The organism is Millisia brevis NBRC 105863, assembly GCF_001552615.1.
GTDB lineage: Bacteria > Actinomycetota > Actinomycetes > Mycobacteriales > Mycobacteriaceae > Millisia > Millisia brevis.
Window position 1 is genome coordinate 346029 of sequence record NZ_BCRN01000001.1, and the last position, 113948, is coordinate 459976.

Genomic DNA, 113948 nt, shown 5'->3' on the forward strand with positions numbered 1-113948 from the left:
TGCTGTCGGAGAGTTGGAATCCGCTGATCCACGCGTTGGTCCGCAACGCCGCCGGCGATATCGGGCGCAATCTGCTGCTCGACCGCGGCCATACCCAGCAGGCCCTCTTCGAGGCCTACCTGCGAGCCGACGCCCGCAGCGCGCAGGCGGTGCTGGCCGTCGGGGACACCGTGATGCTTAATCGGCGGGCGCAGCATCTGTTGTCCGCCCCCGAACAGGCAATACTGCGCGACCACGCGCGCTATCTGATGAGCCGCCACGAGCCGTCCATCGATGTGCTGACCCTGCCCAGCGGCCGGCAGCTGCGGATGCGCATCACCCGGGTGCACACCGGCGGCGACGTCACCGGCGTGGTCCTGGTGCTGGCCGATGCCGCCGCTCGGGTCGAACCCCGCGACGACGCCCTGCCGATCGACGGTCGCTGCGCGGCCTGGCAGCAGGCGAGCGAACGGACCGACCGCGCCCTCGCCGTGGGGGGAAACCTGCTGCTCACCGGCGAGGCCGGGGCAGGTCGCGCCACCCTCGCCGCCCGGCGCTTCCGCCGCCGTCATCCCGACGGTCGGCACGCGATCGTCGACGCGGCCTTCCTCGCGGGAGGTGGGCGGATCACCCTCGATGTGCCGGCCGGTACCCCGATGTTGCTGATCCTGCGCGATATCGACGCCGTTCCGGAACCGGGCATCACCCGGTTGGCGGCGATGATCCGCACCCTGTCCGCCGGGCCGGACACCACCATCGCCGCCACCGCCGCGGCCGGGCGTCCGGTCGATCCGCGGGTGACGGCCCTGTTCGACTACGGCGCGGATGTGCCGGCGCTGCGCTTCCGATCCGCCGACCTGCCCGATCTGATCGTCGAGCTGACCGCCGAGTTGTCGCCGAGCCGGCGCACCCGCGTCGGGCCCACCGCGATGCGGGTGCTCGCGGCGCACCCGTGGCCGGGCAATATCCCCCAGTTGCGCGACGCGATCGCCGACGCGCTCGACCAGCGCCCCGCCGGCGAGATCACCGCCGACGACCTGCCCGGATACTGCCGCTCGACCACCCCGCGCCGGCTGACCGCGATCGAGGTCTCCGAACGCGACACGATCGTCGCCGCCCTGGACAACGCCGCCGGCAACCGGGTGCGCGCCGCCGCGGCGCTGGGCATCTCGCGCAGCTCGCTCTACCGAAAACTCAAGGCGTACGGCATCACCGACGTCTGATCCGTCTCACCGCGGAGCCGGCTCAGACCTCGACATCCCGGTAGCGTGGCTCGCGCCGTTCGAAGAATGCCGCAGCACCCTCGAGATGCTCGCCCCCCGGAATGAGGTCGGCCCAGTAGTCGCGTTCGATCCGCAGGCCGCGGTCGAGCGGCACATCGAGACCCTCGTCCACACAACGCTTCACGTGGCGCACAGCTGCGGGTCGGTTGCCGGCGATGCGGCGGGCCAGGGCGAGGGCCTCATCGACGGGGTTGTCGACGTCGACCAGCCGATCGACCAGACCGATGCGCAGCGCTTCGGTGGCGTCGATCGGATCGGCCGTGTACATCATCAGTTTCGCCGCACCGGCACCGACGGTGCGCGCGAGCCGTTGGGTGCCACCGGCGCCGGCCAAGAGACCCCAACGCGTTTCGGGTAAGCCCAGCGAGGCCCCGCGACCGGCGATACGAATGTCGCAGGCCAGGGCCAACTCCAGACCGCCGCCCAGGGCGGAGCCGTTGATCGCGGCGATCACCGGGGCCGGGACAGCAGCGACCTCGTCGAGAAGCGCCTGAACATCGGTGACGAAGGCCAAGGCCTGCGCGCGGGTGCTCAAGGATTCGAACCGGTGGATGTCGCCGCCCGCGCAGAAGTGTTTCTGGTCGCTGGCGAGCACGATGGCCCGGGCGTCGCTGCGGCGCAACCGCTCGGTGATCGTCCGCAGCGCATCACCGAAAGGCACGGTGAAGGCGTTGACGGGTGGGTTGCGCATGGTCACCAGCACGATGCCGGGCTCGACGGTCTCCGCGGTGATCACATCGGGCCCCGGCATCAGCGAACCTCCCGCGCGGGTACGCGCTGGTCCTCTCCCGTCGTGCGTTCGGCCAGGGGCTGCTTGACGACCTTGCCCGACTCGTTCCGCGGAATCGCGTCGATGAACTCGATGAAGCGCGGGGCCTTCTAGCCGGCGATGGTGGTACGCGCCCACTCCGCCAGCTCCAGGCGGGACGGCGTTGCCCCTTCGCGCGGGATGATCAAGGCCTTGACGGTTTCACCCCACTGCGGGTCCGGGATGCCGATGACGGCTACGTCGGCGACGTCGGGATGGGTGCGCAGAGCGTTCTCGACCTCCATCGGATACACGTTCTCGCCACCCGACTTGATGAGGTACTTGGTGCGGTCGATCATCCGCAGCAAGCCGCCGCCGTCGTGTACGAAGGTGTCCCCGGTGTGATGCCAACCATTGCGCAGCGTCTCGGCGGTCGCCTCCGGCTGATTCCAATATCCCGCCATCACCGTGCCGCCGCGGATCACCAGCTCACCCGGCTCCCCGTCCGCGACGTCGTCGCCGTCCGCATCGACGATGCGCCAGGCCAGTCCGGGCAGCACCGAGCCGTAGGTGCGCGGGTCGGCCCGAACCTGGTCCGCCGTGGCCCGGGTGATCTTCGTTCCGGACTCGGTCTGGCCATAGATCGCTACGTATTGCGCGTCGAGGAGTTCGGCGACCCGATCGACGATGCCCGGGCGTTCGAGGCCCGCACCGGAGATCACCAGCCGCAGCGATCCCACCTTGTGTTCACTGCGGGCCGGGGAGTCCAGGAACGGACCGCTGATGCCGGGGACCACGAAGACGATGGTCACCCCGTGCTGCTAGATGAGCTGGTACATCCGGGCCGGGTCCGGGGCCGCGAGCGTCACGACGGTGCCGCCCAGGCACAGTTGCGAGAACAGCGTGCCGAGGCCGGCCACATGGAAGTACGGCAGAAGAGCCAGGTAGACGTCGTCGGACGTCATGTCGATGGCCGCCGCCATATTCATCGCGTACCCGGTCCAGGTGCGTTGGCGCAGCTCGCACCCCTTGGCCCGGCCGGTCGTGCCGCTGGTGAACAGCAGGGTCGCGGCGCTCTCCCCGGTGCTGTGACCCTCGAGCGGCTCGCCCGCATCGGGCAGGCTCGTCAGGGCGGTCCACCCCGGCCGCGGATCGTCGAGAGTCAGACGCAGGGGGATGTCGCGCTCGGCCAGGATCGCCGCTGCGAGCGGCGTCATCTTCGCGTCGGTGACGATCGCGCAGGCCCCGGCGTCCGCCAGGTTGGCGGCCGCCTCGACCGGATTGAGGCGCAGGTTGAGCGGCACGGCGATCGCACCCAGCTCGGCGAGCGCCCACAGTAGTTCGACGTATCGCAGGGAGTTCAGCGCCACGATACCGACTCGACCACCGGACTCGACTCCGACCGCTTGCAGCCGACCGGCCAGCGACTCGACCCTACGGAGCAGTTCCCGGTAGGTCACCGACTCGCCGGTAACTCCGTCGATCACGGCGACCGTGTCCGGCCGCTCCCGCGCGTGACGTCGCAGGTACTCGGACAGGGACGGGCTGGCGACAGTCGAGATCAACGCCGAGGGCTCCACTCTCATCTCCCAACATACTGACTAGTTAGAATGTGGGGAGATTAGCATCGCGCCTCGAACTGCGAAATAGTTCGTCTCATGCCAGCGTCCAAGGGAACGTCCGGTACCGCGATCCCCAATGAGGAGCGCCGGCGCCGCAATACCCAGCGGATCCTCGACGTGTCCGAGCAACGAATCGTCCGATCCGGATACGCGGCCGCCACGATGGACCGGATCGCCGCCGATGCCGAGGTCACCAAAGGCACGCTGTACTTCTACTTCGACAGCAAGGAAGCGCTGCTCGACGCCTTGCTCCAGCGCTCGGAGGACACCATCTTCGCGCCGGCCCTCACCCTGCTCGACGATCGGACGACAGGCGCTGCCGAGCGACTCATCGCCTACTTCAATTACATGGGAGCGAGCACGGACCGGATAGGCGGCTATTTGTTGCCGGTCACGGCATCGCTCCAGCTGGATGCGGTCCCGGACGCCGCGCTCCGGCGGATCGGCCGCCTCTACGAGACGATTCAGACCCGCCTCGCGGCCGTGATCTCCGACGGCATGACCGGTGGGGAGTTCACCCCGGACGTACCGGCCCGGGAACGTGCGGCTTTCATCACGGCCACCATGGACGGAATGCTGCTCGAGTGGCATCGCCGCGGCGCCCAACTCGACGGCGCCGCGTTCCTGCGCGCCGGGCGTCGGTGCATCGCCGCGGGATTGCGGTATTCCTAGCCGAGGACGCCGGACGTCGTCCTAACGAAAGCCCAAGGGATGCCGCATCACTGACGTCCGACCTGCGGTCTCTCCGGATGCGCCGACGGGCGGTGAGATCCTGACAATGGCCTTGTAACACGTCGGCAAGCGGTGTTTTACGCGTCGTCGCGATAGTGGCTGATATGTCCAGCACACCGCACTTCCTACAAGGTGTCTTCACGTTCACCGGTGGCGGGCTGACCAAGCCGTCGCAGATCGACCCGGCCCTGTCCTACGTCGTCCCCTCCGGCCTGACCGCGCAGCCCTTGTACTTCCGCGGTGGCAACAGCAGCGACGAACTGATCTACGTCAGCCTCGTACGTGACGGTTCGGTGATGCGCATCTTCCCGATCGGCGCGAAGTCCTCGGTCAACGTCCCGCTGCGGGTGGTCGAGGACGTCGACCCGGACTCGACGCTGGAACTGATGCTCGCCGCCCCCGACGGCGCGACCGGCGAGGTCGTGATCGACTTCGGAATGATGGTGTTCTGATGCGCTCGCTCGTGGTGGTGGGCAACGGCATGGCCGGCGCCCGCACCGTCGAGGAAATCCTGGGCCGTGGCGGCGGGGAGCAGTTCGCCATCACGATGATCGGCGACGAGCCCTACGGCAACTACAACCGCATCATGCTCAGCCACGTCCTCGCCGGCGAAACGTCCGTGGACGACGACGATCTCATGCTCAACCCGATGGCCTGGTACTCCGAGAACGGTGTCACTCTCTACGCCGGGGACAGCGCGGAATCGATCGACCGCTTCGCCAAGACCGTCACCTGCGCGAGCGGGCGCGTCGTGCCCTACGACGTGCTGGTGATCGCGACCGGCTCCAATACGTTCTTCCCGAATATGGACGGCCTACGCGAGCCCGACGGGCATTTGGCGCGCGGGGTCTTCGGGTTCCGCACGATCGCCGACACCAACGGCATGCTGCAGATGGCCGGCTCGCGCGACCACCTCAAGGCGGTGGTGATCGGCGGCGGTTTGCTCGGCCTGGAGGCGGCCTACGGGCTCAAGACCCAGGGTGTCGACGTCGATGTGGTGCACTCCCCCGGTCACCTGATGAACCAGCAACTCGACGAGCGCGGCGGTCGGGTGTTGCGCAACAAGATCGAGTCCCTCGGCGTCGGGGTGTACACCGGTAAGCGCACCACCTCGGTGCTGCGCGCCGACGACGGTTCGGTTGCGGGCGTGGGGTTCACCGACGGCGAGTCGCTGCCCGCCGACATGATCGTGGTGACCGCCGGCATCCGCCCCAACGTCGAACTCGCCCGCCGCGGCGGCCTGGTGATCGAGCGCGGCATCGTCGTCGACGACCAGATGCGCTGCGAGGACGAGGGATCGATCTACGCGGTCGGCGAATGCGCCCAGCACCGCGGCGACCTCTACGGCCTGGTCGCGCCGCTGTGGGAACAGGCGGTCGTGTTGGCTGACGTGCTCTCGGGCGCCAATCCGACTGCGGCCTATCACGGTTCGCGGCTGACCACGAAACTCAAGGTCGCCGGGGTCGACGTCGCGGCGATGGGCGTCAAGGGACCCGAACGCGACGACGACGAGTTCGTCCAGTTCTACGAACCGCGCTCCGGCACCTACAAATCCGTGGTCGTGCGCGACAACAAGTTGATCGGCGCCATGCTGCTCGGCGATATCTCCAAGGCGAGCTTCCTGACGCAGGCCTTCGACGAGAAGGTGCCGCTGCCCGACGAGCGCATCTCGATGCTCTTCGACATGGGTACACCGTCGGCAGAGACCGGTGCCGCCGAACTCTCCGACGACGTGCAGGTCTGCAACTGCAACGGCGTCACCAAGGGCGCCATTGTCGCGTGTGTGCACGGCGGCGCCACAAGTGTCGCCGAGGTCTGCGCGGCCACCCGCGCCGGCAAGGGCTGCGGCTCGTGCAAGCAGATGGTCGCGGACATTGTCGAATTCGCCGCCGGCGACGCGTTGACCGTCGACGCCTCGGCCGACTGGTATGTCCCGGCGATCCCGCTGACCAAACCGGAGTTGATCGACGCGATCCGCCGCCAGGATCTGCGCTCGGTCACCGAGGTCTTCGCCGCCCTCGCCCCGAACGGCGAGGATGCCGCCGCGAAGATGCCGTTGGCGTCGCTGCTGCGGGTGGTGTGGGGCGCCGAATGGAAGCGCGAGCCGGGAGCGCTGTTCATCAACGACCGGGTACACGCCAATATCCAACGGGACGGCACCTTCTCGGTGGTGCCGCAGATGCGCGGCGGAGTCACCTCGCCGGAGCAACTGCGCAAGATCGCCGACGTCGCCGAGAAGTACAACATCCCGATGATCAAGGCGACCGGCGGCCAGCGCATCGACCTGCTCGGCGTGAAGAAGGAAGATCTACCCAAGGTGTGGAAAGACCTGGGGATGCCGTCCGGGTACGCCTACGGCAAGAGCTTCCGCACGGTGAAAACCTGTGTGGGCACCGACTATTGCCGCTTCGGCCTCGGCGACTCCACCGCCCTGGGCATCGCCCTCGAGACCCGCTACCAGGGGCTCGAGTCCCCGGCGAAGCTCAAATTGGCCGTGACCGGGTGTCCGCGCAATTGCGCGGAGTCGCTGTGCAAGGACTTCGGCGTCGTCGCGGTCGGCGACGGCAAGTGGGAGATCTACGTCGGCGGCGCGGCCGGCGCACACATCCGCAAGGGCGATCTGCTGGCGACGGCGGATTCGCCGGAGGAGGTGGTTCGCTTGTGCGGGCTGTTCATCCAGCACTACCGCGAACAGGGCAAGTGGCTCGAGCGCACCTACGCCTGGGTGCCGAGGGTGGGCATCGAGGAACTGCGCGCGATCCTGGTCGACGACCGCGACGGCCTGGTCGCGGGCCTGCAGGAGCGCATCGACGAGGCGGTCGCCGGCTACATCGACCCGTGGCTCGACCGGGAGGAGCCGAAGTCCCCGGCGCAGTTCACCTCGGCGCTGCCGTTGCTCCCATTGCCCATGGTGCCGGTCCGATGACCAGCGTCTCCAGCGAGGTCGCCGTCGGAGTGGCGGGGGACCTACTGCCGGGTGAGGGCCGGGCGTATGCGGTGGCGAATACGCAGATCGCGGTCTTCCGGATGACCGACGGCTCTTTGCGGGCGACGGATGCGGTGTGCCCGCACAAGGGCGGGCCGCTGGCCGATGGGCAGTTCGACCTCGGCCGTGGCCAGGCGGGCACCGGCGCATCCGATCTGGGCCAGGTGGTGTGCCCCTTGCACCAGTACGCGTTCCGGTTTGCCGATGGGGAGTGCAGTTCGGCCGGGATTGGGGCGGTGCGGGTGTACCGGGTCGAGGATCGGGGTGGGGAGATTGTGGTGTGGTTGTGAGGCGCTGTGCAAACCTGCACGTTCTTGAGGCGCCAAGACAATAGTCTCGTTCGCGGCCCAAAACCATGCAGGTTTGCACAGGCTGTTCCCTCTATCCACAGATCTGCGCACCCCCTCCCCTCGCCCGGCCGAACCGCAGATGCTGCAAGGCGTGGACAACAACCTGAGCGGCGTCGCCTCTCGGCACACCCTGCTGAAGACGGTTTCGCGCGCTGAACTTCAGCAACTGGTGCGCACCGGACAGCTCCGGCGAGTGCGGCGCGGCTGGTTCGCCGCGCCCAATGCCAACCCCACGGTGGTCTCGGCGGTGGCGGCCGGAGGTGTGCTGAGCTGCGTGTCCGCGCTCGCGCATTACGGAGTATGGGTGCCGCCGCAGGACCGCGTACATGTGCGCGCCCGAGACGCGGCAACTCGAGGAGACCGCAGCTTCTGCCGGCAACACGGCGGACCGGTAGCCGAGGACGGTGCCGTCGATGACATCCCCACCGCGCTTCGCCACGCGGTTCGCTGCTTGGACGACGAGGGGATCGTGGTCGTCTGCGACTCGCTCCGGAACCTGAAGCTGATGACGCCGACGGGGCTGACAGCGACGCTGCGGCGAGCCCCCGCGCGCATCCACAACCTGCTGGAACGCTGCGACGAAGCGGAGTCGGGGACCGAGACGATGGTCCGGTTGCGGCTGCGCAGCAAGGGGATCGAGGTCACCCCGCAGGTCCGGATCGACGGGATCGGCCGGGCCGATCTGCTGGTGGGTCGGCGGCTGATCCTGGAGGTCGACGGACGGATGTACCACGACAGCGCGGTGCGGTTCGAGGCCGACCGGCAGCGGGACCGCAACGCGGTGGAACGCGGCTACGTGGTGATTCGGCTGACCTACCGCCAGGTGCTGTACGACTGGCCTGCGGCGGAAGCGGCGATCCTGGAGGTGGTGCGCCGCCGCGACCACATCCGGTGGTTGCCCGGACAGACGCGCTAGTAGACGTCCCGGACGTAGCGCTTGTCGGCGGCGAGGGCCTTGACGTAACTCTCCGCGCTTCCGGGGGCGAGCTTGCCGAACTGCGCCACCACGCCCTTCAGCGCGGCGTCGACGTCCTTGGCCATGCGGTTCGCGTCGCCGCAGACGTAGATCGACGCGCCGTCGTGCAGCCAGCGGTAGAGCTCCTCGCCGTGCTCGCGCATGCGGTCCTGCACGTAGATCTTCGAGGTCTGGTCGCGGGAGAAGGCGACGTCGAGGCGGGTGAGCAAGCCATCGGCGAGCATCCCGGTCAGCTCGTCGCGGTAGTAGAAGTCGGTGGCGGCGTACTGCTCGCCGAAGAACAGCCAGTTCGGGCCGGTGTGGCCGAGTTCGCGGCGCTCGTGCAGGAAGGCGCGGAAGGGCGCGACGCCGGTGCCGGGGCCGATCATGATCATCGGCGCGGCCGGGTCCTCGGGCGGGCGGAAGTGCTTGGTGGGGGTGACGAAGATGCCGACGTCCTCACCCTCGGCGTGGTCGGCGAGGAAGGTGGAGCAGACCCCGGCGCGGGGGGTGCCGTGCACGTTGTAGCGGACGGCGGAGACGGTGAGCTGCACCTGATCGGGGCTGGTCAGCGGGCTCGACGAGATCGAATACTGCCGCGGGGCGAGCGGCTTGATGACGCTGACCCAGTCCGCGGCGGCGGCGCGCACCGGGTGGGCGGCGAGCAGGTCGACCGACTGGCGACCCCACGTCCAGGCGGTCAGCTTGTCCTTGTTGCCGGGCTCGACCAGCTCGCGCAGATCGGCGTCACCGGTGCGGTCGGCGGCGAACCGCATCAGCTCCGGAGTGATCTTGGCGAATTCGAGGCGCTCGCGCAAAGCGCGGCGCAGCGGCATCTCGCCGGCGTCGGGCAGATCGACCACCTCGTCGCCGTCCAGGCCGGTGGCGGTGAGCCACTCGTCGATCAGCGCCGGGTCATTGCGCGGCCACACCCCGAGGGCGTCGCCGGCGCGGTAAGAAAGCGAGTCGGCCGGCAAGTGGAAGCCGAAGCTGCGCACGTCCTTCTGCGAACCGTCGGCGTTGAGTTTGACGTTGCGCGCCAGCGAAGTGACGAAGGGGTTCTTGCGGGAATACGACGGAGCCACCGGTGCAGCGGGGCTCGTGCGGTCGGTCACCGTGGCCCCACCGACGGCGGTCGCACCGACACCGGCAGCGGGATCGGGGGCAGGGGTGCCGGAAGCAGGGGCGTCGGGGGCGGGGTCGGCAAGGATGTCGGTGACGGCGTCGAGCCAGCCGCCGGCGGCGTCCTCGTAGTCGGGCTCGCAGTCGACCCGGTCGAGGATGCGCTCGCCGCCGAGCTCGTCGATGCGCGCGTCGAGCTTGCGGCCGTGCCCGCAGAAGTCGTCGTAGCTCGAGTCGCCGAAGGCGAGCACCGCATAGCGCACCCCGGACAGGTCGGGGGCGCCATCGCCGTGCAGCGAATCCCAGAAGCTGCTGCCGTTGTCGGGTGGGTCGCCGTCGCCGGTGGTCGAGGTGACAAACAGGACGGTGTCGGCGTCGGCGAGGCCGGCGGTCCCGGCGTCGTCCATCGAGGCGACGGTGACGTGCCGACCGGAGCCGGAGACCCGCTCGACGCAGGCGGCGGCAAACTCCTCCGCGTTGCCCATCTGCGAGGCCCACAGGACGGCAACCTTTCCGCCGGGCTCCTCGGCGGGCGTGGCGACGCGGTCGGCCAGGGACGTTCCGGCCAGGACGCCGCCGGTGGGCAGACCCGCAGCAGGCGGTATCGCGGCGGGCAACGGCTCGCGGGAGAACATCCCGTCGAGGATGCCGCTCGCCCAGATGCGCGTCGATTCCGAGAGCGGAGCGCCGGCGGGTACGACCGGTCGACTACCGGCGGGTGGGTGGGCGCGCAGCCCGGCCACCAGTCCGGCCAGGGAGAGGCCCTCGGCGGGCGCAGGCTGCAGGGCCGGGGTGGTGACGCCGAAAGCGGCGGCCAGGGCGTCGAAGTCGATAGCCGCGGCCGACCCGAACGCAGCCGACCCTCCGGTACCGGATCCGCCGGGAACGGGCGAGGAATCGTCGGTCACGGGCACCTCCGCGGGGACGCGGGTCAGCGCGACGGCGCAGACCTTGAACTCGGGCTGCTGCGAGAGCGGATCGATCGCGTCGGAGGTCACCGCGTTGATCGACAGGTCCTCGCCGAACATGTCGTTCCAGTGGAAGGGCACAAAGGTGTTGCCCGGCCGCACCCGGTCGGAGATGCGCGCCGGCAGGACTGCGCGGCCGCGGCGGGAGACGATCTCGATGCGGTCGTCCGGGCCGATGTCCAGGCGGGCGGCGTCGTCGGGGTGGATCTCGGCAAAGGGCTCGGGGGCGAGCTTGTTGAGCTTCGCGACCCGGCCGGTCTTGGTGAGGGTGTGCCAGTGGTGCGGCAGCCGGCCGGTGTTGAGCAGGAAGGGGAAGTCGTCGTCGGGCATCTCGGCCGGGTCGACGTGCGGGCGGGCGAAGAACTGGGCGCGCCGGTTCGGGGTGGCAAAGGCCAACGCCGGGACCGAGCCGTCGGGGTTGCGGTGCAGGGTTTGGCTGACCCCGTCGTTGAGATAACGGATCGGGTGGCGGCCGTCGGGCGTTGAATCCTCGGGCGGGCAGGGCCACTGGGTGGGGGTACGGCGCAGCCCGTCGTAGGTGATGCCGCGCAGGTCATAGCCGGTGCGGGGGTTCGCGAAGGCGCGGATCTCATCGAAGATCTGCTCGGCGCGCTCGTAGGAGAACGCCTCCTTGTAGCCCATCTCGCAGGCGATGCGGGCGATGATCTCCCAGTCGGGCAGCGCCTCGCCGGGGGCGTCGACCACCGGTTCGAAGAGGGTCACATTGCGTTCGGAGTTGACCATGGTGCCGGTCGACTCGGTCCACAGCGTCGCGGGCAGGGCGACGTCGGCGTAGACGTTGGTTTCGGTGTCGGCGAAGACGTCCTGGGTGATCACCAGGTCGGCGCGGGTCAGCCCGTCGATGACGTTCGAGCGGTTGGCGACGGAGGCGACCGGGTTGGTGCAGATGATCCAGCAGGCCTTGATCTCGCCGGCGACCATGCGTTCGAACATGTCGATCGTGCCGCCGCCGACGTCGGTGCGCACCGTGCCCGGGTCGAGGCCCCACTGCGTTTCGACAAACGCCCGGTCGGCGTCGGCGAGGACGGCGCGCTGGCCGGGCAGGCCCGGTCCCATGTAGCCCATTTCGCGGCCGCCCATCGCATTGGGCTGCCCGGTCAGCGAGAACGGCCCGCTGCCGAGCCGGCAGATCGCGCCCGTCGCCAGATGCAGGTTGACCAGGGCGTTCGTATTCCAGGTGCCGTGCGTGGACTGGTTGAGGCCCATCGTCCAGCAGCTCATCCAATTGCCGGCGGTGCCGATCATCTCCGCGGCGGCGCGCAGGTCGGCCTCGGGAATGCCGGTGATCTCCGCGACCCGTTCCGGCGGGTACTGCGCGGCGAAGTCGGACATCTGATCGAAGCCGTCCGTGTACTCCGCGACGAAGTCGTTGTCGATGTACCCGCCGGTGATCAGCAGGTGCAGGAGCCCATTGAGCAGGGCGAGGTCGGTACCCGCCTTGACCTGTAGGAACAGGTCGGCCTTGTCGGCGGAGGCGGTGCGGCGGGGGTCGACGACGATCAGCTTCGCGCCCGCCTTGATGCGGTCCATCATCCGCAGGTGCAGGATCGGATGGCAGTCGGCGATATTCGAGCCGATGACGAAGAAGACGTCGGCGTGGTCGAAGTCCTGGTACGAGCCGGGCGGGCCGTCGGCGCCGAGGGACTGCTTGTAGCCGGTGCCCGCGCTGGCCATGCAGAGCCGGGAGTTCGACTCGATCCACTTGGTGCCGATGAACCCCTTGGCCAGCTTATTGCTCAGGTACTGCGCCTCCATCGACATCTGCCCGGAGACGTAGAGGGCGACCGCGTCGGGGCCGTGTTCGTCGATGATCGCGCGCAGCCGGCGGGCGGTGTCGGTGATGACCCGGTTCATATCGCCGGGCATCGGAGGGACGCCGCGCTCGGGGCGCACCATCGGGCGGGTGAGCCGGCCGCCGGAGTTGAGCATGTCGGCGGTGGTCGAGCCCTTGGTGCACAGTCGGCCGAAGTTGGTGGGGTGGTCCTTGCGGCCGGTGGTCTTGGTGACCACCCGAACGCCGTCGTGTTCGTCGGAGGCGATGTCCATGCCGCAGCCGACGCCGCAGTAGGCGCACAGGGACTGCACGACGCGGGCCGCGGTCATGGCGCCGTCCCGTTCGCGTTCATGATTCCAGCGTCCGGTAGGCGTGTTTCAGCGATCCGAGACCGGGGTTACACCCCTGTTTACGTGATCTCTCCACTCCGACGGCGGGGCGGTGAGGGTGGCCGCGGATGCACCGCGGCCACCCTGACGGCGCCGGTCACCAACGCTGCGACGACCAGCAACACCATTCCGACGCCGAAGACCGCCGCGGTCAACACAACCCACGTCCAGGTCAGGACGGCATCGACCGCCGCCCGCACCGCACCCGGGCGACCGGCCTTCGACGCCGACATCATCGGTAGACCAGCCCGCCGTCGATCAATACCGCCTGTCCGGTCATGTAGTCCGAATCCGGTCCCGCCAGATAGGAGACGAACGCGGCGACATCCTCGGGGGTCTGCGCCCGCCCGAGCGCGATTCCGCCGACGTACTTGTCGTACGTCTCGCCCTCGGCAGCGCCGGTCAGCTCCGCGAAGCGCTTGTCGATGTCGACCCACATATCGGTTCCCACGACACCGGGGCAGTAGGCGTTGACGGTAATCCCGTGCGCGGCATACTCCTTGGCGGCCGCCTGAGTCAGCGCACGGACGGCAAACTTTGTGGCGCTGTACACGCCGAGCAGGGCGAAGCCGTCGTGCCCGGCGATCGATGACGCGTTGATGATCTTGCCGGACTGTCCCAACGCCTGGAACTTCGCGGCAGCGGCCTGGATTCCCCACAGCACACCGTCGACGTTGACCGACCAGATCTTCGCGACGTCGGCGGGCCGCACATCGTCGATGGGGGCAACCTGCGCGATACCGGCGTTGTTGATGATCACATCGAAGCCGCCCAACGCCTCGTGCGCATGGTCGACCGCCGCGAACACCTGGTCGCGGTCGCCCACGTCGGTGACGAAGGTCGTCGCCTTGGCGCCGATCTCGCGGACCTCCGCGGCCACCGACTCGATTCCCTCGGCATTGACATCGACCAGTGCGATGTCGTGGCCGTCACGGGCCAGCCGCAGTGCGATTCCCCGACCGATTCCGCGACCACCACCGGTCACGAGCACGACGCTCATGCGCGCACCTCCGACAGTGCGCTCGGACGCTTGTACTCCGCTGTACGCATCAGCTTCTCCTGATTCCTGGGCTCACCCGATAGGCACCATGGTGATGTGAGCTACGGCACATTCACCAGGGTTGCAGGGAGTTGCAGTGCGGCGGTTCCCTTCCCGGCGGGTCGAGCACCCGTCCCGGGCGGGACTCAGCGTCCGGTGGCGCGGAAGCTCAGGCCGTGGATGTCGGCTCCCGCGTGGGCGCCGGTGAGGCTGACCGCGGTGATCGCCTCCCGGTCGCCGGAGACGAATTCGATGGTCCCGCCCGGCAGCGGGATGGTGGCGTCGACCGGGTCGATCCCCAGCACGGTCGACAGCTCCGCGCAGGCCTTCGGCGGGTCGATGGAGGTGATCTGCAGCGCGGCGAGGTCGTACGGGCCGCGTTCGACGGTGCCGGGCGCGATATCACCGTGGATCTGCTCGCGGGGCGGGTCGTAGGTGATGAAGAACGGCATCCAGGGGTAGCGGTCGCAACCGGCAAAGACCTCGACGAACGAGACTCCGTGTTCGAAGAGGTCGACGTCGAATTCCGCGACCTCGTAGCCGAGATCCCGTAGCCGTTTCGCGGTGCTGCGAGCATCGGTGACGTTGATCGCGAAGGTGATCGCGCCGTTCCCGCCACGCAGCGCGTCGATGGCCGGGGTGAGCAGCTCGACCCGGCGCTCGTAGCGCGATCGGTGCAGGTCACCGTGGTCGGTGACGCTCAGGATTTCGATATACCGGGCGTCGAGCCGCCAGCCACCGTTCTGGAAGCCGTCGACCACCGGGTTGCTGTGGGCGGGAAGCCCCGCCGCGCGGTACTCGGCCACGGCGGCGGGGACATCCCGAACCCAGTGCAGCAGGTGGTCGAACGCAGGCTTCTCGACCGACTCGACGCTGTCCATCCCGGCAATCCTAAGCGGCCGGCGACCCTGAGCGAACCCTCAGCGGGATACCGCTCCGATGACCTGGTCGACATCCCGATCGACGGTCCCGCGCTGCTGCTCGATGCGATCCATCAGGCTCTCCGCCCGCTCCAGCGAACCGAGCAATGCGAACAGCGCGCCCTTCTCACCGGGCTCGACACCGGGGGTGTCGATGATCTCCCGGCGCAGGCCCTCGAAGTTCAGCGGCACGTCGGCGCCCGCCACCCGGTCGGCGGCGGCAACCCCGTCACCGTTGACCTCGGGGGTCTCGGCGACGAGCAGTTCGGCCTCGCCGTCGGTGACGAGGCGTTCGGCCGGCGCTTCCGGCGACGGCACCTCGACCAGATGCTCGAGGCGACGATCGAGACGGCCGAGACCGACGTCGAGGATCGCCCGGCCGGCCGGGCTGAACTCGTCGCGCTTCATCCGTCGTGCGATCTGCGCGAGCGTCTCGTTCAGCGATCCGGCGAAGTCGATCTCCTCGATCATGTCGGCGACCAGGGCGACCTGCTCCCGCTCGAGCGGGCGATCGAGCACCGCCGCCGCGTAGGAACGGATCTCTCGCGACAGGCTGTCCATCGAGTCGTAGTGGTCCGCGGGATCGTCCGGGGCGTTCTTCTGTCCGCGAGCGATGTCGAGGAAGCGGGTGCTGCCCTCGAGGGTGCGGGCGATCTCGTTGCGCATCGCCGGCACCGCCGCCGAGTAGTCGCCGATGATCTTGCGGTCGAGGTACTTCGGCAGCGAGTAGTCCTCGAGGTCCTCGTCCTCGGTATGCCCGATGCGGCTGAGGACCCGTTCGAAGACGTTGACGAAGGGGAACAGGATCAGCACGTTGAAGATATTGAAGAAGATCGAGAACAGGCCCACCGCAACGGGAACGAGGGGAAAGGTTTCGTTGCCGTCGATGACGACCGGGACGCCGGGGTCACCGCCGAAGAAGCCCATCACCCAGGTGAGCACCTGGATCGCGGGGAAGAACAGCGCCAACACCACGCTGACGCCGATGAAGTTGAACGCGATGTGCGCGTATGCGGTTCGTTTCGCGTTCTTCGACAGGTTGAGCGAGGCGATCCACGAGGTGATCGTGGTGCCCAGGTCGGCGCCGATCGCGAAGGCGATAGCGGTCTTCCACTCCAGGACGCCGGAGGCGCCGAGGCCCATCACGATGCCGATCGTGGCGGACGACGAGTGGATCATCGCGGTGACGAGGGCGGCGATCAGCGCGCAGGTCAGCACGCCGAAGAAGGTCGAGGCGTCCAGGTTGGACAGCACCGCCATCACCTGCGGCATCTCCCGCAGCGGCTTGAGGCCGCCGGTCATCAGGTTGAGGCCGTAGAAGATCAGTGAGAAGCCCATCGCGGCCAGGGCGATATTGCGCAGCTTCTCGGTCTTGCCGAAGACGTAGATCACCGCGAAGATGCCGCTGAACAGCAGGCCGATCGGGCCGAGCGGCAGGGCGATCAGGCCGTTGCCGAGGGTGGTGCCGATATTGGCGCCCATGACGACGCCGATCGCGCCGCGCAGGGACAGCACGCCGGCATTGACCAGGCCGACGGTCATGACGGTCATCGCGGTGGACGACTGGATGATGCCGGTGATGATCGTGCCGGCCATCACGCCCTTGGCGGGGCTGCCGGCCATCTTCGCCAGCCACTGGCGCATCTTGTTGACCGACAACGCCTGGATGCCGCGGTCCATGAACTCGAGACCGAGCAGGAAGATGCCCAGACCGCCGATGACGGGGACCAGGATGTCCTTGAATACATCTACGTCCATGAACGGACCTTTCTCGGATGTGCTGCTTCGGACGCCGCGGGTGCGCCCGGCCGGGGAGCGGGCGGTCAGACGGCCCGGTAGTCGAAGACGTCCTGCCAATAGCCGTGGACGGCGGTGACCGCGGCGGTGGGCAGGGGCAGATAGCCGAGGTCGGAGGCCTCGGTGTCGTAGCGATCGAGCAGGTAGTTGAGGTAGGCGAGCGTGCGCGGGGTGTCGCTGGTCTGCTCGCGCCGGAGCATCGCGTAGATCGCCACCGTCATCGGGTAGGCGGCCGGATCGGTCACCTCGGGGACCGAGGACGCGAAGTTGTCGTCCGCCGACCAGGACACGTCGCTGACCGCAGCGGACATCGCTTCCGGGGTCGGACCGGTGAAAGCGCCTCCGGCATTGAGCAACTCGACGGTGCGCAGCCCGGCGCGGACGGTCTGACCGGCTTCGACGTAGCCGATCGCGCCGGGGCGTTCGGCGAGCGCGGTCAACATACCGCTGCTGCGCTCCACGCCGGTGCCGGTCGGCCAGGTCAGGGTGGTGGCGGTGCCGAGGTCCCAGTCCGGGCTGCCCGTCGCCAGGTACGAGGTGAACCCGTAGGTCGAGCCGGAGCCGTCGCTGCGGTGGATCGGGTCGATCGCCAACTCGGGGAGCGCGAGATCGGGATTGAGCGCGACGAGCGCCGGGTCGTTCCAGCTGGTGATATCACCGCGGTAGATCGCCGACAATGTCGCCGCGTCCAATCGAAGCGGCGCATTGTCCGGAATGTCCAAATTATGCGCGACGGCTATCGCACCGGCGGCGATGGGGAATTGCACCGCATCACGTTCGGTGAGAGCCTCCGCCGACAACGGATAATCGGCGACGGCGAAGTCGACGTCCGGTTCGGACAGGCGCATGATGCCGCCGAGCGAGCCCACCGGTTCGTAGCTGATGCCCTGTCCGGACAACACCCAGTCGTTGCCGGTCTGCGTCGGCCGGTCGGGATTATCCGCGGTCTGCGCGTTGCGAAATGCGTTGGCGGACTGCACGATCAACGGTTGCGCCAGGGTCGATCCCGCGCCGATCACCTCGGTCTGGCGGCCGGAATTGACCATGATGATCGCGATGATGCCGACGATGATCGCCACGAACAGTGGCATCAGAAGTCGGCGTCGCCTCCCCGATTTGGTATCCAGAACGGGTACCCCGTCATCAACGCTGCCGAGCATCGGCTTTCCTCCGCACGTCGAGCACATTCGAGCAAACATTTCGATGGCCGAATGGGGCCGACGATGATGTTCATATTCGAAAGTGAACGACGTGCGGCATCTCGGGGATGTCCGGGATGACGGGAATGTGGAGCTTTGGTAACCGTGGGTCGGAAAACCGAGTTAACGCCCGACTTCGGGTTTCCTTGTGGGCGCCTTACCTATTGCCTGCGCCACAATGGGCGCGCCCGGGCCAAGAACGATGGTGTAGTGGTTCACATCCGGTACGTCGACGACGTCGGTGCGCAGTAAGTCGGCGATCTCCCCGACCCGCTCGTCCGGATAGAGCGGCGGCACCTCGTCGAACAAACCTCTTGGGGCACGCAGGAATTCGATCGGCTGCGGCAGAGCCGCCAGCGCCTCCCGATAGCCATTGCGACCGTCGAGTTCGACGACATTCGTCAGCACCGCGTCGGCGTTGACCGACGAACGCAGATGTGGTTCGACACCGACCAGATCGTGATCGACGTAGTCGCTCAGGTCGTCGTTCCAATACGGGCCGAGCGCCGGATGCGCCTGCCAGAAGCGCCGATAGGCCGACCGGTCCGGAAACTCGACCGACAGGCGCTGCATCGCCGGCCCCAGCGCCGCGGCGGGATCGTCGACCGTGGGCAGGGGGACACCCCCGTCGACGAGGACGAGCGCCGAGACCCGGTCCGGATGCCGATCCGCCAGGGCGGCAGCGACGAAAGCGCCCATCGAATGTCCCACCACCACTACCGATTCGACACCGGCGTCGTCGAGGACTGCGATCAGGTCGGCGACATGGGATGCGAAGTCGTATGGGGCGGGCAGGGTTCCGGAGGCACCGCGGCCGCGCAGGTCCGGAGCGATCACCCGCACCCCGGGCAGTTCGCGGGCGACGGCGGCCCAACTGCGACTGTTGGCGGTGATGCCGTGGATCGCCAGGACGGTCGAGGCACCGTCCGGGGTGTAGACGGTGCCCCCGAGGACGCCGCCGGCCACCGGTACGGCCAGGTCGGTGAGCGAGGTGGTCACCGGGAGGTCCAGCCGCCGTCCATCGTGTACGAGGCGCCGTTGACCATGCCGGCGACCGGACTGGCCAGCCAGGTCACCAGGGAGGCGACCTCGGCGGGTTCGACCAGCCGCTTGACCGCCGATTCGGTCAGCATGATCTTCTCGACGACGTCGGACTCCGGGATGCCGTGCACCCGGGCCTGGTCGGCGATCTGCTTCTCCACCAACGGGGTCCGCACGTAGCCGGGGTTGACGCAGTTGCTGGTTACCCCGTGTGGGCCGCCCTCGAGCGCGGTCACCTTGGACAGACCCTCGAGACCGTGCTTGGCGGCGACATAGGCGGACTTGAACGGGGAGGCCCGCAGCCCGTGGACGCTGGAGATATTGATGACCCGGCCGTAACCGCGCTCGTACATCCCCGGCAGCGCCGCGCGGATCAACAGGAACGGCGAGTCGAGCATGATCGCCATGATCCGGCGGTACTTGGCATAGTCGAAGTCCTGGATCGGACTGACGTGCTGAATACCGGCGTTGTTGATCAGAATGTCGGTGTCGAGGCTCAACTCGGCCTGCGCGTCGGTGTCGGTGAAGTCGATCACCCAGGCCTCGCCACCGATCTCGGCGGCGACGCGCTCGGCGGCCTCCGCGTTCACGTCGGCGACCCGCACCTTGACACCCTGTTCGGCGAGCGCAGCGGCGCACGCCGCCCCGATGCCACTGGCACCGCCGGTGATGACCGCGCGCTTGCCCGCCAATCCCTGTTCCGCACCCTGCGACATGGGTCCAGCCTGGCACGCGGACCCTCCTGTTGGTGGGGCCTTCCGCAATACCGCCCGCTCGGGTAGTTCGAACCCCCATTTCGACGGGGTCCGAGGGTTAGTGTCGGCGACGGGCCGTCCGCGCGGCTCGTTCCCGACCCGAGGAGGTTGTCGTGTCCGATCGAACCGAATCCACCGCCGATCCGATCCTCGAGGAGTCGGTGCACATCGCCGCGCCGCCGGCGCGGGTCTGGGAGACGATCGCCGATATCCGGCGCATGCCGGAGTGGAGTCCGCAGGTCGAATCGACCCGGTTGCGCTCCGGTTTCGACACGGTCGACCTCGGCGCGCAGTTCAGCAGCCGCAATGTGCGCGGCGAATTCGCCTGGATCACCCGCGGCGAGATCGTGCGCTTCGAGCCGTCGACCACGCTGGCGTTCCGCATCCTGGAAAACCACGCGATCTGGTCGTTCACGCTGGTGCCGGACGGTGACGGCACGCTGCTGACCGAGCGGCGCGAATCCCCGGACGGGCTGTCCGACGCCTCGCACGCCGTGGTCGAGCAGTACCTGGGTGGGGCGGAGACCTTCACCGCCGAGATGCGCGCCGGGATGCGCGAAACTCTGGGACGGATCCGCACCGCCGTCGAAAGCTGAGCCCCTAGCGCCGGCTGTGCAGCAGGTCCAGGACCCCGCGCAGCTCGGCCGCCTCCACCTGACCGGGCGCGCTGGCGGTACCGACCGAACCGAAGGTCAGGCAGGAGCCGAAGGTCTCCCCCGCCAATCGGGAGATCACCCCGAGTCCACCCATCGACATGGTGATCGCGGGGCGTGCGCCCGGGTCGGCGGTGTACTCGGCGGTCGCGTCGAGCAGGGTCAGCACGTCGCGGGCGTCGCGCGGCATCACCGCGATCTTGACGACGTCGGCGCCCGCCTTCTGCTGGGTACGCAGCCGTTCGACGATCTCGTCCTTCGGCGGGGTGGCGGCGAAGTCGTGCGAGCTCATCACCACGACCACCCCGGCGCCGTGGGCGGCGGCGACGACGCGGGCGAGGGTGGCCGGCTCGGTGAACATCTCGACGTCGATCGCGTCGACCTCGCCGCCGGCGATCGCCGCGTACAGCAGCTTTTCGTAGGCGTCGGGAGTGATCTCGCGCTGCCCACCCTCGAGGCGGCTGCGGAAGGTCAGCAGGATCGGCAACGTCTCGGGCAGCGCGGCGCGCACCCCGGCGATCGCCGCCCGCACGGCCTCGGTCGTCTCGTCCCGCAGGAAGTCGATCCGCAGTTCGACGACGTCGATCACCTCGGTCGGCAACTTCGCGGCGTCAGCCCGCAGTCCCTCGACCGTGTCGGCGACCAGGGGGACGCAGAGCGCGGGCCGACCGACGCCGAGCACCGTCGAACGCAGGGTGACGCCGGTCGTTGCCGTGGTGTCGAGATCTCCGCCGGTCATCGGATCAGCGTAATGCGCCCGCAGAAGCGCGGGAGCCGCATCGCCCGGTCGGCAACTCTTCGCATGTACCCCGGTCGGCAGACCTCCACATGTACCCCGGTCGCTAGACCTCCGCATGTACACTGTGTACACGATGGAAGGTGGAGCCATGGGCGCCGGTGTTGAGTACGAGACCGTTCGTGAAGCTCGGGATCATTTGAAGGACATCCTGGACGCGGCGGACGCCGGCACGCCCGTGACCGTCGTCCGCGACTCCCGCCGGGTCGCCGCCGTCGACGCCGATCGGCTGGTTCGCTTCCTGATCGGGGTCCGGCCATCGGGGGCCAAGGCGATCGCGGAGAACGACGGCTGGTCGCTGTTCATCCCCGGGGTTCCGGTCGCCGGTGATGGCGCGACCCTGGACGACGCCGTGGAGGAGATGATCGACGCCTTGCGCGACTACGCCATCGACTGGGTGGATCACCTGCGGAATGCCCCCAATCATGCCGACAACTGGGCTCTCGTGCAGATCGTGTCCCTGGCCTCGGACGAGCAACTGCGCGACTGGCTGCTGGCCTGAAATCGATGGCGCAACGACACCGACCCGCCACGCGGACCGACCACCACACGTTCTGCACGGTGGAGGGCTGGTCCCAGCGACGCAGCGCCACCGGCAGACGCGGGACCCACCACGTCAATTTCGAGTTGGCCCTCCCCGACGGCCGCATCCTGTACACCCGGATCAGCCATCCGGTCGATCGCACGGACTACGGACCCGGGATCTGGAAGCACATCCTGCGGGATCAACTCGATGTCACGGACTCCGAGTTCTGGGCCTGCGTACTCGACAAGGTGCTGCCCGACCGGGGCCGGATCGAGGTGCCCACCGAAGCGATCCCGGCGGGAGTGGTCCGCGTCCTCGTTCGGGAAGCGCACATCCCAGAGGCCGAGGTGCGAGCCATGACCAAGGCCGAAGCCCTTAAACGACTCACCGATCACTACCAGCGCGAGCAATGACCGACGCGCAACCGGCCCCGGCGGTGATCACCCAAGCACTACAGTTGCCCGAATGATCACCGGTGACCTGAAGAACAAGATCGATCGAATTTGGGACTCCTTCTGGTCCGGAGGCATCAGTAACCCGATCGAGGTCATCGAACAGATCACCTACCTGCTCTTCATCCGCCGGCTCGACGACGTGCACACCCGCGCCGAGAAGCGCGCCTCGACCATCGGCGGGCCCATTGAGGACCCGGTATTCCTCCCGGGCCAAGAGCACCTGCGGTGGAGCCGCTTCAAGAACGCCGCTCCGGAGGTGATGCACAAGACCGTCGGTGACGAGGTCTTCCCGTTCCTACGCAGGATGGGCGACGGCACGACCTACAGCGATCACATGAAGGACGCTCGGTTCACGATCCCGACCCCAGCGCTGCTGTCGAAGGTCGTCGACATGCTCGACGACATTCCGATGGACAATCGCGACACCAACGGCGACCTGTACGAATACCTGCTGTCCAAGATCGCCAGCGCTGGTGTCAATGGCCAGTTCCGCACACCACGGCACATCATCCAAGCGATGGTGCAGATGACGGCGCCGAAGCCCCAGGACGAGATCTGCGATCCGGCCTGCGGTACGGCCGGCTTCCTGGTCGCCGCCGGCGAGTACGTCCGCGATACGCACAAGGACGCTCTGCTGGTCGAGGACTCACGCAATCATTTCAACCGCTCGATGTTCCACGGTTACGACTTCGACTCCACCATGCTGCGCATCGGCAGTATGAACATGCTGCTCCACGGCGTGGAGGCTCCTGACATTCGCTACCGCGACTCGCTCTCCGAGGGCGCGAGCGAGGACGCCGAGAAGTACACCCTGATCCTGGCCAACCCGCCGTTCGCGGGCTCCCTCGACTACGAGTCCACTTCCAAAGACTTGCAGCGGGTGGTCAAGACCAAGAAGACCGAACTACTCTTCCTCGCCCTGTTCCTCAAGCTGCTCAAGCCGGGCGGACGAGCGGCGGTCATCGTTCCCGACGGGGTGCTGTTCGGATCCAGCACTGCGCACAAGGCGCTCCGAAAGATATTGGTCGAGGATCAGAAGCTCAACGCGGTGGTCAAGCTGCCGAGCGGTGTCTTCCGTCCATACGCCGGTGTCTCCACCGCGATCCTGTTCTTCACCAAGACCAACTCCGGCGGCACCGACGACGTGTGGTTCTACGACGTCCGAGCCGACGGCTTCTCCCTCGATGACAAGCGCAACCCGATCGAGGCGAACGACTTGCCCGACCTACTCGCCCGCTGGAAAAATCGCGGAGCCGAGTCAGAACGAACCCGCACGGAGCAGTCCTTCCTTGTGCCGAAGGCCGACATCGTCGCCCAGGAATACGACCTATCCTTGAACCGCTACAAAGAAGTGGTTTACGACGAGGTCGAGCACCGTCAGCCGCTAGATATCATTGCTGACATCGAGGAACTGCAGGACGAGATCTCGAAGGGGCTCGTTGATCTGAAGGCGATGCTGTCGTGAAGCAATTTGCGCTCGGTGAACTTATCGGGCCAGCGAAGACGTTGCGAGCCGGAAACAGCGTTTACCCCGTGCTCTCTATGACGATGCACGAGGGACTTGTTGATCAGGAACGCAGATTCAAGAAACGGATAGCAAGCTCTGACCTGTCCGAGTACAAGGTCGTTCGCCGAAGTCAATTGGTAGTTGGATTCCCCATTGACGAAGGCGTCCTCGACTTTCAAGAACTTTACCCCGAAGGAATCGTCAGCCCCGCATACGGCATCTGGGACATTCTGGATGACCGACACGTCGATCGCCGCTATCTGAAGCTTTTTCTCCGCTCACCTCAAGCCCTCGCCTACTACAAAGCAAAGCTGCGGGGGAGCACAGCCCGACGACGGTCGCTACCGAACCCCATCTTCCTGGCGCAGCCGATACCGCTCCCACCCCTCCCCGAGCAGCGCCGCATCGCCGCGATCCTCGACCACGCCGATGCCCTCCGCGCCAAGCGCCGCCAAATCCTCACCCGCCTCGAAACCCTCGCCCAGTCGATCTTCCACGACATGTTTAGGGAACTTGAGGCTGACAAGCCTCTCGGTCAAGTCGCAAAGATCCAGGGTGGGCTGCAGGTCTCAGCGAAGCGGGTTGCCCTGCCGGTGGAGGTCCCCTACCTCAGGGTTGCGAACGTCCACAGGAACAAGCTTGACCTCACCGAAGTAAAGAGCCTACGAGGTACGGTCAGCGAGGTCAGTAGAACCCAACTGACGGATGGCGATCTTCTATTCGTCGAAGGGCACGCCAATCCAAACGAAGTCGGTCGAGTAGCGGTCTGGACCGGCGCGATTCCCGGATGCGTTCACCAAAATCACCTCATCCGGGCCAGGCTCAACCGCGAATTTATTAATCCAGCTTTCGCCACCTATTGGTTCAACTCGGAAAGGGGCGCCCAACACTTCCGCAGGGCAGGCAAGACTACATCGGGTTTGAACACGATAAGCGCATCCACGGTGCGGTCCGCGCCGACTCCACTGCCTAGTATCAGATCGCAGATGGAATTCGCGCGCAGCATAGACCAGATAGGGAGGCAGCGGGCCGTTGAGATTTCCGCGAGCGAGGCGACGAACGACCTGTTTACTTCCCTCCAGGCCCGCGCCTTCCGGGGTGAACTGTAGGTCATGTCCGTCGAATTGCGGAGGTGACGCATAGATGGCACAAGCCGCGTCCACCCGCAGAAGTCGCGATGCCCGCGGAGAAAGGACCCGCACCGGTTCTGGAGCGCTTACCGTCACCTTGGGTGGCTTCGGTGTTCTGGTCGAAGCGCCTCCCTTCTTCAAGCTACAAATCCGACAGCTCCTTCCCGCGCAACACACATCTCGGACCACAGCACATTCAGTCGTGTTCACCAACCAGAACAGTGCTTGCCGGCTGCGGCAGGAGTTTACTCTGGAACGGCTCACTCGCCATTTTCATCTCGACGACGAAGGTGCGTGACTGAACCCGATGGGCAACTTCGCTTTCGTACACCGAACGCTGCCATCAGCGTATGAGGACTGTGCACGGGCGGAGTCCTACCTGGTGTCCGACCCTCGTACGGCCTGCTTCTACAGCCGCCGCGCCGTCGAAGTTCTTGTCGGATATCTCTATGACGTCCTGTCACTGCCGCCGCCTTACCGCAACGACCTGGCCGCGAAAATCAACGCTGCCGGTTTCAAGGCGAAGGTGCAGCCGGACATCATCCGGAAGCTGACGGTCATCCGGAAAATCGGGAACGCGGCCGTTCACGAGAACGGGCGCATCCGCCCGGATGTCCCGCAGCAGGTTCTACGCGAGCTTCTTCACGTCATGGTGTGGGCCTCCTTCCATCACTCTCCGCACCCGGACATCGTGCCGTTGCAGGCACGGTTCGATCCGGCCCTTGCTGCCAAGGCTGCGCCGCTGTCGCGGGAGCAGGTCGATCAGCTCGCCAAGCAGTTCCGAGAACGGGACGAGGCGCGGGCGCGCGAACTGGCCGAGAAGGACGAGGCGCTCGCCGCACATCAAGCGCAGATCGTTGAATTGCAGCAACAGATCGCAACTGCGCAAGCGCTGGCGGCCCCCGATACGCGCGACTACAACGAGTCGGACACCCGCGAGCTGGTCATCGATGTGCTGTTGCAGGAGGCGGGGTGGGTGCTCGACCAGAAACGTGATTGCGAATATGAGGTCACGGGCATGCCGAGCCCGGGCGGCAAGGGGAAAGTCGACTACGTGCTCTGGGGAGCGGACGGTCGCCCGCTGGCCCTCATCGAAGCCAAACGCACCTCCAAGTCTCCGGAAGTCGGTCGGCAGCAAGCGAAGCTCTACGCCGACTGCCTCGAGGCACAGTTCGGCCGCCGACCGGTCATCTTCTACACCAACGGCTACGAACACCGCATCTGGGACGACACCGGGGGCTACCCGCCTCGCGACATCCAAGGGTTCTACACCCGTGACGAGCTCGAACTACTCGTCCAACGGCGTCAGAGCAAACAGCCGCTACCTACCGAATCGGTCAACACCGAGATCGTCGGGCGCCCCTACCAGGCGCGAGCCATCAAGGCGGTAGCCGATGCCTTCGACCAGAAACAGCGCGAGGCGCTGCTGGTGATGGCCACCGGATCGGGGAAGACTCGCACCACCATCGCCCTGGTGGACCTGCTGCAGAAGGCAAATTGGGTCAAACGGGTGCTATTCCTCGCCGACCGTACCGCCCTGGTAAACCAGGCCGTCAACGCGTTCAAACAACACCTGCCCGGGTCAACAACCGTCAACCTGCTCACTGAGAAGGGGGTCGACGGTCGGGTCTACGTCTCCACCTACCCGACGATGATGAATGCGATCAACGAGTTCGATGGCACGGAAAGACGTTTCGGGCCCGGATACTTCGATCTGGTGGTTATCGACGAGGCGCATCGGTCGGTGTACGCCAAGTACGGTGCGATCTTCGAGTACTTTGATTCGCTGCTCGTCGGCCTGACTGCCACCCCGAAGGACGAGGTGGACCACAACACCTACCGCCTGTTCCACCTCGAAGACGGCGTCCCCACCGACAGCTACCCGCTCGACGAGGCGGTCGCTTCCGGCTATCTCGTCCCGCCCAAGGGTATCGCCGTCGGCACGACGTTCCTGCGGTCCGGCATCACCTACGACGATCTCACCGACGAAGAAAAGGAACAGTGGGACGCGCTGGACTGGGGCGAAGACGGGCCACCGACGGAGGTCGGCGCCGAGGAGATCAACCGCTTCCTCTTCAACGAAGACACCGTCGACAAGGTCTTGGCGCACCTCATGCTCGGCGGGCACAAGGTGGCCGGCGGGGATCGCCTCGGGAAGACGATCATCTTCGCGAAGAACCAGGCGCATGCGGAGTTCATCGCCACCCGCTTCGACGTCGCCTACCCGGAACTGGCCGGCAGCTTCGCCCGGGTGATCACCCATGGCACGCCTTACGCGCAGAGCCTGATCGACGACTTCTCGGTCGCGGACAAGGCCCCGCATATTGCCATCAGCGTCGACATGCTCGACACCGGGATCGACGTACCCGAGATCGTCAACCTGGTGTTCTTCAAGTTGGTTCGGTCCAAGTCGAAGTTCTGGCAGATGATCGGCCGCGGGACCCGGCTGTGCCCCGATCTGTTCGGCCCCGGCCAGGACAAGCACGACTTCTACGTTTTCGACTTCTGCCAGAATCTCGAGTACTTCCGTCAAAACCTCCCCGGCACCACCGGAAGCACCCAAAAATCGCTCGGGCAACGTCTCTTCGAAGCTCGCGCCGGTCTTGCCGTTGCCCTCGGCGACTCCGAACCGGAGCTGCGCGCAGATACCGTGGAGAAGCTGCGGGAGATAACCGCAGGCATGAACCTGGACAATTTCATTGTCCGCCCGCACCGCCGTGTAGTGGAGAAGTACTCCACCCCGGATGCCTGGGCGACGCTCACCCCCGAGGATTCGGACGCTATCCGTGAACTCGCGGGGTTGCCGTCCACCCTTCGCGATGACGACGAGGAGGCCAAGCGCTTCGACCTGCTGATCTTGCGCCGTCAGCTGGCCCAGTTGCAGGGCGACGCCGTGCAGGCGGAGCAAATCCGCGAGCGTGTGCAGCACATCGCATCGTCGCTGCTGGGGAAGACTACGATCCCCGGCGTTGCTGCGCAGGCAGAGTTGCTGGAGGCCCTCAACGGCGAAGAATGGTGGGTCGACGTGACTCTCCCGATCCTTGAGCAGGCCCGCCGTAAGCTCCGCTCCCTGGTGCGATTCACCGACAAGGTGCGCCGCAATCCGGTCTACACCGACTTCGAGGACACCCTCCAAGAGGCAACGCACATCTCACTGCCCGGTGTGACACCCGGGACCGACTTCGAGCGTTTCCGTGCCAAGGCCGAAGCCTACCTGCGTGAACACCTCGACAACCTGGCCCTCCAACGGTTGCGTCGCAACAAGCAACTCACTGCGGATGATCTGAGCGAATTGGAGCAGATGCTGGTCGCAGCGGGAGGCAAGAACATCGACATCGCCTGGGCCAACGAACGTGGGGGCGGGCTGGGACTCTTCGTCCGCAATCTGGTCGGCCTCGATCGCGATACCGCTCGTGAGGCGTTCGAACGCTACCTCGACGACACTACGTTCTCCGCCGATCAGATTCGGTTCGTCAGCCTCATCGTCGACGAACTCACCAAGAACGGCGTGGTGGATCCCGCGCGCCTCTTCGAATCCCCGTACACCGATTACGCACCCACCGGCCCCGACCACGTCTTTCCGGACACCGATGTGAACGCCATCGTCGGCACTTTGCGGAACATCAAAGGTACGGCGATACCGGGGGATGTCGCCTCGTAGCCAAGCCAGCGCTCAGGCACCGAGTAGCCGCTCCAGGACCGCCGGCAGGTCGCGGATCGACTCGAGCGACCCCACCCGGGCGCCGACGCGGGCACCGAAGGCACGGGCCTCCTCGTCGTCCGACGCCGGGGCGATGATGCGCAGTTCGTCGATACCGCGGGCGGCGGGCAGCGGGTCGATGTCGTCGGTGACGCGGCAGTCCGACAGCAGCACCACGATCCGGCGGGTCGCGCGCGCTCGGTCGAGCTGGACGCGGGCGGCGCGGCATGCTGCATCGAGCGAGGTCACCCCGTGTCCGCGCAATCCGAGGACCCGGTCGACGACGGTGGCAGGGCTCGCCGCGGCGCCGATATCGAGCAGCACCTCGCAGCGCCGGTCGAAGGCGATCACCGACAGTTCGGTACCGGTCTGCTCCGCCCGCAGCGCGCAGGCGGCAGCCGCCATCGCGGCGGTCGCCAACCGGCTGCCCTCCATCGACCCGGACCGGTCGAGCAGCAGGCAGACCGCGCTGCGCGGCTTGCGCCAATGCCGCGACCACAGCTCGTCGACCGCGGGCGCCCGGTTCTGCGCCCGCGCATCGGCGATCTGCTCGATCGACGCGTCGATGTCGATATCGCCGCCGAGGTCCGCGCGCACCGACTCGAGCTTCGCGGCGCCGGACCCCGACCGGGCACCGACGCGCGCCCGGTCGAGGATCAGCCGGGGTACCAGCGCACTGACCCGCTTGCGCAGATCGACATCGGTCGCCCTGCGCATCCGCATCAGCAGCGCCAACGCGTCGTCGGGATCGTCGGCCAACGCCTCGGCCAGCGCGTCCTCGTCGAGTTCCCCGACCTCCGGGGAGATTTCGACGAACCGTGGATGCCGCGAGAGTTCCGATCGCGGCGCGGTGGAATCACGCCGGGGGCGGCGTTGCTGCTGCCGGTCGGCGTCGGAGGGTCCGCCCGCCCCGGGTGAGGGCGGGCTCAGATTTCCCCCGAGCCACTCCCCTCGGCGGATTCGCTTGCGGATTCCTCGGATTCGTCCGAAGGCGGCGGCCCGAAGATGTCCGTGTAAAGCTGCTCGATGATCTGTTCGGCACTGCGCTGCGCCGACTCCTCCACCCGCACCCGACCACTCAGGGCCACCCGGGCGGCGTCGAGGCCGACGAACCAGTCGTCGGCCGGGACCTGCCGGGCCTTCGCCAAATGGTGTGTGATGGAAGCGAAGTCGATCGCGCCGCGCACCGAGGAGCCGAAGCGCAGGTCCGGGTGCTCGCGGGTGGCACGCACCAGCTCCACCGCCTGCCGACCCCACTGCGCGGACGGCACCGGCGCCCGGCCGGTGACGATCTGCTGTTCGGCTTCGGCGGACTGGTAGTCCATGGCGATCCGGCAGACCCGGTCGTAGATCGCCCCGGAGACGCGCGCGGTTCCGACGGCGTCGAACGGATTCATCGCCGCCACAACGGCAAATCCCTCGGCGGCCCGCACCACGCCGAGGCGCGGGACGGCAATCTCGCGTTCCGACATCACCGCCAGCAGGGTGTTGAGGGTTTCCTCGGGCACCCGGTTGAGCTCCTCGACGTAGAACAGCCCGCCCTCGCGCATCGCGGTCAGCAGCGGTCCGTCGACGAAGATCTCCGGGTCGTACCCACGGGCGAGGACCTGCGCCGGGTCGAACTGGCCGACCACGCGGGCCGGGGTCAGCTCGGCATTGCCCTCCACCAGAACGAACGCGGTCGCCAGGTCGCCCGCCACGCGGCGCAGCAACGTCGACTTACCGGTCCCCGGTGGCCCCTCGAGCACGACGTTGGCCCCACCGGCCAACGCCGCCTCGATCAGTTCGGTCTCGCGGGCCCGGTCGACGACCGGGCCCGCCACGTGTTCAACCAATTCGACTCGGTGCTCTCGGTTCAGTGCTCGGAAAGACTCAGTACTCGTGGAGACTCAGTGCTCGTGGACCAGGACGCCGCGAATGTTCTTGCCGTTGAGCAGATCGTCGTAGCCCTCGTTGATCTGATCGAGGGTGTACGTCTTGGTGACCAGCTCGTCGAGCTTGATATCGCCGGACTGGTAGAGCCCGAGGATGCGCGGGATATCGACGGTCGGGTTGCAGTCGCCGAAGAGGCTGCCGCGAACCTCCTTGCGCCACAGCGTCATGATGGAACCGGAGAGGTTGACACTCATCTCCTCCATCTTGTTCAGGCCGGTCAGCACCACGATGCCGCCCTTGCCGACCGAGTCGAAGCCGCCCTGGACGATCTCGGCGGTCATCAGGCCGGGGGTCAGGATGGCGGAGTCGGCCATCTGCCCGCGGGTCAGGTCGGTGATGGTCTGCATCGCTTCTTCGTTGGTGGCGAAGGCGTGCGTCGCACCGAGTTCCATCGCCTTCTCGCGCTTATTGGGCAGCGGGTCGATCGCGATGACGTTCTTCGCGCCGGCCAGCGCGGCGCCCTGGACGGCGTTGATGCCGATACCGCCGATACCGGCGACCACGACGGTGTCACCGGCCTTGACGCCGGCGGTGTTGACGGCGGCACCCCATCCGGTGGGGACGCCGCAGCCGACGAGGACCGCCTTGTCGAGCGGCAGATCGTCGTCCACCTTGACGCAGGAGTTCTGGTGGATCAGGCCGTACTGGCTGAACGTGCCGAGCATGCACATCGCGCCGTAGTTGCCCTTGGGCCCGGTCGCGGGCCAGTGCTCGCCGGGCAGGTAGCCCTCGAGGATGGTGGCGCCCATGTCGCAGATCGACTGGCGGCCGGTGGCGCAGTAGCGACAGACACCGCAGTTCGGGATGAACGAACAGACGACGCGGTCGCCCGGCTTGACGCGGGTGACGCCCGGGCCGACTTCCTCGATGACGCCCGCGCCCTCGTGGCCGAGGATCATCGGCAGGCGGCCGGGCAGGTCGCCGTGGGCGATGTGGATGTCGGAGTGGCACAGCCCGCCGTACAGGTAGCGGATCAGCACCTCACCCTCGCGCGGCTTGTCGAGTTCGAGTTCCTCGATCTCGATCGGCTTGCCGAATTCGTAGACAACGGCGGCCTTGGTCTTCATGTGCTCTCCTGCGCATCGACGGGCGGGTGGTGATACCCACCACAGTGTCTCCGGATCGCCCGTTCGGGTGTTCAGAATCTGCACACGCACAAGAAACTGGGATGAATCCACCGCGCCCGTCCGGCCGGTTGCTCTGGTCGAGCGTCCCCAACCGAATCCGACCGGCAGCTCAATCAGCGTGCACGATGTCACGCAGTCGCTGGGTCTTGTCGTCGGTCCAACCGGGCGGTTGCAGCACCGCCGCCCAGGCGTCGGCGACGTCCTTGACGTAGCGGTGGCCGTGCCCGTCCGGGACGTCGACCGCGACGGCCATATCCGCCGACAGCTGCAGAAAGGTCACCACCGGTATCCAGTTCATCCGCGGCGATACGTCGTAGCCGCGCGGTTCCCGCAGCCAGTCGGGTTCGTTGAACAGCAGATCGGGGTTCCACCAGGCGATCGGATCGGAGGCGTGCTGCAGGTAGACCACCCGCGGCTCGTCCCAGTCGACGCCGGCGGGGCTGTTCAGGTCGCCGGCGCGGGCGACGAAGCGCACGTTCGTGCCCTGGTTGTACGTCGGCAGCCACATCGGCGACCCGGGGTCGCGCTCGGAGGTGAGCGTCGTCCAGATCGTGTTGTTGAACGTCGGCCCGGAGAACAGCGCCCCGTCGGTGCGGGCGATCAGGTTGTTCAGCGCCAGGAACGGCGCCTCGCCACCGAACGAGCCGAGGCTCTCACCGAACATCACCACCCGCGGCCGCTCCGCTTCGGGAACGGTGCGCACCAGCGCGTCGACCGCCTCGAACAGCGCCACCCCGGCCTGTCGGGCGTTCTCCTGGTCGACGAGGAAGGACAGCCAACTCGGCAGATAGGAGTACTGCATGGTGACGATCGCGCTGTCGCCGTTGAACATGTACTCGATCGCGGACGCCTCGGCCTCGTTGATCCAGCCGGTGCCGGTGGTCGCGCCGATCGCGACAACCGCGCGATCGAGCCCGCCGGTGCGCTGCAATTCGTTGGCCGCCGCCTGCGCGGCCGCCTCGAGGTCGCCGTCCGGGTCCTTGCCGGCGTAGACGCGGATCGGTTCCATCGCCGGCGACCCGTTGAACTGCGTCAACTCGTCGGTGGTCGGGCCGCCGGTGACGAAGATGCGCCCCTCGCGCCCCAGCGACTCCCAGCTGACCTGCGACTGCGGCCCGCCGGAGCGCAGCGGCGTCGTCGGCGCCCCCGAGTCGGTGGTGTCCTCCTCGTTGACCGCATTGAAGGAGTTGTTGAGGATGTCCATGGCGCCCCGGGCGATCACGCCGTTGATCAGCCCGATCGACAGCATCAACAGCAGACCGACCGCGACGACCCCGGAGACCCGCGGCGGGGCGACCCGTTCCAGCAGTCGCATTATCGCGTCGACGAGCCGGCGGATCCACTGCCCGGCGGTGACGAACACGAAGAACAGCACGATGCCGAGGAGCGCCGCCTGCGGGTAGTTGTACCAGCGCAAATGGGGGACATCCATCAGATCGCGGACGTCGTTCTGCCAGGAGTGGAAGAGGTATTGGCCGGAGCCGATGCCGATCACGCTGACCACCGCCAGCATCAGCCAGGCCCAGCGCGGCGGACTGGGGCTGGTCGCGGCGCCGCGCATGTACTGCACCAGCCAAACACCGAAGACGCCGAACATGTAGCCGATCGCCCCGGCGGAACCGCTGACGATGCCCTGGAAGAGCGGTCCGCGCGGGAGCAATGACGGCGTCAGGGACAGGATGATGAAGACCAGGCCGACCGCGGTGCCGAAGAACGTGTAGTGCGCGGTCCACCACAGTCCGAAGCGGGTGCGGACCGGTCCGCCGAAGGCGCCCCATCGGGTGGCCGCCCCGGGCTCGGAGTCGGCGGCGGGAGCCGCATGGGAGACGGGCGGGGTATCGGGGGCGAGAGCGGCATCGGGGGCGGGAACGGCATCGAAGGCGGGCGGGGTCCCGGCAGCGGGCGCAGGTCCGCGGTCCGGGCCGTTCGCGATCGCCTCCATACCGGTGCTCCCCCCGAATCCGATACGCCGACCACACCGGGACCCGATCGAGCCCGCCAGGACATCATGCCGCTTCGGTCGGCGCCCCGCCGTTGTCACTATTGCCGTCGGCCGCGTCGGCCGGGATGAGCACCGCGGTCAGTACGGCCGCGACCACCATCAGGACCGCGGCGATCGCATAGGCGGCGGCCGCCCCGTCGAGATATCCCTCGATACCTGAACGATCTGCGATCACGGCGAACAGAATCGATCCGAGCGCCGCCACCCCGATCGCCATGCCGATCTGCTGGACCGTATTGAGCAATCCGGACGCCGACCCGACCTCGTGTTCGTCCAAGGAGGCGGTCAGCACGTCGAAGATCGGTCCCATGGCGGTACCCACCCCGACACCGACGATCAGCAGCCCGGGAGCCAGCCACCAGGCGCCCACCGGCCCCACCGTCAGGGTCACGACCAGCACGATCAACCCGACAGCGGCGACGAGGTAGCCCATCAGCAGCTGCCGGCGGCCGCGCGCGATCCGATCGGATGCCTTCATGCCGAGCACCATCCCGGCGGCCATCGGCAGCGACGCGACCGCCGATTCCGTCGGGCTCAGTCCCATCCCGAGCTGCAGGACGACCGCGAGGATGAACGCCGCCGAGGTGAAGGCGGTGAAGAACGCCAGGCTGATCGCCAGCGCGCCGAGGAAGACCTTCTTGCCGAACAGCGACGGCACGACCAGCACGTCCCGGCCGGAGGCGGCGCGGGTGCGCTGCTGCCGGACAAAGATCGCCAGCAGCGCGACGGACCCGACCAGCATGCCGAAGCACCACAACGGCCACCCCAGGTCGCGGCCCTCGACCAGCGGAAAGACCAGCGCGACCAGGGCGAGGACCGCCAGGACGCAGCCGACGAGGTCGATGCGGATCGTGCGGTCGGCCGACGACTCCGGCAGCCGGGTGCGGCCGACGATCAGGCCGATCACCCCGAGCGGGATGCTGATCGCGAAGATGGCGCGCCAGCCGAGTCCGAGGATGTTCGCGTCGACCAGCAGGCCGGCGACGATCGGACCGGCGATCGCCGCGAGCGCCAGGGTGACGCCGAAGATGCCGAAGGCCTTGCCGATCATGTCGCGCGGGACGACGTCGCGGATCAGCCCGAAGGATTGGGGCAGCATCAGCGCGCCGAGCATGCCCTGGGCGAGGCGGGCGGCGAGCAGCATGTCGATGCTGGTCGAGCAGGCGGCGATCACCGAGGTGGCCACGAAGCCCGCCATCCCGATCAGGAAGAGCCGCCGACGGCCGTATCGGTCGCCGAGGCGTCCGCCGATCAACAGACCGCCGGCGAGGCCGAGGGTGTAGATCGCGGAGAGCCATTGCAGGGCGGACTCGCTGCCGCCCAGGTCGTGCAGGATCGACGGGCCGGCGACGGTGGTGACCAGCGAGTCGAGCAGATCCAGGACCTCACCGATCAGGATCGCGGCGAACGCGACCCAGATGACGACGGCGGCCGGTCGGCGTACGACGGGCGCGGGTTGCGCCACGGGGGTGCCGGGGACCCCGTCCGGGGTGTCGGGTCGGGGCTCGTCGAGCACATGGGGTGCTTCCGGTATGTGGGACATGGGGACCTCCTCCACATTGATGCCTAACGTCGTTAGGGCGAACAGCGGCCAGTGTGCTCCTAACACTGTTAGGATGCAAGTAGGATGTTCCGATGAACTCCGCCCGACCGCCGGTCACCCGCGAACGGATCGCCGCCGTCGCCCTGGCCCTCATCGACGCCGAGGGCACCCGAGCGGTCACCATGCGGGCCGTCGGCGAGGCGCTCGGGGTGCGGGCGCCCAGCCTCTACGTGCACGTTCGCGGTCGGGCCGAGATCCTGTCGCTGGCGCACGCCGCGGTGATCCGCGAGATCGGACCGATGCCCGCGACCGGGGACTGGCGGGCGGATCTGCGCGACTTCTACGTGCGGATGCACCGGGTCTTCCTCGCCCACGGCGATATCGCGTCGCTGCAGTTCGGCGCGATTCCGACCTCGCCCGAGTCGTTGGCCGGCTTCGAGGTCGCGATCCGGGCACTGGTCGACTCCGGGCTGCCCAAGGACCTCGCGATGCAGGGCACCGAGCGGCTTTCGCTCTACGTCACCGCCGACGCCTACGAGCGCTGGGAGTTCCGCCGACGCGCCCGGGAGGACGAGGGCGATCCCACCTGGAGCGGCGATGTGCCGATCATCCACGCCGACGCCGACGCCGCCTTCCACTTCGGCCTGGACCTGCTGCTCGGCGGTTTGGCGGAGTTGGCAGGCTGATCGGTATGGACCTGCCACGCCGCTCCACCCCGCAGCCGCCGATGCGGCAACTCGCGCTGCAGGCCTTCGATCTGAGCGAACGCACCGCCCGCCGCGGACGTCAATCGGCGCGGCGCAGCGTCCACCGCTGGCGCCAGCGCGCCTTCCTGCTCGCCCAATGCGCGGTGACCGCCGGCGCGGCCTGGTGGGTGGCGACCGCGTTGATCGGCCATCCCTATCCGTTTTTTGCCGCCGTCGCCGCGATCCTGACCATCGGCCTGTCCTACGGCGAGCGGCTCAAACGCGCGGTACAGGTCGCACTCGGCGTCGCGGTCGGCGTGGGCGTCGGCGAACTCTTCCTGCACATCTTCGGCACCGGCGTCATCCAGGTGGTCGTGGTCTGTCTGGCGTCGATGTCGCTGGCGACGTTGCTCGGGGCCGGGCGCATCCTGACCACCCAGGCGGGGGTGCAGGCGATCATCGTCACGACGCTGCCGGTCGCGATGGTGCCGTCCGGCTTCGGTCGTTGGGTCGACGCGGCCGTCGGCTGTGGTCTGGCGCTCCTGGTCGCCTGGATCGCGCCCGGTTCCCCGGTCCGCAAACCGCTGGCCCTGGCCGCGGAGGTGACCGGCGATGTCGCGAGCACCCTGCGGGCGGCGGCCAAGGCGCTGCGCTCGCGCGACTCGGACGAGGCGGAGGCGGTGCTCACCCGGGCCCGCAGTTCGGAGCATGCGCTCGAACAGCTGGACGAGGCCGCTGCCGAGGGGCTCGCGGTGGTGCGCAGTTCACCGTTCCGGCGGCTCCAGCGCGAGCAGGCGCAGTCCTACGCCGAACTCGCGGTGCCGCTCGACCGGCTGGTGCGCAACCTGCGCGTGCTGGCCCGGCGGGCGGCGGTCGCCTGCTGGCGCGGCCAGGTGGTGCCCGCGTCGTATCTGCGGTTGATGGACGAGGTCGCCGAGGTCACCGAGTTCATGGCCGAGGAGATGGCCGCCGGGCGACTGCCGGTGGCCGCCAAGGCCCGGCTGGTGGTGATCGCCGACCACAGCTCGCACCTGCCGATGGCGCAGACGCTCTCCCCGGTGGTCATCCTGGCCCAGCTGCGCTCGATGCTCGCCGACCTGTTGCAGGTGATCGGCGTCGACAACGCCACCGCCCGCGAGATGATCCCGGACCTGGATTGAGCGGCATCGACGACAGGGAGCCGGTGGGGCGCGTCAGCCCTGACGCGCCTTGAAGCGCGGGTTCTTCTTGTTGATGACGAAGATCCGTCCGCGGCGGCGGACGACCTGCGCGCCGGGCTGATTCTTCAACGAGCGGATGGAGTTGCGCACCTTCATCTGGGTGACCTTTCGGGTGTTGGCGGGGCGTGATCGTCAGTTGTCCGTGGCGAGATCGAGCAGGCCGGGTTGGTCGGCGCGGTCGATGGGGCCGAGCCACGGCTCGAATCCATCCCGGGAGTCGTCCCAGATGCGGCCGCGGGTGTCGAGTTCGTCGTCGGTGAGCAGGCAGCGATGGAAGACCTCTGCGATCGCGGCGCGATCCTCCAGGTCGTCGTCGAGGCCGATGATCGTGATACGGGTCAGCGGCTTCCGGCCTGCCCATCGGCCGGCCGCACCGACGCCGACCTGACCGCCGGCACCGTCCCAGACGCAGACGACGCCGGGCCGGGTGGGCAGCCAGAAGCACCCTCGTGACCGCCGCGGACCGCTGCCGAGGACGGCGAGTTCGTCGTAGAAGCGCCGCGGGTGCAGCGGTCGATCCGACCGCAGATCGAGTCGCCACACTCCGCCGGGCGGCAGCGGGGGAAGCGCACCGCGGCGGACCTCGCCGACCCAGTCCTCGGCCGACCGGAATCCGTGGACCCCGGCGGCGAGGGTCGCCGCGTCGAGCATCGACGGATCGGTGACGACGGGCACCTCGGGTCGCGCCAATGTGCGCAGCAATGCCAGCTCATCGGGATCGGGAGCCTCGGTTGCGCAGACGACGTCCGCGTATTCGACCATCGCCCCGGCGACCTCGGCCAGACCCCGTTCGTCGTCGTCGGACGTCGCCCACCCGCGTTCGCGGAGCAGGTCTTCACCCAGGAGATCCTCGGCGACGGTGGCCCCGTCGAGCGCCACCACAACCGCGGCGATGCCGGCGTGCGGGGCATCGCGCGGCGACCAGGCCAGGACGCGGCAAACCTGCCGGGCGTCGGCCGCCACGGGAAGGCACGCCACGATGGCCGACCAGCGGCCGGAGGAGGCCAGGCGTTCCAGCGCGGGAACGATGTCCTCGCGAATCGCGCACGAGACGCAGGCGTGCGCCAGGTCGAGTTCCTCGCGCTCGAGGATTCCGGTGACATCGCTGACGATCCTGGTCAGAATCCGGCGTTCGGTGTCGATCGTGTGGCGCACGGCCACCGCGTCGGGCAGACCGAGGTGCAGCGAAATGGCCGCCGACCCCATGGCTCCCTCGCGCACTCCACTGACGAGAATCACCGGAACCACCCCCGGTTGCAGGGGTGTCGGGATCGCGGGTGTCATCGATGGCCTCCTCGGGGTTCGACCGATTCGCTAACGATAACAGTTTTCATTAAGGGGAGGCGGACGGGCCCCTCATCGCCCGGGCCGGCCGGATCAGCTCTACGCCGTCACGTACCGTTCGAGCCGCTCGAGGGCTCGCCGGTCGGCGCGTCCCGCGGGCGTCAGCGCCGTGTTCATCCGCTCGCGGGCGGCATCGGTGTCGAGGCCGACACCGATGGCGACCAGGCGACTGGCCGAGGGCGCGGCCGGAAGCCGTTGGGCGTGGACGCGCGGGCCGACCACGTGGACGACGTAGCCGCGGCGGGAGCGACCGACGTCGACCCCGACCGTCCCTTTCATCCGGTAGGCGCCGCCGGGCGGATCCTCGAGCAGGTCGATCAGCGCGGCCGGATCGATCGGACCGGGAGATTCCGCGGTCACCGAGTCGGCGTGCGCGTGCTCGGAATCGCCGTCATCGTGCGCCCGGTCCTGCTCGTGCCGGTGCGAACGCAGCAGCGCGGCGATCGGCAGCTCGTCCACCGGATCGTGCGGCGTCGCCACGTCGAAGAACAGTGTCGGGTCGATGCGGCCGCGGGCGATCGGGAGCACGTGCACCATCGGGTTGACCTCGCGGATGCGCGCCTCGATGCGGGCGAGCTGGTCGTCGCGCGTGTCGGCGTCGAGCAGGTCGCACTTGTTGACGACGATCAGCGTCGCGACCTGGAAGCGGACCGGCGGGGTGCCACCCCCGTCGACGGTGTCGAAGTAGTTGACCGCATCCACCACATCGACCAGCCCACCGGGCCGCACCGTCTCGACGTCGCTGTGGCGAATCATGGTGGCCAACAGTCCCGGTTCGGCGATCCCGCTGGCCTCCACGATGATCGCGTCGAGCGCCAGCCGCGGGTGGGACAGGCGCTCGAGCGCGTCGTCGAGACCACTGACGTCCTCGAGGTGGCAGAGGCATCCACCGGTGATCGTGTCGATATGGTCGACCTGGCCGGAGATCAGCCCGGCGTCGACGTTGACCGAGCCGAAGTCGTTGACGATCACTCCCACTCGGCTTCCCGGCCGCAGCAGAAGGTGGTTGAGAAGCGTCGTTTTTCCCGCCCCGAGATAGCCGGTCAGGGCGATGACCGGCACCCGCCATCCACTCCGCACGATGCTCAACACTAGCGGCGCCCGCGGCGACCGGCTTCAGCCGGCGTGCAGCAGATCGAGCAGAGCCCGCGCGGCATGGCCGGGTCGCTGCCGCCACACGATGCCCAGCCGCGAGCGGGCCCGCTCGTCCGCGATCGGCAGGGCTACAACGTCGTTCCAGTCCCGGGCGGTGGTCGAGCTGACCACCCCGACACCGAGCCCCCGCAGGGTCAGCATCTCCACGAACGCCGGGGTGGCGACCTCCCAGCGCGGCTCCACCCGGGCATCGGCGCGGGCGAGCAGCCCGTCGAGGGCCGCGCGGGCGCCGGTACCGCGGGTGAGGGCGATCAGATCGGCGCCGGAGAGCTCGGTGGGCGTGATCGAGCTGCGCGCCGCCCACGGATGACCGCGCGCGACCAGGGCGACCAGCGGATCGTCGACGATGATCCGGCTCTCGACCCCCTCCGGCGTCCGATCGGTCCACGCCGCGACCGCCACATCGACCGACCCGTCCCGGACCTGCGCGAGCAGTTCCTCGGAGGTGCCCTCGTGCAGCCGGATGTCGACGCCGGGGTGGGCGGTATGCAGGTTCGCCAGCGCTTCGAACAGATTCGGCCAGGTCAGACCGGTGACGGTGCCGATCCGCAGCGACCCGACCACCAGGCCTCGAATGTCGTTGGCGACGCCGGTCACGTCCTCGACTGCGGCGATCGCCGCCCGCGCGTAGGGCAACAGGCGCTCCCCGGCCGGCGTGGGGACCACCCGGCGGGCGGATCGGTCGATCAGGGCGAGGCCCAGTTCGCGTTCGAGCTTCTGGATCTGGGTGCTCACCCCGGACTGGCTGATCCGGACCGCCTCCGCCGCGGCGGTGAAGGTGCCCTCGTCGACAACCGCCACGAAGTACCGCAGCTGATGCAGTTCCATAACTGACAAGAATAGTTGGCATCGGAACCAACTGTTGGACAGATAGTGGCCGACGGACGAGTCTGGGTGACAGGCAAGGAGCACACACCCACTCTCGAAGGAACCGACCATGACCTGCACCGCCGACTCGACCGTCGGGATCTTGACCCGCCTCGATATCGACACCGCGGCACCTACTTTCAGCCGCGCCCTCGCGTCTCTCGACGCCGCCGCGACCAAGGAACTCGACCGCGCGCATATCGAATCCGGTCTGCGCGAACTGGTGCGGCTGCGCGCCTCGCAGATCAACGGCTGCGCCTACTGCGTCTCCGAGCACACCCGCGACGCCCTCGAAGCCGGTGAGCCGATCGGACGTGTTGCCGCGGTGGCGGTCTGGCGCGAGTCGCCCTTCTTCACCGCCCGCGAGCGCGCCGCCCTCGCTTTGACCGATTCGATGACCCGGGTCGCGGATACCCATGTGTCCCATGCGGATTGGGCTGCCGTCTCCGCCCACCTGAGCCCGCCCGAGCTCAGCGCCCTGGTGGCGCTGATCGTCGTGATCAACGCGTGGAACGCGGTGGGCGTGACCACCCGCGCCTGGACCCCCACCCTCTGACTCCCCGCACCCCGTACGTCGCCGAAAGGAATCATCATGAGCACCAACGAGATCACTCGCCACGCCGCGACCACCTACTTCGACGCCTGGCGCACCCGCGACTTCGACCTGCTGCGCACCGTGCTCGACCCGAACGTCGAGTTTGTCGGCGTCCTCGGCGTCGCCACCGGCGCCGACGCCTGCATCGCCGGCCTGAAGGGCATGTCCGAGTCGATCATGACCGACCTGACCCTGCACGCCCGCGTGGTCGACGGGGCGGACGCGATCACCTGGTTCGATCTGCACACCGCGACCACCCCGCCGATCCCCACCGCCAACTGGAGCCACGTAGAGAACGGACTGATCACCACTATTCGGGTTACCTTCGACCCGCGCCCCCTCTTCGCCGACTAACCGCAGCACCCGAAGCCGGCCGCGCGAAACGGTTGTCGCAAACGCGAACCCGCGCGTTCACCGACGTCTGCCATCATGCGAACCATGTCCGTGGACAACGACTGGCAGCCCGTCGTCATCGAGTACCTGGCCACCGCCACCCCGCAGCAGAAGCACTACTTCGTGCTGCGAACGAACTACGACGACCTCGAGGATTCGCCGATCGTGGCCACCCTCATCGACGATCCGTCCCTGGACGCGGCGACCGCCCAGGCGCTGTTCTGGTTGCTCGGCGGCGGGGCCCACTGGTTCGAGCTCGGCGGCGAGTCGGAGGACCCCGAAGTCCTCACCCTGACCACGTTGCGCGATCGCCTGATCACCGGGTTCTACCGTGGATCCGGGCTCGCCTTCGATCCGCGCGACGACGAGGGGCACGACTGGGTCGCGGAGTACGGCCCGCTGCCCGACAACGCCGCCCCGCAGTTGGTGCACCCGCACCCGGGGGCCGAGCTGGGAGCCGACGACTTCGACGACTACCTCGACGGCCTCCCCGTGGACGTCTACGACCGGCTCTGAGCCCGGGCGGATCGCACGATCCGCCCGAATCGACCGCCACACGATAGGTTTCCCCGGTGGTCGAACGCATGGAACGCCATCAGGTGGCGCTGTACGTCCTGGCGATCGCGCTGGGCGGTGTCCTCGGATTGGCGGTTCCGTCCGCCGGTTCGACGCTCGAACACCTGATCAACCCCGCGCTCGCCGCCCTGCTCTACGTGACGTTCCTGCAGGTCCCGGCGCGGACTCTGCTGGCGGCACTGCGCGACGGCCGGTTCATGGCGGCGATCGTGGTGATCAACTTCGTGGTGGTGCCCGTGGTCGTCGCCGCGATGTTCGTGCTGCTGCCCGCGGACCAGGCGATCCGCATCGGTTTCCTGTTGGTGCTGCTGTGCCCGTGCGTCGACTACGTCATCGTCTTCAGCGGCCTCGCCGGCGGTGACAGCCAGCGGCTACTGGCAGCGACGCCGGTGCTGCTGCTCGCGCAGATGGCGCTGTTGCCGCTGTTCCTGCTGCTCTTCCTCGGCTCGGATCTGGCCGGGATCGTCGAGGTGGGGCCGTTCGTCGAGGCGTTCATCGTGCTGATCGTCATCCCGCTGGCCCTGGCCTGGGGTACCCAGTGGTGGGCGGCGCGGCATCCGTCCGGCGAGCGGCTCTCGGCCGGGGCGTCGACGACGATGGTGCCGCTGATGATGCTGGTGTTGGCGATCGTCGTCGCCTCGCAGCTGCCGAAGATCGACGACAGCCTCGGCCAGGTCGCGCGGGTGGTGCCGCTCTACGTGCTGTTCCTGGTGGTGATGGCGGGCACCGGGCTACTGGTGGGCCGATCCTTCGCGCTCGACGTCCCGGCCCGCCGCGCGGTGATCTTCTCCGGCGCCACCCGCAACTCGCTGGTGGTGCTCCCCCTGGCCCTGGCGCTGCCCGCCGGCCTCGAGCTCGCCGCCGCCGTCGTGGTCACCCAAACCCTGGTCGAGGTCCTCGGCATGGTGATCTACGTCAGGGTGGTCCCCCGCTTGGTCCCCGCCCGGCTGCAGCCCTAACGCCGTGGCCCCGATCGGGTCCCGGCAACCGCGCTGGGCGCGGCTTCCGGGACCGAATCGTGTGGGTCAGCCGCGGAGGCGGACCGACAGGCAGGTGACGCAGCCTTCCATCTTCTCGAACTCCGAGATGTCGACGGTGACGACGTCGAGGCCGCGGGCGCGGAACAGTTCCGCGGACTGCGGGGCGGACGCGGACATGAGGATGCGGTCGTCGCCGAGCAGCACGACATGGGAGCCGGCCTCCTCGGGCACCGGGAGGAACAGGTCGCCCCACACCGACGGGTCGTCGACCAGCGGCTCGTAGCCGACCACCGAGCCGTCGGGCAGCGCGGTGACCGCGGACTTCAGGTGCAGCACCTTGGTCAGCGGTACCCCGATCACCTCGGCGCCCAGGGGCTCGAGGTGGGCGCGCAACTGCTCGAGTCCCTCGGCATTGGTACGGCCACCCTGTCCGACCCAGACGATGCCGCCGTGCTTGAGGACGTCACCCCCGTCGAGGGTGCCGGGCGCTTCGATACGGGTGACGCGGTAGCCCTGCGCGGCCACCGCCTCCTCCGCTCCGCTGATCTCGCCCAACCTGGTCGGCGTCCCCGGCCGCGTCAGCACGGCGAGGTCGCCGTAGACGACCACCGCGTCCTCGATGAACACCGAGTCCGGGCAGTCCGGTGCCGGCGCGACCTCGAAGGTTGTCCACCCGCTGTCCTCGAGGGCGTCGACGTAGTCCTGCCATTGGCGTCGAGCGAGATCGACATCGATCGGTTGGCGTTCGATGTGCGTGATCTCGCCTTCGGCGAGCGAGGCGACGGGAGGACGGACGAGTGCGTTTCTGGCGAGCATGGCTGTCAGTATCAGGCAGCGGCCTGCTCGGGGAACAATCCACGCAACATGTCGGCGATCGAGAGCACACCGAGTGTGCCGTCCCGGTCCCGAACCACCGCCAGCTGCGAGCCCGACGCCCGCAGCAGGGCGAGCGCGGCGAGCACCGTGACCTCGGGTTCGAGGACGTACAGCGGCCGCACCATATCGCCGAGCGGGGCATCCGCCGGCGCGGTCAGGGTGTCGCGGACGTGCACCAATCCGGTCGGCTCGGCCTCCGGTCCCACCAGGATGCGCAGGTGCCCACTGCGCCGGCTCGCGTCCTGGACGTCGGCGACGGTCGCATCGGCGGGCACCGCGACCGGCGGGTGGAGGCGGATCAGGTCGCGGACCTGCAGGCGCCCCAGGTCGAGCGCCCCCTCGAGCTGTGCGGAGAAGCTCTGATCGAGCGCACCGACGCTGACGGAATGCTGGACCAGCTGCCGCAGGGCGTCCGGGTCCTGTCCACCGGCCAACTCGTTGACCGCCTCCACACCGACCTTGTGCAGCAGCCAGTTGGCGGCATTGTTCAGCGCGATCAGGATCGGCCGGGTGAACCACATGAACGCCCGCATCGGCAGCGCCAACAGGGTGGCGGACCGCTCCGGGTGCGCGATCGCCCAGGACTTCGGCGCCATCTCGCCGACCACCAGGTGCAGGAAGGTCACGATGATCAGCGCCAGCACGAAACCGGCGACGTCGGCCGCCCAGTAGGGCAGACCCCAGTCGCTGAACACCGGCGTCAGCCAGTGGTGCACGGCCGGCTTGGTGATCGCACCGAGCGCCAGGGTGCACACGGTGATACCGAGCTGCGATCCGGCGAGCAGCACCGACAGTTCCGAGGCGCTGCGCAGGGCGGCGCGTCCGGAGCGGCTGTGCGTGGCGATGTCCTCGAGGCGGTGCTTCTTGGCCGCGATCAGAGCAAATTCGACGGCGACGAAGAAGGCGCTCAGCGCGATGATCGCGACGGTGGCGACGACGACAACTATCGGGTTCTCCATCACGCATCACCCTCGTGGTCGTCGCGGTCGTCTTCGGTGTCGTCGCTCGGCGGGACCAGATTGACGTGCAACAACGACGGCACGTACTGCTCGACCTCGAGGACGTCGACCTCCAGATGCCAGGGCAACGGATCGTTCGACACGGCCAGATCGGCCGGGTCGTCGGGCAGCCGCACCACGATGCGTTCGCCCGGTTCGGGCAGCGCACCGTGTTCGGCGATGATCAGACCGGCGATCGTCTCGAAGTCACCGGTGGGCAGGTCGCGGCCGATCACGCGCTCGACCTCGTCGACGGGCAGATCGCCCCGGAACTCCCAGCCACCGTGTTCGGCGTCGACCCGGTACTCCGGTTCGGCGGGTTCGTCGTGCTCGTCGCGAATTTCGCCGACGATCTCCTCGACCAGGTCCTCGATGGTGATGATCCCGGCCAGGCCGCCGTACTCGTCGACCACGCAGGCCAGCTGTTCCTTGGCGTCGGCGATCGTGCGCAGGGCGTCGGGCATCGGCATCAGCTCCGGCACGACCACCGGCGGGCGGACCGCGGTGGTGACCGGGCGATCCCACGGGTTCTCGCCGTCCCCCGACCCGTTGGGGTCGATGTCCAGGACGTCGGCGAGGTGGATGATCCCGAGGATCTGGTCATCGTCGTCGAGGACCGGATAGCGGGAGTGCCCGCTCTGCATGAGCTCGCGCACCTCGCCGAGGGTGGTGTCGGCATCGACCGAGTCGACCCGACTGCGCGGCACCATCGCGTGCTCGACGTCGTGCTTCGGGAAGTCGAGCACCCTATCGAGCAGGATCGACATCTCGATCGGCAGGTCGCCCGCGTCGCGGGACTGCTCGACGATGTGCTCGAGGTCGGCGACCGTGGCCGACGACTCGACGTCGTGGACCGGCTCGATACGCAGCAGGCGCAGCAGCAGGTTCGACGAGGTGTCGAAGATCTTGATCAGCCAGCCGGTGATCGCCAAGTAGCCCAGCGTCGAGCGGGACAGGAAGCGGGCGACCGGCTCCGGCCGGGCGATCGCGAGGTTCTTCGGGAACAGCTCACCGAAGAGCATCTGCACGATCGTGGAGAAGCCCAGCGCCAGGATGGTGCCGATGGCGACGCCGACGGTGACCGAGACCCCGGCCGAGCCGAGGAGGTCGCCGAACGCCCGACCGATCAGCGGTTCGGCCACGTAGCCGACGAGCAGCCCGGTGACGGTGATGCCGAGCTGCGCGCCGGACAACATGAACGACGTGCGGTTGGTGACTTTGAGAGTGCGTTGGGCGGCGGCGTCACCGGCATGCGCACGGGCGCGCAAGCGGGAGCGGTCGACCGCCATATAGGCGAATTCCTGTGCCACGAAATACCCGGTCGCGGCGGTGATCAGGAGGACAACAACAACTCCGAGGAGCAGGGACAACAGCGTTGTCAGCACCGCCGATTCACCACCTCGGTGGCGTCGGGGCGCGTCGAACGCGCGCGGGGCAGGTTGGGTTTAAGGGGGTCGTCAGTCGGCCCGGTCAAAGTGTCCTGTCCTCGATGCTCTTGCCGAAAGGTGTCGGCTGTGTGTAGGACAACGATAACGGTTGGTGCCCGATTCCCGGCAGGGTGCCCCGGGAGTGTGGCGAGTGCCGCTCCTACCCCGCCGAGCCGAGAATCCGCCCCGACTACCCGTTGGTGTCGAAGTTCGCGAAGTCCTCCGGGGTGAACTCACGGTGTTCCACCAGCACCATCCAGTTGCCCGAATTGTCCCGCATCAGCGCTTCGACGCCGTACGGCCGCTCGGCCGGCTCCTGCAGGAACTCGACGCCCTTGGCCTTCAGTTCCTCGTAGGTCTTGCGACAGTCGTCGACGGTCAGGCCGACTCCGGGCAGGCCGCCGTCGTCCTGGGCGCGCTTCATCGCGGCGATCAGGTCGTCGGACAGCGGCTTGCTGGGGGTGGTGAGGTGCAACTGGAGTTCCGGCTGGTTGGGGTGCACGACGGTGCACCAGCGGAAGTCGGGGCCGAGCTGCAGGTCGTCGCCCTTTTCGAAGCCGAGGATGTCGGTATAGAAGGCGAGCGAGGCGTCGATGTCCTTGACCCAGACCGAAACCAGCGAAGTATGTGTGATCATGCGCCCAGCCTAGGAGCGCGGCCGCTCACCCCGCTTCTCCCGGATTGCGGTCCTCGCGGCGTTCGACCAGGCCGCGCATGAAGACGTGGCAACCGGGGATGCGGGGCGCTCCGGCGGCGGCGTACCGGCGTTGAAAATCGCGGGGTGATTCGCCGACGATCTCGGCGAAGCGGGAGCTGAATGATCCGAGGCTGCTGTAGCCGACGGCCACGCATACCTCGGTGACGGTGAGGTTCGCCGACCGGAGCAGATCCTGGGCGCGTTCGATGCGCCGCTCGCTGACGTAGGCGGCCGGGGTGATGCCATAGGTGATCCGGAATGAGCGCAGGAAGTGGTACTTGCTCATCCCGGCGATCGCGGCGAGGGTGTCGAGGTCGATCGGCTCGGCGAAGGTGCGGTCGATGTGGTCGCGGGCCCGCCGCAGGTGGATCAGCACATCCCCGGGGACGCGGCGGGTGGGTTCGGAATCGGCCACCCCCGCAGCGTACGGCCGCTCCCGCCGCCCGACCACGCGGATCGTTGATTCTCGAACTATCCATCGTCGCAATAGGATTCGGGCTGAATTGAAACGTTTTCCCTGGTCATGAGCTTATCGAGCGATGGAACCGGAGTCGACACCGGCCGCGGGGATACGATTCCGGTCAGGTGATGAGCGTTCGCGACAAGCCCTGGCTCGCGGACCGGCAACCCTCCCTCGCGGCGGGGTGCTCCAGGTGAACACCCGGTCGTGCCGCATGGGCGCGACAAGCGCGAATCCGGTTGCCGTACCGGATGTTCGGAGGTTGCATCGTGTGTTGTTGCCGCGGGATCCGGCACTCCGGATAGCCGAAACCCGCCCCACCCCCTGTGCGTGACCCCTCGGGCCCCGCTCCCTTCCTCGTGCCCTCAGGAGCCGATTCGTCATGTCCGATACCCCCTCGCATCCCGACAACAGCCCGGCCGAGCCGGGCGATACCCCGACCGACGGTGTCCAACCGGATGACGGCCGATTGGTCGACGCGAATGTCGACCTCGACCAGCCCGCCGGCGTCTCCCGGCGCAAACTGTTCGCCTACGGTGGCGCCGGTCTCGGCGCGCTGGCGGCGGTCGGGCTCGGCGGATGGGCGCTGTTGCGCAACGACAATCGGGCGGCATCGGCCGACGGCCTGACGGTGACCAATTCGTGGGCGGACCGCGAACTGCTGATCACCTCGCCGAGCGGCGCCTGCGACGCGCCACTGATCGCCGCCTACGAGAACGGCTTCTTCACCGACGCCGGGCTCAACGTCACCCTCAAGAAGACCGGCGACGACGAGGACGTCACCGCGGCGGTGGGCTCGGGCAAGTACGTCGCCACCAACGGCATCTTCTTCAACTTCCTCGGCCCGATCTACAACGGCACGCCCGTCAAGCTGTCCGGCGGCCTGCACCACGGCTGCCTCGACCTGTACACCCGCAGCGACGGGCCGGTCGCCTCGGTCGCCGACCTGCGCGGCCGCCGCATCGGGGTCAGCGACCTGCAGGGTTCGGCGACCAACTTCTTCTCCCTCGACCTCCTCGACGCCGGCATCAACTCGAGCCCGGCGGCCAAGGAGGTCGAGTGGGTCGTCATCCAACAGGACCTGCTGCCGAAGGCGCTGCAGGACGGCGACGTCGACGCGATCGCCACCGCCGGCGGCTTCCTGCCGATCATCCAGGGTGTCGAGGACGGCTGGGCGCGGGTGCTCTCGGACAACCAGTCGATCAGCCGCAACGCCTCCTACCCGTGCTGCGCGGTCGCGTTGAACGAGCAGTTCGTCCTCGACGACCCGGTGACCGCGGCCAAACTGGTCAGCGCCTGGTCGGAGGGGTCGCGGTGGGCCGGCAACAACCTCGAGGCGATCGCCGAGATCCAGTCGTCGAAGAACTACCTGCCGCAGACCCCGGAGAACATCCTGCCGGTGCTGCGCACGCTGACCTTCGACCCGTCGCCGCGGAATCTGCACGAGGTGCTGCTGCCGGGCATCGAGAAGTTCGTCAACACCGGCTTCCTGCCCGCAGATACCAATGCGAGCGCCCTTGCCGACAAGGTCTTCGTCGACCTCGGCCTGAACTACTGAGAGGCGTATCGCGATGACCGCCACCGTCTCCCGCCCGTCCGAGGCACCCGCCCCGCAACCGTCGGGCGGCCCCGCCGACCGAACCACCCAGGGCGCGGCCCGTATTCACGACGCCCTGGAGAAGATCACCCATCCGCGACGCATCGACCCGGTGTTGACCGCGGTGGGCATCTCCTCCTGGGTCGCCTTCGGGGTGATCACCATCGCCGTGCCCAACAGCGCGAAGCTGTCGTTGCGGGACGTCGACGCGGTCGAGAACACCACCGCCTTCACCGCGATCGTCGGCTTCGGTGTCGCCGCGGTCGCCGGTGTCACCTGGCTGCTGGCCGCGCGGCCGGGCCGGGTGGGCGCGATCGCCGGCACCCGGGTCTCGCGGGGCGCGGCATGGTTGCTCGGGTCGGGCCTGTGGGCGATCTTCTGGCAGCTGTCCACGGCGAAGACGCAGATCCTCGCCACCCCGTACTTCGCCGCGCCCCAACAGATCTTCGATCGGCTGTGGAACGATCGCGGCATCCTGGCGGAGAGCATCGGCAACTCCCTGCTGCTGCTGACCGTCGGCTTCGTCGCGGGGCTGGTCGCCGGATTGGCGACCGGACTGGTGATCGGCTGGTGGCAGACGGCGAACTACTGGGTGCACCCGATCCTGATGTTCCTCGGCCCGGTACCGGCGCTGGCCTGGGTGCCGATCGTCTTCGTGCTGTCGCCGAATGCGACCAGCGGGGCGCTGTTCCTGATCGCGCTGAGCGTGTGGTTCCCGATCACCGTCCTGACGCGATCGGGCATCACCAGCGTGCCGCGCTCGTATTACGACGTCACCCAAACCCTCGGGGCGGGAAACCGTTTCCTGATCCTGAGGGTCAGCCTGCCCGCCGCGTTGCCGAGCATCTTCACCGGCGCGTTCATGGCGTTGGGCGCGTCGTTCGTCAGCCTGACGATCGCCGAGAACTTCGGGGTCAACTCCGGTCTCGGCTGGTACCTGAACTGGAAGAAAAGCTGGGGCGACTACCCGGCGGTCTACGCGGGCATCGTCATTCTGATCGTGATCTGCGGTCTGCTGCTCAGCGCATTGTTCCGACTGCGCGGCTGGGCGCTGCGCTGGGAGAAGGACGTGACCCGATGGTGAGCGAGCCGTTGGGGCAGCAGGGCGCGGCGATCGACATCCGCAACGTCACCCAGGCCTTCCGCACCGCCGGAGACGTCGATCTGCCGGTGCTGGACGATATTTCGCTGCGGGTCGAGCCGGGCGAGTTCGTGGCGCTGGTCGGGCCGAGCGGTTCGGGCAAGTCGACGCTGATCCGGCTGCTCGCGGGCCTGGACCGACCGTTGTTCGGCACGGTATCGGTCGACGGCGCCCCGGTCACCGGACCGGATCCCAGTCGCGCCCTGGTCTTTCAGGATCCGACGCTGCTTCCATGGCGCTCGGTGCGCGACAACGTCGCCCTCGGACCGCAGGCCCGCGGCACCCTCGGCCGGTCGCAGCAACGGATCGACGATGCCCTCGCGCTGGTCGGGCTGAGCGACTTCGCCCGGGCGTGGCCGGCGCAACTGTCCGGCGGTATGGCGCAGCGCGCCGCCCTGGCCCGGGCCCTGGTCAACGACCCGACGGTGCTGCTGCTGGACGAACCCTTGGGCAAGCTCGACGCCCTGACCCGCCGCGGGCTGCAGGGGGAATTGCTGAGGCTGTGGCACGACCGCGGCTTCACCGCCGTGCTGATCACCCACGACGTCACCGAGGCGCTCGTCCTGGCGGACCGCCTGGTGGTGCTCTCCCCCCGCCCGGCGCGGATCCGCGAGGTGGTCCCGGTCGATCTCGACCGGCCGCGCGACCAATCCGATCCGGCGTTCGTGGCGCTGCGGGCGCACATCCTCGACCTGCTGGACGAGGAGTTGACCACCACTCCCGACGCCCTGGAATCGATCACCTGATGTCCGCTCCCCTGCCCGTTCCACCGACCCCCGGGAAGAACCCCATGTCTCGTTTGCAGAAGTTCCTGCTGGTCACCGCCGCCGCGACCGCCGCGCTGCTCGGTGCGGCGATACCGGCGCAGGCGCACGTCACCGTGTCGTCGTCGACCACCGATCCCGGCGCCTACGCGACCCTCACCTTCAAGGTGCCCAACGAGTCCGACACCGCCTCGACCACCGAGCTGACCGTCGATCTGCCGACCGATACCCCGTTCACCTCCGTTCTGGCGCAGGACATTCCGGGGTGGGCGGTCGATCTGGTCAGCTCGGACCTCGATGATCCGGTCGCGGACGGCCACGGTGACAGCATCACCTCCGCGGTGACCAGCGTGCAGTGGACGGCCACCGGCGGCGGGATCGCGCCCGGCCGGTTCGAGACGTTCACCCTGTCGGTCGGTCCGCTGCCGGAGTCGGGCACGCTCTATCTGCCGACGGTGCAGCGCTATTCGGACGGCAGCGAGTCGTCCTGGGTCCAGCAGGCGCAGGGCGGCGCGCAGACCGAGCATCCCGCCCCGAATGTGGTGATCGGTGCGGCGGCAGCGCAGCCGGCGGCGGGCTCGTCCGTCGCCGCGCCCGCGGATGCGGCGCATACCGCGTCGACCGGCTCCGACCGGTGGGGAGTTGGCCTGGGCATCACCGGGATCGTGCTGGCGCTGCTCGCCGCCGGCCTCGCCGGGGTGGCGTTCGGTCGGGTCCGTCGCATCGGTCCCCCCGCCGCCGAGCGGCACGACGCCGCCCCCGAGGGCTCCGGTCAGGAGGGCCCCGATCACGAGAGCTCCGACCGCGTTCTGTCCGCACCTCGGTGATCGGCGCCGTCCGGTCGGGCGCCGGTCGTGCTCTCGGACTGCTGCTCGCGATGGGCGTCGCCCTGTTGATGGGGGCGGCGCCCGCCGCGGCGCACGCCTACGTGATCGCGGTCGACCCGGCCAACGGTTCGCAGATCGACGCGGCGCCGACCGCGGTCACCGTCACCTTCAGTGAACCGGTCACCCTGGCCGCCGACCTGGTCACGACGGTGCTGGACGCCGCCGGCGAGCGGGTAGACAACGGGACCGTCGACCTCTCCGACGACCGGGTGACCCTGACGATCGGTCTGCGCGACGGCTTGGCCGAAGGTCGGTACATCGCGTCCTGGACGGTGGTCTCCGCCGATACCCATCCGGTCGGTGGGTCGGTGCAGTTCGGCTACGGGGTGCCGGCGCTACCGGTGTCGAACCCGACCGTCGAGCCGAGTGTGCTGCTCGGCTTGGCGGTGGCCCTGGTGAAGGGGCTGCTCTACGTGGCGCTGGTCCTGGCGGTCGGCACGCTGCCCGCCGCCGCGGTGTTCGGGGCCGGCGCCGGGGTCTTCGCGCGTATCCGCACCCTGTTGCGGTGGGCGACGCTGCTCGCGGTGATCGCGTCGCTGCTGCAGGTGGTCGTGCAGTACCTCTGGGACGCGTCCGCGCTGCCCGGTGGGCCGACCGTCGCCGGCGCCCTGGCCTTTGCGTCCACGCCGTACGCGGTGGCGGTCTACGTCAGGATCGCCCTGTTGGTCGGCGCGGCGCTGCTCGCTCCCGCGGTTCCCGGCCGGCGCCTGCGGTTCGGTGCGACGGTGCTGCTCGGTGTGGCCGCGCTGGTGGCGACGGTCCGCAATGGTCACGGCGGCGCCGGACCGTGGTGGCAGTACCTGTCGACGGCCGCGCACGTGGTGGCGGCGGTGGCGTGGATCGGCGGCCTGGTGGTGCTCGCCGCGTTCCTGTTGCGTGATCGGACGGGCCACCACCTGCGGTTTCTCCCCCGCTGGTCGGTCTACGCGGCAGCCTCCGTCACCGTGATCGCGGGGACCGGGCTGCTGCAATCGGTGGTGCAGGTGCGGTACCCCGGCGCGCTGACGTCGACCACCTACGGGGTGGTCCTGATCGCCAAGGTGGCGCTGGTGGTCGCGGCGGTGGCACTCGGCTGGTGGGGTCGGCGGTGGGTCCGCACCCGTACCGGGCCGTCGGTGCCGACCTCCGCCTTCGCTCGCCGGGTGCGCCTCGAGGTCGGGCTCGGGGTACTGATTGTGCTGGTATCGGGCCTGTTGTCGTCGGTTGCTCCCGGCACCGATGTGTACGCGCCGACCCGGACGATCGCCGAACGGATCGGACCGTACGCGGTGACCGTCGACGTCGGCCCGGCCCGCCGCGGCCCGCAGACCTTCCGCGTCACCGTCACCGGCGACACCCCCGATACCGCCGTCCCCCGTGAACTGCGGCTCGACCTGGCCCTCGCCGACGGCAGTGTGCGCGGTCTGACGGTCGACTTCCCCTACCGGCTGCCCGGCGCGATCCGTGACGACACCGCCACACCGTTCACCTTCGTCAGCTCCGCCGTTTCCGTACCGGTCACCGGAGAATGGTCCGGCACGCTGACGGTAGTCGCGGACGAAAGACGACAATACGCTGCCGAATTCGGCTACCGGGTGGTCTGAGACCCGTTTGCGTTCGCCCCGACGGTCGGCGATCGGGTACAAACAAGACCGAACACCCACATGTACGCGACGCGCCGACTGTCGAGCACTGAGGCGCCGCACGACGGCGCCGCGCCGTTGTGCATGCCCGCAGGAGGCCCAGTGACCGGACCGGATGCGCCCTACCACGTTCACGAGATCCCGAACTTCACCCTGGCGTCGGGCCGCACCCTGCGCCCGGCTCGGATCGCCTACCAGACCTACGGGACGCTCAACGCGGACAAGTCGAACGCGATCGTCTACCCGTCCTGGTTCTCCGGGCGGCATTGGGACAACGAGTGGCTGATCGGCGAGGGCATGGCGCTCGACCCGGCGAAGTGGTTCATCATCGTGCCGAACATGTTGGGCAATGGACTGTCGTCGTCGGCGTCGAATACCCCGACCCCGCAGGACCGCTCCCGCTTCCCGGCGATCGCGGTCCGCGACAACGTCGAAGCCCAATATCGGCTGGTCACCGAGGTCTTCGGGATCGAGACACTGCCGTTGGTGCTCGGCTGGTCGATGGGCGCCGGGCAGACCTACCAGTGGGCCGTGAGCCATCCGGAGATGGTGCAGCGCATCCTGCCGTTCTGCGGATCGTCGCGCACCAGCCCGCACAACCGGGTCTTCCTCGAGGGCGTGCGCGCCGCGTTGACCGCCGACTCCGCGTGGAAGAACGGCCTCTACCAGTCGCAGCCGGTCACCGGGCTGCGCGCCGCCGGTCGCGTCTACGCGGGATGGGGCTTCTCCCAACAGTTCTACTGGCACGAACTGTTCACGCAGATCGGCTTCACCTCGCTCGAGGACTTCCTGGTCAACTTCTGGGAGGGCTTCTTCCTCGACCGCGACGCCAACAACGTGCTCACGATGTTGGACACCTGGTGGCACGGCGATGTCGGCGCCACCCCGGGCTTCGCCTCCACGGAGGAAGCACTGGCCTCGATCACTGCCCGCGCGATCGTCATGCCCGGCAAGACCGACCTCTACTTCCCGCCGGAGGACGAGGCCTGGGCGGTCTCGCATATGCCGAACGCGGAATTGCGTGTCATCGACAGCATCTGGGGCCACTTCGCGGGCGGCGGGGTCAATCCCCCCGACACGGCGTTCATCGACGCCGCGGTCGCGGAGCTGCTCGCCGGGCCGTCCGGAATCTGAGCGGCCACAGCCCAACGGACATCGTCGTACCCGGGCCGGCGTCACCACGTTGGCCTGAACCAACTGAGCACCCCCCGCCTGTCCGGCGGGGGGTGCTCTACGTTGCTCATCCGGGCGAAAGGTGACCGCAGCCCCATAGGCTGACACGCATGACAAGCCGGAACGAATCCGCACCTACGCACGACGCCGCGATCGAGGAGTTCCGTCGGGCGGCCGAGGAGCATCCCGATTGGGGCATCGACATGGACGCCGTCCTGGAGTCCATCCGATACGTGCGGGGCGAGTAGGCGGCACTATCCAGCCGACGACGGAATCACCAGGGTGGTGACGTGCAGGCCGATCGCACCGCCCACGGCCGTCGTCAGTTGTCCGAGTGGGTGTCCACCTCGACCCCGGCGCGGCGGGCGAGGCCGGTGAGCAGGGCTTCGAGGCCGGCCTCGAAGGCGACGCCGGCGATCCGATTGCCCTGGTATGCGGCGGAGTGGGCGTCGAAGGCCGCGGAGAAGACCGGCGCCTCCTCCCGCAGCTCACCGGTGGCGAAGACGTCGTCCGGCGCGCGGGTGTCGTAGGCGGCGCCGTAGACCAACGACTCGATCGCGACGATCGTCGGGACGATGGCGGGGCTCGGCCAGCCGCCGCGTTCGAGCGCCCGCGCAACAGCTTCGTACATGCGCGTCGTCGCGGGGGCGTCGGTGATCGGCATGACGGCGATCGGCGCGATCAGCGGGGTGTAGTCGCTCATGATCGCGCGGTAGCTGGTCGCCCACGCGGTGATGCCGTCGTACCAGGGCAACTCGTCGAGCTGCTCGATCGCGACCTCGCCGAGGATGCGGTCCTGCACCCAAAGCAGGATGTCGCGCTTCGAGGACGCGTGGTTGTACAGCGCCGCCGGGGTCACCTTCAGGCTGGTCGCGAGATGATTCATCGTCAGGGCGCCCACCCCCTCGCGAGTGAGGATGCGCAGCGCGGCATCGGTGATGCGGCGGCGGGTGAGCACCCTGGTGGTGGGCCTGCCGGCCGGTCGATAGGGCGCGGCGGACATCCCGGCTCCCCTCGATCGACGTGGTCCGACACATTCTGTCATCGTCCGGCCCTTCCCTTCCGGCGCCGCTCACGCTACCTTAAATTAACAACGTTTATTTATCGGGCGGCTTCCGTGTACCCGGACCGCCCCGAATCCGCGAAAGCGAGCACCCGTTCATGCAGACCATCGATCGCGACGTCGTCATCGTCGGAGCCGGCCCCTCGGGCCTGTCGGCAGCACGCCGACTCGTGGCCGCGGGCAAGTCGGTCGCGGTGCTCGAAGCCCGTGACCGGGTGGGCGGGCGCACCTGGTCGGACCACATCGACGGCGCCTTCATCGAGATCGGCGGCCAGTGGATCTCCCCCGATCAGACCGCTCTGAAGGCGCTGATCGCGGAACTGGGCAAGGAGACCTTCAAGCGCTACCGCGAGGGCTCGTCGGTGTACATCGACGCCGCGGGTGAGCGGCACGTCTACGCCGGTGACGCGGACTTCCCGGCGCCGGCCGCGACGAAGATCGCGATGGACAAGATGATCGCCGAACTCGACGCGCTCGCCGCCGAGATCGGGGCCGCCGAGCCGTGGGCGCACCCCCGTGCCGCGGAGCTCGACGCGATCTCCTTCCACGACTGGCTGCGCTCGATCGCCGATGACGACGAGGCCGTGCGCAACGTCGCGCTGTACATCGCCGCCGGCATGCTCACCAAGCCCGCGTACGCGTTCTCGGCGCTGCAGGCGATCCTGATGGCGGCGTCGGCCGGTTCGTTCAGCCAACTGATCGACGAGGACTTCATCCTCGACGAGCGCGTGGTCGGCGGCATGCAGTCGGTGTCGATCCAGGTCGCGGAGGAACTCGGCAGCGAGGTCGTCTTCCTGAACAACCCGGTCCGCTTCCTCGAATGGACCGACAACGGCCCGGGAGCCGCCGCCGAGGTGATCGCTCGTACCGACACGATGCAGGTCCGCGCCGCGCACGCGATCGTCGCTGTCCCGCCGAACCTCTACTCGCGCATCTCCTACTCGCCGCCGCTGCCGCGCATGCAGCAGGTCGCCCACCAGCACGTCTCGATGGGCCTGATCATCAAGGTGCACGCCGTCTACGAGACGTCGTTCTGGCGCGAGGACGGCCTGTCCGGCTCCTGCTTCGGCGCAAGCCGAATCATGCAGGAGGTCTACGACAACACCAACCACGGCGACGAGCGCGGCACGCTGGTCGGGTTCATCTCCGACCAGAAGGCCGAGCAGATCTGGGGCCTGTCCGAGGAGGATCGCCGCGAGGCCATCCTGGCCGAACTGGCCTCCTACCTGGGCCCGAAGGCGCGCGAGGTACAGGTGCTGTACCTGAGCGACTGGGGCAACGAGGAGTGGACCCGCGGCGCCTACGCCACCAGCTACGACCTCGGCGGCCTGCACCGCTGGGGCGCCCTACAGAACCAGCCCGTGGGCCCGATCCGCTTCGCCTCGTCCGATATCGCCGCCGAGGGCTACCAGCACGTCGACGGCGCCGTGCGCATCGGACAGGCCACCGCGCAGCTGATTCTCGACGCCTGATCCGGGCTCGTGTCACAAGACGTGTGGGAGAGCGACGCCGAGGACAATACGTCCATCACCGTCCGCTCCCGCACGTCTTGTGCACGACCCGACCGTCCTACGGGGTGATCAGGGTGGTGAAGTGCAGGCCGACCGCCCCGCCGAGCAGGACGATCGCCAGCGCGACCAGCGGCCACGGGAACAGCGGCAGGCCCCGCCGGTGGGCCCGCACGGCACCGATGAGCCCGACGATCGGGCCGAGGACCAGCGAACCGAGCGATACCGCGTAGGCCGTATCGAGCGCGCCGAAGTCGCACGGCGTGTACTGGCTGCACGGGGCGGTGGCCATGGCATACAAGCCGGTGAGGATCAGCGAGAACCACATCACCACCAGCAGGCCGACCGTCAGCAGCACGGTCGCCACGGAATCACCGGCGGCTCGGGGCGCCTTCGCGGCCGGTTCGATCGTCGCTGTCGAGGTCATGCCCCTCATCGTCGCCGTCGGACGACCACTGCGGATGCGCAGAACTACCCGGTTGGTACAGCGAGAATCCCTCGAATCCACCCTCGGGTTCGCCGGCGTCGACCCGGCCGGGATGCGCGAACACCCAGCCGGCGAGCGCCCGCGTCATGTCGAGCTGGTTGTCGCGCGTGACGATCTCGTGGCCCTCGTCGGGGAAGAGCAGCAGCTCCGCGACCCGGCCGCGGGCACGCAGCTCGTCGACGATCTGCTGGGATTCGCTGACCGGCACGTTGGTGTCGTGCGCGCCGTGGATCACCAGCAGCGGCGCCCGCACATCGCCGATGCGGTGGATCGGCGACAGATCGCGCAGCAGTTCGCGGTCGGACTCGGGGTGGCCGTACTTGGTGTACGCGGCCAGCCCGATCCAGGCCTCGGTATTGCGGTAGAACGACTCGAGGTCGCTCATCCCGCAGATCGCGATGCCGGCGGCAAAGACGTCCGGGTGGAAGGTCAGACAGGCCAGCGTCAGGTAGCCGCCGTAGGAGCGGCCGGACGCGTAGATGCGGTCCGGGTCGGCGATTCCGCTCTCTACCAGGTACTTCGCGCAGTCGGCGGCGTCGTCGATGCCGGCATAACGGCCGTACCGGTCGTCGGCGTGGGAGAACAGCCGGCCGTAGCCGCTCGAGCCGCGCACATTCGGCGCGAAGACGGTGATGCCGGCGTCGACCAACGGCCCGAAGAGGAACTGGTAGTCCGGGCGGGTCTGCGCCTCCGGCCCGCCGTGGAAGTAGAGTAGCGTCGGCGCGTCCGGTGCATCCTTCGCCCGGAAGAGCCACCCGGACAACGGCATTCCGTCGCGGGCGGAGAACTCGTGCAGCTCGGGCTGTAGGGCGGCGGACGGCCCGGTACCGAGCACCACGTCGTCGCTGACCGGGGTGACCTCGCCGGTGCGGGTGTTGACCAGGTGTACCAGCGGCGAATGCTGCGGGCTGGAGATCGACAGCGCCACAACCGTTCCGGCCGCCGAGATCGACAGGTCCGCGGCGACGGCGCCGGGCAGCGGAATCGGGTCGTGCAGGGTGCGGTCCGGCAACGTCAGGATCTGCAGTTCGCTGTACCCGTCGACATTCCACAGCATCGCGACGGTCGACTGGTCGTTGCTGACGGCGAATTCGTCGATGCCGGCGTGCGGGCGGGACGCGAGGACGCGGAAGCGCACCCCGCCGCGGTCGACCTCGATACCGAGCAGCCGGGGATACTTCGCGTCGAAGTCGCTGACCACCAACGCCTGCACGCTGTCGAGGTCGCGTTCGCCGGGCCGGGCGCGGCCGGAGAACAGTGCGGACGGATGGTCGAAGCCCTGGTCGAGGATGTGTCCGCGGTCGGTGACCGCACCCGGGTCGTTGGGCAGCAGGGTGGTGATCTCGACGTCGCCGGGTTCGCCCGCCTCGTCGGTGCGCCGCCGCAGCAGCAGCATGTCGCGGTAGCCGCGCGGGCCGACCCGCAGCAGGGTCGCGCCCTTCCACGAGTCGATCAGCGCCCCGCCGACGCGCGCGTCGAGGGTTTCGGTGGTGCCGCTCGCCGGATGCACCCGCAGCGAATGCGCGGTGCCGTCGACCTCGGTGGCGGTCAGCAGGACCGCGTCGCCGTCCCAGTCGACCAGCGACACCGTCGCGAAGGACCGGCCGTCGGTACGTTCGGCACCCAGCCGGTGGGCGGTGTTGTCGTCGGGATCGGTGGTGACCACCCACACCTGGTGGTGCTCACCGCCACTGGGTGCCACCTCGACCGCCAGCCAGCGACCGTCGGCGGAATGCACCACCTTGCGTACCGGTCCGGTCGAGGGGATGCGCACCCAGCGCAGGTCCCCCACCCCCTCCTCGGACAGCTCGCGCTGCGCGGCGGCGGGGTAGCCGTGCCCGTCGTCGACGATGTACGCAAACGCCGAGCCGTCCGGTGATACCGACGGCCCGTAGGTGCGCCATCCCCTCTGGTCGAACCGCAGATCCGCCCGATGGATCGGTGCGGAGTCTACGGTTTCCGACCCCCGGCTCACCGCTTGGTAATCGTTTCCATCGTTTGCAGCCACATCTCCAGCATGGCAACCTGCCAGAGCTCATTGGAACCGAGGGTCGTCCGAATCCCGTTCGGGTTGGCGAAGAGCCGCTCGAGCGCCTCCGGACGGTAGAGTCCGCGGTCCTTCGCGGCCTGCGAATTCAGGGTGTCGGTGACCATGTCGAGCACCCCGCCCTCGAGGTGGCGGATACCGGGCACCGGGAAGTAGCCCTTGGTGCGGTCGATCACCTCGGCGGGCAGCAGCTTTCGGCTGGCTTCCTTCATCACGCCCTTGCCGCCGTGGGCGAGCTTCAACTCCGGCGGACAGGATGCGGCCAGTTCGACAAATTCGTGGTCGAGGAAGGGCACCCGCGCCTCGAGCCCCCAGGCCATGGTCATCGTGTCGACCCGCTTGACCGGATCGTCGACCAACATGATCGTCGTATCGAGGCGCAGGGCGGCATCCACCGCGGTGCGCGCGCCGGGAGCGGACTGGTGCGAGGCGGCAAACTCCCAGCTCGGGTCGATATCGCCCAGGTGGTACGGGGCGGCGAGCAGCTGTCCGATCGCCTCGTGGGAGCGGTCGAAGAAGACGCTCGCGTACGCCTTGGTCGTCTCCTCGCGGGCGACGCCGGCCAGCGGCGGGTACCAGTCGTAGCCGCCGAGGATCTCGTCGGCGCCCTGACCGGACTGCACCACCTTGATCGACTTGCTGACCTCCTGCGAGAGCAGATAGAACGCCACGCAGTCGTGACTGACCATCGGTTCGCTCATCGCGGCGATCGTGTCGGGGACCGCGGGCAGCAGCCGGTCGGTGCCGATGTGGATCTTGTGGTGATCGGTCTCGAAGTGGTCGGCGATCAGGTCGGAGTAGGCGTACTCGTCGCCGGACTCGCCGCCCGCGGAATCGAAGCCGATGCTGAACGTCGCCAGATCTCGCTGCCCCTGTTCGGCGAGCAGCGCGACGACCAGCGACGAGTCGATACCGCCGGAGAGCAGCACCCCGACCGGCACGTCGGCGACCATGCGCCGGCGCACCGACGTGCGCAGCGAGTCGAGCAGTTCGTGCTGCCAGCGCTGCTCGTCCCAGTCGGCGCGAGCCTCGTCCGGTTCGAAGTTCGGCGTCCAATACCGGCGTTCGGTGCTGCGACCGTCCGGGGTGATGATCCGAACCGTCGCGGGCGGCAGCTTGCGGATGCCGTTGTAGATCGTGTGCGGCGCCGGGACCACCGAGTGGAAGCTGAAGTAGTGATGCAGGGCGACCTTGTCCAAGGAGGTGTCGACGTCACCGGCCTGCAGCAGCGACTGCAATGACGACGCGAACCGCAGCCGACCGGGCGTTTCGGCCAGGTAGAGCGGCTTGATGCCGAGGCGGTCGCGGGCGAGGATCACCGTGCCGGTGTCGGTATCGGCGATCGCGAAGGCGAACATCCCGTAGAAGCGCTGGACGCAGTCGCTTCCCCAGGCGTGGTACGCCTTGAGGATCACCTCGCTGTCGGCGTGCGAGAAGAACCGGTAGCCGAGGCCCTGCAGCTCATTGCGCAGTTCCTGATAGTTGTAGATGCAGCCGTTGAAGACCATCGCCAGACCGAGTTCCGGGTCGATCATCGGCTGCGCGCCGCGTTCGGACAGGTCGATGATCTTGAGGCGGCGGTGTCCGAGGGCCACCGGGCCCCGGACGAAGATGCCGGAGCCGTCCGGACCGCGCCGATGCATCGCGCAGGTCATCGCGTCGACCGCCTCGACATCCGGCGAGGCGCCGTCGAATCGAATCTCGCCGCAGACTCCGCACATCCCTGTTCACCTTCCGTCGACCATCTCCTGCTCGACCGGCCCGCACCCGCTCCGGGACCGGGTCGAGTTCGTTATCCCTGGATCCAGGTGTCCTTGCCGCCGCCCCCGCGCGAGGAATTGACGATCATGCTGCCCGCCGGCGCCACGCGGGTCAGCGCGGCCGGCGCGACGTGCGCGGCGATCGAACCGTCCGTGTCGGACCGCAGATGGACGAATACCCGCAGGTCGACGTGGTGGGCGTAGAGGCCGTTGCCCTCGAAGGTCGGGTGCGTGGACAACGACACCACCTCCTGGGCGATGAACCGTTCCGGCTGGGTGAGCAACTCGAGGCGGCGGTCGGCCAACTCCTTCTCGGAGCATTCCGGGCCGATCGTGATCCCGGAACCGCCGAGCCCGTCGATCGGCTTGACCACCAGTTGGTCGAGGTTCTCGAGCACATAGTCGCGCTGATTGCGCTCGGCGCAGAGCCAGGTGGGTACCTGTTCGATACCGGGTTCCTCATTGAGGTAGTACCGGATCATGTCGGGAACGTAGGCGTAGATCGCCTTGTCGTCGCCGACGCCGTTGCCCAGGGCATTGGCGATGGAGAACCGGCCGCGGATCAGCCCGTCGAGGATGCCCTTGCGTAACGGTTTGCCGTCGTGGCCGGACGAGGAGAGCAGCATGTCCTCGTCCATGCGCACGTAGGCGGTGTTGACCGGGGTGCGGGTGGCGCCGTGGTGATAGAAGATCCGCCCGGTGTCGGGGCCCTCGGTGGCCGTCGACAGATCCTCCGGGGTGGCCAGCGGCAGACCCGCCTCCGCGGACAGCAGGCTGTGCTCGAACCAGGCGGAGTCCTTCCAGCCGGAGCTGAGCATGATGTCGATCCCGTCCGGGTGGGCGTCCGGGGGCGCCGCGGCGGCGATGGTGTCGCGGACCATCGCCGGCAGCCCCTCGACCGACAACGTATCGACCGGGGTCTCGAGTTCGGGTAGGAATTCGTGCATCAGCCGCCGGTTGGAGATCGCATAGGCGATACCCGAGGGAACGCGCAGGTTGTCCTCGAGGACCAGGAACGTCCCCGGCCCGGAGGACACGACGTCGGTCCCGCAGATATGGGTGCGGACCTGCTGCCAGGACGGCAGCCGACCGGTCTGGCGGTAGCCGGGCGCGCGGTCGAGCGCCTCGATCGGCACCACGCCGTCGCGCAGGATGTTCTGCTGCCCGTAGACGTCGAGGATAAAGGAGTTCAGCGCCCGGGCCCGCTGGGCGAGGCCGGCGCCGATCACCTCCCAGTCGGCGGCGTTGATCACCCGGGGCACGACGTCGAGCGGGAACAACTGGGCGCGGGCCTGGCCGGTGACCCGGAAGGTCACTCCCGCGATGCTCTGCTCCCGCTCGATGCTGTACTGCCGTTTGCGCAGTTCGATCGCGCCGAGGCCGGTCAGCCCGCCGAGGATCTCCTCGTAGCCGGCGCGCGCGGTCAGGTCGGGTGCGACCGCCTCGTCGTAGGCACCGTGCAGCCCGGAGGCCTCGTCGCCGACCGCCTCCTCGGCGGCCACCTCCCCGTGGCTGCCGTAGCCGACGAGCAGCGAGCCCTCCAGATCCGGGGTGACCAGCGGCGCGACCGTTCCGGCGGTTTCGGCGGCGAGCCGTTCGACCACCGAGGTGAACCGGCCCTGACGGCGCAGCACCCGGCGTTGGCGCGACGAGGAACTGCCGGCCAGCAACGCCCGGTCGGCCAGTTCGGTGACCGTCTCCCAATCGCCGGTCGACTCGAGTTCGGCGCGCAGATCCTCGATCAGGGTGGTGACGACCTCGACGGCGGGGCGCGGCTGCGCCTTGACCACGTCGATCAGGTCGCCCTCCAGGCCCGAGCGGGCGGCCTGCCAGATCGCCGCCCGATACATCGTCGGGGACGGCACGTCGACGGGCGGTTCGTCCAGGCGGGCCGCCTCGCGCAGCACCATCGCCCGGAAGAGCCCGGCGATCAGCGCGATCGTGTCGACCGAGGGGCAGCTGTCGCATACCCGCAGCTCGAGGGTGTTGACCCGGGCGGAGGGCCGCACGTCGAAGTACACCATCCCGGAGTCGGTGATCACCTCGCTGCGGATCAGCCGGTCGATCTCGGCGTCGTAATCGGACGCGTTGTTGACCTCGGGGAACGGCCCGGTGGTCGGCCATCGCTGCCACACCAGGGTGCGGGCGCTGGCGTAGCCGGTGTCGGTGCCGTCCGACCAGAAAGGGGAGCTGGCCGACAGCGCGAGCAGGGTGGGGATATCGCGGGTCAGCCGCATCGCGATGCCGACCGCCTCGTCCCGATCCCGCACGTCGACGTGCACCTGGGTTCCGCAGATCAGCTGTTCGCGGGCGAGGAGCTGGTAGTCGGCGAGCATGCGCCGATAGCGCGGCGTTTCGGTGACGCGCAGATCCGCCGGTACCGCCAGGGGTACCGAACCGGCCGCGACCACGCCGACACCGAGCTGTGCCGCGTGTTCGACGAGTACCGAGCGGTTGGCGGCGAGGTCGTCGCGCAGCGCGGCCAGACTGCTGTGTACCCCGCTGTTGGATTCGATGACACAGCGCTGCAGCTCGGCCACATAGGGGCCGTCGGCGGGCAGAATCTCGAGCAACTCGGGAGCGCGGGCGGTCAGCCGCCACGTCCGCAGGTCCACCAGATGGAACTCTTCTTCCACACCTACGCGCCGAACATCGGACGTCATTGGTCCAGCCTAGTGATGTTCCGCCGGTTCAGCGTGTCGGAGCGTTACCTTCTTGTGACCAAATTTACCGCTTGTTGGTGACAAAGACCACGGGGCTTCCCGGAAACACCGCTTTCACGCCACCGACACATGTCGCCCCTAGTGTCGGTTTCGGTCCCTGCGCTTCGAGCCCGGAGGTTCGCCTCGAGGTCCGCACCGCGGGAAGCACCCGTCCGCAACCTTCGAGGAGCAGCACACAATGAGCGGAAGCAGTTCTCGGCGCCAGGCCGTAGAGGCCGTCACCTCTTACACCGCGCCCACCACCGACTTCATCGAGTCGTTGGGTGAGCTTTTCGGCCGCAACATCTTCGGTCCGACCGAAATGAAGAACCGTCTGCCCAAGCAGATCTACAAGTCGGTCATCGCCACGATCGACGAAGGTGCTCCGCTCGACCCGAGCATTGCCGACGCGGTCGCCTCCGCGATGCGCGACTGGGCCCTGGAGATGGGCGCCTCGCACTACGCGCACGTCTTCTACCCGCTGACCGGCCTCACCGCCGAGAAGCACGACTCCTTCCTCGAGCCCGAGGGTGACTCCGCCTCGCTCGCCCAGTTCTCCGGCAAGACCCTGATCCAGGGCGAGCCGGACGGTTCGTCGTTCCCCAACGGCGGCATCCGCTCGACCTTCGAGGCCCGCGGTTACACCGGCTGGGACGTCACCAGCCCGGCGTACATCCTCGAGAACCCGAACGGCAACACCCTGTGCATCCCGACGGTGTTCATCTCGTGGACCGGTGAGGCCCTCGACAAGAAGACCCCGCTGCTGCGCTCCCAGCAGGCGATGAGCAAGCAGGCCTCCCGCGTGCTGAAGCTCTTCGGGCATACCGACGTCGACACCGTCGTCTCCTACGCCGGCGCCGAGCAGGAGTACTTCCTGGTCGACCGCCACTTCTACTTCTCGCGCCCCGACCTGATGGCCTCCGGCCGCACCCTCTTCGGTGCCAAGCCGTCCAAGGGCCAGGAGTTCGACGACCACTACTTCGGCGCCATCCCGGAGCGGGTCCTCGCGTACATGATCGAGGTCGACCGCGAGCTGTTCAAGCAGGGCATTCTGGCCAAGACCCGCCACAACGAGGTCGCCCCCGGCCAGTTCGAGATCGCGCCGCTGTTCGAGAAGGCGAACCTCGCGCACGACCACCAGCAGCTGATGATGACCACCCTCAAGAAGGTCGCGCAGCGCTACGGCATGGAGTGCCTGCTGCACGAGAAGCCGTTCAAGGGCGTCAACGGCTCCGGCAAGCACGTCAACTTCTCCATCGGCAACAACAACCAGGGCAACCTGCTCAACCCGGGCGATACCCCGCACGACAATGCCCAGTTCCTGGTGTTCTGCGCGGCGATCATCCGGTCGGTGCACATGTACGGCGGCCTGCTGCGCGCCGTCGTCGCCTCCGCCAGCAACGATCATCGCCTCGGCGCCAACGAGGCCCCGCCGGCGATCATCTCGATCTTCCTGGGTGACCAGCTGGCCGACCTGTTCGACCAGATCGCCAAGGGGACGATCACCGGCTCGAAGACCGGTTCCTCCCTCGAGGTCGGCGTCGACACGCTGCCGGCCTTCAAGGCCGACCCGGGCGACCGCAACCGCACCAGCCCGTTCGCCTTCACCGGCAACCGCTTCGAGTTCCGCGCGCCGGGTTCGTCGCAGTCGATCTCCGGTCCGATGGTCGCGGTCAACACGATCATGGCCGACTCGCTCGAGTACATCGCCGACACGCTCGACGCCGATGTGGCTGCGGGCACCGACTTCAACACCGCGGTGCAGAGCCTGCTGCAGAAGATCATCCTCGAGCACGGTGCGGTGGTGTTCAACGGCGACGGCTACTCCGAGGAATGGCAGCAGGAAGCGGCCACCCGTGGCTTGCTGAACCTGAAGACGACGGTCGATTCGCTCGAGCAGTTCAACGAGCCGGCGATCATCGAGGTCCTCGACAAGCACAAGGTCCTGAGCCCGCGCGAGTTGCACAGCCGCTACGAGGTCTACCTCGAGCAGTACATCCTGAGCATCGCGGTCGAGTCCAAGGAGACCCTGGAGATCGCCCGGACCAAGATCCTGCCGGCCGCCCTGCGCTACCAGGGTGAGCTGGCCCAGTCCGCGGCGAACCTCGTCTCGGTGGGGGTCGACTTCGACAAGGGCCCACTCGAGCAGGCGACCACCGCGGTGGCCGGTCTGACCGCCGCGATCGCCGTGCTCGACAAGGCCGTCAACACCCACGGCGGGGAGACCCCGGCCGAGGAGGCCGCCTTCGCCCGCGACACGCTGATCCCGGCGATGCTCGAGGTGCGCGAGGAGACCGACAAGCTCGAGTGGATCGTGGCCGACGACCTGTGGCCGCTGCCCACCTACCAGGAGATGCTCTACATCCTCTGATCCTGGTTCGCACCCACTCTCCGTTGGGCCGCCGAGACGATTCGTTGTCGCGGCGGCCCAATCGTTGTCTCGGCGGACCGAATCGTTGCGGCTCGAGCACCCGCGATGTCCGACCGATTCCGTCGGCGCGGCCGCCGTTATCCGTGGATCGGAACTATGGATCGGTGCGACCGCAACTCGATACCGTGGTGGGCGACGACCATGAGATCGAAAGGACCACGATGTCCGATCACAGCCTGCGGACCTACGACTCGATCCTCGACCTGCTCCCGAACGCCGACAACCCGACGCCGATCGTCCGGCTGCAGCGGATTCCGGACTTCCGGCACGCGCAGGTCTACGCCAAGCTCGAGTGGTACAACCCGTTCGGCGCGGTCAAGGATCGGGTGGCGGCCAACCTCATCCGCGACGCGGAGGAGCGGGGCGAAAAGCTGGAGAATCTGGTCGAGCCGACCTCCGGCAACACCGGAATCGGCTTGGCGATGATGTCCAACGCCCGCAGGTACGGATTCGCCGCGACGCTGTCGAATCAGATCCCGCTGGAAAAGCGGACGGCGCTGCGCCTGTTCGGCACCGACCTGGTCGAGTTGAACGACGACCTGTGTCCGATGCCCGGCCAGCCCGAGGGGGCCATGCTCGAAGCCGAGAAGCTCGGCGCCCGTCCCGGCTGGCGGGAGCTCAACCAGTACGCGAATCCGGCCAACCCCGACGCCCACTACCGCACGACCGGCCCCGAGATCTGGCGCCAGACCGGCGGCGCGATCACGCACTTCGTCGCGTCGCTCGGCACCTGCGGGACGATCACCGGCACCGGCCGATTCCTCAAGGAGCAGAATCCCGACGTCAAGGTGATCGGCGTGCATCCGGGCCTGGGTCACGACATCCCGGGCGTGCGGGCCCGGCGGGCGCTCGCGGTCACCGACTTCTTTCACCCCGAGGAGTACGACGACATCATCGAGATCGACGACGAACAGTCCTACGGGCTGTGCCGACGGCTGCATCTCGAGGAGAGCATCATCGCCGGACCGAGCTCGGGTCTGGCCCTGGCCGGCGCCCTGCGCACCATCCCGGACGAACCGGGGGTGATCGCGGTGGTGATCTTCCCTGACAACGCTTTCAAGTACCTGTCGTCGTTCCGCAAGCACCTGCCCGACCTGTTCCCACCCGAGCCCGAGGAAGCCGACGCGGCGCCGGCCAACCCCTTCGGCGAGTACCTCGAGGATGCGTTCGAACTGGCGAAGAGCGGTCCGGACCGGGTGGACGTCACCGAGGCGAATCGGCTGGTCGAGTCCGGGGTGACGCTGGTGGACGTCCGCAATCCGCCGGAGCTGGAGCAGGTACACCTGCGCGACTCGGTCAACCTGCCGCTACCCGACCTGTCGGCCGGAAGCCTCGACGGGCTGCCCACCGACCGGTCCACCCCGATTCTCACGCTCTGCGGCGTCGGAACCCGATCGCTTTACGCGTTACTGCTGCTGAAGGCCCAGGGATATACCGATGTCCGCAGTGTCGACGGCGGCATCAACGCCTGGGTGGAGGCGGGTCTGCCGACCGCTTAGGACCGGACGACTTCGGGGGAGCCGGGGACCGATCGGTCCCCGGCTCCCCCGAAAATGTCACCGGAAGTGTCAGTCGCCTTCGGTGTACTTGGCGCGCTTGACGATCAGCTCGTCCGGGGCGTACACCACCGAGGTGTCCTTGCCCTCGTAGTCGAACTGGTTGAGGAAGGCGCGCATCGCGTTGACGCGGCCGCGCTTCTTGTCGTTGCTCTTGACCGACATCCAGGGCGCGTACTTCTTGTCGGTGCCGGAGAGCATCGCTTCCTTGGCGGCGGTGTACGACTCCCACTTGTCGAGGCTCTCGAGGTCCATCGGCGAGAGCTTCCAGCGGCGCACCGGGTCGATCTGGCGGATCGCGAAGCGGGTGCGCTGCTCGCGCTGGGTCACCGAGAACCACAGCTTGGTGACGGTGGTACCCGACTCGACGAGCATCCGCTCGAAGCGCGGAGCCTGCCGCATGAAGACGTCGTACTGCTCATCGCTACAGAAGCCCATGACTCGCTCGACGCCCGCGCGGTTGTACCAGGAGCGGTCGAACAGCACGATCTCTCCGCTGGTCGGCAGGTGCCGGACGTAGCGCTGGAAGTACCACTGTCCGGCTTCCTCGCTGGTCGGCTTGGTCAGCGCGACCACACGGGCGGCCCGCGGGTTCAGGTGCTCCATGAAGCGCTTGATCGTGCCACCCTTACCGGCGGCGTCGCGGCCCTCGAAGACGATCACATGCTTGGCGCCGACGTCCTGGGACCAGTACTGGAACTTGAGCAGTTCCACCTGCAGGAGGTACTTCTCCTCCTCGTAGGTGTCCCGATCCATCAGCTCGTCGTACGGGTAGTCGTCGCGCCAGGTTTCGACAGCCTTGCCGGTCGGATCGATCAGCAGCGGGTCCTGGCCCTTGCTCCCCGACACCGAGTACCCCTGCGTCTGCAGTTCATCGATGTATTCGCGCAATCCCATCTGGCTCAACGGCTCGTCAACGAGGGTCATACCTCCATCTTTGCCTGTCCGCGTTCCAAAAGCCGGCCCGGGGGTCGCAGTTCACCAAAGATGCATGTTCCGGTTCGCCTCGGGCCGATTTCGGACACTTCCGGCGCAGCTCGCGGAGGGGGCGGCATATGGCTCGGAGCCGAGGGCGAGGACATATCCTCCCCGCCGCCGAGGGGCCGAGGTGTGCCCGCTGCCATCCGAAACGTCGGGCCGGCGCCGGCCCGGCGACACCGGCTCGGACGATCCGGATAGCGGCCACGCCGGGTGGTACAACGATGATCGTGACACCGGCCGCCGCTGCACCCGACCGACGGGCCGTGCTCGGCGGCGCCGCGCTCGACGTCGTCGCGCGGGCAGGGCTCGAGGCCCTCACCCACCAGGCCGTCGACGACGCCGCCGGGTTGCCGCGCGGAAGCACAGCCGATGTCTTCCGCAGCCGATCCGCCCTGGTCGACGCGGTGATCGAGGCGTTGGAACGCCGGGACCGCGAACTGATGGCGGAGATGCTCGCGGCGGGGATACCCCACTCGCGGGAGGCTCTGGTCGAGATGTTCGCCGACTTCGTCGGCACCTGCGGGCAGCCACCCGGGAGCATCCGGGCCCGGGCTCGACTGGCCCTGACCCTCGACCATCCGGAGCTCTTCGCCGCCGCGCACGAACGGTTCGTGGTGGCCGTGGCCGAGGTCATCGCGATGATCGGCGGCGATGACGAGCCGATCGCGACGGCCCGGCGCTGCCTGGCGCAGATGGACGGCGAGATGCTGCACATCCTGACGCTGCGGCGGGAGGCCGGCGTCGATCGCCCCGCGCTCGTGGCCACCTTCCGTCGTCTTCTGGGGATCCCGTGCGGTGACGGAGGTCCTCGGTAGGGTCGTCAGCCATGACGACCCTCGTGACCGGAGCCACCGGAAATATCGGCCGCCGCATCGTCGATCAGCTGCTCGCGCTCGGTGAGCGGGATATCCGCGCGCTGACCGTCGATCCGGCGAAAGCCAAACTGCCGGAGGGGGTCACCGCGGTGACCGGCTACCTGGGGAAACCGGCGACTCTGCCCGCCGCGTTCGAGGGTGTCGACCGGGTCTACCTGGCTCCGATGACCGAGACGCTGGACGCCACTGTCGAACTGCTGCGCGAGGCGGGGGTGCGCTACGTCGTCGCCCTGTCCGGTGGCGCGCACTGGCAGGAGCACGCCGACACGGTGTCCGCCTCCGGGCTGACCCATACCCAGCTCGGACCCGGCGAGTTCGCCGAGAACTTCGCCGAATGGGCCCCGTTGATCGCCGCCGGCCAGCCGGTGCGCGAGCCCTATCCGGAGGCGACCACCGCGCCGATCGCGATGGACGACATCGCCCGGGTGGCCGCGGCCCTGTTGGCGGCTCCGGCCGAGAAGCACTACGGGAAGATGTACGACCTGACCGGCCCGGAGGCGCTCAATCGCCGCGAGATCGCGCAGCGGATCGCCGAGGGTGCGGGCGTGCCGGTCACCTACGAACAGTGCTCCCGCGCCGAGGCGGAGGAGCGGCTGCGCGCGACGATGGGCGACTACGCCGAGTGGTACCTCGACCTGTTCGCCGCCAACGAGGTGATCAAGCAGCAGGCGAACACCGTGGTCGAGGACCTGACCGGTACCCCGCCGATCGGGATGGCCGAGTGGGCGCGTCGGAACGCGGAACTGTTCAGGTAGGCCAGCTGTTTCGAGACGGCCGGCCTACGCGCCGCCGCTCTGTGGAGGGCCGGCCGGTGGGGTGCCGCCGGTGTCGGGCGGCGTATCGGCAGGGTTGTCGAAGCTGACCCGGATCTTCTCGAAGCCCTTGCTGCGTTGGGCCTTTGCCTGCGCGGTGTAGGCGGCCTCGTCGCCCGGCGTCAGCACGACATTGTCGGTGAACGGCGTCAGCAACGATCGCGGGTAGAGCTTGTCGACGCGAACGGCGTTGAACTCCAAGGAGAACACGATCAGCACCGCCGCGATGTAGAGGAAGGCGAGCAAGCCGAGCACCACCGCGAAGACACCGTTGCTCGCGGTCGCGCGGGCGATCACCTCCTGGACGTAGACGCTGCCGAAGGTCTGCAATACCTGCCAGCCGATCGCGGCGGCCAAGGCCCCGGGGAAGACGTCCCGGACGCTCACCGGCCGTGCGGTGCCGATGCGGAAGGCGATCGTGAAGACCACCGTCGTCACGACCACCGAACCGGCCATGGCGAAGAGTCTTCCGGCCGTGCCCAATTGGATGGCCGAGGCGATCCCGTTCACCACGGTCAGCGCCACGATCGCGCTGCCCACCGTCGACAGCAGCATCGCCCCGCGGATGCGGACGCGGATCGGATTCGGACGGTCGTTGCGCGGGACCGACCACACGACGTTCATCGCGTTCTGCACGGCGACGGACACACCGAGCCCGCCGTAGACGGCGCCGATGACTCCTATCGTCACCCCGGCGGCACCCCCACCGATCTGACTGGGATCGCCGAGCTGGAAGCCGACGACCGGGATCTGTGAGAGCGCCGAATCGACGATCCGCTCCTGTAGATCGGGATCGTCCTGCAGCACGAAGCCGAGCACGGTGGTCAGGATCAGCAGCAATGGGAACAGCGAGATGAAGGCGTAGTAGGCGATCAACGCCGCGAGGTAGCCACCCTGGTCGTCGACGAACTTGTACACCACCGCCAGCGGAAATCCACTGGCCGGATAGCGGCGTTGGAAGCGGTCGACCCGATCCGCAAATGACACCCCGCGCGACCTCCGATCACCGAAACGGACCGCTGGGGGCTGTACGTACCTGCGGACGGACCGGGGTTCATTGTGCCGTACCGGTCACCGAGCTTCCGCGTAACTCATGCCCATCTGGGTGCGGACCTCCGCGAGGGTCGCGTCCGCGAGGTCGTTGGCCCGCTTGTTACCGGCCCGCAGGACGCTGTCGATCAGGCCGGGGTCGGCGGCAAGCTGCGCCCGCCGGGCACGGTGACCTGCGAGGAAGGAATTGACCGCCTCGGTGGTGAGCGCCTTGAGGGCGCCGCTGCCGGCGTCACCGATCCGTTCGGCGATCCGCTGCGGGGTCGAGTCGAGGCAGATCGCGGCGGTCGAGAGCAGGCCGGCGACGCCGGGGCGTTCGACCGGGTCGTAGGTGATGTGCCGGTCGCTGTCGGTGCGGGTGCGGCGGATCGCCGCGGCGGTCTCGTCGGCACTCATCGACAGGGCGATCGCATTGCCGTAGCTCTTGGACATCTTGCGCCCGTCGAGGCCGAGGATCTCGGCGGCGTCGGTGACCATCGCCTCCGGAACGGGGAAGACCTCGCCGTAGCGCTCGTTGAAGCGGCGGGCGATCGTGCGGGTGATCTCGATATGCGGCAGGTTGTCCTTGCCGACGGGCACCAGATTGCCCTTGCAGAACAGGATGTCCGCGGCCTGGTGCACCGGGTAGGTCAACAGCAACCCGCTCAGCGCCCGGCCGGACGCGGCCAGTTCGGCTTTGACGGTGGGGTTGCGGTGCAGTTCGGCCTCGGTGACCAGGCTCAGGAACGGCACCAGCAGTTGGTTGAGGGCGGGCACCGCCGAGTGGGTGAAGATCGTGGTGCGGTCCGGGTCGAGGCCGGCGGCGAGGTAGTCGGCGATCGCGCTGCGCACGTGATCACCGACCCGGGCGGCGATATCGCGGTCGGTGATCACCTGGTAGTCGGCCAGGATCACCAGCGTTTCGACGCCGAGGTTCTGCAGGTGCACGCGCTCGGTGATGCTGCCGACGTAGTGGCCGAGGTGCAGCGGACCGGTGGGGCGTTCGCCGGTCAACATACGGAAGCGGCCGGGGTCGGCGGCGATACGACGCTGCAGTTCGGGCATGCGCGCGCGGGTGGCGGCAAAGGAGTCCATCGGAGATATCCCTTCACAGGTGGGAAGGGCCGCACGGGAATCCTCGACGAATGCGGGCTGCCGTGCAGCCCGCGAACATGCGTCGACCGGCTGCTACCGCAGCCACCACGACATCGTCGACAAACGCATGCCCGAATCCTACGCGCGCTGTCGGCGCCGATCGATGACCTCGCGCACCCCGGCCGGCCCGACGCCCCGGCCCAGCGCGATCACCAGCGCCGCGCAGCCCAGCCCGGACAGCACGAAGCTGGTCGCGAACATCGTCGGATAGCCGAAGAGATCGCCGATGACGCCTCCGGTGATCCCCGCGACGCCCTGTACGAGCACGATCGCGCAGGCCAGCAGGGTGTAGTCGCTGCCGGCGTGGTCGCGTTCGGAGGCGTCCATCATCAGGGTGAACAGTGCGACCGTGGCCGCCCCACCCAGGACGTGTTCGGCGAGGCTGGCGGTGACGATCAGCGCGAACCCCCCGATGCCGAGGGAGGCGAAGAGGTACAGCGCCAGACTGATCGTCTGGGCGACCCCGGTGAGCAGCAGCGCATTGCGACGTCCGAGGCGGTAGGCGAGCCACCCGCCCAGCGCGGCGCCGCCGAGCGCGGCCGCCGACGACAGCGCACCCTTGATCAGGGCGATCTGCGCGACGGTCAGTCCGGAGTCGACCATGAACGGTCCGACCAGCGCGGAGCCCATCGAGTCGCCGAACTTGTAGGCGCCGATCAGCAGGATGAATACCGCCATGCCCGGTCGGCGCAGCCGCGTCCACCACCCGGCGGCCATGCGGGCGAGGCCGGGAGCTTCGGCTGCGGTCGGGGCGGGCTCGGTGGTTTGGGCTGCGCGGGCGTTCGGCGCCGGGTGGGCGGTCGGAGTCGGTTCGCGCAACCACCAGACCGGCAGGGTGCACAGCAGGATCAGACCCGACATCACGATGAACAGGCCCCGCCACCCGGAGAGCGTCAGCAGCCACAGCAGTCCCCCGCCGCCTACGATCATGCCGATCCGGTAGGCGCCCACCTGGATGCCGTTGCCGATGCCCTTGCCCCGATACCCGAGCAGCCGCACGGCCAGGCCGTCGGTCGCGACGTCCTGGGTCGCGGAGATCAGGTTCATCACCGCGATGCCGACCAGCAGCCACCGCAGCGACCCCGACAGGTCGAGCGACGCCATGACCAGCGCCAACGCCGCCGCGGCGAGTTGCAGGGTCAGCAGCCAGCGCCGCCGGGTGCCGTACCTGTCGACATAGGGCGCCCACAGGAACTTCAGCGCCCAGGGGGCGAAGAGCACTCCGGTCGCGCTGATCTGGGTGAGCGAGAGCCCCGATTCGCGCAGGACCACCGGCAGCGCCTGAGTGAAGAACCCGTAGGGCAATCCCTGCGCGAAGTAGAGCGCACAGAGCAGCACCGCGGTGGACGCGGCGATCGTCCCCTTGGCCGGACCCGTCATCGGTGTGCGTCCATCTTCCTCACGGCGACGCCACGACGATTATCTCCTCGGGCCGCCGCTGAGGAAGATGAATGCACACGACCTAGGAGGCGACCGGAGTCCGCCGGCGCACCATCCAGGCCACCCCACCGGCGAGCAGCAGGGTGACCAGCGTGCCGATGATCCCGGCGACCGCACCGGACAGCCGAGCGTGCTCGATTCCGGCGACGGCGTAGTCGGCCAACGGCCACCCGGCGCCGGTGTGGTCCTGTGCGGTGCTCATGAATCCAGTGGATTCCGCAACGTATTCGAGGCCGTCGGGATGCCCGGAAGCGAATCCGCTGACCACCCCGGCGATCGCCAAAGCGGCGACCAACAGCAGCAGGTAGAGGCGTCCGCGACTCATGCCGCCACCTCCGAACGACGCTGCGGATCGGCGGGGATGCCGCGAGCGGCGTACACCAGGTCCGGCCGGGCGGATACGACGATCGCCACCACCAGTGCGGTGATCAGCGCTTCGCCGATGCCGATCACCAGGTGCCAGCCGGCCATCGCCGTCAACACCTCACCGACCGGGATGTCGGCAACCCCGCCGAAGGCAAAGAGACCCACGAAGACCACCGCGGACAGGGGCACCGACAGCAGCGCCCCAATCCCGGCGGCGAGCGGTACCGATCCGCTGCGCTTGGGGAGCACCTTCAGCAGTCCCTTGATGATCAGCCAGGCGCCGAGGACGCCGACCAAACCCATCAGGGTGATGTTCGTACCGATCGCGGTCAGGCCACCGTCGGCGAAGAGCACCGCCTGGACCAGCAGCACCGCGGAGATCACCAGGATCCCGGTCCACGGTCCGACCAGCGCCGCCGCGAGCGCGCCGCCCATCAAGTGGCCGCTGGTGCCGGCGCCGACCGGGTAGTTCACCATCTGGGTGGCGAAGACGAACGCGCCGACCAGGCCGGCCATCGGGGCGGTGCGATCGTCGAGTTCGTTGCGGGCGCCGCGCAGGGCGATGCCGACGCCGACCGCGGCGACCACCCCCGTCGCGATCGAGGTGTGCCCATCGAGGAATCCGTCGGGAACGTGCATGACTCACTCCTTGCGGCGGAAGGTGATGGCAAAACTGTACGGGACCAGCGCATTATCGGCGCGCCACTCGAACGAGCCCGAACTCGACCCTGGACGACCGCTGCAGGTCGGGTCGATGATGGGGTATGGACCGAATCGTGATTGTCGGAGCGGGACTGACGGCCGCCACCGCGGCCGCAACGCTTCGCGACGAAGGGTACGAAGGGGATCTGACTCTGGTGGGCACCGAGAAGGTGCTGCCCTATGAGCGCCCACCGCTGTCCAAGGAAGTCCTGCAGGGCAAGAAACCGTTTCACACGGTGCACGACGCCGACTGGTACTCCGAACGCGATATCCGGGTGTTGACCGGGGCGACCATCGGCTCTCTCGATCCTGCCGCACGGACGGTGGCCGTCAACGACGGTGAGACCCTCTCGTACGACGCTCCTGGCCACCGGTGCGACTCCTCGCGAACTCGACATCCCCGGCGTCGACCGGACCCACAAGCTGCGCACCCGCGCGGACGAGGAGAAGTTGAAGGCGACGTTCGAGCCGGGCGCACGCCTGGTCACCATCGGCGGCGGCTGGATCGCTCTCGAGGTGGCAGCCTCCGCGCGCGAGGCGGGCCTGGACGTGACCGTACTCGAACGCAGCAAGCTGCCCTTGGTGTCGGTGCTGGGCCCCGAACTGGCCGAGCACCTGAAGAAACTGCACGAGTCCCACGGCGTGGACATCCGCACCGAGACGGAGGCGACCGGGGTGACGGACGACGGCGTCCTGGTCGGCGACGAACTGGTCCCGGCGGAGGTGATTCTGCTGGCCGCCGGGGTGACACCATCGACCGAGCTGGCGGCAGCCGCCGGGCTCGGTGTGCAGGACGGCATCATCGCCGACCCGCAGTTGCGCACCACCGACCCGAATATCTGGGTGGCCGGGGACGCCGCGTATGCGACCAATACGGTGCTCGGCCCGTTGCGCGTCGAACATTGGGACAACGCGATCCGCCAGGGCAAGCTCGCCGCCCGCAGCATCCTCGGGCAGGAGGGTGCCTACGACTGGCAGCCGTACTTCTATACCGACCAGTTCGAGTTCTCGATGGAGTACGTCGGGCATTCCTCACCGGACGACAGCGTGGTCATCCGCGGTGACCTGGACAAGAACGCCTTCATCGCCTACTGGATCGCGCCCGACGGGCACACCATCACCGCCGGGATGAACGTCGGGATCTGGGACGTCAACGATCAACTGCGGGAGCTGATCGGCACAACGGTCGACCCCGAGCAGCTGACAGTTCTCGGCTGACGGTCCCCGACCGACACCTACGAACGCCGACGGGCGGGGCCCAGCCGGGGTCCCGCCCGTTCCTCGCTCCGCCTAAATCCCATCAAATATCAAAAATATCCAGTAACGTTGACGGGGTTCGGTGGGCGGAGGAGGCGCGGATGGACCTGCAGTGGTCGGAGCACGACCTGGCGTTTCGGGACGAGGTGCGCGCCTTCCTCGACGACAAGCTCACCGACGATCTGCGCGCCGCCGGGCGTCTGCAGACCAGCGTCTACTCGGATCACGAGGCGGCGATGCGGTGGCAGGCGATCCTGCACGAGCGCGGCTGGGCGGCGCCGGCGTGGCCGGTGCGCCACGGCGGCTGCGACTGGAGCCTGACGCAGCACTACATCTTCAGCCGGGAATCGATCCTCGCCGGCGCGCCCTATCTGTCGCCGATGGGCATCCGGATGGTGGCGTTCGCGATCATGCGATTCGGCATCGACGAACAGAAGCGGTACTTCCTGCCGCGCATCCTGACCGGCGAGGTGTTCTTCTGCCAGGGCTACTCCGAGCCGGAGGCCGGCTCCGACCTCGCCTCGCTGTCGATGGCCGCGGTCGACGACGGCGACGACCTCGTATTGACCGGGTCGAAGATCTGGACCACCCATGCCGCCGAGGCGAACTGGATGTTCGCGCTGGTGCGCACCAGCCGCGGCGAGCGCAAACAGCAGGGCATCACCTTCCTGCTGCTCGACTTCACCTCCCCCGGCATCGAGATCCACCCGCTGGTGATGTCGTCCGGCGAGGAGATCCAGTGCACGATCTTCTTCGACGGTGTGCGCGTCCCGAAGGCCAACGTGCTCGGCACGATCGACGACGGCTGGACGGTGGCGAAGTACCTGCTCGAGTTCGAGCGCGGCGGAGCGGCGCACGCCCCGGCCCTGCAGGTGGAGGCCGCGCATATCGCCGGCGTCGCCGCGCAGCAGCCCGGCCCCGACGGCGGCCGGCTGATCGACGACCCGGCGTTCGCCGCGAAACTCGCGGACGCCCGGATGCGCACCGAGGTCCTCGAGATCCTCGAGTACCGCACCCTGGCCACCGTCGCGGCCGGCGGGCACCCCGGACCGTCCGCGTCGATGCTCAAGGTGCTCGGCACCGAACTGAGCCAACAGCTGACCGAACTGGCCCTCGAGGCGGCCGGACCGATCGGCCGGGTCTACCAGCCGCACGCCGCCCGCCCCGGCGGACCGATCGCGCACTTCACCCCGCCGACCGACGGCTACGTCAGCGGTGAGCCCTGGCAGGCGGTGGCGCCGCTGCGCTACCTCAACGACCGGGCCGGGTCGATCTACGCCGGCAGCAACGAGATCCAGCGCAATATCCTGGCCAAAGCCGCTCTCGGACTGTAGGAATCAGCATGGACTTCACGCTCACCGGGGAACAGCAGCTGCTCGCGGACGGTCTGCGCAAGTTTCTGACGTCCCGCTACGACCTGTCGACCAGTCGCACCGCAGCCGCCACGGGTTCCGGTATGCAGCAGGAGATCTGGCGATCATTCGCCGACGAGCTGGGCTTGCTCGATGTGCTGCTGCCCGAGTCGGTCGGCGGCGCGGGCGGCGGCGCCGAGGAATTGATGATCATCACCGAGGAGTTGGGGCGCGCCCTCGTGGTCGAGCCGTATATCGGGACCGCGGTGATCGCGGCCGGGCTGCTCGAGCGTTCGCAATCCCCTGCGGCCGAATCACTTCTGCGCGCGATCGGGGACGGCCGGGCTATCGTGGCGCTCGCCGCCGGCGAATCGGCCGCCGGTGACAACTGGCGGTCGGTGACCACGACCGCCCGCCGCTTCGGCGACGGATGGGTGCTCGACGGGGCGAAGTCGGTGGTGCTCGACGCACCCCTGGCGACCCACCTGTTGGTGACCGCCCGCACCTCCGGCGCTCCCGACGATGTCGCCGGCATCTCGCTGTTCCTGGTCAACCCGAAGGCCGCCGGCGTGACCCTGCGCGAGTACCGAACGATCGACGACCGGCGCGGCGCGGACCTGGTGTTCGAGCGGGTCGCGGCCGAAACCCTGCTCGGCCCCGAGGGTGGCGCATGGCCGTCACTGGCCCGGGCGCGGGATGTCGGCGCGGTCGCGGTGTCCTCGGAGGCGGTCGGCTGCATGCGCACCGTCCTGCACGACACCGTCGAGTACACCAAGCAGCGCAAACAGTTCGGCGCGCCGATCGGCAGCTTCCAGGTGCTCCAGCACCGGATGGTCGACATGATGATGGAGCTCGAGCAGGCGGTTGCCGCGGTGCACCTCGCCGTCCTGAACCTCGACGCCGACGAGCACACCCGCGCCCGCACGACATCGGTCGCGAAGGCCACCGTCGGCCGGGCGGCCCGGTTCGTCGGCCAGAACGCGGTGCAACTGCACGGCGGCATGGGCATGACCGAGGAGTTGGCGATCGGGCACTACTTCAAGCGTCTGACGGCGGTGCAGTACGAGTTCGGCACCACCGACAGCCACCGCAGCCGCTACGCGGCCCTGACCCGCGAGGTCTGACCCGCGACGCCTGACCGGTCTCAGTGCGCGGCGGCCGCGCCCTGCGGTCCGTGCAGTTCGGTGTGCAGGCGCTCCATCCGGTTGTCGAGCGACGACGCGGTGTCGGCGGCCTCGCGCAGTTCGTCGACCAGTGTCGACGGGACCTGGCCGTCGTACTTGTAGAAGATCTTGTGCTCGAGCGCGGCCCAGAAGTCCATGGCGATCGTGCGGAACTGGATCTCGACCGGCACGTCGACCCGGCCGGTCGACAGGAACGCCGGCACCTCGACGATCGCGTGCAGCGACTTGTAGCCATTGGGCTTCGGGTGGGCGATGTAGTCCTTCACCTCGCGCAGGGTGACATCGTCCTGCTGCGTGAGCAGGTCGAACAGTCGGTAGACATCGCTGACGAAGCTGCAGGTCACGCGGATACCGGCGACGTCGGTGATGCCGGCGCGGATCGCGTCGATGTCGGCGGAGACCTGCTTGCGGGAGAGCTTCTTGAGCAGGCTCTCCGGCGTCTTGACCCGACTGGTGACGTGCTCGATCGGGTTGTAATCGTGCATGTGCAGGAACTCTTCGCGCAGGATCGCGATCTTGGTTTCCACCGCCCGCAGCCCGAACTGATACTCGAGCAGGAACCGCTGCAAGGTGTCCCGCAGGCCGATCAGCTCCGTCCGGGAGATCGTGATCGAATCCGCGAGCGGGTCGAGCGGCAGAAGGGACTCCGCTCGGCCGACGGGAAGCAGATCCTGCTCGGGGGACGGGCGGTCCAGCGGGGCAACCATGCCTTCGACCGTAGCGCGAACCGGACCAACCGCCCGGGGAAGCGCTATACCCACACGTCAGCGACCCGCTCGGCGGCGGCGCGGCCGATCTCGCGACCGATCTGTGCACAGGGCCGGCGGATCCGCGGGTCGAGCGCATCGTCGCCGACCGCGGCGACCATCGCCGGGTTGGTGCGGATGACCTCGATATGCCGGGTGCCGCCCGCCCGCAGGTCGGCGATCTCGTCCGGCAGTCCCCGCAGCAGCGGATGCTCGCTATCGGCGAGGGTCGGGGTCAGCACCAGCACGGTGGACGCGCCGGCCGCCACGTCGGCATTGGTTCCCGACCACACCCCACCGTCGACGTACGGCAGATCTCCGATGACGACCGGCGGCCAGGCGCCGGGGACCGCACAGCTCGCGGCGACCGCGTCGAGCAGGGAGACCCCACCGAACCGGTCGATGACCACCCGATCACCGGTATTGGCATCGACGATCGGCAACCGCAGGTCGCGGTCCGGCCAGTCGAGGACGGGTAGCCGCGCCCGCACGGCGGCCATACGCCGATCGGGTTCGACGGTCTCGACGTTCATGGCGATCTTGCCGATCCGTCGCCGCAGGTCGGCCGCCGACGTGGCCTCGTCCGCGGCCGCCGCAAACGCCTCCGCCAAGGCGACCGGGTCGCCGATCGGCAGGATCTCGGCGGACCGCTCGTCGAGCTGGGCCTCGTAGAGCCGCTCGATCGGCGTTCCGCTGGTGATCTGGGCACCGACGGCGGAGCCGGCCGAGGTGCCGACCACCAGATCGGCACCCATGACCGCTTCGGCGAGCCTCCGGTCGGCGTCGGCGAGGCCGCGCAGCACGCCGATCTCCCAGGCGATGCCCGCCACCCCGCCACCCGCCAGCACCAGGGCACGCCGCGACCCGATCCCCGACCCGATGGTCATCACGCCCACCTTCACCCGGCCCGTGACACCCGGCCGGTGTGTCACGCCCACGATTGTCCCCCGCGGAGCCGGGGTGCGGGGAGGAACCGAACCGGGCACTCGCTCGGTCCGAGTCGAGCGCACCGATTGTCCGAATCGTCAACCAGGGGTTGACGGCAATCCATCGTCAACCTACGGTTGACGCATGACCGAGAACCCCACTCCCGCCCAGCTCACCGGCGTTCGCCTCGACGACCTGATCGCCTCGATCCGCACGGTCAATGAGGATCCGCTCGACCAACTGACCACCGCGATGACCGCCGCCGCGCACCTCGGCGACATCGGCGACAGCCTGATCGGGCACTTCGTCGACCAGGCCCGCCGGGCCGGCGCCTCGTGGACCGACATCGGTGCCAGCATGGGCGTCACCAAGCAGGCCGCACAGAAGCGCTTCGTCGGGCGCCGCGCCGCCGAGCAGAACCACACCGACCCGTTCGCCCGCTTCACCCCGCGCGCCCGCAATGCCGTGGTCTCGGCGACCAACCAGGCCGGTGCGACCGCCGCCGACCACGTGCGCCCCCTGCACCTCGCCCACGGATTGACCACCGAGCCCCAGTCGCTCGCGGGGATCGCGCTGCGCGACCTCGGCGTGGACATCGCCGCCCTCGCCGACGACAGCCCCTTCGCCGATCGCACCCCGGATGCCCCCGCGATGATCCCCTTCGACGACGGCTCCAAGGCGGTCCTCGAGGCGACGGTGGAGGCCTCGGTCGCGCTCGGTCACAACTACGTCGGCACCGAGCACCTGCTGCTCGGGCTCTACACCGATCCCGCGACCGCCGACCGGCTGCGGGCGCTGGGCGCCGATCCGGAGCGCCTGCAGGAGGTCATCGTCGAGAAGTTGTCGGCCCTGTCGTGACCAGCCGACGGTCGTGACGGTTCCCGAGCCGTCACGACCGGCGCACCGACCGGGTCAGGCCATCGCCTCCGGGGACTCCGGCAGGATCTGGCCGCCGTCGACCACCAGCGACTGACCGGTGATGTAGCCGGCCTCGCGGGAGGCCAGGAAAGCCGCCGCGTAGCCGATGTCCTCGGGCGTGCCGAGGGCGCCGAGCGGGATGGTCTTGGTCATACCGTCCAGGTAGTCCTGACCCATATCCGCCAGGCCCTCGGTGAGCACATTGCCGGGCAGGATTGCGTTGACGGTGATCCGGGCCGGGGCGAGTTCGATGGCGGCGGTGCGCAGGAAGCCCAGCTGGGCGGCCTTGGTCGCACCGTAATGCGACCACCCGGGGTATCCGGTGATCGGGCCGGTGATCGACGAGGTCAGGATCACCCGGCCGCGACCGGACTTCTCGAGGGCGGGCAGCGCGGCCTGCACGGTGAAGACGGTGCCCTTGACGTTGACGCCGAGGATCTGGTCGACGTTCTCCTCGGTCATCTCCTTGAGCGTGGCCTCGGGAAAGATGCCGGCGTTCGCACACAACACGTCCAGGCCGCCGAGCGCCGCGACCGCGTCCTGGACGATCGAGGTCGCGGTGGCGCGGGTGGAGATGTCCCCGGAAACGGTGACCACCTCCGAGGCGCCGGCCTCACGCAGCCCGTCGGCCGCGGTGTGCAGGTCCGCCACCGAACGGGCGGTGATCGCGACCTTCGCTCCCGCTCGGGCGAAGACCGTGGCGATGCCCAGGCCGATGCCCTTGGACCCTCCGGTGACAAGGACACGGACGTCGGACAGGTCGAACACGTGGCATCACTCCCGGTTGGTTGCCGCGGCGGGCCGCAGCCAGGTCGGATCGGTCAGAAATCTCTGGGCCAACTCGACCGTCCCGGCGCCGTATCCGGTGCCGAGTTCGACCGCGGGCGGTGACTGCGGGTGAGTGCCCAACCAGGCGGTGAGCATCAGTCGCCGCAACATGACGAAGGTGGACACCATCGCCAGATCGTCCGAGGTCAACGGGCGCACCGAGGTGTATCCGGCGATCCAGTCGTCGATGGTCTCCGCGACCGCGTCGGTGTGCTCGAGCCAGGACACAACCGTCGCCAGGTCGTAGAGGAACCAGCCGTAGCCGCAATCGTCGAAGTCGATGACCGTCAGCTGCAGGTCGTCGTCGATCATCAGATTGGCCAGTCGCAGGTCGGCGTGCACCAGGCTGTAGCGGTCCCGCCCCTTCCCGTACGCGGCAAGGTTGTCCATGATGCGGGCGGTCGCCGCGGCCAGGGTCGGGTGATCGGCCGCGCCGACCCCGGGGGCGACCGTCCACGATCCCCAGCGGGCGTCGGGCCCCAGGCAGGTATCCGCGTCCCAGTGGAAGCGCACAAAAGCCGGCGGCGGCGTCCAATTCTCGACCTGCAGATGCATCCGCGCGGTCAGAACACCGAGGTCACGAGCCGAAATCGGGTGCGGGGAGTCCTCGCCGGTCTCCCCGTCGACCACGGTGAACGCGACGACGTGCCGCTCCCCCTCGGGGCGTTCGAGTCGGACGATCGGTTCGCCGGCGGTCGTGGGCACCACCGCCGGGGTCCGCACGCCGCAGTCCTCGCGCAGCGCGTCGGTCCAGGCGAGTTCGGAGCGGATCGAGTCCACATCCTGGTAGCCGTAGCGATGCACTCGGACCACGAATCGGCGTTCGGTGTCGGTCACCAAGTACGTGCCGTTTTCCGAGAGGCTCAGCAGCGTGACCTGCACGTCGGAGCCGACACCGTAAGCGGGCAGCGCCTCGGCCAGGAGACTGTCACAGTCCTCGATCGTCAGCTGCATGCACGGTCCCTCGTCATTCCCCACGGCCGTCGCTACCCACGGCGGTGACCAGTGAAACGGTTCGGCGGCCATCTCGCCCGTCGGAAGGCGACCTTTCACCCAGACGTAACAGCGCGGGTTCGGGATACTACCCGGGTGACCGGTTCCAGCATCCTCGACGCCAACGCCTATCGCGGCTCCGATGAGGACGACGCACTGCTGCGCCGTCGCCGCGAGGTTCTCGGTCCGGCCTATCGGTTGTTCTACCGCAAGCCGATCGAGTTGGTGCGCGGTTCCGGGACCCGTCTCTACGACGCCGACGGGGTCGAATACCTCGATGCCTACAACAATGTCGCCTCCGTCGGGCACGCCCATCCGCACGTCGCCGCCGCGGTCGCCGAGCAGGTCGCCCGGTTGACCACCCACACCCGCTACCTCGACCGGGCGTTGATCGACTACGTCGAACGGCTGCTGGCCCTGTTGCCACCGTCGGCGGATCGAATGGTGTTGACGTGCACCGGGTCCGAAGCGAACGACCTGGCGATCCGGTTGGCGCGGGCCGCCACCGGTGGGACCGGGTTGATCGTGACGTCGGAGGCGTACCACGGCAATACCGATCTGGTGACGGGGGTTTCGCCGTCGCTGGGCGGCGGGGTGGGCGTCGGTCCGGATGTCTGGCTGGTCCCCGCGCCCGACCCGGTGCGGCGGCCGTCCGACGATCCGGCGGCGGACCTCACCGCAGCGGTCGAGGGTGCGTTGGCGGAGATGGTGGAGCGCGGGGTGCACCCGGCGGCGCTGCTGGTCGACTCGGCGCTGTCGTCCGACGGCATCCACACCGACCGCGGCCTGCTGACCGGCGCCGTCGCGGCGGTGCGACAAGCGGGTGGGGTGTTGATCGCCGACGAGGTCCAGCCCGGTTTCGCCCGGACCGGCGACTCGTTCTGGGGGTTCGCCCGGCACGACGTGGTGCCCGAGATCGTCACCATGGGCAAGCCGATGGGCAACGGTCTGCCGATCGCCGGGGTGGCGGCGGCGGACGCGATCATGGAGCCGTACGCGGCTGCCGCCCCGTACTTCAACACCTTCGGCGGCACCCAGGTCGCTGTGGCCGCGGCTGCGGCGGTGCTCGACGTGATCGAACGGGAAGGATTGCAGGACAACGCCCGTCGCGTCGGCGAGTACTTCCGCTCGACCCTCACTGAGGTGGCGAAGCGGCATCCGGTGATCACCGACGTGCGCGGCGCGGGCCTCTACGTCGGGGTGGAACTGGTCGCCGAGGCCGGGACCACCACCCCCGGTGGCGACCTGGCAGCGGATGTCGTGAACGGGATGCGCGAGCGGCGCGTCCTCACCTCGGTCTGCGGCCCCTACGGCGCCACCCTGAAGGTGCGCCCACCCCTCCCGTTCTCAACGGCCGACGTCGACCGGTTCTGCACCGAGTTGGACGCGGTCCTCACTGCCCTCACCTGATAGCTACGGCATCCCCATCGCAGGCTGCCAGCGGTCCGTGACAGCCGCTCGCAGAGTCAGGACCGCATCGCGATCCAGTTCATCGGACGGTTCCGGCTCGTAGTTCTCGAACTTCTGGGCAAACGCGTCTGCGCACTGCACGATCTCGTCTACACGTCGGGGCATAGCCATCTCTTCGGGAGTTCTCCGGCGCACCATGTCGTGGGCAGGATCCTCCGCACCGTTGTCGTCCGGCAGGTCATCCATATCAACGATGATCCCCCGACCCGAGGAACCAACCACCTGCGTGCCGACGTCCAAGTCTTGGAAGCTCGGTGCGCGTTGTGGAACTACCCCACCGACGATCCGCCGCCGAAAAGTGTGCCCTTTACGGGTATAGTTGGGATGGACACTGTTGTTGGTACTCAAACGGAAGACCTTCGCTCGGTGGCAGGCAAGCGAGAATTTCGACGATTCGGTTCTCTGCCGAGCTGTGCGGGAGATGGAAAGCGGCTTGATCGACGCGGATCTCGGCGGCCTTCTGTACAAGAAGCGTGTGGCGAGGCCCGGTGGCGGCAAGCGCGGTGGCTACCGAACACTACTGTCCGCTCGAATCGGCAACCGGTACGTCTTCATGCACGGGTTTCCCAAGAGCAACATCTCGAATATCACGCAGCGCGAACAGCGAGCACTGCAGTTCGCCGGGCGGGTATTCCTCGATTTGTCGGGGACCGAACTGTCGAATGCGTTGCAATCCGGCGTACTACAGGAGGTGCACTGTGAGTGAGATTGTGGAATCGCTGCGCGATGACCTGGCTGCACTCAACGCCGCTGGGGCCATCGACAAGGTGACCATGCGCGAGTTCGACGCGATCTGCCCGCCGCCGGTCCGCGACTTCAGCCCGGCCGACATTCGCCGACTCCGCGAGGGCCTGAGGTTCAGTCAGCCCGTTTTCGCATTGCATCTGCACATCACCGCATCGACAGTGCGCAAGTGGGAACAGGGCGAGACGCAACCGTCGGGAGCAGCCCTGAAGCTGCTCAACATCCTCGCCGACAAGGGTCTGCAAGCGATCATCTGATCCATTCAACCGCCGGTGGAACCGGTCGGTCGGCCGCTGCGTCCAAACCCTCGGAGTTCGACGAACGAGAGGGTGGGACGGATGGTGGACGGCGAGATCCTGCGCATCGAGCCCGGCGCCGCCGAGCGAATCGCCCGGGCATTCGAGGTACATGCCGACAACCTCCTGGAGGTATCGAACAAGCTGCGCCGTTCGGGGTTCTCCACCGGATTCGCCGGATTCCCGTCCGCAGTTGAACTGGACATCGGCTTCTCGGAGAAGCGCAATCAGGCGATCGCCCACCTCCTGCAGCAGGTCGAGACCGCACGGGTGATGGCCGCCACTATCCGAGCAGCGGGTGCCGCCTACCGTGGCGCGGACACCGAGGCCGGGCGCGCCATCCACTCGGCTGCCGGCGGTTCGGGACAGGTCACGGGCCCATGAGATCGCCGCTGCTAGTGGCCGGTGTGCTCGCGATGGGAGTCACGGTCGGTGGGTGTTCGCGAACCGACGATGCCGTCGTCTCGGCCCCATCCGACGTCGCCGCCGACTCCGAGGCGCCGACGACGGCTTCCGTGTCCGGGCTTCCCGACATCACCTTCGATCCCTGCGCCGCGATCGACGATGCCACCCTGGTCCGATTCGGCTTCGACCCCGCAACCAGGTTCGCGGAAAACAGCAGCATCGGCATCCGGGAACTCGAGACCTGCACCGTCGACGGCTACGACCGCAGCCTCAACGTCATCGCGCAGAACCGACCCTGGGAGGAGTTGCCGCCCACGCTCTCCGGACCCACCGAACCGATCGATGTGAACGGTCGCGAGGCGATCCACGCCACGGATGCGATGGGGACGCCATCCTGCACGGTCCTCATGCGGACCGACTTCGGAGCGGTCATCATCGACGTCGCCATCTACCGCCAACCCGATTCGCCGGCCGACCTGAACGCGTGCGACGGCATCATGCAGATCGCCGAGACGGTCGAACCGCTGATCGACAGCTGACGCCCCGCAGCGGCAGGGGCGGTCAGCCGGCGGCGATCCGTTCGCGGGCGGCGGCGACCAGCTCGGCGTTGGTGTGGGCGTGCCCCCACAGACCCCAACCACCCTCGGGCGCCTCGGTCAGCAGGACCCAGGTGCGTTCCCGCAGGGACTCGTCGCCGGCGGCGCTCGCGACCAGCGCGGTCAGCTCCGCCACCACGGCGAGCTGCTTATCCCGGTCGAGGGCCCCGGCGTTGGTGAGGACCTGCACCCGCACGTAGTTCGACTCCCCCGCCACATTGGAGATAGCCGCGGCCGGGAGTTCGTGCACGAAGGCGGCGGTGTTCTCGCGGAACATCGCGATATCGGGCACCTGCTCGACTCGCATGACCGCCGCCGCGGCGTCGCGGGCCAGGGCGTGCGTATCCGCAAAGGTCCCGGCGGGCGCGTAGATGTCGATCATCGGCATGGCGATTCCACTTCCAGTGATCCCGGTGAGACCGAGTCGGCCTCTATACCGATCAGCATATTATGTCGATCGGTATAGTCGAGCGGTAGGGTGGGACCGTGACCGACGCACGCACCCGGATGATCACCGCGACGACGCGGGTTCTCGCGCAGCGGGGATACGAGGCGGCCTCGCTGTCGACCATCATCGAAGCCGCCGACGCCCCGCGCGGATCGGTCTACCACCACTTTCCCGGCGGTAAGGACGAGATCGTGCGCGCCGCGGTCCATCTGCAGGTCCAGCAGGCCGCCACGATCCTCGAGACGCTGCGCGGCCGCCCGCCCGCGGAGGTGATCGCCGGCTTCGTCGACATGTGGCGGACGCTGCTCGCCCACACCGACTTCGCGCTCGGCTGCTCGCTGGTCGGCCTGACCGTCTCGGGCTCGAGCGCCGACCTGCAGGCCGAGGCGGCGGCCGCGTTCGCGGTGTGGACCGACGGACTGGCCACGTTGCTCGTCGACGGCGGCATCCCCGCCGCCCGCGCCGCGGACCTGGCGACGACCGTCCTGGCGTCCTGCGAGGGCGCGGTCGTGCTCTGCCGGGCGCGCCGCACGCTCGCCCCACTGGCCACCGTGGAAGCCTTCCTCGTCGACGCCGCCACCCCACCGACATCCGAGAACGCCATTGATGAGGGCAATCCTCGCCAATAGGTGAAACCTCTCGGGAATTACGTGAGAATCGTTCGGAATGTCCCTCGATATACGCGCAATTCGCCTATCGTGCAGCCCGATTCCGCAATTCCCGGCTAGCCTGGGGCCGATGAGCAGGCGAAATGGGGGAAGCGTGACCACGCGCGAAGACGTATCCGAAGCCAACCGCAGCATCTTCGACGGCATTTCCGCGGTGTCCGACTACCACAAGGGATTTCGCAGCACCGGATTCCTCGATGCCGGTGAACGGGCCGCATTGTTGTCGGTTGCCGACGCCGTCCGCGGGCAGCCCGCGCTCGACCTCGGGGTCGGCGCGGGACGCACGACCACGCTGCTGCGCCTGCTGACCGATCATTACGACGCCGCCGATTACGCGCCGCGCATGGTCGCCGAGTTCCACCACAATTTCCCGGAGCTGCCGGTCCGGGTCGCCGACGCCCGCGACCTCGGCGACTACCCCGACGACGTCTACGCATTGACCCTCTTCAGCAACAACGCGATCGACGCGGTCGGGCGCGCGGAGCGCCCGCGAGTGCTGCGGGAGTTGGCGCGGGTCACCCGGCCGGGCGGCTACCTCATCTTCAGCACCCTGCATCGCGGCGGGCCGTCCTACGCCGAACGCCCCCTGCAGCTGCGCCGCCCGACGCGGCGGTTCTCGCTGCGGCAGATCGTGATCGACAACATGCGCCTGCTCGCCCGACCGGGCCGAGCGCTGCGGGCGATCCGTTCCTGGCGCGCCAACCGCGCCCGCATCGACGACCACGGCAGCTGGGCGGTCGGACCGCTCGCCGCCCACGAGTTCGGCCTGATCGTGCACTTCACCACCTACGAGGATCTGATCGACCTGCTGCACTCGACCGGTCTGTCCGACGTCGTCGTCTTCGACGAATCCGGCCTGCCGATCGCCGCGGACGCCGACGCCGCCGGGGCGGACAGCTTCACCGTCGTCGCCCGGGTCCCGGCCGCCTGATCGGCCGACCGGATCCACGGCGCACCGCGCATATCGATCGGCGCCGGCAACCCCCGGAAACGGTTGGCATCTGTCACCCTCTACCCATGAGTGAGCCGTCCACCGGCGCGTCCGCACGCACGAGCCGCATCGAGACCACCGGCATCGAGGTGGTCGCACCCGAGGAACGCACCGCCAAGCCGCGGGATCTGTTCTGGCCGTGGTTCGCCGCGAATATCTCGGTCTTCGGGATCAGCTACGCGTCGTTCATCTACGGCTTCGGGATCAGCTTCGGTCAGGCGCTGGTCGTGACGGTGATCGGCGTAACGCTGAGCTTCCTGGCCTGCGGGATCGTCGCGCTCGCCGGCAAGCGCGGATCGGCGCCGACGATGATCCTGTCGCGGGCGCCGTTCGGCGTCGCCGGGCAGAAGGTTCCCGGCGTCTTCTCCTACCTGATCTCGATGGGTTGGGAGACGTTCCTGGCGATCATGGCGGTGCTCGCGACGGCCACGATCGTCGAACGGCTCGGCGGGGGCGGCGGCACCGGCACGAAGCTGATCGCGATGCTGGTGGTCGCGGCGCTGATCGTGAGCGCCTCGGTCGCCGGCTACCACCTGATCATGCGGCTGCAGTCGGTGCTGACCTGGCTGACCGGCGGCATCACGCTGCTGTACATCCTGTTGACCTTCTCCGAGATCGACTTCGGCGCGGTCGGGCAGATGCCGAGCGGCTCGACCCAGTCGCTGATCGGCGCCCTGGTGATGGTGATGACCGGCTTCGGCCTCGGCTGGGTCAACATCGCCGCCGACTGGTCGCGCTACCAGCGCCGGGACGCCTCCGGCCGCGCGATCGTGTTCTGGAATACCTTCGGCGGCGCGGTCGCCCCGACGCTGCTGGTGGTCTACGGCCTCGCGTTGATCGCCACCCGACCGGACCTGATGGACGGGATCGCCAACGATCCGATCGGCACCCTCGCGGCCCTGCTGCCCACCTGGTTCCTGGTGCCGTTCCTGATCGCCGCGGTGCTGGCTCTGGTAAGCGGCGCGGTGCTGGGCATCTACTCCTCCGGGCTGACCCTGCTGAGCCTCGGACTGAAGGTGCGCCGGCCGGTCGCCGCGGGCATCGACGGCACGATCCTGACCCTCGGCGCGATCTGGGTGGTCTTCTTCGCCGAGAACTTCCTCGGGCCGTTCCAGTCGTTCCTGATCACCCTCGGCGTCCCGATCGCCGCCTGGGCCGGGATCATGATGGCCGACATCGTGCTGCGCCGCCGCGACTACGACGATGACGCCCTGTTCGACCCGACCGGACGGTACGGGGCGTGGAACTGGTCGTCGATCGCGCTGCTGCTGGTGGCCTCGGTGGTCGGCTGGGGGCTGGTGATCAACAACTTTGCCGAGGACGCCTCGTGGAACAACTGGCAGGGCTATCTGCTGGGTCCGCTGGGCCTGGGCGGCCGGGACGGCGCCTGGGCGTGGGCCAACCTCGGAGTGCTCTTTGCACTGGTCATCGGCTTCGTCGGCTACCTGATCCTCGGTCGCGCGGCGGTCCGGCGGCAGGAGGCCGATCAACTGCTCACTCGGTGAGGGCGGTCACCGCCCGGTCGGACAGGTCGCCCTACCGACGTACGGTTCGGTGGTCCGGGCATCGCAAACCCGGTTAGCATGCCTAAATGTCCGAACCCTCGAGCGAACAGAATTTCCCGGCGGTAGACCATCCCACCGCCACGGCGACGGGCCACCAGTCGGTCGATCTGGCGAGTCTCGCCACTTCACTGGCCGCCGATCCCACGACGGACTGGGCCCGCGTCGAAACCTGGAGCGCATTCATCCCGCCGCAGGCCAGATCACTGATCACCCTGGTCAACTGGCAAGAGGCCCCGTACCAGCAATGGGCCTTTCAGCACATGCGTGAACTCATGCCGTCGCATCTGATCGAGGCCGCGGCCGATCCGTCCCCGCTGTTGGCAGGCTCCGTGGATATCAACGGCGTCGCCGTCGAGGGCAGCAAGTGGAACACCGTCGGCGAGACCCTCGCCGGTACGGATACGGATGGTTTCCTGATCCTGCGTGGCGACCGCGTCATCAGCGAGCAGTACTTCGGTTCGATGAACTCCCGCACCCGGCATCTGGTGATGTCGGTCACCAAGTCGATCGTGTCCTGCGTGGCAGCGACCCTCGTCGCCGAGGGCAGGCTGGATCCGGCGGCACCGGTGGAGCGGTACGTCCCGGAGCTGGCGAATACCGGCTACGCGGGGGCACGGGTGCGCGACGTGCTCGACATGCGCACCGGGGTCAAGTTCAGCGAGGCGTACCTCGACCCGGATGCCGAGGTCCGCATCATGGAACGGTCGATGGGGTGGGCTCCGCGCAAGGAGGACGACCCGCTGGGTATGTACCCGTACATCCTGACCATCAAGTCCGAGGGTCGGCACAACGACGTCTTCACCTACCGCAGCATCGACACCGACACCCTCGGTTGGATCTGCGAACGGGCCGCGGATCAGCGGATGGCCGACATGATCAGCGCGCGGATCTGGCAGCCGATCGGCGCCCAGAACGACGCGGAGATCACCGCCGACCCGCTCGGCGTCGCCATCCACGACGGCGGCCTGTCGTGCACCCTGCGCGATATGGCCCGGTTCGGCCGCCTGCTGCGCGATCGAGGCCGTGTCGGCGACCACCAGGTCATCTCCGCGTCCTGGATCGACGACGCCTACGACCGTCCGGACGACGTCCGCGACGCCTTCGCCCGCTCGGACAACGAGCCGTACCTGACCGGCGGCTGGTACCGCAACAAGTTCTGGTTCATCCCCGGTGACAATGGCCCGATCCTGCTGTGTCTGGGTATCCACGGACAGATGATCTTCGTCGACCGGGCGCACAACCTGGTCGGCGTGAAGCAGTCCTCCTGGCCCACCCCGCAGGACCCGGCGAAACTGGCCGGCACGATCAGCGCGTTCAAGGCGATAGGCCGCCACCTGTCGGCCTCCTGACACCGCCGGCACCTGTCGGCCTCCCGACGGGCCGCCCCGCACGAGAAAGGGCCCGCTCCACGACGGAGCGGGCCCTTCTCGGTGTTCGACCTACTTGAGGTAGGTCAGCGGGTGGACCAGGCCCTCGGTGGGCGTGGTGGGTACCTCGGCGACGTAGGCGTCGTGAATACCGGTGATGAACTCGCGGCACTTGTCGGTGAGCTCTTTGTCCTCGGTCTGCATCCGCGCCTTGGCGACCAGGATGCCCAGGTCCGCGCCGCGGAAGAGATAGTCGCCCTCGCCGTAGACGCGCAGGAAGAACGCCTCGTCCGAGTCGGACAGATCGTGCCAGTCGAGGGTATTGCGCTGGTACTCGAGCAACCCCTCGCCGTTGAGCCGGTAGATGCCGGTCTTCGGGGCCTCCTCGATGAACCGGATGCGCCGATCCGACGTCTTCATGATCAGCTGGCTCCAGACGTCGATCGCCGCGAGCTCGAGCCAGCGCTCGTTGACCTCGTCGACATCGATGTGATAGTCGACGCCGAGGAATTCGAGCAGGTGAAACAGGAACAGCGGGATGTCGGCGTAGGCGCCGGCGGTGACGTTGGTCATCGACGAGGCGCCGGAGATCCGCGGATTCAGCTCGCCGAGGTAGACCTCGTCGGTGTCGGTGTCGACCAGCACGTCGATCTCGAAGAAGCCGATATAGCCCTCCTCACGCAACCGGTCACCGAGGCGGCGGACGTGGCCGACCGCGCGGGTCCGCTGCTCCGGGGTGAGCGCCTCCGGGTACAGATCGTTGCCGCACCACCCGCCGCGGTACGGGGTCAGCTCCTTGTAGCCGGTGAGATCGGTCATGAACGGGCCGACGATCGTGCCGTGCCGGGTGTTGACCGCCTCGACCGCGACGGCGCGGTTGTTGATCCGCTTCATCACCTTGACCTGCTCGCCGACCACATCGGCCGAGCAGGCGTTCCAGTCCTCGCGGGAGGCGACGAAGTAGGTCGTCTTGCCCGAGTCGCCGTACGCGGTCTGCAGCACCATGTCGGTGCCGAGCCCGGCCGCCTCGGCCTGCTTGGTCAGATCCTGCCAGTCCTCCACCGTCGTAAGGATGTTCGGAACGCTGGGGGCGCCGGCCTCGTTACCCAACCGGGTGGTGGTGATCTTGGAGTCGAGATGGTTGCGCAGCGCGTAGCTGGGCAGGATCAGGTCGTAACCCGCTTCCTCGCAGATACGTTCGGTCTCCTCGTCGAAGAAGACCATCGCGACCTTGGGGCGGTCACCGGTGGTCCGCACCTGCGCGGCGATATGCGCGCGCACCGCCGGATGCTGGAGCAGGTAGTTGTTGATGTCCTCGCCGGAGCCGAAATCGGGATGCTCGATCTCCGGCGGCGAGTAGACCCGCGGGTGGTAGCCGTCCCAGGAATCGTAGTAGCTGATGTACGAGAAGTTGCGGACCCAGCGATCGAGGCCCAGCAGGTTGAACGCGGTCGGTCCCACGAAGAAGATCGGTGTTTCGTTGGTGCGGAAGAATGTTCGCACTTCGGACATATTCTTCAGCGTGCGCCGGGCCGGGGCCGTACCGCTCTCGGCGGGCGCCGCGGGCTCGGTATTCGTGGTCGCCGCGGGCTCGGCTGCGGTCGAGTCATCTGCGGGCATCGGCTCACTCCTCGGCGGGGACGGACGGTCGGTGACGGTGGGCTCCGGAGCATCCGGTCGCGTCGAGCGAGATCCTCGGGCGAGCCGGCGAACGCTCAGTACGCCACCTCGCCCCCATCGAAGCAACGGAGTCAGCCTCGGAAAATCCACCATCCCCCGATCGTTCCACAAGCGCGACCGGCAGGCTTGTCTATCCTGCGACGCCTACCCGGACGGAGGGCTCCCCGAGCGGCATAGCCACGCGCTCGCTCAGCGGTGAAAGGACACGTCGGGCCGCTCGTCCCGATCCAAGGCATCGCGCACCGCGTCCAGGCAGGCCATCCCGTCGGTGAACAACATGCCGTCGCGTGGTTGCGGCCAACTCGACAGCTTGACCACCACCATCCGATTGGGACCGTCGACCGCGATCATCTGTCCGTATACGCCGAGGCACAGCAACTCCCGCCGCCCCTGCTCCAGAACCCAGAATTGGTTGCGGTACATGCCATTCAGCGCGGTGGGGGTATCCGGGCCGAGCTCGGTGGTCAACCGCGCCCGAAACGCGTCGACCGAGTCGCCCTGCCCGATGAAGGTGTCCCGCAGGAAGATCGACGGAACCACCTGCACGTCGTCGACGGCGCCGCCGTCGAGCAGCATCCACCCGAAGCGCAGCACGTCGCGCGGCACCAGCGCCAGACCGCCGGCGGCCAGCACGTGGTCGTAGTCGTCGGTGCTGATCACCCCATCGGTCTCGGCGCCGATCGGGCCGAGGATGCGTCCGCCGATCAACGTATCCAACCTCTCGCCGGCGACGACCTCGACGATCCAGCCGAGGACCTCGGTGTCGGCGGACCGGTAGGCGAACGGACCGTGGTGGCGGGCCCGGCGGGCGACGGTCGCGAGGTAGGCGCGGATACCGCCGGCGCCGAGCGGGGTCGGCGGGGCGTCGCCGTGGTAGATCCACCATCCCGCGCGCCGGCCGAGTTCGGCCAGTTCGCTGTCGTCGACGTCGTATTCCTCGCGGTAGTCCCCGCCGGTGCGCATATCGAGCAGATCGCGCACGGTGGCGTTCGCGTAGCCGCCGACGGCCAGGCCGGAGACGTAGTCGGTGACCGGACGATCTGGTTCCAGTTCACCGGCGTCGATGAGAATTCCTGCGAGACAACCGATCACGGACTTGGTGACCGACTGCAGCAGGTGCGGCGTCGTCTCGGCCTCGGGATAGGCGTAGTACTCGCAGACGAGCTCACCGTCGGCCAGCACCAGAAACGCCTCGGTATGGCTGCGGATCAACACGTCGAGCAGCGGCGTCTCGCCACCGCGCGGATCCGCGACCGGTGCGGCCAACAGATCGACGGGTCGAGCCGGAATCTCGCGGACCGGACCGTTGCCACGCGGAACGACTCGGGTCTGCACCGCTTACCTCCTCCATCGACGAACTCCCCCCGAGCCGGCCGCACATCGGGCGCGTACCGGCGGGCGGTCTACTCGTCGATGTCGAGGTCTCGATCCAGGTCGAGGTCGACGTCGGATTCGCCGATGATGTGGACGGCGGCTTCCTCCGCGGAGGCTCCCGCACCGTCGACGCCGACGTCCTCGGCCCAGGCATCGGCGTCGGTGTCCTCGCCGGAACCCTCGTCCTCGGCAACGAGGCGACCGGCGCGCGCGAAGCCGACCTGTCCGTCGCCCTCCCAGTCGTCCTCGGCGGGAATCGCGTCGGGGTCGTCCCCGCCGAGCAACTCCTGCTCGCCGGATTCGTTGTCGGGTGCGCCGTAGGCGGAGGCAGGATCGGGGACCTCCTGCTCGATCCGCTCGTCGATCGTGTCGTGGGTCGCGTCGTCCCAGCGCCCGTTCTTCAACGCCGAGGGCTCGCGGTCCGGCGGCGAGTAGCCGCGGTCGAGGACGTCGGCCACCTCGTCGTCGATCAGCGAGTCCTCCGGCTGCAGCTGATCCGCGCTGTCCTCGAGGTAGGTACCCTCCGGGTCTCCGTAATCCGATCGATCCGACATGGACCCATCGTATGCCCGTGGTGGCTTTGTCCCGAACCCCCCGTCCGGGCGTCGTGGCGGTGTCGGTCGGGCAGCTCGGCGGGGTCGGTCGAGTTATCGATCGAGTACCTCGAGCAGGCGATCGATGTCCGCGTCGGTGGTGTAGAGGTGCGGGGCGACGCGGGTGGCGCCCGCCCGGCCGGCGACCCGGATTCCCGCCTCCCGCAGCTCGCCGACCAGGTCGCGCCCGTGGGCGGGTATCGACACGATCGGCGACGGGCGGTCGGGCATCCCCAGGTGCTCGCGTACCCGGCCGGCCAGATCGATCACCTGCTTCTCGATCGCGGGCCGATCCTGTTCGAGCAGCCAGGTCATCGAGATCGCGGCCCCGGCCACCGCGAACCAGGTGGCGGAGGCGTCGAAGCGACGCGCCCGGTCGGACAGGTGCATCGGTAGCCCGTAGACGCTGCGCCAGGGTTCGACCGCGGCGGTCCAGTTGGCGGCGTGCGGGGTCATCCGATCGGCGAGGCGCTCCGACAGGGCGATCCAGCTGGTGCCGCGCGGGGCGAGCAGCCACTTGTAGCTCGCCCCGACCACGGCGTCCGCCCACCCGAGATCGAGCATCATCCAGCCGGCGGCCTGGGTGACGTCGAGGACGATCAGCGCGTCGCCCGCGTGGGCGCGCAGGGTGTCCAGATCGAGCACGGCCCCGTCCGCCGACTGGACGACCGCGGCGGCGACGACGTCGAATTCGCCGGCGCGGGACTCGAGCTCGCCGGGGGCGAGTTCGGTCAGCGTGATCGATCGGCCCTGTTGGGCGGCAAAGGGATAGGTCACCGAGGTGAACTCGCCGGGCAGCACCGCGACCCGCGACCCATCGGGGATCGCCGCGGCGACCAGTCCGAGGCAGGTCGAGACCGTGCCGAGCATCGCGACCCGATCGGCCGCAGCGCCGACGAACCGTCCGTAGGCGGCGCGGGCGGTCGCGGTCGCCGCGTCGAATTCGTCGGGGAACATCCGGCCGGAGGCCCAGCGCTCGACCGTGTCGCGGACCACCGCCGCCGCGGAGCCCGGTGGGATGCCGGTCGAGGCGGTGTCGAGGAATCCTTCGCAGCCGTCGAACGTCTCGCCTCGGATCGCGCGCATCGCCCGATTCTAGAAGTCGGTCACTTGGAGTCGGGTGCGCCGGGACGGTCGCCAACCGGGGCCACCGACTCGCCCGCGGCCCGGGCCCCGCGGATCGCGGTGATCGCGGCGGCGATCCGGGCACGGCCGGGCCGCTGCGGACGCGGTAGCAGGTCGAGCGTCTCGATGGTGACCTGGATCGCCGCCTCGGTATAGCGGGCCGGGTAGGTCATCGCGCAGCCGATCAACCACACGGACGCCGATACCGACCGCAGCGTCTGCCAGGGCACCAGGTCGTCGTCGGTGACCGGCGGCCGACCCATCGCGGCACAATAGCGGTCGACCGCGGGCCGCCCGCTGCCGTCGCCGAGCAGGACGGCGAGGTCGGCTTCGGCGGGTCCCAGGCCGGTCTCCTCGAGGTCGATGAAGATCCAGCCGCGAAAGGGCGCGTGGACCGCGTTGCCCGGATGCGCGTCACCGTGCAGGACGACCGCCGGTCCGCGAGCGAGCACCGGGGCAACCCGTTGCAGAGCGGCTCGGTGCAGATCGTCGATCGCGTCGACCACCGCCGCGTCCACCCCGGCGGCCGACAGTCCCCGCAGACCCTCGCGCACCCCGTCGCCCAGTGCCGGGATCGTCGGCAGGCCGAGCCCGTCGGGCGTCAACTCGCGGTGCAGGCGTACCAGCAGGTCCGCGACCTGGTTCGGGGACGCCTCGCCGCCGTCGGGCGCGACGTCGCGCCAGAAGGTCAGGTGCAGTCCGTCGGCGTGGTGCGGACCGGGGTCGAGCGTGTCCGCGGGCAGCATCACCGGCAACCCCAGCTCCGCGGCCCGGCCGGCGACGAGCAGTTCGCGGGCCAGCCACCGCTCGGGATGGCGACGTTGCAGCCCGGTATGGGTGCTGACTCGCGCCGCGATACCGAGCGCGGGGACGGCGACCCACAAGGAGCCGCGGGCGGAGCGCACGTCGAGGCTCGGCCTGCCCCGACCGAGGGTCTCGAGCGCGCTGTGGACGGCGGCCAGCCCGCGCCCCAGGAGGGGATCGTCCATGCCCGGAAGTATCGGCCCGGCTCCGGCAGTCGGCAATCCGACAGCGGCGCGACGTGCGGCGATGCCCGTTTCGACCGATATATTCTGGTTGGAATACTCCACGTGGAGTATTAGTCTACGGAGGGCACCGAACGGGTGACGGACAGGAAGGGACGGTGCCGATGTCGACGCCATCGCGGTCGGGTCAGCTCACCGCCCTGAGCATGTCCGCCCTCGCGCTGCTGCTCGAGGGCCCGCGCCACCCCTACGAGATGTTCCAGATCATGATGAGCCGCCGGGAGGACGTGATCGTCAAACTCCGCGCCGGCACCCTGTATCACTCGGTCGGACGGCTGGCCGACGGCGGGTTGGTGCGCGCGATCGGCACCGAACGCGACGGCAACCGCCCCGAACGCACCACCTACGAGATCACCCCGGCGGGCCGGGAGGCCCTGCGCGGCGCCGTCGCCGAACGCCTCGCGGTCCCCGCCAGGGAGTACCCGATCTTTCCCGTCGCCCTGGCGGAGATCCACGCGCTGCCGGCCGAGGAGGCGATCGACCGCCTGCGGACCCGCCTCGACGCCGTCCGCGAGGACGTCCGGATGCTCGAGACCGGGCGCGAGGCCGCCCTCGGGCGCGGCACCCCACCGATCCACCTGCTCGACCTCGACTACCTGATCACCCAACGACGCGGCGAGATCGACTGGCTCATGCGGGTCATCGACCGCATCGGTACCCCGGAACTCGCCTGGTCGCCCCATTCCGGGGCCACCGGCTTCGACCAGAAGGCGCAACTGTGACAACCAACCCGACCGCCGAGCCCGCGGGCGATTCCGCGCCGGCCCACTCGTGGTCCGACAATCCCTGGCCCGGCTTGTGGGCCATGGTCATCGGCTTCTTCATGATCCTGGTCGACTCGACGATCGTCTCGGTCGCGACCGACGCGATCATGGTGGGCCTGGACACCGACCTGAACAACGTCGTCTGGGTGACCAGCGCCTACCTGCTCGCGTACGTGGTGCCGCTGCTGATCTGCGGCAAGCTCGGCGACCGCTTCGGGCCGCGCAACGTCTACCTGGTCGGTCTGGTGATCTTCACCGCCGCTTCCGCCTGGTGTGGATTCGCCGATACGGCAAGTGCGCTGATCATGGCGCGCGTCGTACAGGGCATCGGAGCGGCATTGCTGACGCCGCAGACGTTGGCGGTGATCACCCGGACCTTCCCGCCGGCCCGACGCGGCGCGGCGATGGGCCTGTGGGGTTCCGCCGCCGGCGCCGCCATTCTCGTCGGCCCGCTGGCGGGTGGCGTACTGGTGGACAACTTCGGCTGGGAGTGGATCTTCTTCGTCAACGTCCCGGTCGGCATCATCGCCTTCGCCCTGGCCTGGCGGTTGGTACCCCACCTGCCCACCAACCGACACCGCTGGGACGTGCCGGGCATCCTGCTCAGTGGAGTCGGCCTGTTCTGTATCGTCTTCGGGCTGCAGGAGGGTGAGCGCTACAACTGGGGCACGATCACCGGACCGATCTCGGTGTGGTCACTCATCGGAGTCGGCGCCGTGGCGATCGGCATCTTCGTGTGGTGGCAGTCGCGGGCGAGCGAGCCGCTGATGCCGCTGCGCCTGTTCGCCGATCGCAACTTCACGCTGGCGAATATCGCGATCACCACGATGGGCTTCGCGGTGACCGGTATGGCGATCCCGCTGATGCTCTTCGCGCAGAAGTCGATGGGCCTGACCCCGCTGCGGGCGTCGTTGTTGATGATCCCGTTTGCGGTCTCGGCGCTGGTGCTGGCCCGACCGGTCGGGCTGCTGGTCGACCGTGTCCACCCCCGCTACCTCGGCGCGTTCGGATTCCTGGCGTTCGCCGCCGGCCTGTTCTGGCTCGGCGCGATCGCCGACGCGAACGTATCGGTGGTCTCGATCCTGATCCCGCTGACCGTGATGGGCATCGGCAGCGCCTTCGTCTGGCCGTCGATGTCGGCGACCGCGACCCGGAATCTGCCGATGCAACTGGCCGGTACCGGTTCGGCGGTCTACAACATGACCCGCCAGGTCGGCGCGGTCCTCGGCAGCGCGGCGGTCGGCGCGTTGATGCAGAACCGGATCGCCGCGCATCTGCAGGAGATCGCCGGTGGAGCCGCGGCGGGCGGGCAGATTCAGTCGGCACAGGGAGCGTTGCCGGAGGCCCTGATCGGGCCGTTCGCCCGATCGATGGGTCAGAGCATCTGGCTGCCGGCCGCGGTTCTGCTGATCGGCGTGGCGGCGGCGATGTGCTTCGCGCGTCCCGCCCACCAGGTCGAGCGGCAGCAGGGCGCGGTCGCCGAGGGTGCCGCGAGCCGCAGCTGATCGATCGGACGGGCGGTGGCGCGTCAGGCCCGCGCCGCCGCCCGTTCGCGGTACCAGGCCCGCGCCGTCGGCGTTTGCAGAATCAGCGCCGATGCGATCGGGTAGAGCGCCAACAGCGGAGCGGACCGATCGCCGGAGCCGAACCCGACCACGAGCTGCAGGAGCAGGTAGCAGCCGGCCGCGATCGCCAGCCCCGTCGCTGCCCACGCTCGGCCGGTCAGCACGACGACGGCCAGCACGATCGCGGCGATCGACAGCACGACGACACCGACCGGGGCCGGCGACCCGAATCCTCCGCCCGTCTCACCACCGTCGACCACCGCCTCCATGCCGGCCACGGTCACCAGCATCAGTGCGGCGGCCGACAGGGCGACGATCCCGCCCGCCAGCGCCATCCCTGCCCCGATCATCACGCTCACCGGAGTACCCCGGGTCATCCGTCCTCCCCACTGGTCGATCACTCGACTGCGCCGACCCGTCCCGGTCTCGGCTCGGGTTGGTCCCGTCACGATACGTCCGGTGGACCGCGGCCTCGCAGACCGCTCGGTTCCACGTGAAACCGCACGATCCCCCGGCGAGCAGGACGTTCGGTTCACAAACGGGTCTTGAAACCATCGGAACGCCGGGCCTACGCTCGGTCGGAGGACTTACTCCGCAGTAAGAAGCTGCAGCAGGACGCTGCCGGCAGAGGAGCACACCGCATGACGATCCAGCGGCTCGACGTCGAATTCCGCTCCGACGGGACCACCTGTCGCGCCTGGCTCTACCTGCCGGCCGGGCCGCCCGCCCCGGTGATCGTGATGGCCCACGGCCTCGGCGCGACCCGGGGGATGCGCATCGACGCGCACGCGGAACGCTTCGCCGCCGCCGGCTACGCCTGCCTGCTGTTCGACTACCGCTACTTCGGCGACAGCGACGGGCAGCCGCGTCAACTGCTCGATATCGACAGCCAGCTCGCCGACTGGTCGGCCGCGGTCGACTACGCCCGGACCCGCCCCGAGGTCGACGGCAGCCGGATCGTCCTGTGGGGGACGTCGTTCTCCGGCGGGCACGTCATCACCACCGCCGCTCGGCGCGCCGACGTCGTCACCGCGACGATCGCGCAGTGCCCGTTCACCGACGGCTACGCCTCCGCGCTGGCGATGGATCCGCGCACCTCGATCAAGGTGGGGTTGCGGGCGGCCCGCGATATCGCCGGATCCCTGGTCGGCCGGCCGCCGGTGATGGTCCCGCTGGTGGGGCCGCTCGGCAGCGGCGCGCTGATGACCGCGCCCGACGCGATGCCCGGCTACCTGGCCCTGGCGGATGACCCGACGCAGGTCCGCAACGAGGTCGCCGCGCGGGTCGGCCTGCGCATTCCGCTGCGTCGCCCCGGCCGGGATACCGCCCGGGTGCGGTGCCCGATCCTGTTCTACGTCTGCGATCCCGACTCGGTCGCCCCGGACAAGGCGACATTGCGGCACGCGGCCCGCGCCCCTCACGGCGAGGTGATCACCTACCCGGCCGGGCACTTCGAGATCTACGTCGACCCCCATTTCGACAAGGTGATCACCGATCAGATCGACTTCCTGCGGCGGCACGTTCCGGTGGCGGGGGCGAGATAACCTCGCCGGCGTCGATCCGGAATGGAATCGTCGGACATGACCTAGGGTCGCGACGGGCGGTGTTGCCCGACCGGGTCGCCCGCCCGCTACCGAAAGGTGTCCGACGATGACCGTCACCAGCCGGCAGATCCGCCTCGCCAAACGTCCGGTGGGACTGCCCGACATCTCCACGTGGGAGTTGACCACCGAGGAGTTGCCCGCCCCCGGTCCGGGGCAGATCCTGGTGGCGGTCGACCACATCTCGATCGACCCGGCGATGCGCGGCTGGCTCAACGACACCCGCTCGTACGTTCCCCCGGTGGGCATCGGCGAGGTGATGCGCGCGATCGCCACCGGCACGGTCATCGCCTCCGAGAGCCCGGAGCGTCCGGTCGGCTCGCATGTGCGCGGCATGTTCGGCGTCGCCGACCACGTGATCGTCGACGCCGCGACCACCGATCCGATCGATCCGGCGATCGCGAGCGAGGCGACCTGGCTCGGCGCGCTCGGTATGCCCGGCATGACCGCCTACTTCGGTTTGTTCGACGTCGGCCGCCTGCGGGACGGCGAGACGGTGGTCGTATCCGGGGCAGCGGGCGCGGTCGGCAGCGTGGTCGGCCAGCTGGCGAAGGCGCGCGGCTGTCGGGTGATCGGCATCGCCGGCGGCCCGGACAAGTGCGCCTGGCTCGAGGAGATCGGCTTCGACGCGGCGATCGACTACCGCCAGGGCGACGTGACCGCCAAGCTGCGCGAACTGGTGCCGGGCGGCATCGACGTCTACTTCGACAACGTCGGCGGCGAGATCCTCGATGCCGCCCTCGCCAACCTGCGGCGCGGCGCGCGGATCGTGCTCTGCGGGGCGATCTCCTCGTACAACGCCGAGGATCTGCCGCCGGGGCCCCAGCGGTATATGGCGCTGCTGGTCTTCCGCGCCTCGATGACCGGCTTTCTGGTCTTCGATTACGCCGACCGCTTCCCCGAGGGCGTCGCCGCGATCGCGGCCCTGATCGACTCCGGCGCGCTGGTGGCCCGCGAGACCGTGGTCGGCGGGGGCATCGAGGGCTTCCCCGAGGCTCTGCTGGGCATCTACCAGGGCATCAACACCGGCAAGCTCGTCCTGACGGTCCCCTGAGCGCCGCCGTGCCCGACCCGATCACCCACGCCGATGTTGCCGCGGCGGCGGAGCGGATCGCCGGCTCGGTCCGCCCGGTCGTGGTCGCCCCGGCCGGGGTGCGGACCACCGCCGCGGGCCGCTACCGGATGTCGTACGCGTTGGAGTTCCTGCAGTACACCGGCACGTTCAAGGCGCGCGGCGCGCTGAACTTCCTGCGCGCACGGGCCGAGGCGGGCACCCTGCCGGACGCCGGGGTCGCGATCGCGTCCGGCGGCAATGCCGGGTTGGCGTGCGCCTGGTCGGCCCGCGAGGCCGGGACGACGGCGACGGTCTTCGTGCCGACCACCGCTCCGCGGGTCAAGGTCGATCGGCTGCGGTCCTACGGGGCCCGGGTGGAGCTGGTCGGGTCGCAGTTCGCCGAGGCCGCGGCGGCCTGCGCGGACTTCGCCGCCGAGACCGGTGCCGCGTTGTCGCACGCCTACGACCACCCGTTGATCGCCGCGGGAGCGGGAACCCTGGCCGACGAGATCCGCGCGGCGCTGCCGGATGTCACCACGATCGTCGTCGCGGTCGGGGGTGGGGGCCTGTTCGCCGGGGTGGCGACCGCCGCCCATCACCACGGAATCGCCACGGTCGCCGTCGAGCCGGAGCACTGCCGGGCCCTGAACGCCGCCCTCGCCGCGGGGGAACCGGTCGACGTGCCGGTCGACTCGGTGGCCGCCGACTCCCTGGGCGCGCGGCGGGCCTCGACCCTGGCCGTCGAGGCGGCCCGCCGCACCGGAGCACGGTCGGTACTGGTCACCGACGAGCGGATCGTCGCGGTGCGCCGAGGGTTGTGGGACGACCATCGGCTGGTGGTCGAACACGCGGCGGCCACCGCGGTCGCCGCCCTCGAGCCGCGCGCATCGACGGAACCCGCCCCGTTCACACCCACCGACGGCGAACACGTCTGCGTGGTGTTGTGCGGGGCGAACACCGATCCGAGCGACCTCGTCGCATCGTCCGAGCAGCCGAGCGGGATGTAAGCCCCATATGTCCCCAACAGGAGAATTGGGACAAAGCGCGCGATAATCCGATGACCCGTATCGCCCGAGGGTGACGACCCCGCGATATCGGGTTCACCGCGCCCCGGTGTTGTGGCGCTCCGGGGTCCCGCCCGTCGGCGGACCACACCTTGGCCTGATCGGAGTTATCCCATGCCCGAGGACAGCACACCCCAGCCACCGGATGTCGTCAGCGCCTCTCCCGGCGCGGTGATCGCCGACGCCGACTTCGTCATCACAAATATCGATTCCTCGCTGCACAACGAGGAACTCGCCCCGACCAAACCGTCACAGCGCAAATGGGGCACCTTCGAGATCTTCAACGTGTGGACCAACGACGTGCAGAGCCTCGCCGGATATACCTTGGCGGCGAGCCTCTTTGTCACCGCCGGGATCAACGGGTGGTTCGTCTTCGCGGCGATCATTCTGGCCGGCGCGCTGGTGATGGTCTTCGTCAACCTCTCCGGTCGTCCCAGCGTGAAGTACGGGGTGCCCTATCCGGTGGTCGCGCGCGCGTCGATGGGCGTGCGCGGCGCGATGTTCCCGGCGACGGTACGCGGCATCGTCGCGATCTTCTGGTACGGAGCGCAGACCTACTTCGCTTCCACCGCAGTCGCTTTGGCGATCAACGCGATCGTCGGTCCGACGGCGACGGGCACCTTCCTCGGAATGACCTGGGTCGACTGGGTGTCCTACGTCGTCGTCGCCGGATTCCAGATCTGGCTGTTCAGCCGGGGCCTCGACGGCATCGTGAAGTTCCTCAACTTCGCCGGTCCGGCGGTCTATGCGGTGATGGTGCTGCTGCTGATCGCGATCTGGTGGCAGGCGGGTTCGGGGTTGCTCGGTTCGGTGGGCGATATGTTCGCCGGCGAACTGACCGGCATGGCCGCGGTGACCGCATTCGTCGGCGTGGTCGGCACGATGATCGCCTACTTCGCCGCGGTGATCATCAACTTCGGCGACTTCGCCCGATTCACCCGCAGCGACAAGGAGATGCAGCGCGGCAACTTCCTCGGATTGCCGGTCAGCCTGGCGTTCTTCACGTTCCTGTCGCTGTTCATCACCGCCGGGGCGTACGTGGTCTACCAGGACGGGCAGGGCGAACCGAATACCAACCCGGCGGCGATCGTCGGCGAGGTCGGCAATGTGTGGCTGAGCATCATCGCCGCGATCACCTTCTTCGTCGCCACCGTCGGTATCAACCTGGTGGCCAACTTCATCCCGCCGGTCTACGACATCGTCAACCTCAAGCCGTCCAAGTTGAACTTCCGCATCGCCGGGTTGATCACCGCCGCACTGGGATTCATCATCGGCGCGCTGTGGGTGGCGGTGATCGGCAACGCCGGTCTGCCGAAGTTCGTCGATACGCTCGGCGCGGTCCTCGCGCCGCTCTACGGCATCATGGTGATCGACTACTTCTACCTGCGGAAGCAACGACTGCACATCCAGGAGCTCTACTCGGCCGATCCCGGCGGCATCTACTACTTCACCAACGGCTGGAATGTCCGGGCGCTGTGGGCCTTCGGTATCGCGGCGGTGTTCTCGATCGCCGCGGTGTGGACCCCGGCGCTCGAGGCGCTCTCCGGCTTCGCGTGGATCATCGGCGCCGCCCTCGGCGCCCTGCTGCACGTGCTGGTGATGCGTGGTCAGCCGCTCGCCGATCCGGCGCCGGTGGCCGCGGAGCAGGCCGCCGAGTAGCCGACATCGCCGGCCGCTCGGGGCTCGACAGACCCGCGGGCGGCGTGCGACCGTGAGATCCGTCGGGCGCGACGGAAGGACACGTCGATGGGCTGGTCATGGGTGGCGGACACCGTGATGCTCGTCCACTTCGGCTTCCTGCTCTTCGTGGCGCTCGGCGGATTTCTCGCGTGGCGGTACCGAGCGCTGTTCCCGCTGCACGTGGCGGCGATCGGATGGGCGGCGCTCAGCGTCTTCGTCGGCATCGCCTGTCCGCTGACCTACCTGGAGAACCACTTCCGCGAATTGGCGGGCCGTTCCCCCTTGGAGTCGGGCGGCTTCATCGAGACCTACCTGACCGGGGTGATCTATCCGCAGGAGCACCTGCGGACCGTGCAGGCGCTGGTGGCGATGCTGATCGTGGTGTCCTGGGCCGGGCTGGTGGTGCTGCGGAGCCGCCGGGCCGCTCAGAGTCGTTCGTAGCGGGCCCGGGCGAACTGGAACAGGCCGTAGCAGACGAATCCGAGGGCGACGAAGGTCAGCAGGAAGCGGCCGAATGGTGCGGTCAGGATGGTGCGCAGCGCGCCGTCGAGGCCGGTCGACTTCGCCGGATCGAAGGTGATCGCGGCGTAGGCGAACAACGCCCCGATCAGCGACAGGCCGATACCGTTGGCGATGTAGCCGACCAGACCCGCGCGCTCGATCCACGTGCGGATCGCGGGAGGAACGGCGGAGTCGATGTGGTCGAGGAAGGTGCGCTGGATCGCCCGCACGATCGTGAAGATGCCAACCCCGACGATCACCAGGCCGATCAGGATGGCCAGCGGCCGACCGAAGGGCAGCGCCATGATGCCGCTGGTCTGCTCCTGCTGCGATTGAGAGCTCGACGCGCCCTGGCCGCTCGCCATCCTGAAGGTGGTGAACGCCAACGCTCCGAAGGTGCTGCCGGTGATCACCTCGCCGATCCGCTTGGCGACGCCCTTGGCGCCGTCCTCGTCGTCGATCTTCTTGGCGAAAGCGGCATTGGCGAACTGCCACAACATCATCGCCACCAAACCGATGATCAGCAGGTAGAGCAGAATCCGCCCGAACGGGGCGTCGGCGATCGTCGCCAGGGCGCCGGTTTGATCCCCCGATTCCGGGGAGGCGCCCCAGGCGATCTTCAGCGCCAACCAACCGATCAGCAGGTAGACCACGCCGTAGGCGGTCAGGCCCACCCGGGCGATGCCGGTGAGCAGTGGGCTGTCGGCGACGGATTCCGCGGCGCTGCCGGCGGCTTTTGCTCCGCGTCCGATCGAATTCGACATGTGGCCCGATCCCCTCGTCGTGCGCGCGGCTGACCCCCCGGTGGTATCACCTGCCGTCCGAAATGTCCGGGGAATCGCCGATCGTTCACCGTTTCGGCTGCCCGGAGGCTGTGGGAGGCCCCCGGGCAGGCTACCGGTCGGACGCTGGGACTACCAGCTGCGAACCTTGTCGGGCGTGATGCGCAGCAGCACCGAGTAGTCGCCGCGGAACTTCTCCGGGCTCGAGCCGATCGCCGGGAAGCCCCACGCATACTTCTTCGCGTAGGCCTCCCACTCCGCGTCGGTCGGGCCGGCGGGGTCGACCACCGCGGCGCCGGTCAACACCGCGATATCGCCGCCGGTGTCGTTGCTGTTCAGGTTCAGCGCGACCCGGGAGTTCGCGGCGGTGTGCTTGAGCTTGCCGGTATCGGGCTGGCTGAACACCAGGATCTGGTCGCCCGACCGAAGGAACCACACCGGCGTCGGCACCGGTGCGCCCGCCCCGGTCACCGTGGTGAGCCAGATGATCTGCTCATCGTTCAATCGTTGCGTGACGCGGTCCGAAAGCGTGAGAGCTGAAGTCATGCCGGATGCAACCGGACCCGGCTCCGGGCCATTCCCGTTCGATGGAGATTCCATCGACAATTCACCCGATCACGGCCCGCTCACCGGGCCGTGGTCGAACGCCACCCGCTCTCGTGCAGGTGCGCGACCCCGTCGAGCAGCAGATCGAGCGCAAAACCGAACTCGGCGTCCTCGTCGCAGGCCACGCCGGCTCGGTCGGCGTCCGTCGCCATGCGGATGATCGCCGGATAGGAGGTCGCGAAGTCGGCCATCGCGATCGCGCGCTCCTCGGGATCGTCCGGGACGCGAGGCGTCGGCAGCACGTCGCGGGTGAATCCCCACATCCGGGTACTGAGCGCGTGCATCGTGTGGTGGACGAGGTCCGCGGACAGCCCGCCGTCGAACATCGCCGCCATCAGCGCGTCCATATGGGCGAGGGTGCGCGGGGTCGCGAGTGGCCGGGTCTCGATGGCGTCGCGCATCCAGGAGTGGGCGGTCAGGACGGCGCGGGAGGCGAGGATGCGCGCCCGGACGTTGCGTCGCCAGTCGTCCTGCTCCGGTAGTGGTCCGATGTCATCCAGCAGCCGATCGACCATCTCGTCGATGAGCTGCGAGCGGTTGGCGACGTGTTTGTACAGCGCCATCGCGGTGACCCCGAGGCGGTCGGCGACCCCGCGCATACTCGCGGCGTCCAGCCCCTGCTCGTCGGCGAGCTCGATCGCGGCCGCGACGACACGGGAGCGGTCGAGCCGGGACCGGGAGATCGACGTTGACACGTATACACCGTACACCTAGCCTCGATCGCAAAGGCTTACACCGTATACCTGCGAAGGGGTCCTCGTGGCGCACAGTTCACGGCAGCACGCGCGTGCCGCCGGCATCCTTTATCTGGTCACCCACGTGACCTCGGTGACCGCCGTCGCCGCCTACACCTCGGGGGCGGTGATCGCCGGGGTGACCCTCGAGTTCGCCCTCGCGATCGGATGCGCCGGCACCGGGGTTCTGCTGTGGATTCTGCTGCGCGAGTTCGGTCCCGCCCGGGCCGCGACCTTCGGAATGCTGCGGGCCGTCGAGGCGGCGGTGATCCTCGCCGGCACGCTGCCCCTGCTGGCGAGCACCCGTCCGGGCCTGTCCGACGGTTCGACGGCCGCGACCGGGCTGCACGACGCCGCGTTCCTGGTCGGACAGGGGCTGGTGATCAGCGTCAACACCATCGTGCTCGGCTGGTTGCTGATCGACGCGGGCGTGGTGCCGCGGGCGCTTGCCGTCCTGGGTCCGGTCGGCGGCACGCTGGTGTTGGCCGGCAACCTCGCCCAACTGTGGGGGGCGATCCCGCAGGGCGGTGCGATCGCCGCGCTGGCGGCCATCCCGGTCTTCGCCTTCGAGATCTGGCTGGCCGTGTACCTGATCGCAGTCGGGTTCCGCCGTCGCGAGAGCGAGACCCCGGCGCGGCCGATCGGCGTCGGCGCGTGAGAATGCGACGATGACCACCCTCTCGGTTCGACCCGCACAGCCCGCCGGGCGGTCGGGCATCCTGCTCGCGGCGACGGCGCTGCTGCTGGTCGGAGTCTTCGTGCTGCCCGTGCTGATCGCCGAGTTCATCGGCCGGGCCGGCGGTTCGACGATCGCCGGGCTCCCGAACGTGGCGGCCCACGGCTTCGACCGGTGGGTGTCCTCCGGGTCCGCGGAGCCGGGGGCCGCGCTATCGTCGGCGGTCGAGTTCTGGCGGCTCTTCCACGGGATCAAGGCGGTCCTGGCCATCGGTCTGCTCGCGCTGCTGGTGGTGCTGAGCTCCCGCATCCTGGCCGCCTACCGCACCGCCGACACCTCCGGCCGACGCCGCGCGCTGGCCGCCGGAGCGGGCGCGTCGGCGCTGACCGGCCTGGCGATCGTGCTGGTCATCGCCAATATCCAGGGGATGGTCGCGCCGCTGTCCTCGGTGCTGAGCTTCCTGCCCGCGGGCGATCCGACGCCCGCCATGATCGCCGTGCACGACGATGTCGTCGCCGGGACGACCACGGCCGTCGGCGCCGCCCTGATCGACGACTTCCGGCTGTATCACCTGGCGATCGTGGTCTGCGCCGTGCCGATCATCCTCGGCCTGATCGTCGCCGGCCTCCACATCCGGACGGGGTGGCAGCGCCTCCCCACCACCCGCCGGCGGCGCACCGACCTGCTGCTGACCGAGCTACCCGTCGTGGTGATAGCGGTGCTGCTGATCGTAGTGGTCGCGGCGAATATCTCGACGGTGCTGGACACCGCGCCCGCCCTGGCCGCTTTCCTGGGCGGCGCGGGTACCTAGAAGGATCGGGATCGAGAGAGTGTGGAGCCTAGGAGATTCGAACTCCTGACATCTGCCTTGCAAAGGCAGCGCTCTACCAACTGAGCTAAGGCCCCGTGCGCCTCGGGCAGGCCGAAGCACCCGACGTTTTTACCATACGGCGGATGCTCTGCCCGGGGCAGGATCAGCTTGTGGGCGCTCCGACGACCCAGTCGACGCCGATCGTGCCCGGTTGCGGCTGGTAGGGGGCGAAGAACTGGTTGGCGGGCACCCCTTCGAGGGTCATCACCAGCGCCGGGACGGAGATTCCGTCGATCTGTTCGCGGATGATGTCGGCGTGGCCGGCGTGTCGCGCCATCTCCTCGACCTGGTGGCTGACCGCGTAGCGGGCATTGGCCGGGCGGCGGTCGAAGATCCCGAACCAGGGCGACGGGTCCTCCAGGATTTCCGCGCCCGGATCGAGAGCGGAGAGGGCGGCGAGATAGACCGGCCGCAACTCGTCGAAGTCGGCGATCACCCCGGCGGTGGTCTCCCCCTCGCCGATGACGAATCCCTGCTGGTAGCGGGCGAGCGTCGCCTCGTCGAAGGCCGCCGCCTCGACCCCGTTGAGCCGATCGACGGTGCCGCGCATGCCGTCGGTGACGTGCTTGATGATGCCGCCGATGCTCAGCGCGCTGCGGCAGGGATGCGACGCCGCCTGCTCCTCGGTCAGGCCGAAAGCGGCCGCGCGGATGGCGGACAGTTGCTCATCGAGATAGCGAACGGACCCGGTGATCTCGTCGTCGCGAACCGGTGTGTACATCGCAGGCTCCTTGCCTGATGGGAGGGGACGAGCGGCGTACCGCCATCATTGCCCCTCCCACCGACAGGTTCACCCCAGTTGCTTGCGAAATGGGTGCGGTTGCCGGCCAACCGGATACGCGGCGACGTCGAATTGCGGCGTATATCCGGTTCGCACGTACAGGCGCACCGCCTCGGGCTGGTGCCAGCCGGTGGTCAGGTAGACCCCGGAGTACCCGGCCGCGGCGATGCGCGTCTCCAGTTCGGCGACCACCCGCACGCCGAGACGCTCACCCCGGGCCGCCGGGCTCGTCCAGATGCGCTTGAGCTCGGCGGTCGACTCGTCGTAGCGCTGCCAGGCGCCACCCGCGACCACCTCGTCGTCGCGCAGCAGCGCGACGAACCCCCCACCACCCGTAGCGGAGAACCGGGTCGCGTCGTAGCGGTACAGGTCCTCGAGGACCTGGGCCGGCGGATGGTTGTACCGCCCGCCGTATTCGCGGGCCAGGTCCTCGAACATCGGCACCAGGACGCGGTCGCCCTGGCGGACGTCGACGGCCAGGATTTCCCCGACTCCGCTGCTCATCGTTGATTCCTCGCTTCGGACGACCGTGCTTCGGGGGTGGGGGTTCGACTGGGCTGTGCGGCTACCGCGTCAGCTCAGCTCGCGCGGCAGTCCGGGCGGGTTGATCTCCGAGGTTTCGACCGCCTCTCCCTGCAGATTCCACCGTTCGAGGACCTGCTGGTACTCGCCGGTCGCGATCAGCGAGTTGATCGCCTCGTTGAGCGGCTCGAGCAGCGGATTGCCCTTGCGAACGGTCGCGCCGATCAGGCCCTGCAGGTCACCACCGGCGCCGGAGTATTCGCCGATGATCTTGGTGGCCGCCGGTGTGCCCCCGACCTGCAGGACGTGGAAGGCCGAGATCGGGTTGGGCGAGAAGTAGGCGTCGATCTGACCCGAGGACAGCGCGCCGTAAACCGCGGTCTGATCCTGGTAGTACTTGATGTTGATCGGGTCCTTGCCCTCGGCTTCGAGGTCCTTGGAGAACTGGACCAGGATCGCCTCCTGGTTGGTACCCGAGCCGACGGCGACGTTGCGGCCGGCGAAGTCCTCGTAGCTGTTCCAGGTCCAATCGTCGGATTCCGGAACCTCGACGGCCAGGTTGTCCTTGCGGTAGGTCGCGAAGTCGTAGAGGTCCTTGCGGGCCTCGGTGACCGTGATGTTCGAGATGCCCACGTCGGTGCTGCCGGAGTCGATGCCCAGGAAGAGGCCCTCCCACGACGACGGCACGGTTTCGACCTCGAGGTCGAGCACATTGCCGATGATGTGGGCGATGTCGATCTCGTCGCCGATCCAGGTGGTGTTGTCGTCCTCGGCGGTGAACGAGAACGGCGGCGCGCCCGGCCCCGATCCGATACCCACCCGCAGCACACCACGGTCGCGGATCTCCTGCGGTACCAGGTCCGCGATCGCCGCCACCGGTGCGGCGGTGATGCGATCCTGCTGGGAGGTGACGTTGAGTGTCGGTGTCCCGGAACCGGTGTCGGCGGACCCGGCGGTGCCGCCGGAGACCTGCCCCTCACCGCAGGCCGCGGACAGCAGCACCGCGGCGAAGGCGAGGGCGGCGAGACCGAACCGACGCGGTCCGGTCGTCGAACGTACGGACATGGGTGTGAACACCTTTCGATCGAAGCGTGCGGGAAACTACAGAACCCGGGAGAGGAACTCGCGGGTACGGTCGTGTTGCGGATTGTCGAGAACCTCTGCGGGCGGACCTGATTCGAGGATGCGCCCGTCGTCGATGAAGATCAGGCGGTCGGCGACCCGGCGAGCGAAGGCGATCTCGTGGGTGACGATGATCAGCGTGCGACCCTCGCGGGCGAGGTCGGCGATCACGTCGAGCACCTCACCGACCAGTTCCGGGTCGAGCGCCGAGGTCGGCTCGTCGAACAGGATCAGCTCCGGTTGCAGGGCAAGCGCCCGCGCGATCGCCACCCGCTGCTGCTGGCCGCCGGACAGCTGACGCGGATAGTGGTCCACCCGGTCGCCGAGCCCGACTCGTTCGAGCAGGTCACGGGCTTGGCGGCGGACATCCTCGGTCTGCTGGAGGCCCTTGGCGTGGATCGGGGCGAGGCTGACATTCTCGAGGGCGGTCAGGTGCGGAAAGAGGTTGAAGTGCTGGAAGACGAAGCCGATCTTCGAGCGCTGCCGCAGGATGGCCGCCTCGGGCAGCGCGTAGAGCTTCGTACCGGACTGCCGATAGCCGATGATCTCCCCGTCGATGCGCACCAGGCCGGTGGTCGGCCGCTCGAGATGGTTGATCGTGCGCAGCAGGGTCGACTTGCCGCTGCCGGAGGGGCCGATGATCGCGACGACCTCGCCGGCGCGCACGTCGAGGTCGATGCCGCGCAGGATCTCCTTGTCGTCGAACGCCTTCCGCAGTCCGCGGATGCGCACCCGAGGTGTGCGGGTCGGTTCGGGGGCGGGGACCGTCGTGGTCTCGTCGACGGCGATCGGATCGGTCGTGGTGGGATCGGTGGTTGTCGGGTCGGCGGTGGTCATGACGTGGCGTCCTTCGGTTGCGCGGTGACCTCCCGACGCAGGCGCCATGCCCGCACCGCGCGGACGATCCGCTGCCTGGGGGTGGGTTCGAGATTCCGGGCCGAGCCCTTGGAGAAGTAGCGCTCGACGTAGTACTGCAGGATCGACAGCACGGCGGTCAGGAAGATGTACCAAACGGTCGCGACCAGCAGCAGCGCGATGATGCGGCCGTTGCGGCCGTAGATGACCTGCGATTGGTAGAACAGGTCGGGGATCGCCAGGACGAAGACCGCCGAGGTGCCCTTGAGCAGGTCGATGATCTGGTTGACCGCCGGCGGCACGATCGTGCGCATCGCCTGCGGGAAGATGATCAGCCTGAACTGCTTGCCGCGCGGGATGCCCAGCGCGGAGGCCGCTTCGAGTTGACCGGAGTCCACCGACAGGATGCCCGAGCGGATGATCTCGGCGTTGTAGGCGGCCTGGTGCAGCGTGAGGCCGATCGCGCCGGCCACGAACGGGGCGATCAGGTCGCGGGTATCCCAGCTGTGGAAGATCGGGCCGAACGGGATACCGATGCTGATCTGCGCGTAGAGCGCGCCGAGGAAGCCGAAGAAGAGCACCTGGACCAGCAGCGGTACCGACCGGAAGAGCCACACGAAGGTCCAGCTGGCCGAGCTGAGCAGCGGGCTCTTGGACAGTCGACCGAGCGCGAGCACGATGCCGCCGAGGAAGCCGAGGACGCCGGCGATCAGCGTCAGCTGCAGGGTGGTGCCGACGGCCCGCACGATCGAGTCGCTGAGCAGGAACGAT

At 68.5% G+C, this 113948-nt stretch carries 108 protein-coding genes, 1 tRNA gene, 2 pseudogenes and 1 riboswitch (2 of these 112 cut by a window edge); of the genes and pseudogenes, 54 read left to right on the forward strand and 57 right to left on the reverse strand.

Features of this window, described 5'->3' with window-relative positions:
• Positions 1–1202, forward strand: partial view of a sigma-54-dependent Fis family transcriptional regulator gene (locus MB1_RS01550; protein ID WP_066902974.1) — the 3' portion only. Its footprint begins 550 nt before the window's first position; only the last 1202 of its 1752 coding nucleotides appear in the window; the start codon falls outside the window, past its left edge; the stop codon is at positions 1200–1202.
• A 22-nt stretch (positions 1203–1224) separates the two neighbouring features.
• Here MB1_RS01550 and MB1_RS01555 read toward each other — a convergent pair whose 3' ends face one another.
• From MB1_RS01555 to MB1_RS26420, 3 genes and pseudogenes are all read right to left on the reverse strand, one after another.
• Complete coding sequence (locus MB1_RS01555; RefSeq protein WP_084350604.1) at positions 1225–2013, reverse strand: enoyl-CoA hydratase/isomerase family protein; 789 nt, start codon at positions 2011–2013, stop codon at positions 1225–1227.
• Positions 2014–2141: 128 nt separating this feature from the next.
• Entirely contained in the window at positions 2142–2474 is a 333-nt protein-coding gene (locus MB1_RS26870) for an AMP-binding enzyme (protein ID WP_369406839.1), read from the reverse strand.
• Positions 2472–3596, reverse strand: a pseudogene (locus tag MB1_RS26420) (class I adenylate-forming enzyme family protein); the annotation flags it as partial. The gene MB1_RS26870 and the pseudogene MB1_RS26420, both read right to left, overlap by 3 nt.
• A gap of 72 nt (positions 3597–3668) precedes the next feature.
• Between MB1_RS26420 and MB1_RS01565 the strand changes: the two are divergent.
• The 5 genes from MB1_RS01565 (at position 3669) to MB1_RS01585 (ending at position 8616) form a co-directional block, all read left to right on the forward strand.
• Positions 3669–4304 carry a TetR/AcrR family transcriptional regulator gene (locus MB1_RS01565; RefSeq protein WP_066902977.1) on the forward strand — a complete coding sequence of 212 codons (636 nt, stop codon included), beginning with the start codon at positions 3669–3671 and terminating at the stop codon, positions 4302–4304.
• Between the two features lie 164 nt (positions 4305–4468).
• Entirely contained in the window at positions 4469–4816 is a 348-nt protein-coding gene (locus MB1_RS01570; protein WP_066902979.1) for a molybdopterin oxidoreductase, read from the forward strand.
• The gene (gene nirB, locus MB1_RS01575) at positions 4816–7290 is read left to right on the forward strand and encodes a nitrite reductase large subunit NirB (RefSeq protein ID WP_066902981.1); all 2475 of its coding nucleotides are present in this window, start codon (positions 4816–4818) and stop codon (positions 7288–7290) included. The genes MB1_RS01570 and nirB overlap by 1 nt, the downstream gene beginning before the upstream one ends.
• Complete coding sequence (locus MB1_RS01580) at positions 7287–7640, forward strand: Rieske (2Fe-2S) protein (RefSeq protein WP_066902982.1); 354 nt, start codon at positions 7287–7289, stop codon at positions 7638–7640. Before nirB ends, MB1_RS01580 begins: the two co-directional genes overlap by 4 nt.
• Before the next feature lie 151 nt (positions 7641–7791).
• A complete protein-coding gene (locus MB1_RS01585; RefSeq protein ID WP_245649974.1) occupies positions 7792–8616 on the forward strand; it encodes a DUF559 domain-containing protein in 825 nt (274 codons plus the stop codon).
• Here the strand turns inward: MB1_RS01585 and MB1_RS01590 are convergent.
• The 7 genes from MB1_RS01590 to MB1_RS01625 form a co-directional block, all read right to left on the reverse strand.
• Positions 8613–12869, reverse strand: a complete 4257-nt coding sequence (locus MB1_RS01590; protein ID WP_066902986.1) for a bifunctional nitrate reductase/sulfite reductase flavoprotein subunit alpha — start codon at positions 12867–12869, stop codon at positions 8613–8615. The genes MB1_RS01585 and MB1_RS01590 overlap by 4 nt on opposite strands.
• A gap of 292 nt (positions 12870–13161) precedes the next feature.
• The gene (locus tag MB1_RS01600; protein WP_066902990.1) at positions 13162–13929 is read right to left on the reverse strand and encodes an acetoin reductase; all 768 of its coding nucleotides are present in this window, start codon (positions 13927–13929) and stop codon (positions 13162–13164) included.
• Between the two features lie 185 nt (positions 13930–14114).
• Entirely contained in the window at positions 14115–14849 is a 735-nt protein-coding gene (locus MB1_RS01605; protein ID WP_066902992.1) for a VOC family protein, read from the reverse strand.
• A gap of 39 nt (positions 14850–14888) precedes the next feature.
• The gene (locus tag MB1_RS01610) at positions 14889–16646 is read right to left on the reverse strand and encodes a Na/Pi cotransporter family protein (RefSeq protein ID WP_066902994.1); all 1758 of its coding nucleotides are present in this window, start codon (positions 16644–16646) and stop codon (positions 14889–14891) included.
• A gap of 65 nt (positions 16647–16711) precedes the next feature.
• On the reverse strand, positions 16712–17845 hold the full coding sequence (gene pstS / locus MB1_RS01615; RefSeq protein ID WP_218000159.1) for a phosphate ABC transporter substrate-binding protein PstS: 1134 nt from the start codon (positions 17843–17845) through the stop codon (positions 16712–16714).
• A gap of 162 nt (positions 17846–18007) precedes the next feature.
• Positions 18008–18883 carry an alpha/beta fold hydrolase gene (locus MB1_RS01620; protein WP_218000160.1) on the reverse strand — a complete coding sequence of 292 codons (876 nt, stop codon included), beginning with the start codon at positions 18881–18883 and terminating at the stop codon, positions 18008–18010.
• On the reverse strand, positions 18880–19641 hold the full coding sequence (locus MB1_RS01625) for a 3-hydroxybutyrate dehydrogenase (protein WP_066902998.1): 762 nt from the start codon (positions 19639–19641) through the stop codon (positions 18880–18882). Before MB1_RS01625 ends, MB1_RS01620 begins: the two co-directional genes overlap by 4 nt.
• 152 nt (positions 19642–19793) lie before the next feature.
• On the opposite strand from MB1_RS01625, the gene MB1_RS01630 reads away from it, so the two are divergent.
• Positions 19794–20276: an SRPBCC family protein gene (locus tag MB1_RS01630; protein WP_066903000.1), complete on the forward strand. Its 483-nt coding sequence runs from the start codon at positions 19794–19796 to the stop codon at positions 20274–20276.
• Positions 20277–20280: 4 nt separating this feature from the next.
• Here the strand turns inward: MB1_RS01630 and aroD are convergent, their stop codons facing one another.
• The gene (aroD, locus tag MB1_RS01635) at positions 20281–21072 is read right to left on the reverse strand and encodes a type I 3-dehydroquinate dehydratase (RefSeq protein ID WP_066903003.1); all 792 of its coding nucleotides are present in this window, start codon (positions 21070–21072) and stop codon (positions 20281–20283) included.
• A 148-nt stretch (positions 21073–21220) separates the two neighbouring features.
• Here aroD and MB1_RS01640 point away from each other — a divergent pair, with 148 nt between their 5' ends.
• The 6 genes from MB1_RS01640 to MB1_RS01660 are packed head-to-tail and all read left to right on the forward strand — an operon-like array spanning position 21221 to position 28408.
• Entirely contained in the window at positions 21221–21631 is a 411-nt protein-coding gene (locus MB1_RS01640) for a RelB antitoxin-like protein (protein WP_066903006.1), read from the forward strand.
• A gap of 59 nt (positions 21632–21690) precedes the next feature.
• Positions 21691–22068 carry a cytotoxic translational repressor of toxin-antitoxin stability system gene (locus MB1_RS01645; RefSeq protein ID WP_245649975.1) on the forward strand — a complete coding sequence of 126 codons (378 nt, stop codon included), beginning with the start codon at positions 21691–21693 and terminating at the stop codon, positions 22066–22068.
• Positions 22069–22120: 52 nt separating this feature from the next.
• On the forward strand, positions 22121–23575 hold the full coding sequence (locus tag MB1_RS01650; RefSeq protein ID WP_066903010.1) for a type I restriction-modification system subunit M: 1455 nt from the start codon (positions 22121–22123) through the stop codon (positions 23573–23575).
• Positions 23572–24726, forward strand: coding sequence for a restriction endonuclease subunit S (locus tag MB1_RS01655; RefSeq protein WP_066903012.1), 1155 nt, complete (start codon positions 23572–23574; stop codon positions 24724–24726). Before MB1_RS01650 ends, MB1_RS01655 begins: the two co-directional genes overlap by 4 nt.
• Before the next feature lie 34 nt (positions 24727–24760).
• Entirely contained in the window at positions 24761–25045 is a 285-nt protein-coding gene (locus MB1_RS25475; protein WP_157083850.1) for a hypothetical protein, read from the forward strand.
• Between the two features lie 9 nt (positions 25046–25054).
• Positions 25055–28408: a DEAD/DEAH box helicase family protein gene (locus MB1_RS01660; RefSeq protein WP_066903014.1), complete on the forward strand. Its 3354-nt coding sequence runs from the start codon at positions 25055–25057 to the stop codon at positions 28406–28408.
• Between the two features lie 12 nt (positions 28409–28420).
• Here MB1_RS01660 and MB1_RS01665 read toward each other — a convergent pair whose 3' ends face one another.
• The 5 genes from MB1_RS01665 to MB1_RS01685 form a co-directional block, all read right to left on the reverse strand.
• Positions 28421–29206 carry a vWA domain-containing protein gene (locus MB1_RS01665; protein ID WP_245649977.1) on the reverse strand — a complete coding sequence of 262 codons (786 nt, stop codon included), beginning with the start codon at positions 29204–29206 and terminating at the stop codon, positions 28421–28423.
• 167 nt (positions 29207–29373) lie between these two features.
• On the reverse strand, positions 29374–30270 hold the full coding sequence (locus MB1_RS01670; protein WP_245649978.1) for an AAA family ATPase: 897 nt from the start codon (positions 30268–30270) through the stop codon (positions 29374–29376).
• A 66-nt stretch (positions 30271–30336) separates the two neighbouring features.
• The gene (locus MB1_RS01675) at positions 30337–31449 is read right to left on the reverse strand and encodes an NDMA-dependent alcohol dehydrogenase (RefSeq protein WP_066903016.1); all 1113 of its coding nucleotides are present in this window, start codon (positions 31447–31449) and stop codon (positions 30337–30339) included.
• Between the two features lie 169 nt (positions 31450–31618).
• Complete coding sequence (locus tag MB1_RS01680) at positions 31619–33451, reverse strand: alpha/beta hydrolase (protein WP_084350614.1); 1833 nt, start codon at positions 33449–33451, stop codon at positions 31619–31621.
• A 64-nt stretch (positions 33452–33515) separates the two neighbouring features.
• Positions 33516–35054: an MFS transporter gene (locus tag MB1_RS01685; RefSeq protein WP_084350616.1), complete on the reverse strand. Its 1539-nt coding sequence runs from the start codon at positions 35052–35054 to the stop codon at positions 33516–33518.
• Between the two features lie 92 nt (positions 35055–35146).
• Between MB1_RS01685 and MB1_RS01690 the strand changes: the two genes are divergently transcribed.
• The gene (locus MB1_RS01690; protein WP_066903020.1) at positions 35147–35740 is read left to right on the forward strand and encodes a TetR/AcrR family transcriptional regulator; all 594 of its coding nucleotides are present in this window, start codon (positions 35147–35149) and stop codon (positions 35738–35740) included.
• Between the two features lie 5 nt (positions 35741–35745).
• Positions 35746–36900 (forward strand): FUSC family protein, encoded by a 1155-nt coding sequence (locus MB1_RS01695; RefSeq protein ID WP_066903022.1) that lies wholly within the window; start codon positions 35746–35748, stop codon positions 36898–36900.
• Positions 36901–36933: 33 nt separating this feature from the next.
• Here MB1_RS01695 and ykgO read toward each other — a convergent pair whose 3' ends face one another.
• The 4 genes from ykgO to MB1_RS01715 all read right to left on the reverse strand — a co-directional run bounded on the left by ykgO (position 36934) and on the right by MB1_RS01715 (position 40287).
• Positions 36934–37056, reverse strand: a complete 123-nt coding sequence (gene ykgO, locus MB1_RS01700; protein WP_066903024.1) for a type B 50S ribosomal protein L36 — start codon at positions 37054–37056, stop codon at positions 36934–36936.
• Positions 37057–37092: 36 nt separating this feature from the next.
• Entirely contained in the window at positions 37093–38244 is a 1152-nt protein-coding gene (locus MB1_RS01705; RefSeq protein ID WP_066903026.1) for a GTP-binding protein, read from the reverse strand.
• A 99-nt stretch (positions 38245–38343) separates the two neighbouring features.
• A complete protein-coding gene (locus MB1_RS01710; protein WP_245649979.1) occupies positions 38344–39366 on the reverse strand; it encodes a CobW family GTP-binding protein in 1023 nt (340 codons plus the stop codon).
• Positions 39367–39420: 54 nt separating this feature from the next.
• A complete protein-coding gene (locus tag MB1_RS01715) occupies positions 39421–40287 on the reverse strand; it encodes a LysR family transcriptional regulator (RefSeq protein WP_066903028.1) in 867 nt (288 codons plus the stop codon).
• Positions 40288–40396: 109 nt separating this feature from the next.
• On the opposite strand from MB1_RS01715, the gene MB1_RS01720 reads away from it, so the two are divergent.
• The 4 genes from MB1_RS01720 to MB1_RS01735 all read left to right on the forward strand — a co-directional run bounded on the left by MB1_RS01720 (position 40397) and on the right by MB1_RS01735 (position 42849).
• Positions 40397–40882 carry a carboxymuconolactone decarboxylase family protein gene (locus MB1_RS01720; protein ID WP_066903030.1) on the forward strand — a complete coding sequence of 162 codons (486 nt, stop codon included), beginning with the start codon at positions 40397–40399 and terminating at the stop codon, positions 40880–40882.
• A gap of 36 nt (positions 40883–40918) precedes the next feature.
• Positions 40919–41275, forward strand: coding sequence for a nuclear transport factor 2 family protein (locus tag MB1_RS01725; protein ID WP_066903032.1), 357 nt, complete (start codon positions 40919–40921; stop codon positions 41273–41275).
• Positions 41276–41359: 84 nt separating this feature from the next.
• The gene (locus MB1_RS01730) at positions 41360–41830 is read left to right on the forward strand and encodes a DUF4274 domain-containing protein (RefSeq protein WP_066903034.1); all 471 of its coding nucleotides are present in this window, start codon (positions 41360–41362) and stop codon (positions 41828–41830) included.
• 68 nt (positions 41831–41898) lie between these two features.
• Complete coding sequence (locus MB1_RS01735) at positions 41899–42849, forward strand: arsenic resistance protein (protein WP_066903466.1); 951 nt, start codon at positions 41899–41901, stop codon at positions 42847–42849.
• Between the two features lie 66 nt (positions 42850–42915).
• Here the strand turns inward: MB1_RS01735 and ddaH are convergent, their stop codons facing one another.
• The 5 genes from ddaH to MB1_RS01760 all read right to left on the reverse strand — a co-directional run bounded on the left by ddaH (position 42916) and on the right by MB1_RS01760 (position 47283).
• On the reverse strand, positions 42916–43686 hold the full coding sequence (ddaH, locus tag MB1_RS01740) for a dimethylargininase (protein ID WP_066903036.1): 771 nt from the start codon (positions 43684–43686) through the stop codon (positions 42916–42918).
• A gap of 11 nt (positions 43687–43697) precedes the next feature.
• Complete coding sequence (locus MB1_RS01745) at positions 43698–44705, reverse strand: CNNM domain-containing protein (protein WP_066903038.1); 1008 nt, start codon at positions 44703–44705, stop codon at positions 43698–43700.
• Positions 44705–46126, reverse strand: a complete 1422-nt coding sequence (locus tag MB1_RS01750; RefSeq protein WP_066903468.1) for a hemolysin family protein — start codon at positions 46124–46126, stop codon at positions 44705–44707. Before MB1_RS01750 ends, MB1_RS01745 begins: the two co-directional genes overlap by 1 nt.
• Positions 46127–46361: 235 nt before the next feature.
• Complete coding sequence (locus MB1_RS01755; protein ID WP_066903040.1) at positions 46362–46808, reverse strand: VOC family protein; 447 nt, start codon at positions 46806–46808, stop codon at positions 46362–46364.
• A 25-nt stretch (positions 46809–46833) separates the two neighbouring features.
• Positions 46834–47283, reverse strand: a complete 450-nt coding sequence (locus MB1_RS01760; RefSeq protein WP_066903042.1) for a helix-turn-helix domain-containing protein — start codon at positions 47281–47283, stop codon at positions 46834–46836.
• A 169-nt stretch (positions 47284–47452) separates the two neighbouring features.
• Positions 47453–47564, forward strand: a riboswitch (SAM riboswitch).
• A 146-nt stretch (positions 47565–47710) separates the two neighbouring features.
• Between MB1_RS01760 and MB1_RS01765 the strand changes: the two genes are divergently transcribed.
• The 7 genes from MB1_RS01765 to MB1_RS25480 all read left to right on the forward strand — a co-directional run bounded on the left by MB1_RS01765 (position 47711) and on the right by MB1_RS25480 (position 54760).
• The gene (locus MB1_RS01765) at positions 47711–48886 is read left to right on the forward strand and encodes an ABC transporter substrate-binding protein (RefSeq protein WP_066903044.1); all 1176 of its coding nucleotides are present in this window, start codon (positions 47711–47713) and stop codon (positions 48884–48886) included.
• A 13-nt stretch (positions 48887–48899) separates the two neighbouring features.
• On the forward strand, positions 48900–50009 hold the full coding sequence (locus MB1_RS01770) for an ABC transporter permease (protein WP_066903046.1): 1110 nt from the start codon (positions 48900–48902) through the stop codon (positions 50007–50009).
• Positions 50003–50812, forward strand: coding sequence for an ABC transporter ATP-binding protein (locus tag MB1_RS01775; RefSeq protein WP_066903048.1), 810 nt, complete (start codon positions 50003–50005; stop codon positions 50810–50812). Before MB1_RS01770 ends, MB1_RS01775 begins: the two co-directional genes overlap by 7 nt.
• 44 nt (positions 50813–50856) lie before the next feature.
• Positions 50857–51657, forward strand: coding sequence for a YcnI family copper-binding membrane protein (locus MB1_RS01780; protein WP_084350618.1), 801 nt, complete (start codon positions 50857–50859; stop codon positions 51655–51657).
• Complete coding sequence (locus tag MB1_RS01785; protein ID WP_066903051.1) at positions 51654–53300, forward strand: copper resistance CopC/CopD family protein; 1647 nt, start codon at positions 51654–51656, stop codon at positions 53298–53300. Before MB1_RS01780 ends, MB1_RS01785 begins: the two co-directional genes overlap by 4 nt.
• 141 nt (positions 53301–53441) lie before the next feature.
• Positions 53442–54473, forward strand: a complete 1032-nt coding sequence (locus MB1_RS01790; protein ID WP_281189700.1) for an alpha/beta fold hydrolase — start codon at positions 53442–53444, stop codon at positions 54471–54473.
• A 149-nt stretch (positions 54474–54622) separates the two neighbouring features.
• Positions 54623–54760, forward strand: coding sequence for a hypothetical protein (locus MB1_RS25480; protein WP_157083854.1), 138 nt, complete (start codon positions 54623–54625; stop codon positions 54758–54760).
• 74 nt (positions 54761–54834) lie between these two features.
• On the opposite strand, the gene MB1_RS01795 is transcribed toward MB1_RS25480, so the two are convergent.
• Entirely contained in the window at positions 54835–55515 is a 681-nt protein-coding gene (locus tag MB1_RS01795; protein WP_169801579.1) for a TetR/AcrR family transcriptional regulator, read from the reverse strand.
• A 158-nt stretch (positions 55516–55673) separates the two neighbouring features.
• Between MB1_RS01795 and MB1_RS01800 the strand changes: the two genes are divergently transcribed.
• On the forward strand, positions 55674–57047 hold the full coding sequence (locus MB1_RS01800; protein WP_066903054.1) for a flavin monoamine oxidase family protein: 1374 nt from the start codon (positions 55674–55676) through the stop codon (positions 57045–57047).
• A 97-nt stretch (positions 57048–57144) separates the two neighbouring features.
• On the opposite strand, the gene MB1_RS01805 is transcribed toward MB1_RS01800, so the two are convergent.
• The 4 genes from MB1_RS01805 to MB1_RS01820 all read right to left on the reverse strand — a co-directional run bounded on the left by MB1_RS01805 (position 57145) and on the right by MB1_RS01820 (position 64040).
• A complete protein-coding gene (locus tag MB1_RS01805) occupies positions 57145–57510 on the reverse strand; it encodes a hypothetical protein (protein ID WP_066903056.1) in 366 nt (121 codons plus the stop codon).
• Complete coding sequence (locus tag MB1_RS01810; protein ID WP_245649980.1) at positions 57455–59545, reverse strand: S9 family peptidase; 2091 nt, start codon at positions 59543–59545, stop codon at positions 57455–57457. Before MB1_RS01810 ends, MB1_RS01805 begins: the two co-directional genes overlap by 56 nt.
• Positions 59542–61338 carry an N-acetylglutaminylglutamine amidotransferase gene (locus MB1_RS01815; protein ID WP_066903058.1) on the reverse strand — a complete coding sequence of 599 codons (1797 nt, stop codon included), beginning with the start codon at positions 61336–61338 and terminating at the stop codon, positions 59542–59544. Before MB1_RS01815 ends, MB1_RS01810 begins: the two co-directional genes overlap by 4 nt.
• A 71-nt stretch (positions 61339–61409) precedes the next feature.
• Positions 61410–64040: a carboxylate--amine ligase/circularly permuted type 2 ATP-grasp protein gene (locus MB1_RS01820; RefSeq protein WP_066903060.1), complete on the reverse strand. Its 2631-nt coding sequence runs from the start codon at positions 64038–64040 to the stop codon at positions 61410–61412.
• Between the two features lie 238 nt (positions 64041–64278).
• Between MB1_RS01820 and MB1_RS01825 the strand changes: the two genes are divergently transcribed.
• Positions 64279–66450 carry a glutamine synthetase III family protein gene (locus MB1_RS01825; RefSeq protein ID WP_066903062.1) on the forward strand — a complete coding sequence of 724 codons (2172 nt, stop codon included), beginning with the start codon at positions 64279–64281 and terminating at the stop codon, positions 66448–66450.
• A 221-nt stretch (positions 66451–66671) separates the two neighbouring features.
• Positions 66672–68009, forward strand: a complete 1338-nt coding sequence (locus MB1_RS01830) for a pyridoxal-phosphate dependent enzyme (RefSeq protein WP_157083855.1) — start codon at positions 66672–66674, stop codon at positions 68007–68009.
• Between the two features lie 69 nt (positions 68010–68078).
• Here the strand turns inward: MB1_RS01830 and ppk2 are convergent, their stop codons facing one another.
• On the reverse strand, positions 68079–68963 hold the full coding sequence (gene ppk2, locus MB1_RS01835) for a polyphosphate kinase 2 (protein ID WP_218000172.1): 885 nt from the start codon (positions 68961–68963) through the stop codon (positions 68079–68081).
• Positions 68964–69268: 305 nt separating this feature from the next.
• Here ppk2 and MB1_RS01840 point away from each other — a divergent pair, with 305 nt between their 5' ends.
• Entirely contained in the window at positions 69269–69862 is a 594-nt protein-coding gene (locus tag MB1_RS01840; RefSeq protein ID WP_066903069.1) for a TetR/AcrR family transcriptional regulator, read from the forward strand.
• Positions 69863–69873: 11 nt separating this feature from the next.
• A complete protein-coding gene (locus MB1_RS01845; RefSeq protein ID WP_066903070.1) occupies positions 69874–70677 on the forward strand; it encodes an NAD(P)H-binding protein in 804 nt (267 codons plus the stop codon).
• Positions 70678–70701: 24 nt separating this feature from the next.
• Here the strand turns inward: MB1_RS01845 and MB1_RS01850 are convergent, their stop codons facing one another.
• From MB1_RS01850 to MB1_RS01870, 5 genes are all read right to left on the reverse strand, one after another.
• Positions 70702–71721 carry a YihY/virulence factor BrkB family protein gene (locus MB1_RS01850; protein WP_066903072.1) on the reverse strand — a complete coding sequence of 340 codons (1020 nt, stop codon included), beginning with the start codon at positions 71719–71721 and terminating at the stop codon, positions 70702–70704.
• An 84-nt stretch (positions 71722–71805) separates the two neighbouring features.
• The gene (gene trpS / locus MB1_RS01855; RefSeq protein ID WP_066903074.1) at positions 71806–72858 is read right to left on the reverse strand and encodes a tryptophan--tRNA ligase; all 1053 of its coding nucleotides are present in this window, start codon (positions 72856–72858) and stop codon (positions 71806–71808) included.
• Between the two features lie 138 nt (positions 72859–72996).
• Positions 72997–74298 carry an MFS transporter gene (locus MB1_RS01860; RefSeq protein WP_066903075.1) on the reverse strand — a complete coding sequence of 434 codons (1302 nt, stop codon included), beginning with the start codon at positions 74296–74298 and terminating at the stop codon, positions 72997–72999.
• An 82-nt stretch (positions 74299–74380) separates the two neighbouring features.
• Entirely contained in the window at positions 74381–74683 is a 303-nt protein-coding gene (locus MB1_RS01865; RefSeq protein WP_066903078.1) for a PDGLE domain-containing protein, read from the reverse strand.
• A complete protein-coding gene (locus tag MB1_RS01870) occupies positions 74680–75363 on the reverse strand; it encodes an energy-coupling factor ABC transporter permease (RefSeq protein ID WP_066903079.1) in 684 nt (227 codons plus the stop codon). The genes MB1_RS01865 and MB1_RS01870 overlap by 4 nt, the downstream gene beginning before the upstream one ends.
• A 125-nt stretch (positions 75364–75488) precedes the next feature.
• On the opposite strand from MB1_RS01870, the pseudogene MB1_RS26875 reads away from it, so the two are divergent.
• The 4 genes and pseudogenes from MB1_RS26875 to MB1_RS01885 form a co-directional block, all read left to right on the forward strand.
• A pseudogene (locus tag MB1_RS26875) lies at positions 75489–76293 on the forward strand (NAD(P)/FAD-dependent oxidoreductase); the annotation flags it as partial.
• 144 nt (positions 76294–76437) lie between these two features.
• The gene (locus tag MB1_RS26880; protein WP_369406840.1) at positions 76438–76644 is read left to right on the forward strand and encodes a hypothetical protein; all 207 of its coding nucleotides are present in this window, start codon (positions 76438–76440) and stop codon (positions 76642–76644) included.
• Positions 76645–76784: 140 nt separating this feature from the next.
• Positions 76785–78017: an acyl-CoA dehydrogenase family protein gene (locus MB1_RS01880; RefSeq protein ID WP_066903083.1), complete on the forward strand. Its 1233-nt coding sequence runs from the start codon at positions 76785–76787 to the stop codon at positions 78015–78017.
• Positions 78018–78025: 8 nt separating this feature from the next.
• The gene (locus MB1_RS01885) at positions 78026–79159 is read left to right on the forward strand and encodes an acyl-CoA dehydrogenase family protein (protein WP_066903085.1); all 1134 of its coding nucleotides are present in this window, start codon (positions 78026–78028) and stop codon (positions 79157–79159) included.
• A 20-nt stretch (positions 79160–79179) separates the two neighbouring features.
• Here MB1_RS01885 and MB1_RS01890 read toward each other — a convergent pair whose 3' ends face one another.
• Together MB1_RS01890 and MB1_RS01895 are read right to left on the reverse strand one after the other, a co-directional pair.
• Positions 79180–79926 (reverse strand): GTP pyrophosphokinase, encoded by a 747-nt coding sequence (locus tag MB1_RS01890; protein ID WP_084350624.1) that lies wholly within the window; start codon positions 79924–79926, stop codon positions 79180–79182.
• Positions 79927–79970: 44 nt separating this feature from the next.
• Entirely contained in the window at positions 79971–80852 is an 882-nt protein-coding gene (locus MB1_RS01895) for a patatin-like phospholipase family protein (protein WP_066903474.1), read from the reverse strand.
• A gap of 184 nt (positions 80853–81036) precedes the next feature.
• Between MB1_RS01895 and MB1_RS01900 the strand changes: the two genes are divergently transcribed.
• Complete coding sequence (locus tag MB1_RS01900; RefSeq protein WP_066903087.1) at positions 81037–81750, forward strand: Clp protease N-terminal domain-containing protein; 714 nt, start codon at positions 81037–81039, stop codon at positions 81748–81750.
• A gap of 54 nt (positions 81751–81804) precedes the next feature.
• Here the strand turns inward: MB1_RS01900 and fabG are convergent, their stop codons facing one another.
• Together fabG and MB1_RS01910 are read right to left on the reverse strand one after the other, a co-directional pair.
• Positions 81805–82578: a 3-oxoacyl-ACP reductase FabG gene (gene fabG, locus MB1_RS01905; RefSeq protein WP_066903089.1), complete on the reverse strand. Its 774-nt coding sequence runs from the start codon at positions 82576–82578 to the stop codon at positions 81805–81807.
• A gap of 6 nt (positions 82579–82584) precedes the next feature.
• Positions 82585–83592 (reverse strand): phosphotransferase enzyme family protein, encoded by a 1008-nt coding sequence (locus tag MB1_RS01910; protein WP_066903091.1) that lies wholly within the window; start codon positions 83590–83592, stop codon positions 82585–82587.
• Positions 83593–83727: 135 nt separating this feature from the next.
• Between MB1_RS01910 and MB1_RS01915 the strand changes: the two genes are divergently transcribed.
• Positions 83728–85041 carry an aspartate aminotransferase family protein gene (locus MB1_RS01915; protein ID WP_066903093.1) on the forward strand — a complete coding sequence of 438 codons (1314 nt, stop codon included), beginning with the start codon at positions 83728–83730 and terminating at the stop codon, positions 85039–85041.
• Between the two features lie 3 nt (positions 85042–85044).
• Here MB1_RS01915 and MB1_RS01920 read toward each other — a convergent pair whose 3' ends face one another.
• On the reverse strand, positions 85045–85287 hold the full coding sequence (locus MB1_RS01920) for a hypothetical protein (protein WP_157083856.1): 243 nt from the start codon (positions 85285–85287) through the stop codon (positions 85045–85047).
• A 148-nt stretch (positions 85288–85435) separates the two neighbouring features.
• On the opposite strand from MB1_RS01920, the gene MB1_RS01925 reads away from it, so the two are divergent.
• From MB1_RS01925 to MB1_RS01940, 4 genes are all read left to right on the forward strand, one after another.
• Complete coding sequence (locus tag MB1_RS01925; RefSeq protein WP_066903476.1) at positions 85436–85807, forward strand: type II toxin-antitoxin system RelE/ParE family toxin; 372 nt, start codon at positions 85436–85438, stop codon at positions 85805–85807.
• Positions 85800–86102: a helix-turn-helix domain-containing protein gene (locus MB1_RS01930; protein ID WP_066903097.1), complete on the forward strand. Its 303-nt coding sequence runs from the start codon at positions 85800–85802 to the stop codon at positions 86100–86102. Before MB1_RS01925 ends, MB1_RS01930 begins: the two co-directional genes overlap by 8 nt.
• An 81-nt stretch (positions 86103–86183) precedes the next feature.
• Positions 86184–86525 carry a hypothetical protein gene (locus MB1_RS01935; RefSeq protein WP_066903099.1) on the forward strand — a complete coding sequence of 114 codons (342 nt, stop codon included), beginning with the start codon at positions 86184–86186 and terminating at the stop codon, positions 86523–86525.
• Between the two features lie 32 nt (positions 86526–86557).
• A complete protein-coding gene (locus tag MB1_RS01940) occupies positions 86558–87085 on the forward strand; it encodes a DUF3558 domain-containing protein (RefSeq protein WP_169801580.1) in 528 nt (175 codons plus the stop codon).
• Between the two features lie 22 nt (positions 87086–87107).
• On the opposite strand, the gene MB1_RS01945 is transcribed toward MB1_RS01940, so the two are convergent.
• Positions 87108–87530, reverse strand: coding sequence for a tautomerase family protein (locus tag MB1_RS01945; protein ID WP_066903103.1), 423 nt, complete (start codon positions 87528–87530; stop codon positions 87108–87110).
• A gap of 98 nt (positions 87531–87628) precedes the next feature.
• Here MB1_RS01945 and MB1_RS01950 point away from each other — a divergent pair, with 98 nt between their 5' ends.
• The 4 genes from MB1_RS01950 (at position 87629) to MB1_RS01965 (ending at position 92163) form a co-directional block, all read left to right on the forward strand.
• Complete coding sequence (locus MB1_RS01950) at positions 87629–88219, forward strand: TetR/AcrR family transcriptional regulator (RefSeq protein ID WP_066903105.1); 591 nt, start codon at positions 87629–87631, stop codon at positions 88217–88219.
• Between the two features lie 133 nt (positions 88220–88352).
• Positions 88353–89189, forward strand: coding sequence for a class I SAM-dependent methyltransferase (locus MB1_RS01955; protein ID WP_066903107.1), 837 nt, complete (start codon positions 88353–88355; stop codon positions 89187–89189).
• Between the two features lie 86 nt (positions 89190–89275).
• Positions 89276–90754 carry a purine-cytosine permease family protein gene (locus MB1_RS01960; RefSeq protein WP_066903109.1) on the forward strand — a complete coding sequence of 493 codons (1479 nt, stop codon included), beginning with the start codon at positions 89276–89278 and terminating at the stop codon, positions 90752–90754.
• Between the two features lie 86 nt (positions 90755–90840).
• Complete coding sequence (locus MB1_RS01965) at positions 90841–92163, forward strand: serine hydrolase domain-containing protein (protein ID WP_066903111.1); 1323 nt, start codon at positions 90841–90843, stop codon at positions 92161–92163.
• A gap of 90 nt (positions 92164–92253) precedes the next feature.
• Here MB1_RS01965 and MB1_RS01970 read toward each other — a convergent pair whose 3' ends face one another.
• The 5 genes from MB1_RS01970 to MB1_RS01990 all read right to left on the reverse strand — a co-directional run bounded on the left by MB1_RS01970 (position 92254) and on the right by MB1_RS01990 (position 97942).
• Complete coding sequence (locus MB1_RS01970) at positions 92254–93801, reverse strand: biotin carboxylase (protein ID WP_084350630.1); 1548 nt, start codon at positions 93799–93801, stop codon at positions 92254–92256.
• Between the two features lie 249 nt (positions 93802–94050).
• Complete coding sequence (locus MB1_RS01975; RefSeq protein WP_066903113.1) at positions 94051–95196, reverse strand: serine hydrolase domain-containing protein; 1146 nt, start codon at positions 95194–95196, stop codon at positions 94051–94053.
• A gap of 68 nt (positions 95197–95264) precedes the next feature.
• A complete protein-coding gene (locus tag MB1_RS01980) occupies positions 95265–95789 on the reverse strand; it encodes a DUF5709 domain-containing protein (protein WP_066903115.1) in 525 nt (174 codons plus the stop codon).
• Positions 95790–95882: 93 nt separating this feature from the next.
• A complete protein-coding gene (locus MB1_RS01985; RefSeq protein WP_066903116.1) occupies positions 95883–96914 on the reverse strand; it encodes an aminotransferase class V-fold PLP-dependent enzyme in 1032 nt (343 codons plus the stop codon).
• Between the two features lie 20 nt (positions 96915–96934).
• The gene (locus MB1_RS01990; RefSeq protein WP_066903118.1) at positions 96935–97942 is read right to left on the reverse strand and encodes an aminoglycoside phosphotransferase family protein; all 1008 of its coding nucleotides are present in this window, start codon (positions 97940–97942) and stop codon (positions 96935–96937) included.
• Between the two features lie 161 nt (positions 97943–98103).
• On the opposite strand from MB1_RS01990, the gene MB1_RS01995 reads away from it, so the two are divergent.
• The gene (locus MB1_RS01995; protein WP_066903120.1) at positions 98104–98721 is read left to right on the forward strand and encodes a PadR family transcriptional regulator; all 618 of its coding nucleotides are present in this window, start codon (positions 98104–98106) and stop codon (positions 98719–98721) included.
• Positions 98718–100268, forward strand: coding sequence for a DHA2 family efflux MFS transporter permease subunit (locus MB1_RS02000; RefSeq protein WP_439646914.1), 1551 nt, complete (start codon positions 98718–98720; stop codon positions 100266–100268). The genes MB1_RS01995 and MB1_RS02000 overlap by 4 nt, the downstream gene beginning before the upstream one ends.
• 23 nt (positions 100269–100291) lie before the next feature.
• Here MB1_RS02000 and MB1_RS02005 read toward each other — a convergent pair whose 3' ends face one another.
• A complete protein-coding gene (locus MB1_RS02005) occupies positions 100292–100705 on the reverse strand; it encodes a hypothetical protein (protein WP_066903122.1) in 414 nt (137 codons plus the stop codon).
• A 264-nt stretch (positions 100706–100969) separates the two neighbouring features.
• Here MB1_RS02005 and MB1_RS02010 point away from each other — a divergent pair, with 264 nt between their 5' ends.
• From MB1_RS02010 to MB1_RS02030, 5 genes are all read left to right on the forward strand, one after another.
• Positions 100970–101872: an alpha/beta hydrolase gene (locus MB1_RS02010; protein WP_066903124.1), complete on the forward strand. Its 903-nt coding sequence runs from the start codon at positions 100970–100972 to the stop codon at positions 101870–101872.
• 106 nt (positions 101873–101978) lie between these two features.
• Positions 101979–102983: an NADP-dependent oxidoreductase gene (locus MB1_RS02015; protein WP_066903126.1), complete on the forward strand. Its 1005-nt coding sequence runs from the start codon at positions 101979–101981 to the stop codon at positions 102981–102983.
• Between the two features lie 8 nt (positions 102984–102991).
• A complete protein-coding gene (locus MB1_RS02020) occupies positions 102992–103990 on the forward strand; it encodes a serine/threonine dehydratase (RefSeq protein WP_066903128.1) in 999 nt (332 codons plus the stop codon).
• A gap of 171 nt (positions 103991–104161) precedes the next feature.
• Complete coding sequence (locus MB1_RS02025) at positions 104162–105706, forward strand: NCS1 family nucleobase:cation symporter-1 (protein WP_084350634.1); 1545 nt, start codon at positions 104162–104164, stop codon at positions 105704–105706.
• Positions 105707–105793: 87 nt separating this feature from the next.
• Positions 105794–106168 carry a DUF2784 domain-containing protein gene (locus MB1_RS02030; protein ID WP_066903130.1) on the forward strand — a complete coding sequence of 125 codons (375 nt, stop codon included), beginning with the start codon at positions 105794–105796 and terminating at the stop codon, positions 106166–106168.
• Here the strand turns inward: MB1_RS02030 and MB1_RS02035 are convergent.
• From MB1_RS02035 to MB1_RS02045, 3 genes are all read right to left on the reverse strand, one after another.
• Positions 106153–106992, reverse strand: a complete 840-nt coding sequence (locus MB1_RS02035) for a DUF1206 domain-containing protein (RefSeq protein WP_066903131.1) — start codon at positions 106990–106992, stop codon at positions 106153–106155. The two genes, MB1_RS02030 and MB1_RS02035, sit on opposite strands and share 16 nt — an antisense overlap.
• A 150-nt stretch (positions 106993–107142) precedes the next feature.
• A complete protein-coding gene (locus MB1_RS02040; protein ID WP_066903134.1) occupies positions 107143–107556 on the reverse strand; it encodes a TIGR03667 family PPOX class F420-dependent oxidoreductase in 414 nt (137 codons plus the stop codon).
• Between the two features lie 80 nt (positions 107557–107636).
• On the reverse strand, positions 107637–108311 hold the full coding sequence (locus MB1_RS02045; RefSeq protein WP_245649981.1) for a TetR/AcrR family transcriptional regulator: 675 nt from the start codon (positions 108309–108311) through the stop codon (positions 107637–107639).
• Positions 108312–108375: 64 nt separating this feature from the next.
• Here MB1_RS02045 and MB1_RS02050 point away from each other — a divergent pair, with 64 nt between their 5' ends.
• Positions 108376–109008 carry a DUF4386 domain-containing protein gene (locus MB1_RS02050; protein WP_066903138.1) on the forward strand — a complete coding sequence of 211 codons (633 nt, stop codon included), beginning with the start codon at positions 108376–108378 and terminating at the stop codon, positions 109006–109008.
• A 10-nt stretch (positions 109009–109018) separates the two neighbouring features.
• On the forward strand, positions 109019–109837 hold the full coding sequence (locus MB1_RS02055; protein ID WP_066903140.1) for a hypothetical protein: 819 nt from the start codon (positions 109019–109021) through the stop codon (positions 109835–109837).
• A gap of 22 nt (positions 109838–109859) precedes the next feature.
• Here the strand turns inward: MB1_RS02055 and MB1_RS02060 are convergent.
• The 6 genes from MB1_RS02060 to MB1_RS02085 form a co-directional block, all read right to left on the reverse strand.
• A tRNA-Ala gene (locus MB1_RS02060) sits at positions 109860–109932 on the reverse strand.
• A gap of 68 nt (positions 109933–110000) precedes the next feature.
• On the reverse strand, positions 110001–110618 hold the full coding sequence (locus MB1_RS02065; RefSeq protein ID WP_066903142.1) for a DinB family protein: 618 nt from the start codon (positions 110616–110618) through the stop codon (positions 110001–110003).
• Between the two features lie 69 nt (positions 110619–110687).
• On the reverse strand, positions 110688–111182 hold the full coding sequence (locus MB1_RS02070) for a GNAT family N-acetyltransferase (protein WP_066903144.1): 495 nt from the start codon (positions 111180–111182) through the stop codon (positions 110688–110690).
• 69 nt (positions 111183–111251) lie between these two features.
• Complete coding sequence (locus tag MB1_RS02075) at positions 111252–112265, reverse strand: ABC transporter substrate-binding protein (protein ID WP_066903146.1); 1014 nt, start codon at positions 112263–112265, stop codon at positions 111252–111254.
• Between the two features lie 36 nt (positions 112266–112301).
• Positions 112302–113159 carry an amino acid ABC transporter ATP-binding protein gene (locus MB1_RS02080; protein WP_084350636.1) on the reverse strand — a complete coding sequence of 286 codons (858 nt, stop codon included), beginning with the start codon at positions 113157–113159 and terminating at the stop codon, positions 112302–112304.
• A protein-coding gene (locus MB1_RS02085; protein WP_066903148.1) for an amino acid ABC transporter permease crosses the window boundary here: on the reverse strand, positions 113156–113948 show its 3' portion. Its footprint extends 188 nt past the window's final position; 793 of the gene's 981 nt are visible here — the last part of the coding sequence; its start codon lies off the right edge, out of view; the stop codon is at positions 113156–113158. Before MB1_RS02085 ends, MB1_RS02080 begins: the two co-directional genes overlap by 4 nt.

Coding starts and splice junctions, on each gene's coding strand:
- MB1_RS01555 (WP_084350604.1), bottom strand. CDS start 2,013: ATGCCGGGGCCCGATGTGATCACCGCGGAGACCGTCGAGCCCGGCATC.
- MB1_RS26870 (WP_369406839.1), bottom strand. CDS start 2,474: ATGGCGGGATATTGGAATCAGCCGGAGGCGACCGCCGAGACGCTGCGC.
- MB1_RS01565 (WP_066902977.1), top strand. CDS start 3,669: ATGCCAGCGTCCAAGGGAACGTCCGGTACCGCGATCCCCAATGAGGAG.
- MB1_RS01570 (WP_066902979.1), top strand. CDS start 4,469: ATGTCCAGCACACCGCACTTCCTACAAGGTGTCTTCACGTTCACCGGT.
- nirB (WP_066902981.1), top strand. CDS start 4,816: ATGCGCTCGCTCGTGGTGGTGGGCAACGGCATGGCCGGCGCCCGCACC.
- MB1_RS01580 (WP_066902982.1), top strand. CDS start 7,287: ATGACCAGCGTCTCCAGCGAGGTCGCCGTCGGAGTGGCGGGGGACCTA.
- MB1_RS01590 (WP_066902986.1), bottom strand. CDS start 12,869: ATGACCGCGGCCCGCGTCGTGCAGTCCCTGTGCGCCTACTGCGGCGTC.
- MB1_RS01600 (WP_066902990.1), bottom strand. CDS start 13,929: ATGAGCGTCGTGCTCGTGACCGGTGGTGGTCGCGGAATCGGTCGGGGA.
- MB1_RS01605 (WP_066902992.1), bottom strand. CDS start 14,849: ATGGACAGCGTCGAGTCGGTCGAGAAGCCTGCGTTCGACCACCTGCTG.
- MB1_RS01610 (WP_066902994.1), bottom strand. CDS start 16,646: ATGGACGTAGATGTATTCAAGGACATCCTGGTCCCCGTCATCGGCGGT.
- pstS (WP_218000159.1), bottom strand. CDS start 17,845: ATGCTCGGCAGCGTTGATGACGGGGTACCCGTTCTGGATACCAAATCG.
- MB1_RS01625 (WP_066902998.1), bottom strand. CDS start 19,641: ATGTCGCAGGGTGCGGAACAGGGATTGGCGGGCAAGCGCGCGGTCATC.
- aroD (WP_066903003.1), bottom strand. CDS start 21,072: ATGACCGGCGGAGATCTCGACACCACGGCAACGACCGGCGTCACCCTG.
- MB1_RS01640 (WP_066903006.1), top strand. CDS start 21,221: ATGGGCGCCGGTGTTGAGTACGAGACCGTTCGTGAAGCTCGGGATCAT.
- MB1_RS01650 (WP_066903010.1), top strand. CDS start 22,121: ATGATCACCGGTGACCTGAAGAACAAGATCGATCGAATTTGGGACTCC.
- MB1_RS25475 (WP_157083850.1), top strand. CDS start 24,761: ATGGCACAAGCCGCGTCCACCCGCAGAAGTCGCGATGCCCGCGGAGAA.
- MB1_RS01660 (WP_066903014.1), top strand. CDS start 25,055: ATGGGCAACTTCGCTTTCGTACACCGAACGCTGCCATCAGCGTATGAG.
- MB1_RS01675 (WP_066903016.1), bottom strand. CDS start 31,449: ATGAAGACCAAGGCCGCCGTTGTCTACGAATTCGGCAAGCCGATCGAG.
- MB1_RS01680 (WP_084350614.1), bottom strand. CDS start 33,451: ATGGAGGCGATCGCGAACGGCCCGGACCGCGGACCTGCGCCCGCTGCC.
- MB1_RS01685 (WP_084350616.1), bottom strand. CDS start 35,054: ATGTCCCACATACCGGAAGCACCCCATGTGCTCGACGAGCCCCGACCC.
- MB1_RS01690 (WP_066903020.1), top strand. CDS start 35,147: ATGAACTCCGCCCGACCGCCGGTCACCCGCGAACGGATCGCCGCCGTC.
- MB1_RS01695 (WP_066903022.1), top strand. CDS start 35,746: ATGGACCTGCCACGCCGCTCCACCCCGCAGCCGCCGATGCGGCAACTC.
- ykgO (WP_066903024.1), bottom strand. CDS start 37,056: ATGAAGGTGCGCAACTCCATCCGCTCGTTGAAGAATCAGCCCGGCGCG.
- MB1_RS01705 (WP_066903026.1), bottom strand. CDS start 38,244: ATGACACCCGCGATCCCGACACCCCTGCAACCGGGGGTGGTTCCGGTG.
- MB1_RS01715 (WP_066903028.1), bottom strand. CDS start 40,287: ATGGAACTGCATCAGCTGCGGTACTTCGTGGCGGTTGTCGACGAGGGC.
- MB1_RS01720 (WP_066903030.1), top strand. CDS start 40,397: ATGACCTGCACCGCCGACTCGACCGTCGGGATCTTGACCCGCCTCGAT.
- MB1_RS01725 (WP_066903032.1), top strand. CDS start 40,919: ATGAGCACCAACGAGATCACTCGCCACGCCGCGACCACCTACTTCGAC.
- MB1_RS01730 (WP_066903034.1), top strand. CDS start 41,360: ATGTCCGTGGACAACGACTGGCAGCCCGTCGTCATCGAGTACCTGGCC.
- MB1_RS01735 (WP_066903466.1), top strand. CDS start 41,899: ATGGAACGCCATCAGGTGGCGCTGTACGTCCTGGCGATCGCGCTGGGC.
- ddaH (WP_066903036.1), bottom strand. CDS start 43,686: ATGCTCGCCAGAAACGCACTCGTCCGTCCTCCCGTCGCCTCGCTCGCC.
- MB1_RS01745 (WP_066903038.1), bottom strand. CDS start 44,705: ATGGAGAACCCGATAGTTGTCGTCGTCGCCACCGTCGCGATCATCGCG.
- MB1_RS01755 (WP_066903040.1), bottom strand. CDS start 46,808: ATGATCACACATACTTCGCTGGTTTCGGTCTGGGTCAAGGACATCGAC.
- MB1_RS01765 (WP_066903044.1), top strand. CDS start 47,711: ATGTCCGATACCCCCTCGCATCCCGACAACAGCCCGGCCGAGCCGGGC.
- MB1_RS01770 (WP_066903046.1), top strand. CDS start 48,900: ATGACCGCCACCGTCTCCCGCCCGTCCGAGGCACCCGCCCCGCAACCG.
- MB1_RS01775 (WP_066903048.1), top strand. CDS start 50,003: ATGGTGAGCGAGCCGTTGGGGCAGCAGGGCGCGGCGATCGACATCCGC.
- MB1_RS01780 (WP_084350618.1), top strand. CDS start 50,857: ATGTCTCGTTTGCAGAAGTTCCTGCTGGTCACCGCCGCCGCGACCGCC.
- MB1_RS25480 (WP_157083854.1), top strand. CDS start 54,623: ATGACAAGCCGGAACGAATCCGCACCTACGCACGACGCCGCGATCGAG.
- MB1_RS01795 (WP_169801579.1), bottom strand. CDS start 55,515: ATGTCCGCCGCGCCCTATCGACCGGCCGGCAGGCCCACCACCAGGGTG.
- MB1_RS01800 (WP_066903054.1), top strand. CDS start 55,674: ATGCAGACCATCGATCGCGACGTCGTCATCGTCGGAGCCGGCCCCTCG.
- MB1_RS01805 (WP_066903056.1), bottom strand. CDS start 57,510: ATGACCTCGACAGCGACGATCGAACCGGCCGCGAAGGCGCCCCGAGCC.
- MB1_RS01815 (WP_066903058.1), bottom strand. CDS start 61,338: ATGTGCGGAGTCTGCGGCGAGATTCGATTCGACGGCGCCTCGCCGGAT.
- MB1_RS01820 (WP_066903060.1), bottom strand. CDS start 64,040: ATGACGTCCGATGTTCGGCGCGTAGGTGTGGAAGAAGAGTTCCATCTG.
- MB1_RS01825 (WP_066903062.1), top strand. CDS start 64,279: ATGAGCGGAAGCAGTTCTCGGCGCCAGGCCGTAGAGGCCGTCACCTCT.
- MB1_RS01830 (WP_157083855.1), top strand. CDS start 66,672: ATGTCCGATCACAGCCTGCGGACCTACGACTCGATCCTCGACCTGCTC.
- ppk2 (WP_218000172.1), bottom strand. CDS start 68,963: ATGGGATTGCGCGAATACATCGATGAACTGCAGACGCAGGGGTACTCG.
- MB1_RS01840 (WP_066903069.1), top strand. CDS start 69,269: ATGATCGTGACACCGGCCGCCGCTGCACCCGACCGACGGGCCGTGCTC.
- MB1_RS01845 (WP_066903070.1), top strand. CDS start 69,874: ATGACGACCCTCGTGACCGGAGCCACCGGAAATATCGGCCGCCGCATC.
- trpS (WP_066903074.1), bottom strand. CDS start 72,858: ATGGACTCCTTTGCCGCCACCCGCGCGCGCATGCCCGAACTGCAGCGT.
- MB1_RS01860 (WP_066903075.1), bottom strand. CDS start 74,298: ATGACGGGTCCGGCCAAGGGGACGATCGCCGCGTCCACCGCGGTGCTG.
- MB1_RS01865 (WP_066903078.1), bottom strand. CDS start 74,683: ATGAGTCGCGGACGCCTCTACCTGCTGCTGTTGGTCGCCGCTTTGGCG.
- MB1_RS01870 (WP_066903079.1), bottom strand. CDS start 75,363: ATGCACGTTCCCGACGGATTCCTCGATGGGCACACCTCGATCGCGACG.
- MB1_RS26880 (WP_369406840.1), top strand. CDS start 76,438: ATGGAGTACGTCGGGCATTCCTCACCGGACGACAGCGTGGTCATCCGC.
- MB1_RS01880 (WP_066903083.1), top strand. CDS start 76,785: ATGGACCTGCAGTGGTCGGAGCACGACCTGGCGTTTCGGGACGAGGTG.
- MB1_RS01885 (WP_066903085.1), top strand. CDS start 78,026: ATGGACTTCACGCTCACCGGGGAACAGCAGCTGCTCGCGGACGGTCTG.
- MB1_RS01890 (WP_084350624.1), bottom strand. CDS start 79,926: ATGGTTGCCCCGCTGGACCGCCCGTCCCCCGAGCAGGATCTGCTTCCC.
- MB1_RS01895 (WP_066903474.1), bottom strand. CDS start 80,852: ATGACCATCGGGTCGGGGATCGGGTCGCGGCGTGCCCTGGTGCTGGCG.
- MB1_RS01900 (WP_066903087.1), top strand. CDS start 81,037: ATGACCGAGAACCCCACTCCCGCCCAGCTCACCGGCGTTCGCCTCGAC.
- MB1_RS01910 (WP_066903091.1), bottom strand. CDS start 83,592: ATGCAGCTGACGATCGAGGACTGTGACAGTCTCCTGGCCGAGGCGCTG.
- MB1_RS01920 (WP_157083856.1), bottom strand. CDS start 85,287: ATGGATGACCTGCCGGACGACAACGGTGCGGAGGATCCTGCCCACGAC.
- MB1_RS01935 (WP_066903099.1), top strand. CDS start 86,184: ATGGTGGACGGCGAGATCCTGCGCATCGAGCCCGGCGCCGCCGAGCGA.
- MB1_RS01940 (WP_169801580.1), top strand. CDS start 86,558: ATGGGAGTCACGGTCGGTGGGTGTTCGCGAACCGACGATGCCGTCGTC.
- MB1_RS01945 (WP_066903103.1), bottom strand. CDS start 87,530: ATGCCGATGATCGACATCTACGCGCCCGCCGGGACCTTTGCGGATACG.
- MB1_RS01960 (WP_066903109.1), top strand. CDS start 89,276: ATGAGTGAGCCGTCCACCGGCGCGTCCGCACGCACGAGCCGCATCGAG.
- MB1_RS01965 (WP_066903111.1), top strand. CDS start 90,841: ATGTCCGAACCCTCGAGCGAACAGAATTTCCCGGCGGTAGACCATCCC.
- MB1_RS01970 (WP_084350630.1), bottom strand. CDS start 93,801: ATGCCCGCAGATGACTCGACCGCAGCCGAGCCCGCGGCGACCACGAAT.
- MB1_RS01980 (WP_066903115.1), bottom strand. CDS start 95,789: ATGTCGGATCGATCGGATTACGGAGACCCGGAGGGTACCTACCTCGAG.
- MB1_RS01985 (WP_066903116.1), bottom strand. CDS start 96,914: ATGCGCGCGATCCGAGGCGAGACGTTCGACGGCTGCGAAGGATTCCTC.
- MB1_RS01990 (WP_066903118.1), bottom strand. CDS start 97,942: ATGGACGATCCCCTCCTGGGGCGCGGGCTGGCCGCCGTCCACAGCGCG.
- MB1_RS01995 (WP_066903120.1), top strand. CDS start 98,104: ATGTCGACGCCATCGCGGTCGGGTCAGCTCACCGCCCTGAGCATGTCC.
- MB1_RS02005 (WP_066903122.1), bottom strand. CDS start 100,705: ATGACCCGGGGTACTCCGGTGAGCGTGATGATCGGGGCAGGGATGGCG.
- MB1_RS02010 (WP_066903124.1), top strand. CDS start 100,970: ATGACGATCCAGCGGCTCGACGTCGAATTCCGCTCCGACGGGACCACC.
- MB1_RS02015 (WP_066903126.1), top strand. CDS start 101,979: ATGACCGTCACCAGCCGGCAGATCCGCCTCGCCAAACGTCCGGTGGGA.
- MB1_RS02025 (WP_084350634.1), top strand. CDS start 104,162: ATGCCCGAGGACAGCACACCCCAGCCACCGGATGTCGTCAGCGCCTCT.
- MB1_RS02030 (WP_066903130.1), top strand. CDS start 105,794: ATGGGCTGGTCATGGGTGGCGGACACCGTGATGCTCGTCCACTTCGGC.
- MB1_RS02035 (WP_066903131.1), bottom strand. CDS start 106,992: ATGTCGAATTCGATCGGACGCGGAGCAAAAGCCGCCGGCAGCGCCGCG.
- MB1_RS02040 (WP_066903134.1), bottom strand. CDS start 107,556: ATGACTTCAGCTCTCACGCTTTCGGACCGCGTCACGCAACGATTGAAC.
- MB1_RS02055 (WP_066903140.1), top strand. CDS start 109,019: ATGACCACCCTCTCGGTTCGACCCGCACAGCCCGCCGGGCGGTCGGGC.
- MB1_RS02065 (WP_066903142.1), bottom strand. CDS start 110,618: ATGTACACACCGGTTCGCGACGACGAGATCACCGGGTCCGTTCGCTAT.
- MB1_RS02070 (WP_066903144.1), bottom strand. CDS start 111,182: ATGAGCAGCGGAGTCGGGGAAATCCTGGCCGTCGACGTCCGCCAGGGC.
- MB1_RS02075 (WP_066903146.1), bottom strand. CDS start 112,265: ATGTCCGTACGTTCGACGACCGGACCGCGTCGGTTCGGTCTCGCCGCC.
- MB1_RS02080 (WP_084350636.1), bottom strand. CDS start 113,159: ATGACCACCGCCGACCCGACAACCACCGATCCCACCACGACCGATCCG.